This window comes from Rhizobium sp. Leaf262, from assembly GCF_001422245.1.
Taxonomy (GTDB): Bacteria; Pseudomonadota; Alphaproteobacteria; order Rhizobiales; family Rhizobiaceae; genus Agrobacterium.
This window is the reverse complement of sequence record NZ_LMMM01000018.1, coordinates 112214-227556: the sequence shown is the minus strand read 5'-3', so window position 1 is coordinate 227556 and position 115343 is coordinate 112214. Positions and strand designations below refer to the sequence as shown.

Annotated in this window: 108 protein-coding genes, 2 tRNA genes and 1 other RNA gene (2 of these 111 running past the window's edge); 67 read left to right on the top strand and 44 right to left on the bottom strand. The window is 58.2% G+C overall.

Going from position 1 to position 115343, the window contains the following annotated elements; translation table 11 throughout:
- On the top strand, positions 1–1114 hold the 3' portion of the coding sequence (locus ASF29_RS18575) for an ABC transporter ATP-binding protein/permease (RefSeq protein WP_062452132.1). It extends 647 nt beyond the left edge of the window; the window shows 1114 of its 1761 coding nt (coding positions 648–1761); its start codon lies beyond the left edge, outside the window; it ends in the stop codon at positions 1112–1114.
- Positions 1115–1117: 3 nt separating this feature from the next.
- On the opposite strand, the gene ASF29_RS18570 is transcribed toward ASF29_RS18575, so the two are convergent.
- The 3 genes from ASF29_RS18570 to ASF29_RS18560 form a co-directional block, all read right to left on the bottom strand.
- Positions 1118–1303 carry a hypothetical protein gene (locus ASF29_RS18570; protein ID WP_062452131.1) on the bottom strand — a complete coding sequence of 62 codons (186 nt, stop codon included), beginning with the start codon at positions 1301–1303 and terminating at the stop codon, positions 1118–1120.
- Between the two features lie 200 nt (positions 1304–1503).
- Entirely contained in the window at positions 1504–2280 is a 777-nt protein-coding gene (hisN, locus tag ASF29_RS18565) for a histidinol-phosphatase (protein WP_062452130.1), read from the bottom strand.
- 331 nt (positions 2281–2611) lie between these two features.
- Complete coding sequence (locus tag ASF29_RS18560) at positions 2612–3496, bottom strand: N-formylglutamate amidohydrolase (protein WP_062452129.1); 885 nt, start codon at positions 3494–3496, stop codon at positions 2612–2614.
- Between the two features lie 181 nt (positions 3497–3677).
- On the opposite strand from ASF29_RS18560, the gene ASF29_RS18555 reads away from it, so the two are divergent.
- Positions 3678–4040, top strand: coding sequence for a response regulator (locus ASF29_RS18555; RefSeq protein WP_027675545.1), 363 nt, complete (start codon positions 3678–3680; stop codon positions 4038–4040).
- A gap of 81 nt (positions 4041–4121) precedes the next feature.
- Positions 4122–4196 (top strand) — tRNA-Val (locus tag ASF29_RS18550).
- Here ASF29_RS18550 and ASF29_RS24475 read toward each other — a convergent pair.
- The gene (locus ASF29_RS24475) at positions 4185–4442 is read right to left on the bottom strand and encodes a hypothetical protein (RefSeq protein WP_156462732.1); all 258 of its coding nucleotides are present in this window, start codon (positions 4440–4442) and stop codon (positions 4185–4187) included. The two genes, ASF29_RS18550 and ASF29_RS24475, sit on opposite strands and share 12 nt — an antisense overlap.
- Here ASF29_RS24475 and ASF29_RS18545 point away from each other — a divergent pair.
- Complete coding sequence (locus tag ASF29_RS18545; RefSeq protein WP_062452404.1) at positions 4426–5094, top strand: outer membrane protein; 669 nt, start codon at positions 4426–4428, stop codon at positions 5092–5094. The two genes, ASF29_RS24475 and ASF29_RS18545, sit on opposite strands and share 17 nt — an antisense overlap.
- Positions 5095–5182: 88 nt before the next feature.
- Here ASF29_RS18545 and ASF29_RS18540 read toward each other — a convergent pair whose 3' ends face one another.
- From ASF29_RS18540 to ASF29_RS18510, 7 genes are all read right to left on the bottom strand, one after another.
- The gene (locus ASF29_RS18540) at positions 5183–5584 is read right to left on the bottom strand and encodes an acyl-CoA thioesterase (RefSeq protein WP_062452128.1); all 402 of its coding nucleotides are present in this window, start codon (positions 5582–5584) and stop codon (positions 5183–5185) included.
- Positions 5585–5779: 195 nt separating this feature from the next.
- Positions 5780–6244, bottom strand: a complete 465-nt coding sequence (locus ASF29_RS18535; RefSeq protein WP_062452127.1) for an NfeD family protein — start codon at positions 6242–6244, stop codon at positions 5780–5782.
- Position 6245: 1 nt separating this feature from the next.
- Positions 6246–7310, bottom strand: a complete 1065-nt coding sequence (locus ASF29_RS18530) for an SPFH domain-containing protein (RefSeq protein WP_062452126.1) — start codon at positions 7308–7310, stop codon at positions 6246–6248.
- 42 nt (positions 7311–7352) lie between these two features.
- Positions 7353–8402, bottom strand: coding sequence for a ferrochelatase (hemH, locus tag ASF29_RS18525; protein WP_062452125.1), 1050 nt, complete (start codon positions 8400–8402; stop codon positions 7353–7355).
- A gap of 486 nt (positions 8403–8888) precedes the next feature.
- A complete protein-coding gene (locus ASF29_RS18520; RefSeq protein WP_062452124.1) occupies positions 8889–10847 on the bottom strand; it encodes a 5'-nucleotidase C-terminal domain-containing protein in 1959 nt (652 codons plus the stop codon).
- A 208-nt stretch (positions 10848–11055) separates the two neighbouring features.
- The gene (gene omp10 / locus ASF29_RS18515; protein ID WP_062452123.1) at positions 11056–11427 is read right to left on the bottom strand and encodes an outer membrane lipoprotein Omp10; all 372 of its coding nucleotides are present in this window, start codon (positions 11425–11427) and stop codon (positions 11056–11058) included.
- Positions 11428–11588: 161 nt separating this feature from the next.
- The gene (locus ASF29_RS18510) at positions 11589–13034 is read right to left on the bottom strand and encodes a homospermidine synthase (protein WP_062452122.1); all 1446 of its coding nucleotides are present in this window, start codon (positions 13032–13034) and stop codon (positions 11589–11591) included.
- Positions 13035–13277: 243 nt separating this feature from the next.
- Here ASF29_RS18510 and ASF29_RS18505 point away from each other — a divergent pair, with 243 nt between their 5' ends.
- On the top strand, positions 13278–14186 hold the full coding sequence (locus ASF29_RS18505) for a sensor domain-containing diguanylate cyclase (protein WP_062452121.1): 909 nt from the start codon (positions 13278–13280) through the stop codon (positions 14184–14186).
- Positions 14187–14407: 221 nt separating this feature from the next.
- Here the strand turns inward: ASF29_RS18505 and ASF29_RS18500 are convergent, their stop codons facing one another.
- Complete coding sequence (locus ASF29_RS18500) at positions 14408–15043, bottom strand: aminotransferase class IV family protein (protein ID WP_062452120.1); 636 nt, start codon at positions 15041–15043, stop codon at positions 14408–14410.
- Between the two features lie 85 nt (positions 15044–15128).
- Positions 15129–16973: a M3 family oligoendopeptidase gene (locus tag ASF29_RS18495; RefSeq protein ID WP_062452119.1), complete on the bottom strand. Its 1845-nt coding sequence runs from the start codon at positions 16971–16973 to the stop codon at positions 15129–15131.
- A 169-nt stretch (positions 16974–17142) separates the two neighbouring features.
- Here ASF29_RS18495 and ASF29_RS18490 point away from each other — a divergent pair, with 169 nt between their 5' ends.
- The gene (locus ASF29_RS18490; protein ID WP_062452118.1) at positions 17143–18705 is read left to right on the top strand and encodes a sigma-54 dependent transcriptional regulator; all 1563 of its coding nucleotides are present in this window, start codon (positions 17143–17145) and stop codon (positions 18703–18705) included.
- A gap of 258 nt (positions 18706–18963) precedes the next feature.
- The gene (locus tag ASF29_RS18485; RefSeq protein WP_244473592.1) at positions 18964–20787 is read left to right on the top strand and encodes a DUF882 domain-containing protein; all 1824 of its coding nucleotides are present in this window, start codon (positions 18964–18966) and stop codon (positions 20785–20787) included.
- Positions 20788–20837: 50 nt separating this feature from the next.
- Here the strand turns inward: ASF29_RS18485 and ASF29_RS18480 are convergent, their stop codons facing one another.
- Positions 20838–21083: a hypothetical protein gene (locus ASF29_RS18480; RefSeq protein ID WP_156462731.1), complete on the bottom strand. Its 246-nt coding sequence runs from the start codon at positions 21081–21083 to the stop codon at positions 20838–20840.
- A gap of 187 nt (positions 21084–21270) precedes the next feature.
- Between ASF29_RS18480 and ASF29_RS18475 the strand changes: the two genes are divergently transcribed.
- A complete protein-coding gene (locus ASF29_RS18475) occupies positions 21271–23883 on the top strand; it encodes a hypothetical protein (RefSeq protein ID WP_062452115.1) in 2613 nt (870 codons plus the stop codon).
- A 99-nt stretch (positions 23884–23982) separates the two neighbouring features.
- On the opposite strand, the gene pyk is transcribed toward ASF29_RS18475, so the two are convergent.
- The gene (gene pyk / locus ASF29_RS18470) at positions 23983–25422 is read right to left on the bottom strand and encodes a pyruvate kinase (RefSeq protein WP_062452114.1); all 1440 of its coding nucleotides are present in this window, start codon (positions 25420–25422) and stop codon (positions 23983–23985) included.
- Entirely contained in the window at positions 25422–25904 is a 483-nt protein-coding gene (locus ASF29_RS18465) for a DUF1036 domain-containing protein (protein WP_062452113.1), read from the bottom strand. The genes pyk and ASF29_RS18465 overlap by 1 nt, the downstream gene beginning before the upstream one ends.
- A gap of 196 nt (positions 25905–26100) precedes the next feature.
- Here ASF29_RS18465 and ASF29_RS18460 point away from each other — a divergent pair, with 196 nt between their 5' ends.
- The 3 genes from ASF29_RS18460 to ASF29_RS18450 all read left to right on the top strand — a co-directional run bounded on the left by ASF29_RS18460 (position 26101) and on the right by ASF29_RS18450 (position 27610).
- Entirely contained in the window at positions 26101–26889 is a 789-nt protein-coding gene (locus ASF29_RS18460; protein WP_062452112.1) for an N-formylglutamate amidohydrolase, read from the top strand.
- A 12-nt stretch (positions 26890–26901) separates the two neighbouring features.
- On the top strand, positions 26902–27207 hold the full coding sequence (locus tag ASF29_RS18455; RefSeq protein ID WP_062452111.1) for a DUF1244 domain-containing protein: 306 nt from the start codon (positions 26902–26904) through the stop codon (positions 27205–27207).
- A gap of 145 nt (positions 27208–27352) precedes the next feature.
- On the top strand, positions 27353–27610 hold the full coding sequence (locus tag ASF29_RS18450) for a DUF2312 domain-containing protein (protein WP_103089095.1): 258 nt from the start codon (positions 27353–27355) through the stop codon (positions 27608–27610).
- A 228-nt stretch (positions 27611–27838) separates the two neighbouring features.
- Here the strand turns inward: ASF29_RS18450 and ASF29_RS18445 are convergent, their stop codons facing one another.
- Positions 27839–28780, bottom strand: coding sequence for an alpha/beta hydrolase (locus ASF29_RS18445; RefSeq protein ID WP_062452110.1), 942 nt, complete (start codon positions 28778–28780; stop codon positions 27839–27841).
- Positions 28781–29186: 406 nt separating this feature from the next.
- Between ASF29_RS18445 and ASF29_RS18440 the strand changes: the two genes are divergently transcribed.
- Positions 29187–29669, top strand: a complete 483-nt coding sequence (locus tag ASF29_RS18440) for an Hsp20 family protein (protein ID WP_062452109.1) — start codon at positions 29187–29189, stop codon at positions 29667–29669.
- Positions 29670–29700: 31 nt separating this feature from the next.
- Here the strand turns inward: ASF29_RS18440 and ASF29_RS18435 are convergent, their stop codons facing one another.
- Positions 29701–30726, bottom strand: coding sequence for a bile acid:sodium symporter family protein (locus ASF29_RS18435; protein WP_062452108.1), 1026 nt, complete (start codon positions 30724–30726; stop codon positions 29701–29703).
- A 106-nt stretch (positions 30727–30832) separates the two neighbouring features.
- On the opposite strand from ASF29_RS18435, the gene ASF29_RS18430 reads away from it, so the two are divergent.
- The gene (locus ASF29_RS18430; RefSeq protein ID WP_062452107.1) at positions 30833–31693 is read left to right on the top strand and encodes a LysR substrate-binding domain-containing protein; all 861 of its coding nucleotides are present in this window, start codon (positions 30833–30835) and stop codon (positions 31691–31693) included.
- 137 nt (positions 31694–31830) lie between these two features.
- On the opposite strand, the gene ASF29_RS18425 is transcribed toward ASF29_RS18430, so the two are convergent.
- A complete protein-coding gene (locus tag ASF29_RS18425; RefSeq protein ID WP_062452106.1) occupies positions 31831–32886 on the bottom strand; it encodes a low specificity L-threonine aldolase in 1056 nt (351 codons plus the stop codon).
- A gap of 365 nt (positions 32887–33251) precedes the next feature.
- Here ASF29_RS18425 and gltB point away from each other — a divergent pair, with 365 nt between their 5' ends.
- Genes gltB through ASF29_RS18400 form a run of 5 tightly spaced genes read left to right on the top strand, consistent with a single transcriptional unit; the run spans position 33252 to position 40704 of the window.
- Positions 33252–37994, top strand: coding sequence for a glutamate synthase large subunit (gene gltB / locus ASF29_RS18420; protein ID WP_062452105.1), 4743 nt, complete (start codon positions 33252–33254; stop codon positions 37992–37994).
- A gap of 56 nt (positions 37995–38050) precedes the next feature.
- Positions 38051–38317, top strand: a complete 267-nt coding sequence (locus ASF29_RS18415) for an AbrB/MazE/SpoVT family DNA-binding domain-containing protein (protein WP_162237915.1) — start codon at positions 38051–38053, stop codon at positions 38315–38317.
- Positions 38314–38712, top strand: a complete 399-nt coding sequence (locus ASF29_RS18410; protein ID WP_062452103.1) for a type II toxin-antitoxin system VapC family toxin — start codon at positions 38314–38316, stop codon at positions 38710–38712. Before ASF29_RS18415 ends, ASF29_RS18410 begins: the two co-directional genes overlap by 4 nt.
- A 21-nt stretch (positions 38713–38733) precedes the next feature.
- A complete protein-coding gene (locus tag ASF29_RS18405) occupies positions 38734–40191 on the top strand; it encodes a glutamate synthase subunit beta (protein WP_062452102.1) in 1458 nt (485 codons plus the stop codon).
- 39 nt (positions 40192–40230) lie between these two features.
- Entirely contained in the window at positions 40231–40704 is a 474-nt protein-coding gene (locus ASF29_RS18400; protein WP_162237914.1) for a hypothetical protein, read from the top strand.
- A 65-nt stretch (positions 40705–40769) separates the two neighbouring features.
- On the opposite strand, the gene ASF29_RS18395 is transcribed toward ASF29_RS18400, so the two are convergent.
- Together ASF29_RS18395 and ASF29_RS18390 are read right to left on the bottom strand one after the other, a co-directional pair.
- On the bottom strand, positions 40770–41999 hold the full coding sequence (locus ASF29_RS18395; RefSeq protein WP_062452100.1) for a DUF459 domain-containing protein: 1230 nt from the start codon (positions 41997–41999) through the stop codon (positions 40770–40772).
- A 62-nt stretch (positions 42000–42061) separates the two neighbouring features.
- Positions 42062–43297, bottom strand: coding sequence for a lytic murein transglycosylase (locus tag ASF29_RS18390; RefSeq protein ID WP_062452403.1), 1236 nt, complete (start codon positions 43295–43297; stop codon positions 42062–42064).
- 198 nt (positions 43298–43495) lie between these two features.
- Here ASF29_RS18390 and galU point away from each other — a divergent pair, with 198 nt between their 5' ends.
- Positions 43496–44383: a UTP--glucose-1-phosphate uridylyltransferase GalU gene (gene galU / locus ASF29_RS18385; protein ID WP_062452099.1), complete on the top strand. Its 888-nt coding sequence runs from the start codon at positions 43496–43498 to the stop codon at positions 44381–44383.
- 78 nt (positions 44384–44461) lie between these two features.
- Here galU and ASF29_RS18380 read toward each other — a convergent pair whose 3' ends face one another.
- Positions 44462–45976 carry an outer membrane beta-barrel protein gene (locus ASF29_RS18380; RefSeq protein ID WP_062452098.1) on the bottom strand — a complete coding sequence of 505 codons (1515 nt, stop codon included), beginning with the start codon at positions 45974–45976 and terminating at the stop codon, positions 44462–44464.
- Positions 45977–46124: 148 nt separating this feature from the next.
- Here ASF29_RS18380 and ASF29_RS18375 point away from each other — a divergent pair, with 148 nt between their 5' ends.
- Complete coding sequence (locus tag ASF29_RS18375; RefSeq protein ID WP_062452097.1) at positions 46125–47120, top strand: KpsF/GutQ family sugar-phosphate isomerase; 996 nt, start codon at positions 46125–46127, stop codon at positions 47118–47120.
- Between the two features lie 57 nt (positions 47121–47177).
- Here ASF29_RS18375 and ASF29_RS18370 read toward each other — a convergent pair whose 3' ends face one another.
- The 5 genes from ASF29_RS18370 to ASF29_RS18350 all read right to left on the bottom strand — a co-directional run bounded on the left by ASF29_RS18370 (position 47178) and on the right by ASF29_RS18350 (position 49984).
- Positions 47178–47804, bottom strand: a complete 627-nt coding sequence (locus ASF29_RS18370) for a hypothetical protein (protein WP_062452096.1) — start codon at positions 47802–47804, stop codon at positions 47178–47180.
- Between the two features lie 100 nt (positions 47805–47904).
- Positions 47905–48030, bottom strand: coding sequence for a type B 50S ribosomal protein L36 (ykgO, locus tag ASF29_RS18365; RefSeq protein ID WP_007607121.1), 126 nt, complete (start codon positions 48028–48030; stop codon positions 47905–47907).
- A 128-nt stretch (positions 48031–48158) separates the two neighbouring features.
- Positions 48159–49268 (bottom strand): 5-(carboxyamino)imidazole ribonucleotide synthase, encoded by a 1110-nt coding sequence (locus tag ASF29_RS18360; protein ID WP_062452095.1) that lies wholly within the window; start codon positions 49266–49268, stop codon positions 48159–48161.
- Positions 49265–49732 carry a 5-(carboxyamino)imidazole ribonucleotide mutase gene (gene purE / locus ASF29_RS18355; protein WP_200925557.1) on the bottom strand — a complete coding sequence of 156 codons (468 nt, stop codon included), beginning with the start codon at positions 49730–49732 and terminating at the stop codon, positions 49265–49267. The genes ASF29_RS18360 and purE overlap by 4 nt, the downstream gene beginning before the upstream one ends.
- A gap of 48 nt (positions 49733–49780) precedes the next feature.
- Entirely contained in the window at positions 49781–49984 is a 204-nt protein-coding gene (locus ASF29_RS18350) for a DUF465 domain-containing protein (RefSeq protein WP_062452402.1), read from the bottom strand.
- 235 nt (positions 49985–50219) lie between these two features.
- Here ASF29_RS18350 and ASF29_RS24100 point away from each other — a divergent pair, with 235 nt between their 5' ends.
- Complete coding sequence (locus ASF29_RS24100) at positions 50220–50396, top strand: DUF465 domain-containing protein (RefSeq protein ID WP_082453560.1); 177 nt, start codon at positions 50220–50222, stop codon at positions 50394–50396.
- 104 nt (positions 50397–50500) lie between these two features.
- On the opposite strand, the gene ASF29_RS18345 is transcribed toward ASF29_RS24100, so the two are convergent.
- Complete coding sequence (locus ASF29_RS18345; protein WP_062452093.1) at positions 50501–51265, bottom strand: sulfite exporter TauE/SafE family protein; 765 nt, start codon at positions 51263–51265, stop codon at positions 50501–50503.
- Positions 51266–51371: 106 nt separating this feature from the next.
- On the opposite strand from ASF29_RS18345, the gene ASF29_RS18340 reads away from it, so the two are divergent.
- From ASF29_RS18340 to ASF29_RS18320, 5 genes are all read left to right on the top strand, one after another.
- Positions 51372–52025: a thiamine phosphate synthase gene (locus tag ASF29_RS18340; protein WP_062452401.1), complete on the top strand. Its 654-nt coding sequence runs from the start codon at positions 51372–51374 to the stop codon at positions 52023–52025.
- Positions 52026–52033: 8 nt separating this feature from the next.
- Positions 52034–53230, top strand: coding sequence for a tetratricopeptide repeat protein (locus ASF29_RS18335; protein WP_062452092.1), 1197 nt, complete (start codon positions 52034–52036; stop codon positions 53228–53230).
- A 143-nt stretch (positions 53231–53373) separates the two neighbouring features.
- Positions 53374–54174, top strand: a complete 801-nt coding sequence (locus tag ASF29_RS18330) for an inositol monophosphatase family protein (RefSeq protein WP_062452400.1) — start codon at positions 53374–53376, stop codon at positions 54172–54174.
- Between the two features lie 334 nt (positions 54175–54508).
- Complete coding sequence (locus ASF29_RS18325) at positions 54509–55528, top strand: hypothetical protein (protein WP_062452091.1); 1020 nt, start codon at positions 54509–54511, stop codon at positions 55526–55528.
- Positions 55529–55530: 2 nt separating this feature from the next.
- Complete coding sequence (locus ASF29_RS18320; RefSeq protein WP_062452090.1) at positions 55531–56562, top strand: peptidoglycan -binding protein; 1032 nt, start codon at positions 55531–55533, stop codon at positions 56560–56562.
- A 39-nt stretch (positions 56563–56601) separates the two neighbouring features.
- Here ASF29_RS18320 and ASF29_RS18315 read toward each other — a convergent pair whose 3' ends face one another.
- Positions 56602–57246 (bottom strand): glutathione S-transferase family protein, encoded by a 645-nt coding sequence (locus ASF29_RS18315; protein WP_062452089.1) that lies wholly within the window; start codon positions 57244–57246, stop codon positions 56602–56604.
- 164 nt (positions 57247–57410) lie between these two features.
- Between ASF29_RS18315 and ASF29_RS18310 the strand changes: the two genes are divergently transcribed.
- Positions 57411–59057: an FAD-binding dehydrogenase gene (locus ASF29_RS18310; RefSeq protein WP_062452088.1), complete on the top strand. Its 1647-nt coding sequence runs from the start codon at positions 57411–57413 to the stop codon at positions 59055–59057.
- Between the two features lie 87 nt (positions 59058–59144).
- Here the strand turns inward: ASF29_RS18310 and ASF29_RS18305 are convergent, their stop codons facing one another.
- Positions 59145–60953, bottom strand: a complete 1809-nt coding sequence (locus ASF29_RS18305) for an ABC transporter transmembrane domain-containing protein (protein WP_062452399.1) — start codon at positions 60951–60953, stop codon at positions 59145–59147.
- Between the two features lie 254 nt (positions 60954–61207).
- Between ASF29_RS18305 and rpmE the strand changes: the two genes are divergently transcribed.
- Positions 61208–61429, top strand: coding sequence for a 50S ribosomal protein L31 (gene rpmE, locus ASF29_RS18300; protein WP_062452087.1), 222 nt, complete (start codon positions 61208–61210; stop codon positions 61427–61429).
- 195 nt (positions 61430–61624) lie between these two features.
- Here rpmE and ASF29_RS18295 read toward each other — a convergent pair whose 3' ends face one another.
- From ASF29_RS18295 to ASF29_RS18275, 4 genes are all read right to left on the bottom strand, one after another.
- The gene (locus ASF29_RS18295) at positions 61625–62140 is read right to left on the bottom strand and encodes a DUF1465 family protein (protein WP_062452086.1); all 516 of its coding nucleotides are present in this window, start codon (positions 62138–62140) and stop codon (positions 61625–61627) included.
- A gap of 354 nt (positions 62141–62494) precedes the next feature.
- Positions 62495–62689: a DUF1192 domain-containing protein gene (locus ASF29_RS18290; RefSeq protein WP_062452085.1), complete on the bottom strand. Its 195-nt coding sequence runs from the start codon at positions 62687–62689 to the stop codon at positions 62495–62497.
- Positions 62686–63963 (bottom strand): MFS transporter, encoded by a 1278-nt coding sequence (locus ASF29_RS18285; protein WP_062452084.1) that lies wholly within the window; start codon positions 63961–63963, stop codon positions 62686–62688. Before ASF29_RS18285 ends, ASF29_RS18290 begins: the two co-directional genes overlap by 4 nt.
- A 2564-nt stretch (positions 63964–66527) precedes the next feature.
- Positions 66528–67553 carry a class I fructose-bisphosphate aldolase gene (locus tag ASF29_RS18275; RefSeq protein WP_062452082.1) on the bottom strand — a complete coding sequence of 342 codons (1026 nt, stop codon included), beginning with the start codon at positions 67551–67553 and terminating at the stop codon, positions 66528–66530.
- Between the two features lie 196 nt (positions 67554–67749).
- On the opposite strand from ASF29_RS18275, the gene ASF29_RS18270 reads away from it, so the two are divergent.
- Positions 67750–68055, top strand: coding sequence for a type II toxin-antitoxin system RelE/ParE family toxin (locus ASF29_RS18270; protein WP_062452081.1), 306 nt, complete (start codon positions 67750–67752; stop codon positions 68053–68055).
- Positions 68048–68341, top strand: coding sequence for an addiction module antidote protein (locus tag ASF29_RS18265; RefSeq protein ID WP_062452080.1), 294 nt, complete (start codon positions 68048–68050; stop codon positions 68339–68341). The genes ASF29_RS18270 and ASF29_RS18265 overlap by 8 nt, the downstream gene beginning before the upstream one ends.
- 11 nt (positions 68342–68352) lie before the next feature.
- Here the strand turns inward: ASF29_RS18265 and ASF29_RS18260 are convergent, their stop codons facing one another.
- Entirely contained in the window at positions 68353–69555 is a 1203-nt protein-coding gene (locus tag ASF29_RS18260; RefSeq protein WP_062452079.1) for a phosphoglycerate kinase, read from the bottom strand.
- Between the two features lie 74 nt (positions 69556–69629).
- Positions 69630–71504: a potassium/proton antiporter gene (locus tag ASF29_RS18255; protein ID WP_062452398.1), complete on the bottom strand. Its 1875-nt coding sequence runs from the start codon at positions 71502–71504 to the stop codon at positions 69630–69632.
- Between the two features lie 326 nt (positions 71505–71830).
- Between ASF29_RS18255 and ASF29_RS18250 the strand changes: the two genes are divergently transcribed.
- Together ASF29_RS18250 and ASF29_RS18245 are read left to right on the top strand one after the other, a co-directional pair.
- Positions 71831–72121: a type II toxin-antitoxin system RelE/ParE family toxin gene (locus ASF29_RS18250; protein WP_062452397.1), complete on the top strand. Its 291-nt coding sequence runs from the start codon at positions 71831–71833 to the stop codon at positions 72119–72121.
- 9 nt (positions 72122–72130) lie between these two features.
- A complete protein-coding gene (locus ASF29_RS18245; protein WP_062452078.1) occupies positions 72131–72463 on the top strand; it encodes a HigA family addiction module antitoxin in 333 nt (110 codons plus the stop codon).
- 80 nt (positions 72464–72543) lie between these two features.
- Here ASF29_RS18245 and gap read toward each other — a convergent pair whose 3' ends face one another.
- Positions 72544–73554 (bottom strand): type I glyceraldehyde-3-phosphate dehydrogenase, encoded by a 1011-nt coding sequence (gene gap / locus ASF29_RS18240; RefSeq protein ID WP_062452077.1) that lies wholly within the window; start codon positions 73552–73554, stop codon positions 72544–72546.
- 96 nt (positions 73555–73650) lie between these two features.
- Positions 73651–75633: a transketolase gene (gene tkt / locus ASF29_RS18235; RefSeq protein ID WP_062452076.1), complete on the bottom strand. Its 1983-nt coding sequence runs from the start codon at positions 75631–75633 to the stop codon at positions 73651–73653.
- A gap of 324 nt (positions 75634–75957) precedes the next feature.
- On the opposite strand from tkt, the gene ASF29_RS18230 reads away from it, so the two are divergent.
- From ASF29_RS18230 to ASF29_RS18200, 7 genes are all read left to right on the top strand, one after another.
- Positions 75958–76230, top strand: coding sequence for a DUF4164 domain-containing protein (locus ASF29_RS18230; RefSeq protein ID WP_062452075.1), 273 nt, complete (start codon positions 75958–75960; stop codon positions 76228–76230).
- A gap of 12 nt (positions 76231–76242) precedes the next feature.
- Positions 76243–76620 (top strand): cell division protein ZapA, encoded by a 378-nt coding sequence (locus tag ASF29_RS18225; protein ID WP_062452074.1) that lies wholly within the window; start codon positions 76243–76245, stop codon positions 76618–76620.
- Between the two features lie 118 nt (positions 76621–76738).
- A non-coding RNA gene (gene ssrS, locus ASF29_RS18220) (6S RNA) lies at positions 76739–76897 on the top strand.
- A 295-nt stretch (positions 76898–77192) separates the two neighbouring features.
- Positions 77193–78455: a hemolysin family protein gene (locus ASF29_RS18215; RefSeq protein ID WP_062452073.1), complete on the top strand. Its 1263-nt coding sequence runs from the start codon at positions 77193–77195 to the stop codon at positions 78453–78455.
- The gene (locus ASF29_RS18210; protein WP_062452072.1) at positions 78455–79060 is read left to right on the top strand and encodes a 5-formyltetrahydrofolate cyclo-ligase; all 606 of its coding nucleotides are present in this window, start codon (positions 78455–78457) and stop codon (positions 79058–79060) included. Before ASF29_RS18215 ends, ASF29_RS18210 begins: the two co-directional genes overlap by 1 nt.
- Positions 79057–79881, top strand: a complete 825-nt coding sequence (locus tag ASF29_RS18205; protein WP_062452071.1) for a TIGR00282 family metallophosphoesterase — start codon at positions 79057–79059, stop codon at positions 79879–79881. The genes ASF29_RS18210 and ASF29_RS18205 overlap by 4 nt, the downstream gene beginning before the upstream one ends.
- Before the next feature lie 321 nt (positions 79882–80202).
- Positions 80203–81057: an MBL fold metallo-hydrolase gene (locus ASF29_RS18200; protein WP_082453558.1), complete on the top strand. Its 855-nt coding sequence runs from the start codon at positions 80203–80205 to the stop codon at positions 81055–81057.
- Between the two features lie 24 nt (positions 81058–81081).
- Here the strand turns inward: ASF29_RS18200 and ASF29_RS18195 are convergent, their stop codons facing one another.
- A complete protein-coding gene (locus ASF29_RS18195; RefSeq protein WP_062452069.1) occupies positions 81082–81585 on the bottom strand; it encodes a pyridoxamine 5'-phosphate oxidase family protein in 504 nt (167 codons plus the stop codon).
- 232 nt (positions 81586–81817) lie between these two features.
- Between ASF29_RS18195 and ASF29_RS18190 the strand changes: the two genes are divergently transcribed.
- Positions 81818–82564, top strand: coding sequence for a YebC/PmpR family DNA-binding transcriptional regulator (locus tag ASF29_RS18190; RefSeq protein WP_062452396.1), 747 nt, complete (start codon positions 81818–81820; stop codon positions 82562–82564).
- Between the two features lie 159 nt (positions 82565–82723).
- Positions 82724–83419, top strand: a complete 696-nt coding sequence (locus tag ASF29_RS18185) for a DUF3592 domain-containing protein (RefSeq protein ID WP_062452068.1) — start codon at positions 82724–82726, stop codon at positions 83417–83419.
- Positions 83420–83447: 28 nt separating this feature from the next.
- Here ASF29_RS18185 and ASF29_RS18180 read toward each other — a convergent pair whose 3' ends face one another.
- Entirely contained in the window at positions 83448–84449 is a 1002-nt protein-coding gene (locus tag ASF29_RS18180; protein WP_062452067.1) for an LLM class flavin-dependent oxidoreductase, read from the bottom strand.
- 243 nt (positions 84450–84692) lie between these two features.
- Here ASF29_RS18180 and ruvC point away from each other — a divergent pair, with 243 nt between their 5' ends.
- The 8 genes from ruvC (at position 84693) to ASF29_RS24470 (ending at position 89301) form a co-directional block, all read left to right on the top strand.
- Positions 84693–85205, top strand: a complete 513-nt coding sequence (ruvC, locus tag ASF29_RS18175) for a crossover junction endodeoxyribonuclease RuvC (RefSeq protein ID WP_062452066.1) — start codon at positions 84693–84695, stop codon at positions 85203–85205.
- Between the two features lie 24 nt (positions 85206–85229).
- Positions 85230–85847, top strand: a complete 618-nt coding sequence (ruvA, locus tag ASF29_RS18170) for a Holliday junction branch migration protein RuvA (RefSeq protein ID WP_062452065.1) — start codon at positions 85230–85232, stop codon at positions 85845–85847.
- A 54-nt stretch (positions 85848–85901) separates the two neighbouring features.
- Positions 85902–86180, top strand: coding sequence for an AbrB/MazE/SpoVT family DNA-binding domain-containing protein (locus ASF29_RS18165; protein WP_062452064.1), 279 nt, complete (start codon positions 85902–85904; stop codon positions 86178–86180).
- A complete protein-coding gene (locus ASF29_RS18160) occupies positions 86177–86584 on the top strand; it encodes a type II toxin-antitoxin system VapC family toxin (RefSeq protein WP_062452063.1) in 408 nt (135 codons plus the stop codon). The genes ASF29_RS18165 and ASF29_RS18160 overlap by 4 nt, the downstream gene beginning before the upstream one ends.
- Complete coding sequence (ruvB, locus tag ASF29_RS18155) at positions 86581–87621, top strand: Holliday junction branch migration DNA helicase RuvB (RefSeq protein WP_062452062.1); 1041 nt, start codon at positions 86581–86583, stop codon at positions 87619–87621. Before ASF29_RS18160 ends, ruvB begins: the two co-directional genes overlap by 4 nt.
- 41 nt (positions 87622–87662) lie before the next feature.
- A complete protein-coding gene (locus ASF29_RS18150; protein ID WP_156462751.1) occupies positions 87663–88517 on the top strand; it encodes a metallophosphoesterase in 855 nt (284 codons plus the stop codon).
- A 50-nt stretch (positions 88518–88567) separates the two neighbouring features.
- Positions 88568–88786, top strand: coding sequence for a DUF2945 domain-containing protein (locus tag ASF29_RS18145; protein ID WP_062452061.1), 219 nt, complete (start codon positions 88568–88570; stop codon positions 88784–88786).
- Between the two features lie 203 nt (positions 88787–88989).
- On the top strand, positions 88990–89301 hold the full coding sequence (locus tag ASF29_RS24470) for a hypothetical protein (protein WP_156462727.1): 312 nt from the start codon (positions 88990–88992) through the stop codon (positions 89299–89301).
- Here ASF29_RS24470 and ASF29_RS18140 read toward each other — a convergent pair.
- Complete coding sequence (locus ASF29_RS18140; RefSeq protein ID WP_062452060.1) at positions 89294–89887, bottom strand: hypothetical protein; 594 nt, start codon at positions 89885–89887, stop codon at positions 89294–89296. The genes ASF29_RS24470 and ASF29_RS18140 overlap by 8 nt on opposite strands.
- A 77-nt stretch (positions 89888–89964) precedes the next feature.
- Between ASF29_RS18140 and ASF29_RS18135 the strand changes: the two genes are divergently transcribed.
- From ASF29_RS18135 to glmM, 11 genes are all read left to right on the top strand, one after another.
- Complete coding sequence (locus ASF29_RS18135; protein WP_062452059.1) at positions 89965–90486, top strand: NUDIX hydrolase; 522 nt, start codon at positions 89965–89967, stop codon at positions 90484–90486.
- Between the two features lie 186 nt (positions 90487–90672).
- Entirely contained in the window at positions 90673–91113 is a 441-nt protein-coding gene (gene ybgC / locus ASF29_RS18130; RefSeq protein WP_062452058.1) for a tol-pal system-associated acyl-CoA thioesterase, read from the top strand.
- Between the two features lie 260 nt (positions 91114–91373).
- Positions 91374–92093, top strand: coding sequence for a protein TolQ (tolQ, locus tag ASF29_RS18125; protein WP_062452057.1), 720 nt, complete (start codon positions 91374–91376; stop codon positions 92091–92093).
- Between the two features lie 30 nt (positions 92094–92123).
- Complete coding sequence (gene tolR / locus ASF29_RS18120; protein WP_062452056.1) at positions 92124–92579, top strand: protein TolR; 456 nt, start codon at positions 92124–92126, stop codon at positions 92577–92579.
- Between the two features lie 7 nt (positions 92580–92586).
- The gene (locus ASF29_RS18115; RefSeq protein WP_062452055.1) at positions 92587–93771 is read left to right on the top strand and encodes a hypothetical protein; all 1185 of its coding nucleotides are present in this window, start codon (positions 92587–92589) and stop codon (positions 93769–93771) included.
- Between the two features lie 81 nt (positions 93772–93852).
- Positions 93853–95166 carry a Tol-Pal system beta propeller repeat protein TolB gene (gene tolB / locus ASF29_RS18110; protein WP_062452054.1) on the top strand — a complete coding sequence of 438 codons (1314 nt, stop codon included), beginning with the start codon at positions 93853–93855 and terminating at the stop codon, positions 95164–95166.
- Between the two features lie 203 nt (positions 95167–95369).
- Positions 95370–95903: a peptidoglycan-associated lipoprotein Pal gene (pal, locus tag ASF29_RS18105; RefSeq protein ID WP_062452053.1), complete on the top strand. Its 534-nt coding sequence runs from the start codon at positions 95370–95372 to the stop codon at positions 95901–95903.
- A 155-nt stretch (positions 95904–96058) separates the two neighbouring features.
- Positions 96059–97060: a tol-pal system protein YbgF gene (gene ybgF, locus ASF29_RS18100; protein ID WP_062452394.1), complete on the top strand. Its 1002-nt coding sequence runs from the start codon at positions 96059–96061 to the stop codon at positions 97058–97060.
- Between the two features lie 25 nt (positions 97061–97085).
- Positions 97086–98405, top strand: a complete 1320-nt coding sequence (gene tilS, locus ASF29_RS18095) for a tRNA lysidine(34) synthetase TilS (RefSeq protein ID WP_062452052.1) — start codon at positions 97086–97088, stop codon at positions 98403–98405.
- Between the two features lie 154 nt (positions 98406–98559).
- Positions 98560–100506, top strand: a complete 1947-nt coding sequence (gene ftsH, locus ASF29_RS18090; RefSeq protein ID WP_062452051.1) for an ATP-dependent zinc metalloprotease FtsH — start codon at positions 98560–98562, stop codon at positions 100504–100506.
- Between the two features lie 440 nt (positions 100507–100946).
- Positions 100947–102299 carry a phosphoglucosamine mutase gene (gene glmM, locus ASF29_RS18085; protein WP_062452050.1) on the top strand — a complete coding sequence of 451 codons (1353 nt, stop codon included), beginning with the start codon at positions 100947–100949 and terminating at the stop codon, positions 102297–102299.
- A 57-nt stretch (positions 102300–102356) separates the two neighbouring features.
- Here the strand turns inward: glmM and ASF29_RS18080 are convergent, their stop codons facing one another.
- A complete protein-coding gene (locus ASF29_RS18080; protein ID WP_082453621.1) occupies positions 102357–104219 on the bottom strand; it encodes an EAL domain-containing protein in 1863 nt (620 codons plus the stop codon).
- Between the two features lie 536 nt (positions 104220–104755).
- Between ASF29_RS18080 and ASF29_RS18075 the strand changes: the two genes are divergently transcribed.
- A complete protein-coding gene (locus ASF29_RS18075; RefSeq protein WP_062452048.1) occupies positions 104756–105556 on the top strand; it encodes an outer membrane protein in 801 nt (266 codons plus the stop codon).
- Between the two features lie 68 nt (positions 105557–105624).
- Here the strand turns inward: ASF29_RS18075 and ASF29_RS18070 are convergent, their stop codons facing one another.
- Positions 105625–106206: a DoxX family protein gene (locus ASF29_RS18070; RefSeq protein WP_062452047.1), complete on the bottom strand. Its 582-nt coding sequence runs from the start codon at positions 106204–106206 to the stop codon at positions 105625–105627.
- A 255-nt stretch (positions 106207–106461) separates the two neighbouring features.
- Here ASF29_RS18070 and ASF29_RS18065 point away from each other — a divergent pair, with 255 nt between their 5' ends.
- The 6 genes from ASF29_RS18065 (at position 106462) to ASF29_RS18040 (ending at position 113724) form a co-directional block, all read left to right on the top strand.
- Complete coding sequence (locus ASF29_RS18065) at positions 106462–107640, top strand: phosphoserine transaminase (protein WP_062452046.1); 1179 nt, start codon at positions 106462–106464, stop codon at positions 107638–107640.
- 75 nt (positions 107641–107715) lie between these two features.
- Complete coding sequence (serA, locus tag ASF29_RS18060) at positions 107716–109311, top strand: phosphoglycerate dehydrogenase (protein WP_062452045.1); 1596 nt, start codon at positions 107716–107718, stop codon at positions 109309–109311.
- Positions 109312–109517: 206 nt separating this feature from the next.
- Positions 109518–110597: a Tim44 domain-containing protein gene (locus ASF29_RS18055; RefSeq protein WP_062452044.1), complete on the top strand. Its 1080-nt coding sequence runs from the start codon at positions 109518–109520 to the stop codon at positions 110595–110597.
- A gap of 371 nt (positions 110598–110968) precedes the next feature.
- Complete coding sequence (gene opgC, locus ASF29_RS18050) at positions 110969–112156, top strand: OpgC domain-containing protein (protein ID WP_062452043.1); 1188 nt, start codon at positions 110969–110971, stop codon at positions 112154–112156.
- Positions 112157–112315: 159 nt separating this feature from the next.
- Positions 112316–113512 carry a tRNA 2-thiouridine(34) synthase MnmA gene (gene mnmA, locus ASF29_RS18045; RefSeq protein WP_062452042.1) on the top strand — a complete coding sequence of 399 codons (1197 nt, stop codon included), beginning with the start codon at positions 112316–112318 and terminating at the stop codon, positions 113510–113512.
- Between the two features lie 135 nt (positions 113513–113647).
- Positions 113648–113724 (top strand) — tRNA-Met (locus tag ASF29_RS18040).
- 1 nt (position 113725) lies between these two features.
- On the opposite strand, the gene ASF29_RS18035 is transcribed toward ASF29_RS18040, so the two are convergent.
- Positions 113726–115343 carry the 3' portion of a glycosyltransferase family 4 protein gene (locus ASF29_RS18035; protein ID WP_062452041.1) on the bottom strand. The gene runs 626 nt beyond the window's last position, so only the last 1618 of its 2244 coding nucleotides appear in the window; its start codon lies off the right edge, out of view; it ends in the stop codon at positions 113726–113728.

The window sequence follows — 115343 nt, the reverse complement described above, 5'->3', positions numbered from 1 at the left end:
CAATCTCGTCGGCTACCGGCTGGTTCCGCTCAATGCGGAACGCTATTCGAAAGAAGCGGAGCTTCGCTTCTCCCTGATGCGGGCAAGCGAGAACCTGACGGCAATCACGCTGGCGCGGGGCGAGAAAAACGAACGTCACCGGATCGGCGAGGATATCAACGCGGTGCTGGGTGTCATCAGAGGGTTAGCCATGGCGCTGACCCATCTGACATGGGTATCATCAGGCTATGGCTGGCTTGCCATCGTGGCTCCCATTCTCATTGCAGCCCCTGTCTATTTTTCGGGAAACCTGACCTTCGGTGGCCTGATGATGGCCGTGGGTGCCTTCAACCAGGTCAACGTCGCGCTACGTTGGTACATCGATAATTTCGGTCCGATCGCCGCATGGAAAGCCACGCTGCAGCGTGTTTCGGTCTTCCGCAACGCGTTGATCCAGATGGACAGCGTCGAGCGACACGGCAATGCCATTGAGATCGAAAAGACCTCAGATGGTCCGGTACTTCTGACATCCGTCGAAATATGCCCGGAAGCGGGCGGGCAGGACATGTCGCGGATTTTCCGTCTTCGCGAGGCCCCTGTCGAAATTCATGTCGGCGACCGGCTGATGGTGAACGGCGACCAGGGCGTCAACCGACGGCTGTTCTTTGCCGCCCTTGCCGGGCTTTGGCCGTGGGGGCGAGGAACGATCACCATGCCGCCGCGCGAAGAGACACTGTTCATTGCCCAGCACGGCTATCTACCCGCTGCACCGCTGCGCGAAATTCTCTGCTATCCGCGCAGCCCGCAAAAGTTCAAGGAACAGGACTTTCTCGATGCCATGCAGAAATGCGGGCTGGGCCACATCATTCCGCGCATGGACGACAATATTCGCTGGGACAAGAAGTTCGATTCCGACGAGCAGGCCTGCGTGCGGGTTGCCAATGCGCTTTTGCTGAAGCCGCGCTGGCTGTTTATTGACGATCTGCTCGAAGGGCTGGAAACAGAGACTGTGGACACCTTGTCTGCCGTGCTGGCTGGCATGACCGATAGCGCGATTGTCTATATCGGGCGCTCCGAAACCATTCTGCAGGTTCTGTCACCGCGCGTTCTGCACCTCGATCTCATCAAGGCGTAATCCTTATAGTTTCGCCAGCTTGGGACTGGCTCCGATGGATGTCGCCTCGAAGATGGATGTTGGCGCTGTCCCGCGCATAAGCGCCAGCGGTGTTGCTATGACCACGATGGCCACAGCCACCAATGCCGCAATGATAACCCAGTCGCAGCGCTGCTGTTTGACGGTATTCCCACTCCAGTCATATGCCATAGCGATCCTCGCGTATATCAGTAGATGAAGATAAAAGAATTCAACGCAAGAGTGCCGTAGTATGGTTAACCAACGGTTACCTTGATGTCGTTACGCTTTTATTTCACGAGGTTGGTCATGGTTGAGGCCCGTCACGCCTGTGATTTCGGTCGAAAATAGCAACCAAAACGCGCGCCGGGTCCTATCGATGCCTTGGAGAATTATAGTCCCGACAGGAGTGCCAGTGCCTGCTCATGCAGGGCCTTGCTGCCGGCTGCGATGATGCGGCCCGCCGCCTCGGGTCTTCCACCATCCCAGTTGGTGATGACGCCGCCTGCCTGTTCGATGAGGGGGATCAGTGCGCCGACATCATAGGGTTTAAGACCGGATTCGACGACGAGATCGACATGACCGCCAGCCAGAAGGGCGTAGGCGTAGCAGTCTACCCCGTAACGGAACAGGCGGACCTGTTTCTCGACCTTGTCGTAACGCGCAAACTCCGCAGGCGCGAAAATATGCGGAGAGGTCGTAAACAAGACCGCGTCTGAGAGGGATTGGCAATCGCGTGTGCGGATCTGCCGTTCGCCGCCCGGTCCGAAGTACCAGGAGTTTTTTCCATCGGCGAAATAGCGTTCGCCGATGAAGGGCTGATCCATGATGCCCATGGTTGACCGGCCCGAGGACTGAAAGCCAATCAGCGTACCCCAGACGGGAAGGCCGGAAATGAAGGCACGTGTACCGTCGATGGGATCGATCACCCAGACATGCTCACGGTCGATGCCGACGCTGCCATGCTCCTCGCCCAGAATACCGTGGGTCGGGAAATGTTCGGTAATCAAGGCGCGAATGGCCGTCTCTGCTGCCTGATCGCCTTCTGTGACCGGATCATATCCGCCATCCTGCTTGTTGGCGACGGCGATGCCGGTGCGAAACCGGGGCAGCGTTTCCGCCTTGGCGGCATCGGCGAGACGAAAGAAGAAATCGCGATCTGGAAGCATCAAAACCTCATCATGTTCGAACCATCACGACATAACCCGCTTCAATGCCTTCCGTCCACTCGCCAAGTCCCGGGTGCTGCAAAAGGCGAAAACTAAATCATCCGCAAGGCATAACGATGCCAATTTTTGAGCAAATGTGAAAAAATAGCGTAAAAATTAGGCTTAAATAAAATTGATTGACAATTAAGCACATCGGGCCTAACGTCATCCCACAGTCTTTGACTGTAAATACCCTCCTTGGGTGTTTCCTCCCTAGACTTGACCGCGCCAAGGCGCGGTTTTTTTTGCCCGATGCAGAGCTTTTGAGGGGTCTGATTGAAAAGGGACAGGCCTATTCGGCGGCGAAAGCCATGTCGATGGCGTATTGCGAAACGAACACCGAAAGCTGGCGCATGAATGTCTCCAGCGCCGCCTGAACGGCGAAGAATTCCGGTGTTTTTACCAGGGTCTTCTCATCCACGTAGAGAGCGCGGCTGACTTCGATCTGCAAGGCGTGCAGGGAGCGAACCGGACGGCCATAGTGTTCCGTGATGAAGCCGCCCGCATAGGGCTTGTTGCAAACGGCTGTGAAGCCGAGCTCTTCGAGAAAATACAGGGCCGCACGGGAAATTTCCGCAGATGCACTGGTGCCGTATCTGTCTCCGATAATGATATCGGGCCGGATATTGGAGCTGGCAAGCCGGATGTTGCCCGGCATGGAGTGGCAGTCGATCAGCACCGCCATGCCGAAACTGGCATGGGTTCGCGATACCAGCTTTCGCAGGCAGGCATGGTAGGGCTTGTAGATGCTCTCTATCCGCCTGATACCTTCGTCCACAGGCAGACGGTGCGCATAGATGTCCATGTTCTCGGCGACGATGCGTGGTACGGTGCCGAGCCCGCCAGCAACGCGCATGGAGCCGATATTGGCATAGGGCGGCAGTGCGCCATCGAACATGCGCGGATCGAGTTCGTATGGTTCGCGGTTGACATCCAGATAGGCGCGGGGGAAGTTTGCTTTCAGCAAGGGTGCGCCGAGATCGATTGCGCCCGAAAACAGCTCATCGACGTAATGATCTTCCGAGCGGCGGATTTCGTAGGAGTTCAGGCGGGACGATTCGAGGAAGGAAACGGGATAGCACCGACCACTGTGCGGTGAGTTATATACGAACGGAATGCTGTGAACGGCGGGTTCGTGCACCTCGAAGAGTTCATACTCGCCCGTGACCCAGTCCATTCCGCCCCGTTTACCATGTCATAATTCTGCCAGAAGCTTCATGTTGCCAGTTAAGGCAGAGCAAGTCCATACTGCGCACCAGTCGCCCGAGTCATGATTCTACCGTTCACATGATATTTACTGAAAATGCGGTATGATCGGGATAAGGTATTCCAATAAATCAGAAGTTACGGTCACTTAAATGGTACAGAAAATTCTTCTCGCTGAAGATGACAATGACATGCGCCGCTTTCTCGTGAAGGCGCTGGAGAAAGCCGGATACAAGGTTTCCTCGTTTGACAATGGCGCAAGCGCCTATGACCGGCTTCGTGAAGAGCCTTTTTCTCTTCTCCTCACCGATATCGTCATGCCGGAAATGGACGGAATCGAGCTTGCGCGGCGTGCAACGGAACTGGACCCCGACCTCAAGGTCATGTTCATCACCGGCTTTGCCGCCGTTGCACTAAACGCTGATTCGAAGGCGCCGAAGGATGCGAAGGTGCTTTCCAAGCCTTTCCACCTGCGCGATCTGGTCGATGAAGTGAACAAACTCCTTGTGGCATAAGGCCTCGCATAAACCTTTCACAAAACTGAAAAAAAGCAGTTGACGCTTCCTCCGGTTTTGTGATTTATGCGCCTCAACGGAGGGCGTGTAGCTCAGCGGGAGAGCACTACGTTGACATCGTAGGGGTCACAGGTTCAATCCCTGTCACGCCCACCATCCGAATTCAGAAGTACAAAGGCCTTGCGAAAAAGTCGCGAGGCCTTTTTGCTTTTTTGGCTCGGCATTGCCATCGATCTTTGCTCGCCATACAGCGCCGAAATACTTTTCCCGAGCTGGCCGAACGCGGCCGAAATGTTCAGTAATATTTTGGCTTGTTGCGGCGGTGCTACAGCTTTTTTCCTTGGTTGGAGTACCTATGGGAACCACCACAACCAAGGTGCCCGAAATGAGAAAAATCGTCATTGCTGCAGCTTTTATCCTGACCGCGTCCACCGCGATGGCTGCGGATGCGGTCTATGAGGCACCGCAGGCACCGGTGGCCATTTCTGGCCAGGCATTCTCGTGGACCGGCTTCACCGCCGGTGTGCAGGGCGGATATGCCTGGGACAATCAAGACATATCCGGCATCATCGCAGGAACACCGCTGGAGGCCAATTTCCATGGCGGCGTGCTGGGCGCATTTGCCGGCTATAACCACCAGCTGAGCAACAATTGGGTTCTTGGCGTGGAAGGCGATTTCGATGGCAACTGGGGCGATGGTACGCTTACCATTCTCGCGCCTGACCGCTACGAGTACGGTCTGGACTGGCAGGGGTCCGTCCGTGGCCGCGTTGGTTACGCAATCGACCGGGCGCTGGTTTATGGCACGGCAGGCTGGGCTGTCGGACGCGGTTATCTGGTCACACCGGGCTTCCCGAAAAACAAGGAAACCTTCAACGGCTACACGGTCGGCGCGGGCGTGGATTATGCCTTCACCGACATGATTTTTGGCCGTATCGAATACCGCTACACCGACTTCGGCGACAAGAACTACGATTACGGCGCGCTCGGCCCGCTGCTGAATGGCGATATCGATCAAAACGCCGTGCGCGTTGGCTTGGGTGTGAAGTTCTAGGTAACGCTAAGGGCGTTCTAGGCGAACCGATATGACCGACTTTTGAGCTTCGTTCCATCCCGAATGCGCTGGCGAAACCGGCGGCAGATTACGCAACCTTCGAGGCTTCACTCTGCACAGCTCGTGGGTTGCCAGCATCATCCACCGCGACCATGATGAAAACCGCTTCCGTGACCTTGTCGCGGGATTGCTGGGAGTGGCGGCGGGTCCAGGCTTCTATTTTGAGGGTGATGGAGGTGCGACCGACTTTTTCGATGCGGGTGTAGACGCAGAGCGTGTCGCCGATTTTCACCGGTTTCTTGAAGACGATTTCGTTGACGGCGACCGTCACGGTGCGTCCACCTGCCACATCATTGGCGCGTACGAAGGCCGCCAAGTCCATTTGAGACATGACCCATCCGCCGAAAATATCGCCTGCCGGATTGGCGTCGGCAGGCATGGCGAGAGTGCGCAGGGTCAGTTCCATGTCGGCTGGCGGCTGTAATTCCATTGTTGAAAACCTTCGTCTGTATCGCTTGCAATAGATAAATGACTACAGCATCAATGGCGAAAACAGCATTGATTTTCCGGAACATATGAGATGCGCCAGTTGCATGGTGCGGTGCAGCATGACGTTCCGATATTATAGATGGAGAGAGTAAAAAGCGAATCGATCTGCTAAGCAGTGGGCCGAGCTCACCCTTTATCAGTTCGGTACTTGCTCCACTGTCAGCGTGCGACCATGCGCAGAGGAGATGCGCACACGGGCACCGGCAGGTGCGTCTTCGCCCTGCACTGGCCACCATGTGTCATCCAGCTTGATGCGACCACGGCCTTCGGTGATTGGTTCCTGCAGCGTCGCCGTCCGGCCAATGAGGCTCGCTTCGCGCTGGTTGAGGAACGGCTCGTCGGTCTTTGCATAATCCCGGCCATAATAGCGGCGACCGAGAATGGCAAAGACAGCCGACAGCAGCGCAAACAAAAGCAGTTGGACATGCCAGTTCCAGATCCCGGTGTCCCACAGCGCCAGCGAGATGGCACCGATGACGAGCGCAGCGGCTCCGATCCAGATGAGAAACACGCCGGGGGCGACGAGTTCGGCGGCCAGCAGAATGGCGGCCAGTATCCACCAGCTCCATGGGCCGAGATCGGTAACGAGCCTTGCGATCATCTCATCTCTCCGAAGATGGTCCGAACGGATTGTTTGGGATGGTCACGTTGATGGTCTGGCCTGTCGGGCGGCTGGAGGAGGGCGGCACGGAGCTGCGCTGTTTTGCGGCGGCAGGTGCTTCGGGCGCTGAGGGCGCATCGCCACCTCTGCCAAAGACTTCCTTGGCGATGGCGCCGATACCGCCGAGCGAGCCGATCAGCGAAGACGCTTCCATCGGCATAAGCACGATCTTGGAGTTCTTCGCGGTGCCGATCTGCGCCATGGCTTCGGTGTATTTCTGGGCGATGAAGTAGTTGATGGCGTGGATGTCACCGGCGGCGATGGCCTCAGACACCATGCGCGTGGCATTGGCTTCGGCTTCGGCCAGACGTTCGCGCGCTTCGGCATCGCGGAAGGCCGCTTCACGCTGTCCTTCGGCCTCGAGAATGGCGGATTGCTTGGCACCTTCGGCGCGCAGGATCTGCGCGTTTCTTGCGCCTTCGGCTTCCAGCACCTGGGCGCGCTTCTCACGCTCGGCCTTCATCTGGCGGGCCATGGAATCCACGAGGTCTTTCGGTGGCGCAATATCCTTGATTTCGATACGCGTGACCTTGATGCCCCATGGGCCGACGGCTTCATCCACCACCCGCAACAGGCGGTCATTGATGGCATCGCGGTTGGACAGGAGTTCATCGAGGTCCATCGAGCCCATGACCGAGCGGATGTTGGTCATGGTGAGGTTCTGGATGGCAAATTGCAGATTGGTGATCTGGTATGCTGCCTGGGCTGCGTTCAGCACCTGATAGAAGGCGACGGCGTCTGCCGAAACGCTGGCATTGTCTTTGGTGATGACTTCCTGGGTCGGAATGTCCAGCACCTGTTCCATCACGTTCAGGCGCGCGCCGACACGCTCGATATAGGGTGTGAGGATGTTAAGGCCGGGCTCCATGGTGCGCGTATAGCGCCCGAAGCGTTCCACCGTGTAGCGATAGCCCTGCGGCACCGTCTTGATACCGGCAAACAGCGTCAGAATGACGAGGCCTACCACGACTATGACGACAATATCGAAACCACCCAGATCAAGCATCCCAATCTCCTCATGCGCTGGCAGGCACGTTATGGGGCCGGGTTACACCCAGCCCTGCAACTCCCTGCGTACAACCTTTTCGAGAACCCGCATACCCTCTGCGCTGTCGTTCAGGCAAGGGATATGCGAAAATTTCTCGCCACCGTTGTGTAGAAAGATTTCGCCAGCCTCGCCAGCAATTTCTTCCAGCGTTTCCAGACAGTCGGAAACGAAGCCCGGATTCATCACGGCAATGCGCTTCACGCCTTCCGTTGCCAGCTTTTCGACGGTCTTGTCGGTGTAGGGCTGCAACCATTCTTCCGGGCCGAACCGGGACTGGAACGTGATCATGAAACGGCCCTTGTCCAAGCCCAGCTTTTCGCGCAGCAAACGACCCGTCTTCATGCATTGGCAATGATAGGGATCGCCCTTTTTGAAATAGGACTGCGGAATGCCGTGGAAGGAGGCGATGATTTTTTCCGGCTCCCAATCCAGCGTCGCCAGATGGGCTTTGACGGAATTGGCGAGGGCATCGATATAGGTGTCGTCGTCGTGATAGGGCGGCACGGTGCGGAGCGCCGGTTGCCAGCGCTGCTTCATCAGATATTCGAAGGCCTTGTCGTTGACGGTCGCCGTGGTGGCGGCGGCATATTGCGGGTAAAGCGGAAACAGCAGGATTTTCTCGCAACCTTGTGCCTTCAGCGCGTCCATGCGTTCGGCAATGCTCGGCTTGCCGTAGCGCATGCCCCAGTCCACCACCACGTTCGGCAAGTCGGTCAGCATTTTGGCGAGCGCCTCGCCCTGATTGCGGGTGTAGGTGCGCAGATAGCTTTCGTTCAGATCGTGGTTCCAGATTTCCTCATAGGCCTTGCCGACCTTTTGCGGGCGCTTGTTCAGCACGATGCCGTAGAGAATGGGATACCAGAACAGCCGCGACCATTCGATGACGCGCTTGTCGCTCAAAAACTCCGCCAGATAACGGCGCATCGACTTGTAGTCGGTGCCATCGGGCGTGCCGAGATTGACGAGGAGAACGCCGACCTTGCCGAAGGCGACCTTCGGATGATCTGGCGGGAAATGCTCTGGCTGGAGCGTGGCGTTATCTGCGATCATAAAATCGTCCTGAAATCTCTAAGGGGTGCGCGTGGCTCTACGTCCGCACATGTGCCGTGGATCAACTTGTAGAGCATTGATCCACCAATCTGAATTGATTTTTGATAGAACTTGCGCGGCATTTCAACGCGTGGTGATGGCTGAGGGATATAGAGATATAAGTGTAGCCATCTGAGTTCTGAATAGTGATGCGGTAGAGGCCAGTCTGCGTGGCTCACCCCCCTCTGTCCTGCCGGACATCTCCCCCACAGGTGGGGAGATCGATATGCCGCAACGGTGCGGCCATCTTTGGCGTCGATCGTTTTAGCGAAGGTTTCTCGTCTTGCCGATCTCCCTCCTTGTGGGGGAGATGTCCGGCAGGACAGAGGGGGTGAGCCACACCCACTTACCTCTGCTGCAAGCTGCAATTATACGTCCGCGATCAAAAATGAAGTCCTCTATCGAAGCCTGTCACCGAGCAGGCTTCGATAGAGTGATGTTGAAGGATTACTGTGCCGGAACGTTCAGCTCTTCACCAACTTCGATATGGTTTGGACGCTTCAGCGCGTTGGCTTCGGCAATCTTCTTCCATTTAGCGCCGTTGCCGTATTTCTCGGCAGCGATTTTCCAGAGCGAGTCACCGCGTGCCACCACGTATTTCCCAGCGGCGGCTGGTGTCGTGGCAGGGGCAGAGGTGGTGGTTGCCGGTGCCGGGGCCGCTGGTGCCGTTGCGGCTGGAGCCGGAGCAGCAGGTGCGGTGGCGGCTGGAGGCGTTGCGGTTGCAGGGGCTTGCGCCGTCGTTGCCGGTGCCGGGGCTGCTGGCTTGGCTTCCTTCGGGGGGGGCACGTAGTCGGCTGGCGTTACATCCGTCACGCGGCCATCGGTGTAAGGCTTGTAGGGGCTGTGCGCGCCGATATAGGCGGCGACGGCATCTTCAAGGCTCGGTCCGAAGTCGTAGGGGTTGATGGCCTTTGTAGCAAATGTCTTGAAGCCATCTCCGCCGGTGCGGGTGTAGTTGTTGGTCACGACGCCATAGGTCTTTTCCGGGTCGAGCTTGACGAAACCATCGCCTTCCTTGACCTCGACGGAGACGATGCGGCTGCCTGCTGGCTTGGAGCGGTCGAAGCTGTATTTCAGGCCAGCCGTCTGCACGAAGCGGCCAGCGCCTTCCTCGATCTGGCTTGCACCGTTTTCAAGGGCTGCGACGAGATCGACGCCCTTGATCTGGAAGGTAGCGATGGAATTCTGGAATGGCAGCACCGTCAGCACTTCGCCCATGGTCACGGGACCAGCATCGATGGAGGCGCGCAAGCCGCCACCATTCTGGATAGCGATTGTGATGCCCTGATCCTTTACACGGTCGAGCAGCGCATCGGACACCAGGTTGCCCATGGTGCATTCCTTGACGCGGCACACTTCGCGCGAGCCATCGATGGCGGCTTCGCTGGTGCCGATTTCCTTCTGCTTCATCTCTTCCAGCGGTGCTGCCAGTTCGGCCACGCGCTTGGTAAAGGCTTCGTCCGGTGTGACGGAGGCGTCGAGAAGCTTCGGTGCGCCGCTGGTAGATTTCACCACACCGTTGTCATCGAAGGTGACGGTGAGATCGCCGAGATATTTGGAATAGGCATAGGCGGTGACGATCGGCACGTCGACACCGGATGGATCCTTGACCAGCGTCGGGTAGGGGCCAGCGGCCTTCGGGTCGGTGCTGGAGAGCAGCGTGTGGCTGTGGCCGCCGACGATGACATCGATACCATCGACAGAACGGGCGATTTCCTGATCCTTGACGTAGCCGACATGCGACAGAAGGACGATCTTGTTGACGCCCTGATCCTGGATTTCCTTGACGGCACCCTTGAGGTACTCGATCTCGTTTTCAAACGTCACCTTGTCGCCGGGCGAAGAGGTTTCGTTGGTGTCTGTTGCCAGCACGGAAACGACGGCGACCTTCTGGCCACCCATCTCCTTGATGATATAGCCCTTGAACTTGTCTTTCAGCTCGGAGCCGTCGGCAATCTTGGTGTTGCCGGAAATGATCGGGAACTTCACCGCATTGATGAGCTTGAGCAGTTCTGCCGGGCCGTCATCGAATTCGTGGTTGCCAATGGCCATGGCGTCGAAGCCGATGCCGTTCATGAATTCGGCAACCGGGCCACTTTTATACTGCGTGTAGAACAGGGAGCCCTGGAACTGGTCACCGGCATCCAGCACGAGAATGTTGGCGTTGGCACCGAGTTCGGCGCGGCGCCCATCGATGGCGCTTTTGACGCGGGCGATGCCGCCAAAGCATTCCTTCTTGTCGGCTTCCGCAGCAGAGCAGGTGGAGTCGAACTTGTTGATCGCTTCGATGCGCGAATGCAGATCGTTGATGTGGAGAATATTGAGTTGGTAGTCGGCGAGCGCCGCACCGGCGGAAAGCGCAACGACCGAAGCGGTCATCAGGCCAAATCTCAAAATCCTGTTCATCGTCTTATCTCTCCTGTTTTACCCAATACGAAGCCGGGAGGCTCGTCCTGCCGCCATAGCTACTGCGAAATCATGACAGTGGTTCAAAGGCGATGTTTTCATCTCGCGGCATCTGCCGCAAGTAGAATTATGACAGGGTTGTGCAAATAAAAAACGCGCGCTGCACGCGCGCGTTGAAATAAACAGGAACCGGTCGGCTGAAACGCAATCAGCCCTGACGCGTCAGCGTGAACTGGCTGTTGCTATCGGTGGTGCAATTCAGCTGCGAACGGGAGATAAGGGCGCAGTTGACGCGCGACTGGGTGTTGCGAACCAGCGAGGTCATGTTGATCTCATAAAGGGTCGGCGAAAGCGTGACGTAGGTTCCAGATGCCAGCAGGGTATTGCTGTCTGTAGAACGCGTCGAGAAGGCGCCCGCCTGGAACGTGGACACGATGCCGTTCTTGTCGACCCAGCGGCCGTCAACAGCCGGACCCTGAGGCATGGCCGATGCCATGGGGCGGGGCGATTGCGTCGCAGGAACGCAGGAAGAGGCAGCAATTGCTGCCAGAATCAAGGCTGTACCTGTCTTGAAATTCATCTTGTCTGTCTCCTGCGATTCTGTCGATCTCTGTCAAAAAGACCATGGATTGAAGTTTGGCTTATTGCAAGCGAACGACGATCTCTATGCACCGGTTCCCGCTGCCGGGCACAAAACCGGCAGCGTTGCAAACCGGCATCAGAGGCCGCGCCGAAGACCTGTCAGCGAACCAGAATGTTGCGGAACTGCCATGGGTCGTGGCTGTCGATGTCCTCTGGAAACAGGCCCGGCCTACCGTCCAGTGGTGTCCAGTCGGTGTAGTGGCCTTCCACGGGGCCAAGATAACGGCGTTGGATGGACAGGCAGCGGCGGTAATCCACTTCATCGGCCTCAACAATACCGGATTGGGGATTTTCCAGAGCCCAGACCATGCCGGCCAGGACGGCAGACGAGACCTGAAGACCTGTGGCGTTCTGCTCGGGGGCGAGTTTGCGTGCCTCCTCCAGTGTCAGCCGTGAACCGTACCAATAGGCGTTCTTTTCGTGACCGTAGAGCAGAACGCCAAGTTCGTCGGCACCGTCTGTCAATTCGCTTTCGGTCAGGACGTGCTGGTCCGGTTGGGCGATGCCGCCATTGCCGAACATTTCATAGAGCGACAGGACCGCGTCGTTGCAGGGATGGTAGGCATAGTGGCATGTGGGGCGATAATCGACATGGCCCCGCTTGTCGCGCACCGTGAAATAATCGGAAATCGAAATCGCTTCGTTGTGGGTGACCAGAAGGCCATATTGAGGGCCAAGTGTCGGGCACCAGGTCCGCACACGCGTGCTTGCACCCGGCTGGTCGAGATAAATCGCGGCCTTGCTGCCCTTCTTCTGCTTCCTGGCATTTTTCGGCATCCATTTTTCATGGCTGCCCCAGCCCAGTTCTGCTGGCTGCAGACCTTCCGCGATGAAACCTTCCACCGACCACGTGTTCCAGAAGGTGTTGAACGGTTTGGGGTTCTTTGCGCGCTGCGTGTCGCGTTCGGCAATGTGGACGCCCTTGACGCCCAGCGTCTGCATCAGCTTGGCCCAGCCTTCACGGTCGCCGGTTGCCGGTTCCTCGAACTCGAGGCCGGTGTCATTGGCCAGATTGACCAGTGCCTGCTTGACGAACCATGACACCATGCCGGGATTTGCGCCGCAGGTGGACACGGCCGTCGTGCCGCCTGGGCGTTTCGCCTTTTCCTTCAGCATGGTTTCGCGCAGCGCATAATTGGTCCGCTGGGCATTGTCCGCGTCCGTGTCGAAGTAGAAGCCCGGCCAGGGCTCCACAACGGTGTCAATGTAGAGCATGCCGTATTTACGGCACAGCTTCATCAGATCGACCGAGGAGGCATCGACCGACAGGTTGACGCAGAAGCCCTGGCCCTCGACATTCTTGACGAGTGGCTTCAACACGTCCTTGTAATTGTCCTTCGTTAGATGCGAGCGGACATGGCGAATATTGCGGCTTTCCAGATAGGGCGCGATATCTTCTCGAGGATCGATGACGACCAGTCGCGACAGATCGAACTTGAAGTGCCGCTCCAGCAACGGAAGCGTACCGCGCCCGATGGAGCCGAAACCGATCATGATGATGGGACCGGTAATTTCGCCGTAAATCGGATGTTCAACGTCCGTCATTCTAAATTTCCTCTTTGAAGACAATGCTTAAGCTAAATGATTACCCGTCGACAATAAAGGGTAGCCGGATGACGGGCGTATGAAGACTGCACATATGGTGAACTGTCGTCTGCGTCTTTGTCATAAAATCAGTGGTATAGCTTGAGATTATGCAAAAGGCTTTTGCCGACTATAATGGTGGAATACGCAAGACGCGGTTAGCGGCGAGAGAAGGGGTCAATCGTGCGACAGGAGACTGCCACTTTGGATAGTCTTATCGAACGGGTCATCGCCCTTCAGGACATGACGCCTGTCTTTATTGCGCTCTACGACACGCAGGATCGCCTTCGCCATGCCAATCGCGCCTTCCGTCAGGCGTTCAATGTCGAGGATGATGCTTTCCCGACATGGGGCGAGCTTTTGCGGGCAAATTATCTCGACCGACAAGGCCTGATCATTTCCACGGGCGATTACGACGCATGGTTTTTATCGGCGCAGTCTCGTCGTGGCAAACTTCCGTTTCGGGGTATCGAACTGGATTTGCATGACGGTCGCTGGATCTGGATGACGGAGACCGTCCAGGCCGATGGCTGGATGTTATGCGTAGGGACCGACATCACAGCGCTCAGGCAAAACCAGCGCAGTCTGCGTCAGGACCGTGATATCGCGCTTCGCGCCGCCCAGACCGATGAGTTGACCGGGACCGCCAATCGACGCTTCGTCTTCACCAAACTGGCGGTGCAGATCGAAAATGTCGAAAAGGGCATCGAAAGCCCATTCGGGCTTTGCGTCATGGATATCGATTTCTTTAAAGGTATCAACGATCGTTTCGGCCACCAGGGTGGCGATACGGTGCTGCGCGATTTCGTGAAGATCGCTCACTCCACGATCCGTCGCTCCGATACCTTCGGGCGCGTGGGTGGCGAGGAATTCGTCCTCATCATGCCCCGCACAGTGCTGCCCGAGTGCATCGGCATCGTGGAACGACTGTTGGAGAAGGTGCGGATATCCTGCCCGTTTCCAGGCGCGACCGATTTTTCCTACAGCTGCTCTGCAGGTCTGTCACTCTTCAGGCCGGGTGAAACCGCCACCGATCTTTACCACCGCGCCGACCGTGCGCTGTATGAAGCGAAGCAGCGGGGGCGTGCCCGGGTGGAGTGGGTGTTGGAGTAGTTGGTTGGAGAGCTGCGGGTGTGGCTTACCCCCCTCTGTCCTGCCGGACATCTCCCCCTCAAGTGGGGAGATCGGCTAGGTGCTGACTCTGCGCTCCATCCGCAGCGTCCGAGATGGCCGAGAGCTAACCACGATTCGATCTCCCCACCTGAGGGGGAGATGCCCGGCAGGGCAGAGGGGGGTAAGCCACACACTCGATGCCTAAATATAAAGCCAGGTAGTCAAACCAGCTCCGCAGCCACCAACCCATGCAGTGAATTGCCGACAAACAGCTTTCGACCCGCCAAATCCGACGGTTTCAGCGCCTGACCGCGCGCCTTGCGCTCACGAATGAGGTCAGCGCGCAGGACGCCCGGGAGGATGCCACTGTCGAGGGGTGGCGTCAGTAATTGGCCTTCGGGACCTTCCACGAAAACGCTGGTGGTCGATCCCTCGCAGATTTCGCCGCGCTCGTTTAGTAACAGAACCTCGTCCGCTTCCGTGGTCGAGAATTCCGCACGGGCAGCCTCGTAGGGTTCGCGGCGCGATGATTTGTGGCGGTAGAAGGTGTCGCTGGAATCCAGACGCGTCTTTTCCGCGATCCTCACCCGCCAGACCGCACCATCGCATAGTGGCACGAAGGGCTCCGAGGTGATGTCGAGTTCGCCCTTGTAGTTCATCACCACCCGCACGGTCATCGGGTCGTTTCCGCCCACGACCCCATTCAGCGCCTTCACCGTATCGGCGGGCGGACGAAATCCGAGCGCATCGGCAGACCGCAGCAGTCTGCGCAGATGCTGCTCCAGCCGCTGAAAACCGGCAAGCGGTTCCCAGCGTAGCGTTTCTCTCAACGTCAGGTCAGCGGGTTTGCGTTTCATGATCTGCGTCCGTCATGCGATTCACGTAAGGTGAGGCATAAGAACCGGCGAAGCTTGTCCGAAATGGGAGCCTCGCCGGATTTTTTCATTCTTTATCGAGCGCTTCAAGCTCGTCGATCAGTCCTTCGATCATCGAAAGGCCCTTGTTCCAGAACGACGGATCGGTCGCATCGAGACCGAAGGGTTTGAGAAGTTCCGAATGGTGCTTGGTGCCACCGGCCTTGAGGAGCTCGAAATACTTGTCCTGAAAACCGCTATCGGCATTCTGGTAGACCGCATAAAGCGAATTCACGAGGCAATCGCCGAAAGCATAGGCGTAGACATAGAAAGGCGAATGAATGAAGTGGGGAACATAGGTCCACCAGCTTCCATAGCCTTCCGAAATCTTGATGGCCGGTCCCAGGCTGTCCTGCTGGACGGAGAGCCACAACTCGCCGATCTGCTCGGCAGTCAACTCGCCATCCTTGCGGGCAGTATGCACCTTGCGCTCGAATTCATAAAAGGCGATCTGGCGCACGACGGTGTTGATCATATCTTCGACCTTGCGGGCAAGCATCGCCTTGCGTTCACGCTTATCCGTCGTGTCGTTAAGGAGTTTGCGGAAGGTCAGCATCTCTCCGAAGACGGATGCGGTTTCCGCAAGTGTGAGCGGTGTCGCGCACATCAGGGCTCCCTGTCCACCAGCCAGAACCTGATGCACACCGTGTCCCAGCTCATGGGCGAGTGTCATCACGTCGCGCGGTTTGCCGAGATAGTTCACCAGCACATAAGGATGCGCCGACGGAACGGTCGGATGCGCAAATGCACCGGGTGCCTTGCCGGGGCGGGCGGGCGCGTCGATCCACTCCTCGTCGAAGAAACGGCGGGCGATATCCGCCATCTCCGGCGCGAAATCGCCATAGGCGGATAGGACCATGTCCTTGGCATCCTGCCACGGAATGATGGCGTTGGAGGTGTCGGGAAGCGGGGCGTTGCGGTCCCAGTAGTTCATCTGCTCCATGCCAAGCCACTTGGCCTTCATCTTGTAATAGCGATGAGACAGGCGCGGATAGGCTTCGGTGACTGCCTTGGCCAGTGCATCCACCACCTCGCGCTCAACGCGGTTGGCCAGATGGCGGCTATCGGCGATATCCTCGAACTTGCGCCAGCGATCGGAAATCTCCTTGTCCTTGGCAAGCGTGTTGGTGATCAGCGTAAAGACGCGCAGGTTTTTCTTGAACGTTGCTTCCAGAGCCTTTGCCGCCTTTTCGCGCGTCTGTGGGTCCGGCTCCTGAAGCAGATTGAGCGTTTCTTCCAGGGCAAGGCTCTTGCCGTCCACCTCGAAGCGCAAATCCGTCATGGTTTCATCGAACAGGCGGTTGAAGGCGGCGGCACTGGTCATGGATTTTTCGAGAAACAGCTGCTCCAGGCTGTCATCCAGCTGGTGCGGCTTGTCCTTGCGCAGATCGACGAGCCACGACCTGTAGTGACCGGCCAGCGCATCATTGGCCATGGCCGCATCCATTGCGGCGTCGTCGATACGGTTGAGCTCCAGTGTGAAAAACAGCAGATGCGCCGACATATCTGTCAGTTTCGACTGGGCGTCGCCATAGATTTTGCCATTGGCCGGGTTGGACGTATCGGAAAAATAGGTGAGTCCCGCAAAGGAACCGATGCGGCCCAGAAGATCGTCCAGCGCTTCATATTCCTTCAGTGCCGCACCGATGCCCTGATCACCCGAAAGCTTTGCAGCTGCTTCCAGTTTTCCTTTCCATCTGGTTTCGAACGCCTTTGCGTCTGCTGCCGCCTTTTCAAGGTCGCGTTTGTATTCTGTGGAATCGGCGGAGGGGTAAAGATCGGAAAGCTTCCATGTTGGAAGGTCGCCAAGAGCTGCACTTCCTGCACCGGAGGCGGAAAGGACGGGCAGGGGGATCGATGTCTTGAAGGTCATTCCGAAGGTTCCTCTTTATATATGTACCCAGCATATGGGGGCTCTGTTTCCTGTGGCAATGCATAAAATGCAAGCAAATCTCAAAACTGGATGTTCAAGCCTTCCGTGTCACATTCGGTGCAAAGGGCCTGCATGAAGCATGTCCATAAACCGGAAACCGGAGCCTGAAATGACCGCGCAAGTTCTCGTTATTGACGACGATCCCGTCCAGCGCCGCCTACTTAGACAAGCGGTAGAGCGTTATGGACATCATTCCATTCTGGCCGAAAACGGCAGGGTCGGACTGGAACTGCTGAAGCAGCACAGTGGCGATATCAGTGTCATCGTTCTCGATCTGATGATGCCTGAAATGGACGGACTGTCCTTCCTCAAGGCCGTTGGAGAGCTGGGCACCGACGTGCCTGTCATCGTGCAGACCGGTCAGGGTGGCATCGATACCGTGGTGCAGGCCATGCGCGCCGGTGCCTTCGATTTCGTGGTCAAACCCGTGTCGTCAGAACGTATCGGCTCGGCCATTGCCAATGCGCTGAAGCTCGACCAGCGCGAGGCCAAGGCGCGCACTGGCAAGCGTTCGCGCAACCACGCCGTCAATTTCAACGATATCGTCTCGGCAAGCCCGGCCATGTTGCGCGTTATCGAACTGGCGCAGCGCGCGGCGCAATCCAACATACCGGTGGTGCTGGAAGGTGAATCGGGCGTCGGCAAGGAAATGATAGCCCGCGCCATCCAGTCCGGCAGCGACCGGGCGGGCAAGCCCTTCATTACCGTCAATTGCGGTGCCATTCCGCACAATCTTGTCGAGAGCATCCTGTTCGGCCATGAAAAGGGTGCCTTTACCGGTGCCACGGAAAAGCATGTCGGAAAATTCATGGAAGCCGACGGCGGCACGCTGTTTCTGGACGAGATCGGCGATCTGCCGCTCGAAGTGCAGGTCAAGCTTTTGCGGGCCGTGCAGCAGGGCGAGATCGAAACCGTTGGATCTGCCAAAGTCCAGAAGGTTAATGTGCGGCTGATTTCGGCCACCAACAAGGACCTGATAGAAGAAGTCAAGGAAGGTCGCTTCCGCGAAGACCTGTATTACCGTCTCAACGTATTCCCCATCACCATTCCAGCGCTGCGGCGTCGGAAGGAGGACATTCCCTATCTCGCGCGTGTCTTTACCGAGCGCTTTTCGGTCGAGCAGAAGCTGCCGCATGCGCTGGGCGTCAATGCCGGTGCGCTGGCGTTGCTCACCGCCTATGACTGGCCCGGCAATATTCGCCAGTTGGAAAATGCTGTCTTCCGCGCTGTCGTTCTAGCGCAGGGCGACGAACTGAGCGAGGCCGATTTCCCGCAGATCGCGCTGCAGGTGCCGGAATTCATGGACGGCGTCGATGCCCAAGACGTTTCCCACCGCCCCACCGAACGCGCGTTGCTTGCTGCTCCGACAGCGGTTGAAACGCGCAGCAGTGCAGCTGACATCATGTCCGTCATGGAAGCCATGGCAACCGAAGAAGATCATTCTGCCGGTGCGGTATTTCCCGGCGGCAGCCTGATTGCCAGCACCGACGACAGCGGAGACGTCAGAAAGATCGCCGATATCGAAGAGGAGCTCATCCGCTTCGCTTTGCGGTTCTACCGTGGTCAAATGAGCCAGGTTGCCCGAAAACTCGGTATTGGACGCTCGACGCTCTACCGAAAGTTGAAGGATTATGGCATTGATCCCGACAACCCGTTGCGTGATGCCGCCTAGACATCTGCCGAGCCGCTTAAATTAGCAGATACGGTATTTGTTAACTCCTGGGCAAGGATATTCACTTACGGTCTATAAACCTCTTGTTAGTATCGCATTCACTATATAGAGGATGAATGTCCATGTGTGGCAAAATTGCCATCGTGTGACCGTAATTGAGGTTCATGTGGGACAATCTGACGAATTGTCTGCCAGGCGGGGATCAAATTGCCTTATCTGCATCGGAATATCGCGCTCTCGGGCAAGATAGCGCGCGGCTTGATCAGAAATGTATGCACGAAGCTGTCGGCACGCGTTGTCACCTGCGTGTGCCTGATGATGGCTGCGATGCCCGCTCTTGGAGTTTCGGCGACGGAAGCTGCCGCCGAAACACGTAGTCTCAAGCTTTATTATATCCACACCAAAGAAAAAGCCGTCATCACATTCAAGCGAAACGGCAAGTATGATCAGAAGGGTCTGCAGGAACTCAACCGCTTCCTGCGTGACTGGCGTCGCAACCAGCCGACAAAGATGGACCCGCGCCTGTTCGATCTGGTGTGGGAAGTCTATCGTCGCTCCGGCGCCACCGAATATATTAACGTCGTTTCCGCATTCCGCTCGCCAGAGACCAACGGCATGCTGCGTTCGCGCACCAAGGGTGTCGCCAAGAGCAGCCAGCATACGCTCGGCAAAGCGATGGATTTCTACATTCCCGGCGTGAAGCTGGCCCGTCTGCGCGAAATCGCTATGCAGATGCAGATCGGCGGTGTGGGTTTCTATCCGACCTCCGGTTCTCCCTTCGTCCACCTTGATGTGGGCAATGTTCGTGCCTGGCCCCGCATGAGCCGTCAGGAACTCGTTCGCATCTTCCCCAAGGGAAACACCATTCACCTACCTGCCGATGGCAAGCCGCTGCCTGGCTATGAACAGGCCATGGCTGATTACAAGCGTCGTGTAAGCTCGTCCTCCGTCCAGGTTGCCAGCACCGCTGGTGAGGGTCCTGCCACATCTTCGTCCGGCGGCAAGCGCAAGACGTTGCTGGCTGCTCTGTTTGGCGGCGGAGACGAGGATGAGGATGCCGAAAGCATTGCAACGCCCGCATCGCGGCCTTCGGCACCAGCCGCTGCGCCTGTAGCGGAAGAAGCCGAAGAAGCGCCAGTCGCCGTTGCCTCGGCACAGCCGGTTCCTGCTGCTGTCGATGCGCCCTTGCCAACCGCCCGTCCGGCGTTCCGCAATCAGGAAAACCCGACAGGTCTGGCCAATGCGCTTTATTCTCCGGCCCGCAATGCGGCCCAGGATGCGCTCCAGGCGGCAACCACGCCTACGCCGACAGCCGCACCTGCCGAACAGCAATTTGCCGATCTCGCGCAATACTCTATTCCGGTGCCGACCTTGCTTGGGCCGCGTCGCATGAAGGGTGATGCCGACGGCTCCGTCATGACTGCGGCTCTCGGCTCCGAAGACATGCCCGGTGACGCCCTTGCGGCTCACGTTCCGGTTCCGGCCAATCGCCCTGCTGTGGCAGAAGCACTGCTTGCTTCGGCCAATTCGGAAACAGAAGGCCAAGATGACGAAGCCGAGCAGCAGGCGAACCTCTCGCCTATGGTCGTCGCAGCGCTTGAGCAGAGCGGCCAGAGTGCCCGTTCCGCGATCGTGGCGACAGCCATGCCATCGGCTGCGCAGTTCCCGGCATCCATGGATCGCAACGCATCTGCACAGCCGGCCTCCAAGCCGGTGGAGACAGCCAAGGCCGTTCCTATGTCAGCGACGGATAGTGGCGATGCTTTCGACGTCAAACCGCGCGGCACCAGTGGCGGTCTCACCGCGGGCCTGCCCACAAAGGGCGCTCGTCCTAGCAAGCAGGATGCCGCCGTTGCCGAAAAGGCCATGGTCAGCGGTGGCCGCTTGACCCAGGAAGCAATCTCCGATTGGGCCCTGAGCCAGGACAAGGGTGCAACGGGTCGCGCCGTCAAGGCTCCCCGCGTCGTCAACAACCGCATGCTGAGCCACGACATGTCCGCATCTGCTGCGACCGCAAGTTTCCGCCCCGGCGCAGCCGCCATCGACTCCAGTCGTTTCAGCACACCGATCAAGATGCCTTGAAGACGACACCGACTAGATTATCTTTATCCATTGATGTCGCGCCCTGGTCACTAAAAGACAGGGGCGCGATTTTCGTTTTGCTGAAGTAGAATTTTTTTATCGTATGAAGCCAGTGATTGCATATTAACGAAATCGTCACCTTGACCAGCAATATTGATGCTGTTACTTTGTGATGCAGTTTGTAAACCAATGTAGTCTGGGATTTTTGAGTAAAGACTGTTTGGTGACAACGCACATGTTGTCCATGGCGCAAGGCAGTGTTTAAAACCAACGCTGTACGCATGAAGCTTTTTCATTGCGCCGGTTCTCGCGAGCCATGTTCCTTTTTAATTCGCTGTTTGCGTAACGTTTGTCTGGCTTGTCCTTTTTGGTTTTGCCGGGCGTCTCGTATCGAACGCCTCTGCCGATTCCTGGGTGGGATGTGCCGTCGATATGGCTTCGTTGGGTGAATATCGCTCTTTTATTTGACGGTGTCGCGCGCCTATGACCTCAATTGTCAATTACCCGACGAAGCAGATCGCTCAGCTTCCGAATTCCACCATCGCAACTTTGACAAAGGAAGATTTGGAGGAGCTAAAGTCCTCGCAAATCAAGGTGTTCACGTCCAGCCAGGTCAGTGCGCTCAATACGGGCGTCGTTTCTACGCTGAGTGCGAATGTGGTCAGCGCCCTCGCACCGAAATCAATCACGGGATTGACGCTCAACCAACTGGCTGCTCTTGGCACCATGCAGGTTTCAGGTTTGACGACGGGCCAGGTCAAGGCGCTGTATGCAAGCCAGCTTGAAGGATTTTCGTCGTCGCTGATCGAAGCGCTCGACAGCACCCAGGTTTCCGCGCTCTCCAGCCAGCAGGTTGCGACACTGTCGGCAGCCGAGCTTAACACCTTCACTGCGGGCGAAATTGCGTCCATCAAAAAGACATCGCTTTCCGGGTTGCTGACATCATCGCTCGCAGGCCTTGCCACAGACAAGATCGCCGCTTTCACCACAACGCAAATTGCGGCCTTCTCTTCGAGCCAGATAAAAGCGTTGACCTCGAACCAGATTTCGGCGCTCACGCCAACGCAATTTTCCGCCCTCACGACAAAGCAGATTTCCGCGCTGTCATCGCAGGCAATCGCTTCCCTCAGCAGTGACAAGCTTGCAGCTTTGACCAACAAGCAGGTTGCGGCTCTTTCCTTGGACCAGTTCGGTGCCTTGACCTCAACCAGCCTCGAGGGGCTTACAACGACACAGGTCATGGGGCTGACGTCGAAGCAATTGGCAACGCTGACGGCCGCCGAACTCAACAGCTTCACGGGAGAAGAGATTGCTTCTCTCAAGAAAGCGGCACTTGCCGGTCTGACGACGGCAGCGCTGGCTGGTCTTTCAACGGATAAGATCGCGTTTTTGACGGCATCGCAAGTTGCTGCTTTGTCGTCGGATCAGATGAAGGCTTTGAGTTCTGCCCAGCTTGCGGCTTTGGAACCCAGCCAGTTCGCCGCGCTCACGGCAAAGCAGATCGCTGGTCTCTCTACCGATGCCATCGCAAATCTCGACAGTTCTCAAGTGGGTGCTCTGACGGCCAAGCAGATCGCTGCGCTGACGGTCACGCAATTCGAAGCCATGACCTCCAGCGGCATAGAGGGTTTGACGAGCAAGCAGGTGGCGGGCCTCAAGGCGCCGCAGGTCGCGACATTGACCTCTGATGAACTCAACACCTTTTCCTCCGAGGAAATCGCTTCTCTGAGCAAGTCGTCCATTGCCGGCTTGACGACCTCGGCACTTGCCGGTCTCACAACGGACCGGATTGCGGCGCTGTCTTCGGCACAGGTTGCGGCCTTGTCTTCGGGGCAGATGAAAGCGCTCAACTCGGCTCAACTTGCGGCGCTGGAGCCTAGCCAGTTCGCTGCACTGACAGCAAAGCAGATTGCCAGTTTGGCAACCACGACCATCGCCAATCTCGACGGCGCTCAAGTGGCTGCCATGACGGCCAAGCAAATCTCTGCGCTGACAAGTGCCCAGTTCGACGCCTTCACGTCAGCTGGCATTGAGGGGCTGACAGAAAAGCAGGTAGCGGGGCTGAAAGCGCAGCAGGTTGCTTCGTTAAGCTCAGACGAACTTAACACTTTTACCCTTGATGAGATCGCGTCGTTGAGCAGATCTGCGATTGCAGGGTTAACGACTGGCGCGCTCGCCGGCCTCAGCGATGACAGGATCGCATCGCTGACGACAACGCAGATCGCAGCGCTATCTTCCCAGCAGATGCAGGTTCTTACGCCGTCCCAATTTGCGGCGCTGCAACCAGATCAGTTTTCTGCCATGACGGCGAAACAAATCTCGGGTCTTTCGACGGCAGTCCTCGCCGGCTTGGACGGTGAAGACGTTTCTGCCCTTAGCGCTAAGCAGATCAAGGCTTTGTCCACGGTTCAGTTCGATGCGCTGAGTCTCGGCAGCATCGAAGCTCTCGATAAGAAACAGATAGCGGGATTGACCGGTAAGCAGGCTGCAACATTGTCCGCAGCGGAACTGAACAGTTTTAGCGCTGAGGAAATCGCAGCGCTGACACGCGATGCGATCGGTGGTTTGACGACCTCTGCCCTTTCCGGCCTTTCGGATGATCTCTTTGCAGCCCTTAAGACCGCGCAGATTTCCGGACTTTCAACGGCGCAGGTGAATAAGCTGACCCCCAGCCAATTCTCGGCACTCACGCCGGAGCAGTTCGCCGCTTTGGGAACCAAGCAGCTTGCCAGCCTTTCGACCGAGGCGATTGCCACTCTCGATCCGGCTCGGGTGAACGTCATGTCCACCAGACAGCTTGCCGCCCTGACCCCGGCACAGTTCGACGCGTTGAGTCCAGAGAGTATCGAGGCCCTTGACCCGACACAGATTGCAGCGCTGAGCATCAACCAGTTGGCAACACTGGATGGGGCCGAACTTAACTCGTTCACCACATCCGAACTTGCCTCGATCAAGAAAGCCTCGATTTCCGGTCTGACGACAGCCGCACTGGCCGATCTCTCCGACGATCACATAAAGGCATTCACAACGGCTCAGATTCAGGCCATGAGCTCGGCTCAGGTGAACATCGTCGTTATGGCCTACCAGGACGTATGATCCGCGTTATGCGATAAACCAAAAAAGGCGCAGCCGATGCTGCGCCTTTTTTGTTGAGCTTTTGAAAGCGGCAGCGAATATGCTGCGCTGGCAGGCCTCTTAAACGCCGCTCTGGCCGTCAGAGCCGATATAGGCGATGCGGACCATGTTGGTGGCACCCGGCGTGCCCAGAGGGACACCGGCGGAGATGATGATGCGGTTGCCGGGTTTGCCGAAGCCTTCGTCAACGACGATGCGGCAGGCGCGGTTGACCATGTCATCGAGATCGCTGGCGTCACCGGTGACGACACAGTGCAGGCCCCAGACAACGGACAGGCGGCGGGCCGTCTGGATGATCGGAGACAATGCAATGATCGGAACCTGTGGGCGCTCGCGCGCGGCACGCAGGCCGGTGGTGCCCGATGATGTGTACGTGACGATGGCCGACAGGCCAAGCGTTTCGGCTATCTGACGCGCTGCCAGCGAGATGGCGTCCGCGCCCGTTGCTTCCGGCTGCGCGCGCTGCGCGTAGATGATGCTGGAATAATGCGGGTCCTGCTCCACGGTGCTGGCGATGGAGGCCATGGTGGACACGGCCTCGACCGGGTAGTCGCCGGAGGCGGATTCGGCAGAAAGCATGATGGCATCTGCGCCTTCAAAAACGGCGGTTGCCACGTCAGAAACCTCTGCGCGTGTCGGCACCGCAGCTGAAATCATCGATTCCAGCATCTGGGTTGCGACAACGACCGGCTTTCCAGCGCGGCGGCAGGCTCGGGTCAATTGCTTTTGAATGCCCGGAACGGCTTCCAGCGGCATTTCGACTCCCAGGTCGCCACGGGCCACCATCAGCGCGTCGGACAGGGCAATGATTTCTTCGATACGCTCGACAGCCTGCGGCTTTTCGATTTTCGACATCAGTCCGACACGACCACCGGCGATCTTGCGGACTTCGACCAGATCTTCAGGTCGCTGAACGAAGGAAAGCGCGACCCAATCCACTTCGTCGGTGGCGAGAACGGCATCCAGATCGATGCGGTCCTTTTCCGTCAGCACGCCCACGCCCAGAAGCGTATCGGGAAGGCTGATGCCCTTGCGGTCGGAAATCTTGGTGCCGGAAACGACCGTAGTCACGATGCTCTTGCCATCGCATTTTTCGGCGCGCAGGTGCAGCTTGCCATCATCGATCAGCAGACGGTCGCCCGGCTTGACGGCTTCGAGAATTTCCGGATGGGGCAGGAAAACGCGGTTCTTGTCACCAAGCTCTTCGCGGTTGTCGAGCGTGAAGGTCTGGCCGGGGACGAGGTCGACCTTTGTTTCGGCGAATTTGCCGACGCGCAGCTTCGGACCCTGCAGGTCGGCCAGGATGCCGATGGGGCGGCCATTGCGGCTTTCCACGGCACGGATGCGCTGAATGAGGCTTCGCATCACATCATGGCTGGCATGGCTCATATTGATGCGGAACAGATCGGCGCCAGCCAGATGGAGCTTCTCGATCATCGCTTCATCGGATGAAGCCGGACCAAGAGTTGCAAGGATTTTGACTTTGCGGTTACGCTTCATCAGTTCTGACTTTCCTGTGTACCTGGCGTGTCCGAAAGCTGGACCATCCAGCTTCCCTGTCGGCCCGTATCGTATTCCTTGAAGCCCATTCGTTGAAAACTACGGGCATAGCAATCGTCGACGCCGTTGATCTTGAATTCGTTTTCAGCGACGCACATGTTGACGTCGCCGGTCCAGCGGCCGCCGCGGGCGGCGTCCTCTGCGTAGAGGTAATAGTAGCGCGACTGCAACTCGCCCTCGATCAGCGTAGCACATGTGGAGGCCGGAACCTGCCACCAGCCTTCGCTGACCCAACCGTCCTGCCCGCGGTAGCCGATGGCGACGCCGACGAGGTTCTGCGTGCTATTGCAGACACGGAAATCCGCCAGTGCCGGCTGGGCAATGAGGAGAGGGGCGCTGAGAACGGCGGCTGCGGAGAAAAAGCGTATCGCGCGCCGGTATTTTTCAAGGAGAGCGGAGAATGTGTGTGGCACGGCTTCCATCCGGATTCCATGGTTATGAAATGAAAACACTTCTTGGCGCGGACGCCCGAGAAAGTCAACGCAAGTTCAATCGATTATACGGCCAGTGGGGTCTCTTGCGCGGCGATGCCGATGGCTGTCTGCGCCTCCAAACTTGCGCGTGGCGTCGAGCCATGCCATCAAGCGTCTCTCCTTACCGGCTTTCAAGAAATCCCCAATGTCAGACTTCCAGCCCTACGAAATCATAGAAGGCGATTATGACAAAGGCATGGTCCTGCTTGCGGATCACGCCACCAATCTCCTGCCTGCAATTTACGGGAATCTCGGGTTGCCGCAAGCCGCTTTTCAGCGCCATATCGCCTACGATATCGGCATCGAAGGCCTGACGCGGCAGCTTGCTTCTTCATTGGGTGTGCCCGCAGTCATGAGCCGGTTCTCCCGCCTGCTGATCGATCCCAATCGCGGCGAAGACGACCCGACGCTGATCATGAAGATATCGGACGGGGCCATCATTCCGGGCAATCATCTCATCACTGCACAAGAATGGGATTTGCGGCTCAACAGCTATCACCGTCCTTATCACAATGCCGTGGGGTCTGTTTTGGAGCGGGTGGCCGGGCAGTCCGGCAAGGCACCTCTGGTCTTTTCACTACATTCCTACACGCCGTTCTGGAAGACCGTTGCTCGCCCGTGGCACGCCGCCGTGCTGTGGGACACGGATGACCGGGCCGTTACGCCGTTGCTTGCGCACCTGCGGGCTGCGGGGGATATTCTGGTGGGTGACAACGAACCCTATGACGGCGCACTGAAGGGCGATACGATGTATCGCCATTGCATGATGAAGGGTATCGCGCACGCGCTTTTGGAAGTGCGGCAGGATTTGATCGGCGATGAGGCAGGTATTGCTGCCTGGGCTGCGCGTCTCGCTCCCATTTTCGCCGTAATGAACGATGATCCCACGCTGCACGAATACCGGCAGTTCGCCTCGCGGACCGGCCCGTATTGAATGGAGAAGACGATGAGCGAACTGACCCCACAGCAGAAAACGGAGTTCGAGGCCGCGGCTTTTCGCAGGCTTGTCAAGCATTTGCGTGGCCGCAGTGATGTGCAGAACATTGACATGATGAACCTTGCCGGGTTTTGCCGAAACTGCCTGTCCAACTGGTACGCTGATGCGGCCAGGGATGCCGGCGAAGAGGTGAGCAAGGACGCGGCGCGCGAGATGGTCTACGGCATGCCCTATGAGCAGTGGAAAAACCTTCACCAGGCCGAAGCCAGCGACGCCCAAAAAGTCTCATTCGAACAAAACCGACCGAAGGAATAGGACCGGGCAACCGGAAACGGCTTGACGTGAGGCTCGCGGGCGGGCAGTTCACCAGCCGGGAATTTGGCTGCTCTCAAGGCAGCGGGCGAAGATGTCGCCATGTGACGAACAAGGCTCTATGCGAGCCGCCACCATGAAGGATGAAATGATGGACGAAACAGCCACAACAGAAACAGTCGCCGCCGCCGAACTGCGCCAGTTCATCGAGCGCATCGAGCGCCTGGAAGAAGAAAAAGCGGCGATCTCTGGCGATATCAAGGACGTCATGGGCGAAGCGAAGGGTCGTGGCTACGATACCAAGGCCATCCGCACCATTATTCGCCTGCGCAAGAAGGATGCCAATGAGCGCATCGAGGAAGAAACCATTCTTCAGACCTACATGGCTGCGCTGGGCATGGAATAACGGGCAGGCGGCGTCGCGTTTACGCAGCCCGCCGGCATTCAATCTGAGTCTTGATGGCGGTGCCTCTGGTGCCGCCATTTTTGTGTGTAATTCGGGCCGATTGGCGAATTGTGCAAGCGATTCGGGATTGGTCAGCATCGTCTGCGGGCTGACGATCTTGCCGGATTGGCTGCGGTTGCCATCAGGTCTTTGCGTCAACGCCAGACCATGCCGATCGCGTCAACTGTGTCAGGTTTCGGGCGCAAAGAACGCATCGATGGCGGCCATGGCCTGGCTGCGATAGACATCGCGTTCCAGAAACAATTCATGTCGCGCACCGGTGACGGGGATGAGTTGAGCAGCACGGAAGTTGCGGGATAATTCTTCAAGTGCGGCATAACGCGAGATCGTATCCAGCATTGGTGCCAGGATAAGTGTCGGCACGATGACCTTGGTCAGATGGTCCTGACGCTTGACCCAAGGCATCGTCTTCAAGACTTCGAAAAGCCAGCGTGCCGTTGGCGCACCGACGAAAAGTTCGGGATGTTCCAGACCGATGGACGCATTGCGGGCAAAACGCACCGGGTCCGATGTCAGCGGATTGCCCTCGAACTGCCGTTCCCGCTGGTCCTTGCCCAGTTGCATGCCACCGAGGCCGATGAGCGTGAACAGCGTGGCGATGGTCCTGATCCAAGGAGCTGGAAGAGACTGCCCGCTGAGCGAAATGAAGGGCGAGCTCAGCACCATACGCTCAATGCGGTTTGCCAGCATGGGCGCCATGGACAGCGCGGCCAGTCCGCCAGTGGAATGGGCGATCATGAAGAAGGGGAGTCGGGTATCCGGCAGGACGACCTGCTCCAGAAAAAGCGAAATATCTTTCTGGTAGTCGGAAAAACGGCGCACATAGCCCGCATGGACCTTTTTCAGCATGCGCTCGGAACCACCCTGTCCACGCGTATCGAAGGTCGCGACCCAAAAGCCCTTGGCGGTCAGGTCGTTGATGGTCTCGAAATATTTTTCGATACATTCGTTTCGACCGTGCAAAAGGACGATGGTGCCTCGGGCGACCGACCGGCTGGAGCGAAAAATCGCATAGCGCAATTTCTTGTTTTTATGACCGTTGAAGAAGCCTGCAATATGGTTTTCGGGCACGGGATTGCCCTTGGTCGCGTGCAATATGGCTTCGGTCATGGATGCTGTTTCCGAGGTGGCGCTGAAGAGGTGTTCCAGAACGGGATAGGTCGCGCATTCCCTTGCGTCAAAGGAAAAGGTGCGTGGCGTCTGAAAAATTGCCGGAACCGTCGGTTTAGCAGTCGCGGTTCCGGCGAGTATGACAGAAGAAGAAGGGACGTTATACTTCTGCCGCCGGAGATAGCCTCCGATATCGCTTTTTTAGCGGTGGCAAAATGAACGTTTTCGGAACTTCCCGTTCAGATAAAGTTCAGATGTCGTCGGTGCGAAAAATCCTCTTGAACTTCCTCAGCAGCCTTCCCATCTCTTGATCACGGTCGCCAGAACGGGGCCGCAAACCGGTCACCCATCGCCACGACGGGGTGGGGGCCATTACCGCAAACAGTCGCTTCTCAAGGAGGACACCATGCGTCACGTCGATTTTTCCCCTCTCTACCGCTCGACAGTCGGTTTCGATCGTCTTTTCTCCATGCTCGATGGTCTCGGGCAGCCAGAGCAGGCCCAAGCCTATCCGCCCTACAACATAGAGCGCACCGGCGAAAACACCTACCGCATCACCATGGCGGTCGCAGGCTTCGATGAAAATGAACTCAGTATCGAATCCCGCGCCAATGTGCTGACCGTTAAGGCTGAAAAGGCCAACGAAACCAAGGAGAACGAAGGCGAATTCCTGTACCGGGGCATTGCCAAGCGCGCCTTCGAGCGCCGCTTCCAGCTTGCCGATCACGTCGAGGTTCAGAACGCTTCGCTGAAGAACGGTCTGTTGCACATCGATCTTCTCCGCAACATTCCAGAAGCCATGAAGCCACGCCGTATCGCTATCGTTTCCGACGTTACGGACGAACCCAAGCAGATCGAAGCTCAGGTCACGCCCACTCAGGTCAACTGATCTACCGTTACCACGCTGCGAACGGCCCCTGTCATGGGGCCGTTTTTGTTTGTGCGTCCGGCAGTGCCGTTTCAGTGGCTACGATTCGGGATTTTTCCTTGGCCTTGTTGGCATAACGTTGTGCGATCACGGCGCAGGCCATCAACTGGATCTGGTGGAAGAGCATGATTGGCAGTACGATTGCGCCGATGCTCTGGCCAGCGAAGATCGCGCTCGCCATCGGTACACCACTTGCAAGGCTCTTCTTGGAGCCGCAAAAGGTGATCGTGATCTCATCTTCCTTGTCGAAGCCCAGAAGACGGCTGCCGAACATGGTGATGCAAAGAACAACGGCCAGCAAAAGGATGTTGATGCCGATCACCACCGCGATGTCGCGCAGCGTGAATTCCTGCCAGATACCTTCGATGACGGCTTCGCTGAAAGCGAGATAGACGACCATGAGGATGGAGCCACGGTCGACCGGTGCCAGCAACGTCTTGCGGGCGCGAATCCAGTCACCGATCCATGGCTGCAAGAGCTGGCCGACGATGAAGGGCAGCAGCAATTGCAGGAAAATCTGACCGAAGGCGTCGAACGAAAAACCTCCGCCATGACCGCCAACGGTAAACAAAAGGCCGACAAGCAGCGGTGTCAGGAACATGCCGAAAATGTTGGATGCCGAAGCCGAGCAGATGGCCGCCGGGACATTGCCGCCCGCCATCGAGGTAAATGCGATGGAGGATTGCACTGTCGATGGCAAAACGCACAAAAAGAGGACGCCCATGTAAAGCGGAGCCGGTAGAATGCTCTCCGGTATGTAACCCAGCCCGACGCCGATCAGGGGAAATACGCCGAACGTTACGAGAAGAATAGCAAGATGCAGGCGCCAGTGCAGAATGCCGGCCACGACGACATCGCGGGCCAGTCTGGCCCCATGAAGGAAAAATAGCAGGGCAATCGCGCAACTGGTGGCGATGCCGAAGTAGTGTGCGGGTTCACCGCTGACAGGCAGCAACGATGCGAGAATGACGGTTGCGACCAGCATCAGGGTGAAGCGATCTGGCAGGAAGCGGCTCATGATAGCAATTCTTTCCATTGTCCGGTTTCGTCTTGAATTGGCTGTCAGTATCGCTCATCATGAAACAAGATGCAAAAACTAACAGTTATCACGTTTCAGGATAATCATGCTCAATCTTCAACATTTGGCCAGCTTCGTCGTACTGGAGCAAACGATGAGCTTCACCCACGCCGCAGAACGACTGGGCATCGGCCAGTCTACCGTCAGCCAGCATATTCAGCGGCTGGAGGCTTCGCTTGGCCAGAGGTTGATCGCGCGCGATACGCATCGTGTCCGCCTGACCCCGGAGGGAGAGGCGCTCTTGGGGTATGCTCGCAGCATGCTGGATATCAACAACAAGGTGGCGGCACTTTTCGGCGAAAACAAGTTGCGCGGCCGCCTGCGACTGGGTGTTTCGGAAGATTTCGTATCGACCCGCCTTACGGTCATTCTGGAAGAGTTCACACGGCTCTATCCACTGGTGGATCTGGAGCTGACTGTGGCGTTGAGTGGTGTACTCTACGAAATGCAGGACAATGGCGAGCTGGATGTGGTGCTGGCCAAACGACGACTGGGCGATCAGCTCGGTCACTTCCTCTACCGCGAACCTCTGGTGTGGCTGGCAAAAGACCCGGATGCCGTTCTGTCGAGGGAAAACGCCCTGCCACTCATCGCCTTTTCACCACCCAGCATCACCCGCAAGGTCGCTCAGGAAGCACTTGATCGTGCCGGTGTTGCATGGCGTATCGTCTGCACTTGCGGTAGCCTCAGCGGCCTGACCGCCGCTGCCCGTGCGGGAATGGGCGTCTTCGTCCAGCCGCGCAGCATGGCCCCAACAGGTCTGCGGGAGCTGCCCAAGGGTGCGCTGCCCGCCTTGGAGGACGTAGAATTCGTGCTTCAGCCGAGGAAGGGCGCAGATGCGGAATTGGTGGAGGCGCTATCCAAGCTCGTGATGGCGAAGGGCATGGTGCCGGGGAGTTCTGTGTGAGCTTTCCTCTCCGTCATTCCGGCCCTGAGCCGGAATCCAGTCAGCCCAAGTCCTTGGGCTGAAGAGACTTTTCTCGCCGCGCAGACGCGCGTCTGCTGGATACCGGATCAAGTCCGGTATGACGAAGGAGAGTGGGTTTACGCCGCCCCGCAAATCCGCAGGAAATCATCAACGTCATTTTCCAGCGTCGCGAAGCTGGTGACGAGGCGGATGAGTTGTTCGTTTTCGCCGACGGGTTCCGGCATATCGTGGGGAGCGGGCCAGTCGTAGAAGCTGGCACCGGCGTCCTTGGCGGCCTTGGCCTTGTCCTTGTTCAGCACCACGAAAAGCTCGTTGGATTGCGTCGGCCAGGCCAGACGTGCGCTGTTGGAGGCAGACAGGCCGTCGCGCAGGCGCGTTGCCATGGCGTTGGCGTGGGCGGCCAGTTCCAGCCAGAGGTCGTCCTTGAAATAGGCATCGAATTGCGCTGCCATGAAGCGGGTCTTGGAGAACAGCTGGGCCGAACGCTTGCGGATGAAGGGCAGGTCTTCTGCCGTTTTCGGGTCCATGTAGACGATGGCTTCCGCGCACCAGCAACCGTTCTTGGTTGCGCCGAAGGACAGTATGTCGACCCCACGTTTCCATGTCATCTCTGCTGGCGTGGTGCCCAGCGCCATCATGGCGTTACCGAAACGCGCGCCGTCCATATGCAAGGGTACACCGGCATTTTTGGCAATTTTCGAGATTGCGTCGATTTCATCGAGTTCGTAGACCGTGCCTTGCTCTGTCGCCTGCGTCAGCGTGACCAGCATCGGCTGGCCCTGATGGATGGAGCCGGGCGGGAAGCGGCCGATGGCGGCTTCGAGGTTTTTGGGCAGCATCTTGCCGTTGGGTCCGGCAACCGGCATCAGGCGCGAGGCGTTGGAGAAATAGACCGGTGCGCCGCATTCGTCTTCGATGACATGGGCTTCGGAGTGACAAAAGGCGATGCCGCCGGGGCGGGCGACGCTGGCCATGGCCAGTGAATTGGCAGCCGTGCCGGTGCCGACGAAGAAGACGGCGACTTCGCGTTCGAAGATTTCGTTGAAGCGCTTCTCGATGGCGCGGTCCAGTTCGCTGGTGCCATAGGCGGCGGCAAAGCGGGTGGATTCCTTCATCAGCCGCTCATTGATGGCGGGGTGGGCGCCTGCCCAGTTGTCGGAAGCAAAAAACATGGGTCTGCACTTTCGATGAGTTGACGATGGGCGGGAGTGGCTGTCGTGCCAAACGATTGTCGTTTTATGGCCTTATCGTCGGGAACGCAAATCAGGCAATGAAAGCAATGATTTCGTCATTTTGCCGGAAGAAAATTGCGCAAAGATTCCCGCGCGAGACATTTAGCGTCATTTTGTGTGTTTATAAAATGTTGCGGTGGACTTGCAGAGCGCGGTCGTTTCTGTCAAAATCCAATCAGAATTGAGACAGCATTGCTGTCCTAAATTGACAAGCGGACGCGAAGCCTCTATTCGGAAACGGAGGGGAGGTCGAGTGTCCGCCTCTCTGCGTGAAGCCATGCAACCTGTTGCAGGAGGGACGAAACATGACGATCAAGCTGGAGGGCGAAAACGCCGCGGCGATGTTGACCAACGACTGTCCGACGGACGCTCAGCCGCAGGCTGCTGCTCCGCGCGCAACGATTGGTGGTCTGCCTGAAAAGCAGGGTCTTTATGATCCGCGCAACGAGCACGATGCCTGCGGCGTCGGCTTCGTGGCGCATATGAAGGGTCAGAAGTCCCACCAGATCGTCAAGGACGGCTTGTTCATTCTCGAAAACCTGACCCACCGTGGTGCCGTTGGTGCCGATCCCCTGATGGGCGATGGCGCGGGCATTCTGGTGCAGATTCCCGACAAGTTCTTCCGCGACGAAATGGCAAAGCAGGGCGTAACGCTGCCCAAGGCTGGCGAATATGCCGTTGGCCACATCTTCATGTCGCGCGATGCAGCCCAGATCGAGCACTACAAGAAGGTCATCATCGATGTCATCGGCGAGGAAGGCCAGCAATTTCTCGGCTTCCGCGATGTGCCGGTCGATAACTCTTCGCTTTCCAAGGCTCCCGACATTGCCGCCACCGAGCCACACCATGTTCAGGTCTTCATCGGCGCAGGCCGTGATGCCGCGACCAATGCCGAGTTCGAACGCCAGCTGTTCCTGATCCGCAAGGTTCTGTCCAACCGCATTTATGACGCTGGCGGCGGCAAGGAAGCGCAGGATTTCTATCCCGTTTCGCTGTCGTCTTCGACCATCGTCTATAAGGGCATGTTCCTGGCCTATCAGGTCGGTGCCTATTATAAGGACTTGGCCGATCCGCGTTTTGAAAGCGCAGTCGCACTCGTTCACCAGCGTTTCTCGACCAACACCTTCCCATCGTGGAAGCTGGCGCACCCGTACCGCATGGTCGCCCATAACGGCGAAATCAACACGCTGCGCGGCAACGTCAACTGGATGGCCGCGCGTCAGGCCTCGGTTGCCTCGCCGCTGTTCGGCGAAGACATTTCCAAGCTCTGGCCGATTTCCTATGAGGGACAGTCGGACACCGCCTGCTTCGACAACGCGCTCGAATTCCTCGTGCGCGGCGGCTACTCCATGGCACATGCCGTGATGATGCTGATCCCCGAGGCATGGGCTGGCAACCAGTCCATGTCGCCAGAACGCAAGGCGTTTTACGAATATCATGCAGCACTGATGGAGCCATGGGATGGCCCTGCTGCCGTTGCCTTTACCGATGGCAAGCAGATTGGCGCGACGCTGGACCGTAACGGTCTGCGCCCGGCCCGTTACCTCGTCACCGATGATGACCGCATCATCATGGCGTCGGAAGCTGGCACATTGCCGGTGCCGGAAGAGCGCATCATCAAGAAGTGGCGCTTGCAGCCGGGCAAGATGCTGCTGATCGACATGGAAAAGGGCTCCATCGTTTCTGACGAAGACGTCAAGCACGAGCTTGCCGCTAAGCATCCGTATCGCACATGGCTGGATCGCACCCAGCTCATTCTCGAAGACCTGAAGCCCGTCGAGCCACGCGCGCTGCGTCGCGACGTATCGCTGCTCGACCGTCAGCAGGCCTTCGGATACACCAGTGAAGACACCAAGCTTCTGATGTCTCCTATGGCGACGACCGGTCAGGAAGCCATCGGCTCAATGGGCACGGATACGCCGATTTCGGCCATGTCGTCCAAGTCGAAGCTGCTTTACACCTATTTCAAGCAGAACTTCGCGCAGGTCACCAACCCGCCGATCGACCCGATCCGTGAAGAGCTGGTGATGAGCCTTGTTTCCTTCATCGGCCCGCGCCCGAACATTCTCGACCACGAAGGTGCTGCCCGCGCCAAGCGTCTGGAAGTGCGCCAGCCTATCCTGACCAATGGCGATCTGGAAAAGATCCGTTCCATCGGCCACACGGAAGACCGCTTCGACACCAAGACGCTGGACTTCACCTATGCGGTGGAGCGCGGTGCCGAAGGTATGCCGGAGATGCTCGACCGTCTCTGCGAGCGTGCTGAATCCGCCGTTCGCGGTGGTTACAACATCATCGTCCTGTCTGACCGTCAGCTGGGGCCGGACCGCATCGCCATTCCGGCGCTGCTGGCCACCGCTGCCGTCCACCACCACCTCATCCGCAAGGGTCTTCGCACCTCGGTCGGCCTCGTGGTCGAAACCGGTGAGCCGCGCGAAGTTCACCATTTCTGCCTGCTGGCCGGTTATGGTGCCGAAGCCATCAACCCATACCTTGCCTTCGACACGCTTCTGGACATGCACAAGCACAATGCATTTCCGAAGGAAGTGTCCGACGATGAAGTCGTCTATCGCTACATCAAGGCGGTCGGTAAGGGCATTCTCAAGGTCATGTCCAAAATGGGCATTTCCACCTACCAGTCCTATTGCGGCGCGCAGATCTTTGACGCCGTCGGTCTGTCTTCGGAATTCATCGAGCAGTATTTCTTCGGCACCGCCACGCAGATCGAAGGCGTTGGCCTGACGGAAATTGCCGAGGAAACCGTATCGCGTCACACAGACGCCTTCGGCAAGGACCCGATCCTTGCCAGCACGCTGGATATCGGTGGCGAATATGCCTACCGCATGCGTGGCGAAAGCCATGCCTGGAGCCCGGATGCGGTTGCCACCTTGCAGCACGCCGTGCGTGGCAACAGCCAGGAGCGTTACCGCGAATTCGCAGAGATGGTGAACGACACCAACCTGCGCATGAACACCATTCGCGGCCTGTTCAAGGTCAAGGGCGCAGAAGCGCTGGGCCGCAAGCCGATCTCTGTCGATGAGGTCGAGCCAGCGGTGGATATCGTCAAGCGCTTCTCCACCGGCGCCATGTCCTTCGGCTCCATCAGCCGCGAAGCGCACACGACGCTCGCCATTGCCATGAACCGCATTGGCGGCAAGTCGAACACGGGTGAAGGCGGTGAAGAATCCGACCGTTACCTGCCGCTGCTCAACGGTCAGCAGAACCCGGAACGCTCCGCCATCAAGCAGATCGCATCCGGCCGCTTCGGCGTGACGACGGAATATCTGGTCAATGCCGATATGCTGCAGATCAAGGTCGCACAGGGTGCAAAGCCCGGCGAAGGCGGTCAGTTGCCCGGCCACAAGGTGGATGCAACGGTTGCCAAGACCCGCCACTCCACACCGGGCGTTGGCCTCATCTCGCCACCGCCGCACCATGACATCTACTCCATCGAAGATCTGGCGCAGCTGATCTATGACCTGAAGAACGTCAACCCGGAAGCCGATGTTTCCGTGAAGCTCGTCTCGGAAGTCGGCGTCGGCACGGTTGCCGCCGGTGTCGCCAAGGCGCGCGCCGACCACATCACCGTCTCCGGTTTCGATGGCGGCACGGGTGCGTCTCCGCTCACCTCGCTCAAGCATGCCGGTTCCCCATGGGAAATCGGCCTTGCCGAGACACAGCAGACGCTTGTCATGAACGGTCTTCGCTCGCGCATCGCCTTGCAGGTGGATGGCGGCTTGAAGACGGGTCGCGACGTCATCATCGGCGCATTGCTGGGAGCCGACGAGTTTGGCTTTGCAACCGCTCCTCTGATCGCGGCTGGCTGCATCATGATGCGCAAGTGCCACCTCAACACCTGCCCCGTGGGCGTTGCCACGCAGGATCCGGTTCTGCGCAAGCGCTTCAAGGGCACGCCGGAACACGTCATCAACTACTTCTTCTTCGTGGCCGAGGAAGTGCGCGAAATCCTGGCTTCGCTTGGCGTTGCCAAGCTGGATGAGATCATCGGCGCTTCCGAACTGCTCGAGAAGGATGAGATGCTGGCCCACTGGAAGGCCAAGGGGCTGGACTTCAGCCGTATCTTCCACAAGGTCGATGCTCCCAAGGAAGCGACCTACTGGACCGAGCGCCAGAAGCACCCGATCGACGATATTCTTGATCGCAAGCTGATCGAGAAGTCGATGCCGTCTCTCGAAAACCGCGAGCCCGTGGTCTTCGAAGTGCCGATCAAGAATGTCGACCGCTCTGCCGGTGCGATGCTTTCGGGCGCGCTGGCCAAGCGTTGGGGCCATAAGGGCCTGAAGGACGACACCATCCATGTGCTGCTGCGCGGCACGGCGGGTCAGTCCTTCGGCGCGTTCCTCGCCCGCGGCATCACTTTCGATCTGGTGGGCGACGGCAACGACTATGTCGGCAAGGGTCTCTCGGGTGGCCGCATCATCGTGCGTCCGCCGGAAAATGCCCGTATCGTGGCCGAAAACTCCATCATCGTCGGTAACACCGTGCTTTACGGTGCCATCACCGGCGAGTGCTATTTCCGTGGCGTGGCGGGTGAACGTTTTGCCGTGCGCAACTCCGGTGCCATCGCCGTTGTCGAAGGTGTGGGCGACCATGGCTGCGAATATATGACCGGCGGTATCGTCGTGGTCCTGGGTGAAACCGGCCGCAACTTCGCGGCCGGCATGTCAGGTGGCGTCGCCTATGTTCTGGATGAAACGGGCGATTTCGCCAAGCGCTGCAACATGGCCATGGTCGAGCTGGAGCCGGTGCCGGAAGAAGACGACATGCTGGAAAAGCTGCACCATCACGGCGGCGACCTCATGCACAAGGGACGTGTGGACGTTTCCGAGGACATGACGCGCCACGACGAGGAGCGCCTCTACCAGATGATCTCCAATCACTTCCACTACACCAACTCCAACCGCGCCAAGGACATCCTCGACCGCTGGAGCGAGTTCCGCCCGAAATTCCGCAAGGTCATGCCGGTCGAATACCGCCGTGCCCTTGAGGACATGGAGCGGATGAAGATGGGTGTTGCGGCGGAGTAGTTGGGTTTTGACAAATCTTGTGATATGCTTTGTCATATCACAAGATGGAGGCGGTCATGAATGTCGTCAAGATTGCGCAGGTCTTCAACAATGGGAGAAGCCGGGCGATACGAATTCCCAAAGAGTTCGAGTTCGAAGCGGATCAGGTGGAAATCAGCATGAATGAAAATGGTGATCTGCTTGTTCATCCGGTGAGGACACCTCGTTCTCCTGCGAATTTGGTGGCGTGGCTGCGCACACTTGAGCCGCTTTCTGAGGAAGACCAGATGCCTGAAATCGAGGACTATCCACCGGAGCCCGTGGACATCGATTTTCCAGAATGAGGTATTTGTACGACACGAACATCATCTCCAACCTGATCCGATCTCCTGAGGAGAAGGTGGGCCAACGCACGGCTGCACTTGCGATTGGGGACTTGGGGACGAGCATCATTGTGGCGGCAGAACTTCGATTTGGATATCGCAACCGTGGTTCACGGCGGCTGGAAATGCTGGTTGAGCAGGTTCTGGCAGACTTCGAGATAGCACCCTGGGCATCGCCTGCGGATATGCACTACGCCGAGATACGCAGCACCTTGCAGAAGCAGGGTCAGTTGATCGGCCAGATGGATATGCTGATCGCCGCACATGCGCTTGCGCTGGATGCGGTCGTCGTGACGGACAATGAGAGAGAGTTTTCCCGGGTTCCGGGATTGAACGTTGAAAATTGGCTGCGATAGCGCCGCAGAAGGAACTGAAGCATGGGCAAGGTTACAGGTTTTCTGGAAATAGATCGTCAGGTTGGCAAGTATCAGCCGGCATCGGATCGTATTCGTCATTTCCGGGAATTCACCATTCCCATGTCGGACCCGGAAGTGCAGAAACAGGCTGCACGCTGCATGGACTGTGGCATTCCCTATTGCCATGGCCCGACCGGCTGCCCGGTTCATAACCAGATTCCCGACTGGAACGATCTGGTCTATAACAACAACTGGGAAGAGGCGATCCGCAACCTCCATTCCACCAACAACTTCCCGGAGTTCACCGGTCGTGTCTGTCCCGCACCCTGCGAGGAAGCCTGCACGCTGAACCTCGAAGATGCGCCGGTGGCAATCAAGACGGTCGAGCAGGCCATTGCCGACAAGGCCTATGAGCTTGGCTTCATCGTGCCGAAGCCAGCCACCGTGCATACTGGAAAAAAGGTCGCCATCATCGGTTCCGGCCCTGCGGGTCTGGCGGCGGCGCAGCAATTGGGCCGTGCGGGCCACGATGTGCATGTTTATGAGCGTGAATCCAAGGCTGGCGGTCTGCTGCGCTATGGTATTCCCGACTTCAAGATGGAGAAGAACTTCATCGACCGCCGTGTCGAGCAGATCAAGGGCGAGGGCGTCACCTTCCATTACGGCGTCAATGTCGGTGTCGATATGACGGTCGAAACGCTGCTCGCCGAACACGATGCCGTGCTCTATTGCGGCGGTTCGGAAACACCGCGTCCTGCTGGCATTGGCGGCACGGAATTCCATGGTGTTCACGATGCCATGCCCTACCTCGTGCAGCAGAACCGCCGCGTCGGTCGCGAAAGCATCGATAGCGTTGGCTGGCCGTCCGATCCCATCCTTGCCGGTGGCAAGCACGTGGTCGTCGTCGGTGGTGGTGATACGGCGTCGGACTGCGTCGGCACGGCGTTCCGTCAGGGCGCGGTCAAGGTCACCCAGCTCGACATTCGCCCGATGCCGCCTGAGAAGGAAGACAAGCTCGCCGTCTGGCCCTATTGGGCCACCAAGATGCGCACGTCTTCCAGCCAGGCCGAAGGCGCAGCCCGCGAATTCCAGGTCGCGACGCTCGAATTCGTCGGTGACGAAGATGGCGTGCTGACGGGTGTGAAATGCTGCCAGGTGGACGAGCGCCGCAAGCCGATTGCCGGCACGGAATTCATCATCAAGGCCGATCTCGCCTTCATCGCCATCGGCTTCTCCGGCCCCGCCACCGATAGCGTTCTGAAAGAAATGGACGGCAAGCTGACACTCAACACCGACCGTCGCGGCTCCACCAACGTCGTTGCCAATGACAAGGACTACAAGTCTTCGGTCGACAAGCTCTGGGTCGCAGGCGACGTCCGCCGTGGCCAGTCTCTGGTCGTCTGGGCCATTCGCGAGGGCCGTCAGGCGGCGCGTGCGATTGACGAAGCGCTGATGGGCCAGTCGCTGCTGCCGATGTAAGGATTGAACTAAGTAGTTGCATGAATAGAAGCGATCCCTGTGGATGACATGGGGGTCGTTTTTGTTTGCGATTATGATAGTCGCTGTTTCATGGTGGATTTTAAAAGGGGGCGTGGCGTGGAGAGAACCAAGACTTCAAACTGGGTCTATCGTGCAACCTGTGCAGCTATGATTGCTGGTAATATTTTTGTCTTGCAGCGCATCACTCAGATACCCGCTCTAGTCACAAATGCTGGAGACCTCCTGCCCGACGTCGGATCGACGCAGATTGTCTTTCTTTCCGGTTACCTTGGGCTTTTTTTCGCGGCTGTAGCACTTCTCAAACGCTCTGGAGCGGTGATTTGGCTCATCGCGGTTTTTGGACTGTTTAAAAGTGCGTCGCCACTGGTTGTATTCCGTGATGACGGTTATTTCGCCAGTGTTCGTTTCGATCCGATTGCAGGTTGCCTGCTTGTTGTGGTGTTGCCTATCTTGTTCTGGCTTGTGAAAAAGCAGGAGATCAGGCAACCCTAAGAGTTGGCTCAACGGCGGCTCAAAAGATTGCGACGATAAGATGAAGCGATGGTATCGGGCTGGATTTACTTCGCCGCCGTCTCCGCAGGTGCTGGCATGCGATAATCATCGACGCGACCGAGTGGCGCTGCGTCCATCAGGCCTTGCTTCGTCAGTTTCTCTCTTGGAGACGGAACGACCGAGAATTTGGCGGCGCGTTTTTCGCCGAGCAGCACGTCGCCGCCGTCGAGGTCGGGGTCGGTGAGGCTGATGGGTTGGGTGCGGACCTGTTGGGCGTCGATGCCGAGCGCTGGCAGGGAGGTGAGCGCGGGCAGGTTGCTGCCGTCGAGCGTGGTCAGGTCAGGGCTTGCGCCATCCAGATGGCGGCGTACGAATTTTTCGACGTAGAAGGCGAGCTTCTGCTTGCCTGCCTGCGTCATGCCAATGCCGTCTGCCTCGCGCAGGCGCGCCTGCTGGCCGTTGACATCCGAGCCTGTCGTCACGAATTTACCAGCCTCATCCACGAAGCCATCCCAGACGTCCACGAACTCGCCGCCCGCCTTTTCGATGTGGCTGCGGTAGAGGCGGTTAAAGCCGACGAAATCTGCGGTGAGGGAGGGAGACTGGAAAGCGGGCAGGCCCACCCACAGAACCGGAACCTGTTGGCGTTTGGCCAGCGAAATCAACGCGTCGATGCGCCGCTCATATTCCTTGAACCACAGGTCAGATCCGTATTTTTCCTTTGTGTCGCCGATCACCATCTGCTGGCGGTCGTTGGAGCCCATCATGATGACGATGGTGGCGGGGCTGGTTTCTTTGAGGAACTGCGGTAGATTGGCGAACCAGTCGTAATAATCGGTCCTCACCAGGCCGGACGAACCGTTGGCACGCACATCGATGGCTATGGCGGGTGAACTTTCGAAGGTGGAAACCAGCGCCTCCCCCATGGCACCGGCCAGAAAATCACCGACGACCAGAACCCGCCGCGCGTTTTCGAGCTTTGCTACAGGTGCTGGCTTTTCAGTGCGCATCTGGACCACGGATGGCGTTCTGCGGGGTGCTTGTGGACGGGTGACTGCACGATTTTCCCGTTGCGGTGGACGGCGCATGCGCGGCTGTCCGCGATCCGGCGCGTACATCCGGTCATCCCGCCGGTTGGGACTGCCGAACATCATTTCAAATAGGGTGCGCCTTTCGCGCATTTCCTGTGCGCTGGCGAAGTCAGAAAGCACCGGCAGGCCGATAACGAGGCAAAGCAACACGGCGCCGCTCCGCCGTGCTGTGTTCAGAATTTTGCCTGTACTGTGTCGCGCCACGGCGTGACCCTCCCGGACGGTTCTTTATGTTTTTCTAATTCTGGTTCCGCCGCAGGCGTCTGTCAATTGCGAAGCGCGCGTAACAGCATGCGCGACGGCTCGCCGTCATTTTCCATGCCCATGCGTTTCTGAATGGCGCTGATAGCGGCCTTGGAGCCGGAGCCGAAATTGCCGTCCACTTCGCCATCATAATAGCCAAGCTCTTTCATGCGCGTCTGCAACTCGAACTTTTCCTTCACATCCAGCGTATTGTCCGGGCGCGGCCAGCGCTGCTGCATGCCGCCGGTTCCGGCAATTTCATCGGCCAGAAGGCCAACGGCGAGCGCGTAGCTGTCGGATGCGTTGTACTTCTTGATGGTGAAGAAGTTCTTCGTCATCAGGAAGCCGGGACCATTGGCGCCGCCCTGCATCTTCAACATGGCGCGGTCGGACGCACGGGGGAAGCCCTTGCCGCTGGGGCGGGCAAAGCCGAGCTTTTGCCATTCGGCCATGCTCTTGGTCTGGCCTTCATAGCGTCCGCCACCGTTTGGAACGACCGTTTCATAGCCCCAGGTGCGGCCAGGTTCCCAGCCATTTTTGGCCAGAAGGTTGGCAGCGGTTGCCAAGGCATCGGGAATCGAGTGCCAGATGTCGCGTTTGCCGTTGCCATCCGCGTCCACGGCGTAGAGCAGGTAGCTGGTGGGAATGAACTGCGTGTGGCCCATGGCACCGGCCCAGGAACCGGTCAGCTGCTTGGGCGTCACGTCACCGGCCTGAAGAATCTTCAGTGCTGCGATCAACTGCGTGCGTGCGAACTTGCCGCGCTTGGGGTCTGAATAGGCTAGTGTCGCCAGTGCCTGCGGAATATTGTGCAGACGCTCAGGCTTTTCCAGAACCGCGCCGTAATTGGATTCCATCGACCAGATAGCGAGAATGATGTGCTTGTCGACCTTGAAGTTGCGCTCGATCCAGTTGAGCGTGGTGGCGTGCTTCATCTTCATTTCGCGGCCGATGCGCACCGTATAGGGGTTGACGCGGCTGTCGACGTAATCCCAGATTTTGGTGGTGAACTCAGGCTGAAAGGTCGCCTTGCGCAGCGCATCCGGGTCGGGCTCGGTCACGCCCGCAAATGCCTTCTGGTAGGTCGCCTTTGAGATGCCTTCCTTGGCGGCGGTGGTGTAGAATTGGTTGATCCACTGTCTGAAACCGGCATCCGCATTGGCGGGAGCAGGCGCAAGGGCAATCGCTATACCCGCAAATGCCATGCAGCCAAATTTGCGGACATGCGCGCGGATGGGGGAAAGGATCAGCTTTTTCATCGGCAGTCTTTCGTTTCTCTCGAATTTCATTTCGATTGCGAGATACGCATCGGGCTTCACGATGTTTTACCAACTCAAAGTCAACAAATTCTTTACCATTAACGAAGGGTAACGTCATCATTTACAAAAGTTTGCCACTTTTGGCATAACAAAGTCGTGCGCTATTATTGATCGAGTTGAGTCTCTCAGGAGGAACGTGTGGTAGAACAGAAGAAAATTCGGAAAGCAGTTTTCCCGGTGGCGGGTCTTGGAACGCGTTTCCTGCCCGCAACAAAGGCGGTTCCGAAGGAAATGCTGACTGTGGTCGACAAGCCGGTCATCCAATATGTGGTGGATGAGGCAGCCGAAGCCGGTATCGAGCATTTCGTGTTCGTAACGGGTCGCGGGAAGGGTGTGATCGAAGACTACTTCGATATTCAGTTCGAACTGGAGCAGATGCTGCGCGAGCGCAACAAGAATGCCGAACTGACCCTGCTGGCCGGACTTCTGCCCAAGGCGGGAACGGCGAGCTTCACGCGTCAACAGGTGCCGCTCGGTCTTGGCCACGCGGTTTGGTGCGCGCGTGATATCGTCGGTGACGAACCGTTTGCGGTGCTGTTGCCCGACATGATCATGCATTCGCAGAAAAGCTGCCTCAAGGGCATGGTCGATCTCTACGACCAGACCGGCGGCAACGTGATTGCCGTTCAGGAATGTGCACCGGACCAGACCCATAAATACGGCATCGTCGGTGTGGGCGAGACGGTTGGTGACGGCTTCAAGGTCACGCAGATGGTGGAAAAGCCCGCAAAGGGGACAGCGCCGTCGAATTTCTACATCAACGGCCGTTACATTCTTCAACCCGAGATTTTCGACATCCTCGAAAATCAGGAACGTGGTGCAGGTAACGAAATCCAGCTGACGGACGGCATGCTGACACTGGCCAAGAGCCAGGAGTTTGCCGGTTACCATTTCGATGGGGAAACCTTCGACTGCGGCGCAAAGGATGGCTTCATTCTGGCCAACGTGGCTTTTGCTCTGGAACGCGGCGATATCCGTCCTTCCATCGAAGAGCCGCTGAAGGCGCTCATCAGCAAGATGAAGTAACCAAACCGATGCAAATGAAATCCCGGCCTTGCGCCGGGATTTTTCGTTCAGGGCCTCGTCATGGAACGGGGAGACATTCTAGCGTTTCAATGTCAGGCCCGCGCCGATGCGCCATTGGCTGTTGTCGGTGACCGGGGTTGTCTCGTAACCGACATCCGCGGTCAGATCGAGAAAGCGGTTGATGCTCCATGTCAGGCCTGCACCTGCGACATATTCGGTCTCGTCTCGCAGGCTGGATGTGAGATAGGATCGGCGCTCCAGTCCTGCCGTCAGGCGTGCGACCAGATCGCTACGCAGTTGCTGGGTCAGTCCCGCAGTCAATTGCCGGGAAACCCAGCCGCCACGCGGCCCGCCCGCGAAGTCCTCGATGGTGGTGCGAAGGCCAAGGCTTACATCTGTACCACGCTGCGGCGACCAGACGATGTTACCGTCCACTGCCAATGCATCGATGGCATCAAGTCTGCCATCTTCATATTCCTTGCGCAGATAACCGACTGCCGCTTCGCCCCGCAGTTTTTCACCGAGGTCGATCTGCGTGCCGACCTTGGCCCCGTAGGTGTGGGACGACCGCTGGTAACCGGTATTGTCACGGTTCTTGTCGTAATTCGTCAGGCCTGCAGTGACTTCCAGAAACGGAATGAGGGCAGGGGATAGCTCATAGCCCACACGTCCGCGGATGCCCGCACCGTAACGATCACGGTCGCTGAGGCTGATGGCCTGTCCGTTGACGCCTTTGGCATCCGTATAGATGGTGCGGGAGAGATCGAGCGCGGCCAGTGCCTTCAGCGTACCCAGATTTCTCTCGATCGAAGCTCCACCGGTAAACACATGTTCGCCACCCTGCACGGATGCGCCGGAGACGGCATTGGGATCATTGGTGTCCTCGCGGCTGAAGGCGTATCCCGCCGTCAGATTGGCCTGCGTGCCGTCGCCAAGGTCTAGACGCAGGTCCGCGCCGATATTGGCGCTCGGTTCTTCCCCGGCACTGCTGCCGCCCAGATTGCGCTGATATGCGCCATCGCCGGTGATGGTCAGCGCGTGACGCGACCAATCGCTGGTCAGCGTGCCGCGAATGCCCGTCGTCAGGTAGTTGCGACTGGTAGAGCCGGTCGCGAACGTCTTGTTTTCATGGTTCAGCGTCTGGCTGATCGAAGGGCGCAGGGTCAGCGTGCCGATGCGGATGCCAGGGGCGGTGCCGTCATCGATCGTGGCGTTTTCACCGCCATCAACGGTCGTTTCAAACGTGTTCTCGCGCCGGTCCACGGGCTCGACCGCCTCGTCGCCCTCTTCCGGAATGGCATCGCCCGGATTGGTGGTTGTCCGGGTGCTGCCCGTGGTCACCCTGTCCGGATCGGACGTAGGCGGAACAGCCGGTTGCCGCTCGGGACTATCGGGATCGATGACGGAGAGATCGTTCTGACCGATGAAGGGATCTGCACTCGTCAGGGTTCGCGTTGTTGCCGGGTTCGGCTGCTGTTGCGACAGGGATTGCGCTGCCGCCGGAATGCCGGGGCACAGCACGGTACAAGCCAGCAACGCTGCCGCTGCCGTCCGCCGCGTCGATCGACGTCTTGCGGTGCTATGAGAAACCATAAGCTGCTTCTACCTGGGTTTGCGTAATCGTTACCCGAAAGTAAAAGCATGTGGTTAACATCTGGTTGATCTTTCCGCCGCCATGATGGGCAAAGCGACTTGACTGACCGATAGACACGGATTGTCGAAAATAGTATCAGTCCGACCCATGATTACGAGAGCTGTCACCCTGGTGGAAAACCATGCCGTCGAGTCTGCCATGCGGACGGTCGACATCGAGAAAAATGGCCTGATCGCGTTGCACCAGGCGCTTGCCGGTGAACTGGGCGAAAGCTTCGGCAATGCTGTGGAAACCATTGGCAAATCCGGAGGGCGTCTCATCATTACCGGTGTCGGCAAGAGCGGGCATATCGGCGCAAAGCTTGCCGCAACCTTTGCCTCGACGGGCACGCCGGCTTTCTTTGTGCATGCGGCCGAGGCCAATCATGGCGATCTGGGCATGATCAGTGGTAATGATGTGGTCCTGGCCATTTCCAAGGGTGGCGAAAGCGCAGAGCTGCGCAGCATCATCAACTACACAAGACGATTTTCCATCCCGCTGATCGCGCTGACATGCGCGGTGGCCGGTTCGCTGGCGAAATCGTCCGACATCGTGCTGCTGATACCCGATGAGCAGGAGGCCTGCCCACACGGTCTGGCCCCCACGACATCGACCATGATGCAGCTTGCACTGGGGGATGCCCTTGCAATAGCTCTGTTGGAGGCGCGCAGTTTCACTGCAGGCGATTTTCGCGTGTTTCATCCCGGTGGAAAGCTCGGTGCGAGCCTGACCCTTGTCGGCGACATCATGCATACGGGCGAACGCGTGCCGCTGGTGCCCAGGGGGACGCCGCTTCAGGAAGCCATCGGCGTTTTGGCGCGTAAGCATTTCGGCTGTGTGGCGGTGCTGGATGAAGACGGCCGTCTGTGTGGCATCGTCACCGAGGGCGACCTTGCGCGCAATCTCACCCGCAATCTTGCCGAACTGGCGGTTGACGACATCATGACGCGAACCCCGAAAACCGTTACTCGCAATGTTTTGGCCACGGCAGCTCTGGCGACGCTGGAAAAGCATCATATCGGCGCACTGATCGTCATCGATGGCGAAAACCGTCCCGTCGGGCTTGTCCACTTCCACGACCTTCTGCGCATCGGTGTCGCGTAAGGCTCAAGACGTTCCGACGTCCGCTCTCGAGGCTCACCGTTCAGTCAGGCAACTGCGTCAGCTCCGTGTGCCGGCCAGCTTTTCCGAGAGATCGCTGGCCTCCTTCTGCGCGTCCTTATCGGCAGGATAAACGGCCAGATAGCGTTCCCATACCTTCAGGGCCAGTTCGTTGCGCTCGGAGCTTTCCAGAATGTTGGCCAAACTGGCGAGTGCGGGAAAATAACGCGGCTCCTTTTGCAATGTCTGGTTCAGGTCGGACATGGCCTTGCGGGTGTCGCCATCGGCAAAATGCACCAGCGCGCGGCGATACCATGCTTCTGCATAATCAGGTTCCAGAAGGATCGCCTGATCGAGAAAATCATAGGCAGCGGCCTTGCGTTTTTCCTCTGCTGCTTCTTCTGACCATTTCATCAGCAGGTTGATGGTCGGGCTGCCGGAATCCGTCCACCGGCCCACGATCTCATTGGCGATGACGCGTGCCTTCTGTGCATCGCGCTCCTTTTTCAAGTTGGAAAAGAGCGAAGCCAGCGAATCGTCGGGAAGGGTCTGCGGCTGTGCGTTTGCTTGAGCGGGCGTTGGTGAGTCGGCTGCATGAGCAGTGGAAACCGGCATCAACGGCAGGGCGCTGGTAAGAGCGGCTCCAAGGTAAGCGGATAAAAAGGCATAAAAACAAAATTGGCGCATACGGTACGATAGTCCGCTTGCGCCAATTATGAAATCAAATTTTGTAGTCTATCGACAATGTGATCCGCCTCGACAAGACGGCCACTGATGCACCGCGTAATCAGCCCTGACGAGCCTTGAAACGTGGGTTCATCTTGTTGATGATGTAGACGCGGCCCTTGCGGCGAACCAGACGGTTATCGCGGTGACGGGCCTTAAGCGCTTTAAGCGAATTCTTGATCTTCATTTTTCTGGTCCGCAGTTTGGCGTGACGCTTCTTGCCACGCATATTCTAAACAATCAAAAACGCGCTACGAGGGCGCGCTCTTTTCGGTTGGCAGGCAATTACCTTGTCATCCTTGGCGTGTCAACACGCTAAGAGTCAATTTGGCTGGAAACACCGGGTTTTCCGGCGTTCAGAAGTTGTGTGACATGGCCCATCTTGCGTCCTGCACGCGCTTCGGTCTTGCCGTAGAGATGGACGAGGCAGTCTTTCTCTGCCAACCAGCGCGGCACATCGGCCATGTCATCGCCGATCAGATTGGTCATCACGCAGTCCGAATGACGCCTTGTCGCGCCCGCAGAAAGCCCCGTGACGGCGCGAATATGCTGCTCGAACTGGGATACGACGCAGGCCGCTTCGGTCCAGTGGCCGGTGTTGTGGACGCGCGGCGCCATCTCGTTTGCGACCAACGAGCCATCGTTCAGAACAAAGAATTCGATGCCGACGACGCCGACATAATCGAGCGCGGCCAGAAGCTTTTCCGCTGATTGAATTGCCACGGTAGTTGCGGCATCGGAAAGGCGGGCAGGGACGGTAGAGGTGTGGAGAATGCCGCCGAGATGAACGTTTTCCGCCGGGTCGTAGCAGGTAACCGTGCCGTCCTGGAAACGGGCTGCGATGATCGAAACCTCTCGCTCGAAGGCGACGAAACTTTCCAGAATGAGCGGTACGCCACCCAATGCAGCGAAGGCGCCGGTGAGGTCTTCGCCACCCTTGAACACGCGCTGGCCCTTGCCGTCATAACCCATGCGCCGGGTTTTCAGGACGCCCTTGCCGCCGAACTCGGCCAGAGCAGCCTCAAGCGCGGTCTGATCGTCGACCGGGCGAAAGTCGGCGGTTGGAATGCCGCAGCCGTTGAGGAAGCGCTTTTCCGTCAAGCGGTCCTGCGAGGCACTCAGCGCTTTCGGGGGAGGATAGACGGCAACCGAGGCTGCCAGCATTTCGGCCGCGACCACTGGCACGTTTTCGAACTCGTACGTTACGACGTCGCAGACGCTCGCCAGTTCCGACAGGGCCTTTTCATCGTCGTAGGCCGCAACGATCTGACGATTGCAGACCTGCGCTGCCGGACAGTCGGCCTGCGGCTCCAGCACGATGGTGCGGAAGTTGAGGCGGGCAGCGGCCATGGCCAGCATGCGGGCAAGCTGGCCGCCACCGATGATCCCGATGGTTCCCGATTTTGCAAGCTGTGTCGATGTCATTGGGCGCTGTCCAGCGGGTATTCCGCAATCGCTGCCGTTTGGCGGGCGCGGTAGTCGTCCAGCCTGTCGGCGAGGTCTTCGTCGGACAGGGCAAGCACGGCGGCAGCCAGAAGGGCGGCGTTGATGGCGCCTGCACGACCGATGGCCAGCGTTCCGACGGGAATACCAGCCGGCATCTGCACGATGGAATAGAGGCTGTCCTGTCCCGACATGGTCTTGGACTGAACCGGCACGCCGAAGACCGGCAGCGGGGTCAGCGCCGCCGTCATGCCCGGCAGGTGCGCGGCACCGCCTGCACCGGCGATGATGACCTTGAAGCCTTCCTCCCGTGCGCCGCTGGCAAAGCTGAACATCCGCTCAGGCGTGCGGTGGGCCGAAATGATCCGTGCCTCATATTCCACGTCCAGCGCGTCCAGAGTATCGGCAGCGTTTTTCATGGTTTCCCAGTCGGACTGGCTGCCCATGATGATGGCGACGGGCGGTGTTTCTGTGCTCAACGGTCAATCTCCGTATCAGGCAATGATATCAGGAATAATCTGGTCTTCGATCTGGGTCATCTTATCCTTGATGCCCAGCTTCTTCTTTTTCATCCGCTGAATGCGCAATGCTTCGCAATTCGTCTGAATCATCGCATTGATAGCGGCGTCATAGTCTTCGTGTTCCTGGCGAAGTCGCGCCAATACCAACCGAACGTCCGCCTGATCCTGATCGGGCATTTCGTCATCCCCATTTTGATGCAACCGGACCGCCATCCGGCCATTTCGTTGTCGCTCATCGTGCCTGTACCACCAAATAGCGGTAACGGGAAGTTTCCCATGCGACCATTTTGCCTAACTATTGCCTTGATTCCGCCTTCGACAATCCGCGCGTTCCATGTCACATTGCCGTCGTAAACCTGAAACTCCAGCGATGGAGCGCTGGAGGTAGGTTCAACAAGGAAGGACGTGCCGCATGACCATTCAGGCTCATATCGCATCGCTCGAGAAGAAACACGGTGCTCTTGAGGAGGAGCTAGAAACCGTTATGGCTTCCCCCTCTTCGGATGATAAGCAGATTGCGGATCTGAAACGCAAGAAACTGCGCCTGAAGGATGAAATGCAGAGGCTGCAGGCCTCCACAAAGCATTGATTGACAATATTTTTTTTCTGACCGACGTTTCATGATGTGTCGGGACAGCCTTTGAAATTCCGGCTCTGGTTGCAAACGCGATCAGGGCCTTTTATGTGGCCGGGTCAGATCGGCAGGCCATCCCACAGAAGTTTCAGCGCTGCAAGGAACGCCATGGTGTACATCAGCGGATAGAACACCGATGGCTTCATGTATTTCACGATTTTAGCACCCGCAAAAGTAGCAATCATCGCTACGGGCAACAACGCCGCTGACGTGGTGAGGTTGGTTGCATCCAGTGCACCCAGTGCAAAATAGGGAATGAGCTTTATCGCATTCATGATCGCGAAAAAACGGACGCTCATGCCAGTGTAGATCTTCGGGTCCAGCTTCAGCGGCAAAACATAGATCTGGAAGGGGGGGCCACCCGCATGTGCCACGAAGCTGGCATAGCCCGACAAGGTGGACCAGATGGTAGCCTTGACGGGATTTTGGCCTTTCGCTGGTGTTTCGTGGCCGCGCCGTGCCCGGAAGGTGTCAAAGAAATAGCGTAGCACGAACAGGATCGTCACGGTCGCCACCACCAGGCGCATCACATCTGGTGATACCATGCTGGACATGGCCCAGCCCAGCGTAATTCCAACAAGGGCGCCCGGCAGCATCATCAGCAGCGTCTGGCGATGATTGTACTTTCGCCACGCCATCAATGCCACAAGGTCCATGACCACCAGAATAGGCAAAAAGATCGCAGCCGCCTGCACCGGCGGCACGGCAAGCGCCATCAACGGTACGCCCATGAGTGCCAATGCGCCGCCCAGCCCGCCTTTGGAAAGGCCGACAAGCATGACTGCGGGGATGGCGACGAGATAGAAATGGAAATCTGTGAGCATGGATGGACGGTTGATCCTTTCGCCCGTCCGGTTTATCGGAAGTAGGACATGAAAACGAGTGCAGATTGCGCGTCAAACGACCTCTCTGCGGAAAATGGAAAAAACCATGAGTTCTCCTGAAGATCGCTGCCGCCTGGTCCTCGTCGTTCCGGCGGGTGACGATGCCGCCATCCGGGCAAAAGCCGTGGAGGATGCCCTGCGCGGGGGCGACGTCGCCTCGGTCATACTTCCGCAATATGCGCTGGACGACGGCACGTATCAGAAACACGCCGAACTGCTGGTGCCGATCATTCAGGATGGCGGCGCCGCTGCGCTTCTGGCGGGAGACAGCCGTGTTGCGGGCCGCGCCAAGGCCGATGGTCTGCATATTGCCGGTGGTGCTGAAGCCCTGGCGGAGGCTGTGGAAAAATTCACGCCGAAGCTGATTGTCGGCGGTGGCAATGCCGATGACCGTCACAAGGCGCTGGAACTGGGCGAAAGCAGCCCGGACTACATGTTCTTCGGCAAGCTCGAAGGCGATATCAAGCCTGATGCGCATCCCAAGAACCTTGCGCTTGGCGAATGGTGGGCCTCGATGATCGAGATTCCTGCCGTCGTCATGGGCGGCTCCGATGTTTCCTCCGTCGTTGCGGTGGCCGAAACGGGTGTGGAATTCGTGGCCCTGCGAGAAGCGGTCTTTGGCCATGCAGGCGGCCCTGCTCAGGCCGTGGCAGAAGCGAATGCGCTGCTTGACGAAAAAGCGCCACGGTTTGACGGTTGATACAGGCGATGATCGCTCGCTTGCTTCGTTTCCGTCTTTCTTCCGCCGCTCTGGCTCTGGCCTTAGCGGTTCTGCCGCATGCCGCGTCCGCACAGGGGCAGCAGCTCGCTGAGCCGTCGTTGTTGCCGGGTCTCGAAGAACAGGCAAAGCCGGACGCAGCGACGCCCGTCGAGGAAGATACTGATTTCGGCCCTGCCAACAAGAATACGCCCGACGTTTTGTCGCGTCCGTCCGAAGCCGAGGCCGAACCGATTCGCAAGGGGCGCGTGGTTTCCGACGAGCAGAAGGACCTGCAGCCTTCGGAAGGCGTCAACGTCTATCAGCGCATGGGAGCCGAACTACCTGCTCTGCCGCCTGAAAAGAAATTCACCGGCAAGATCGACGAGGCTTATGGGCATTTCCAGCGTGGCGAGTATGTGCAGGCCCTGTCCAAGGCCCTGACCCGTGCCCAGAACGGCGATGCCACTGCCCAGACGCTGGTCGCAGAAATGATGTCGCGCGGCTTCGGCATCGCTCGCGATGACAAGACTGCGGCCTTCTGGTACGAGCAAGCAGCCAAGGGCGGTGATTCCGTGGCCATGTTCAAATATGCTCTGCTGTTGATGGAAGGCAAACTCGTCAAGCGCGACAAGACGCTGGCCGATGATTACATGCGCCGGGCCGCGGAGGCGGGGAATGCGGAGGCCGAGTTCAACTGGGCGCAGATCCTCGTATCGCAGTCACCCGGCCCCGCAGGTCTCCATTCAGCCTTGCCGTTTTATGAGAAATCGGCAGAAAAGGGCATTGCGGATGCGCAATATGCGGTTTCGCAGATTTATTTCAATCTCAAGGACATTCCCGCCGACAAGAAGGCCAAAGCGCGTGACTGGCTGACCCGTTCGGCAAAGGCTGGTTTCGACACCGCCCAGGTTGATCTCGGCATATGGCTGATCAACGGTACGGGCGGGGAGCGCAATCTGGAAGAGGGCTTTCGCTGGCTGTATGGCGCAGCCCAGCGTGGCAATGTTGTGGCCCAGAACAAGGTGGCGCATCTCTATATTCAGGCGCTCGGCACCAAGCCCGACCCGGTGGAAGCGGCGAAATGGTATGTGCTGTCGCGCCGTGCCGGACTGAAGGACCCGGGCCTCGAGGATTTCTATCTGGGCATCGAGGAGGATCAGCAGCGGAAGGCCATCGAAGCAGCCAACCGCTTCCGTCCTGCCTGATGCTTGAGGGGGTCGAAGGCTTTTTGCCTTGAATTCCAGCGCGTTTTGTGGTCTTGAACCGCAAACTTTCCGTCAGAAACCATATCTGCGTGCCTGCCAGCAATTTTGGCCAGCAGGTTCAGCCACCTTTCAGGAACATCGTCATGGCCCGTTCAGCCCTTCTCAATGTCATGGTTCAGGCCGCTCTCAAGGCCGGAAAATCTTTGTCACGTGACTTCGGTGAAGTGCAGAACCTCCAGGTTTCGGTCAAGGGACCCGGCGATTTCGTGTCGCAGGCAGACCTCAAAGCCGAAAAGATCGTCCATGACGAACTGATGAAGGCGCGTCCGACCTACGACTTTCTGGGGGAAGAAACCGGTGAGGAAAAGGGTTCCGACGGTGCTCACCGCTGGATCGTCGATCCATTGGACGGAACCACGAACTTCCTGCATGGCATCCCGCAATTTGCGGTCTCCATCGCGCTGGAGCGCAATGGTGAAGTCGTCGCAGGCGTTATCTTCAACCCTGCTACCGATGAGCTCTATACCGCAGAGCGTGGCAGCGGCGCGTTCTTGAATGACCGTCGCATCCGCGTGGCTGCACGCCGACAGATCACCGACTGCGTCGTCAGTTGCGGTGTTCCGCATCTGGGTCGTGGCGATCACGGCAAGTTTCTGGTCGAGCTACGCCATGTGATGGGCGAAGTGGCGGGCGTGCGCCGTTTTGGCGCTGCATCGCTCGATCTTGCTTATGTCGCTGCCGGTCGTCTGGACGGTTACTGGGAAACCGGCCTATCCCCATGGGACATGGCAGCCGGTCTGGTGCTCATCCGTGAAGCGGGCGGTTTCGTCAGCGACATGAAGGGCGGGCAGGACATGTTCGATAGCGGCAGCGTGGTGGGCGGAAACGAATATATCCACAGGGCGCTGACGGAAGTCGTCAACCGCCCCGTTCCCGGCCGCTAATTCCGCCGACAGCTCTTATGTGCGGTCCCGGATTCGATCCGGGACGTGAGCGCAGCCAAGCCGTTGATCAACAACGGCTCTTTCTCCACGCAGGCGCATGGACGATGGATCTCGGCGACAGGCCGGGGTGACGGATATCGGGCATTTTCCGCTCAAGATCAGGCGTCCCGGCTTCACAATTGCCGTGCCTTGCAAAAAGGCTTGTCACGTGACCGGCTTTTCACTTCAATTCGTCGTAATTTTCTACTAGCTTCCGGTCGTAACCGTGATTGCGACCGCCGAATCCTTCTGGTTTTCACGCGGACGTTGCGGCAATACCAGAGGGAATGAGCATATGGCGGATACGGAACGGCTTGATCTCGGCGTCGAGAAACCGGTGACCAAACAATATCATCACAAGCTGTCGAGCCCCACGCCCTTCCTGTGGACGATGGTGATCTTCCTTATCATCGTCGCTTTTCTCGCCGCGATCCTCTTCCGGCAGGCGCAGACGGCGTTCATGACCAACCCGGGGCTGAACGGGTTTATCCTGGGCGTGCTTGCCATCGGCATCATTCTGGTCTTTACGCAGATCATCAGTCTGCGCCCGGAAGTGCGCTGGTTCAACGGCTTTCAGGCGGCAGGTACGGTCGACAAGGCCGGTCGCGCGCCCAAACTGCTTTCGCCCATGTATTCCGTCATCGGCAAACGCGGCGAAGTTCGTCTTTCCACCGTTACGCAACGCTCCATTCTCGACTCCATTGCCACGCGGCTGGATGAGTCCCGAGATACCTCGCGTTACCTGATCGGACTGCTGGTCTTTCTCGGTCTGCTGGGCACTTTCTGGGGTCTGATCGGCACCATCGGCGCCATCAGCGACGTCATTCAGGGGCTGGACCCCACGGCAGGCGATAGTACCGACATCCTGTCTTCGCTCAAATCTGGCCTCACTGCGCCGCTGGCAGGCATGGGCACGGCATTTTCTTCGTCGCTTCTTGGTCTGTCCGGTTCACTGATCCTCGGCTTTCTCGATCTTCAGGCAGGTCGCGCCCAGAACCGCTTTTATACCGAACTCGAAAACTGGCTGTCATCCGTCACCGATCCGGGCACAGACGCGAGCGGGGAGGCCAAGGTCAGCGGCTACGGGGCTGTCGGCACGGAGCGTTCGCTGGCGGCGATGACAAGCCTTGCCGAAGGCATTCAGGGCCTCGTCAAGAACATGCGTGGCGAGCAGCAAATGTTGCGGGACTGGATCGAGGCACAGCAGGAGGAATCACGTTCGTTGCGGCGCACGCTGGACCGGTTGTCGGCGCGTATCGATGCCGAGCAGAAAAACACCGGTCGGCCTGTCCGCCACGATAACGGGAGCGAGTGATCATGGCGCTTGCGCGCAACCGCCGCCGCGACCGCAGTGTCGATTACTGGCCGGGCTTTGTCGATGCTCTCTCGACACTGCTCATGGCCATCATGTTCCTGCTCACGGTTTTCGTGCTGGCGCAGTTCATTCTCTCGCGGGAAATTTCCGGCAAGGATGAGGTCCTGAGCCGCTTGAACAACCAGATCGCCGAACTGACCGAATTGCTGGCGCTGGAAAAAGGCAGCAAGCAGGACATCGAAGATACGTTGGCTAATCTCCAGTCCACGCTGGCCGCTTCGGAAAGCGAAAGGTCGCGGTTGCAATCCCTGCTGGATTCCGGCGCTGGCAACAGTTCCGCCGCCAATGCCCGTGTGGGTCAGTTGTCGGGTGAGCTGGAGGATGCGCGTCAGGCCGGTCAGCGGGCCTCTGCACAGATCGATCTTCTAAACCAGCAGATTGCCGCTCTTCGCGCCCAGATCGCCTCCGTCGAGGCTGCCTTGCAGGCGTCTGAAAACAAGGATGCCTCCTCGCAGGTCAAGATCGCCGATCTCGGACGTCGCCTCAACGTGGCGCTTGCACAGCGGGTGCAGGAACTCAACCGTTATCGTTCGGACTTCTTCGGACGCCTGCGCGAGATATTGTCAGACCGTGAAAACATTCGCATCGTTGGCGACCGCTTCGTTTTCCAATCCGAAGTCCTGTTTCCCTCCGGCGGAAACGACCTGAACCCGGAAGGACAGGCGGAGATGGCCAAACTTGCCACAGCCGTCATCGATCTGGCCAAGGAAATCCCATCCGAAATCAACTGGGTGCTGCGCGTCGACGGTCATACCGACAACGTTGCATTGTCTGGATCGGGTCGCTTCCGCGACAATTGGGAGCTGTCGTCCGCCCGTGCGACTTCGGTGGTCAAATTCCTTATCTCCAAGGGTGTCCCCGCCAACCGTCTCGTCGCTGCCGGTTTCGGTGAATACCAACCCCTGGCCGAGGGTGACACGCCGGAAGCACGGTCGCAGAACCGCCGTATCGAATTGAAGCTGACGGAGCGCTAGAGCGCGTCCATTCAGAAGGAAACGCTTCAGCGACGCTTCTCACGTTGCGGCGTGGAAGACCGCCAGTTGCGCGGCGAAAGCGCGCTGATAAGCAGGGCGGTTTTCCCCACGCTCGATATAGGTGAGAAGGTTCGGATACTCCTTGAGCAGCTTCGAGCTTTTCAGTCGAAGCAATACCGAAATCATTTCGAGATCGCCCGCGCTGAAATCGCCGTCAAGCCAGTCCGCATCGCCCAGCCGCCGGGAAAGCGCGCTCAGGCGGTTTCGGATGCGTCCTTCGAGAATTGGCAGTCGGGCGGCGTACCAGCTTTCCTCCCGTTCGACGAGCCACGCCATTTCACGCTCGAGGATCGGCTGCTCCATCGTCGAAAGTGCGGCAAACATCCATGTTACGGCGCGTGCCTGCGCATTCGGGTCATCAGGCAATAGGCCGGGGTAACGCCGTGCTATATGCAGGATGATCGCGCCGGATTCGAACAGCGCCAGATCACCGTCTTCGTAGGTGGGTATCTGCCCGAAGGGTTGAAGCGCCAGATGCGCGGGTTGCTTCATGGCTTCAAACGACAAAAGGCGCACCTCATAGGGTTGCCCCACCTCTTCAAGCGCCCAGCGCACGCGCATGTCGCGGGCCAGACCCCTGCCGCGATCAGGAGAATTTTCAAAGGCTGTAATCGTGATCGTCATCGCGACCCCTCCCGGAATTGCCCGAGATGATTCTAATAGTTTTGCCCGGCGCGGCGAATGAAAAAATGTTTTGCCTGCAAACCAGGCTGGGCCTGTACCCAAAATCATTGCAACCCATTGACCTTTGCGTAAGAGTAAGAGGCTGAATATCCGGGGAGGGATTGATGGAACGGTTCGACGTTATCGTCGTCGGTGCGGGGCTTGCCGGTCTGGTTGCAGCAACGGAGGCTGCCGAGCGGGGCTTGGCCGTCTGCCTTTTGGATCAGGAGGGTGAGCAGAACCTCGGTGGGCAGGCATTCTGGTCGTTGGGCGGGCTTTTCTTCGTCGATAGTCCCGAGCAGCGTTTCATGCGGGTGCGCGATAGTCTCGATCTCGCCCGTCAGGACTGGCTGGGTTCGGCTGGCTTTGACCGCACCGAGGATCATTGGCCGCGCCGCTGGGCGGAGGCCTATCTCGAATTCGCGTCGGGTGAAAAACGTGCCTGGCTGCATGGGCTGGGTATGCGCTGGTTTCCGGTGGTCGGCTGGGCGGAGCGCGGTGGTGCGCATGCCCACGGTCATGGCAACTCCGTGCCGCGCTTCCATGTTACCTGGGGAACCGGGCCCGGCGTGCTGGCCCCTTTTATCAAGAAGGCTCGAGAACTTGCCGCACGCGGGCTGATCAGTTTCAGGTTTCGTCATCGGGTCGATGCGCTAGAGGCGGTGGACGGCGTCATCGGTGGCGTTTCGGGCGCGGTTCTGGCTTCGGACCCGGTGCCGCGTGGCGCATCCAGCTGCCGAGACGTCCTCGCCGACTTCCGGTTCGAAGCATCCGCTGTCGTCGTCACATCCGGTGGCATCGGCGGCAATCATGAGCTGGTGCGGCAAAACTGGCCGGTGCAACGCCTTGGTCAGCCGCCAAGGGACATGGTGTGCGGCGTTCCCGCCCATGTCGATGGCCGTATGATCGGTATTACCGAGGCCGCCGGGGGAGCCGTCATCAATCGCGACCGCATGTGGCATTACACCGAGGGTGTGAAGAACCACGATCCGATCTGGCCCAATCATGGCATTCGCATTCTGCCTGGGCCTTCATCCTTCTGGTGCGATGCTCGCGGTGATCGCCTGCCAGCGCCGGCCATGCCGGGGTTCGATACGCTTGGCACGCTGAAAATCCTGCGGGAAAGGGATAGCGATTACAGTTGGTTCATTTTGACCAAGGCGATCATCAAGAAGGAATTTGCACTGTCCGGCTCCGAACAGAACCCTGATCTGACGGGCAAGGATATTCGCCTCCTGTTGAAACGTCTGGGCAAGGAGCCACCGGGGCCGGTGAAGGCTTTCATGGAGCGTGGCGAGGATTTCGCCGTGCGTGATACACTCGAAGACCTTGTCGCGGCCATGAACGGCATCAGTGGCGAAAACAGGCTGGATGCATCCCATATTCGCGCCCAGATCGAGGCGCGTGACCGGGAGCTGGACAATCGCTTCAGCAAGGATGCGCAGATCACGGCCATCCGGGGTGCTCGGCATTATCTCGGCGACAAGCTGATGCGAACCGCAAAGCCGCATCGCCTCCTCGATCCCGCAGCCGGACCTTTGATTGCCGTACGCTTGCACATTCTGACGAGAAAGACGCTCGGTGGCCTGCACACAGATCTTCAAGGGCGGGTGCTGGACAGCGCTGGTCAGCCGGTTGCCGGCCTCTATGCGGCGGGTGAGGTTTCCGGCTTCGGCGGTGGCGGCATGCATGGTTACAACGCACTGGAGGGCACGTTTCTGGGAGGATGCCTGTTTTCCGGTCGTGTCGCGGGCCGCAGCGTCGGCGCTTGAGTGCTGCCATGGGTATGCGCGGAAAGTTGGTAACCAGCCCATATGTCGCGCGTGTGGCTGCGAATCTCCGGTGGCCCGACGCTCGCTTTAGCTGGACTTGACCAGTGTTACCACCTCTTCGCTGCCCGTTTCGAATTGCAGCCGGGCGAGCTTTGCGTACAGACCCGCCTGCCGCGACAGGCTTTGGTGCGTACCTTCTTCGATGATACGACCCTCGTCCATGACCAGGATACGGTCGGCCTTCAGCACGGTGGCGAGCCGGTGGGCAATAACGATGGTCGTGCGTTTGCGGATGAGTTCATCCAGGGCCTTCTGTACCAGCGTTTCGCTTTCGGCATCCAGCGCCGACGTCGCCTCGTCAAGCAGCAGAATAGGGGCGTCACGCAAGATCGCACGGGCGATCGCGATTCGCTGGCGCTGCCCGCCTGATAGCGTGACGCCGCGCTCACCCACCACCGTATCGTAGCCGTCATGGAGCCGGGAGATGAAACCGTCGGCCTGTGCGGCACTGGCCGCCGCACGAACCTCCTCACGGGTGGCGTCGGGCTTGCCGAAGGCGATGTTGTCATGGATGGAAGATGCGAAGATCGCCACGTCCTGCGGCACGATGGCGAGACGCGAGCGAAGATCTTCCAGTGTGACGGATCGAATGTCGACGCCATCGACCGTGATGCGACCGACCTGCGGATCATAAAACCGCATCAGCAGCGAAAACACGGTGCTCTTGCCAGCGCCGGACGGGCCGACGATCGCGACGGTTTCTCCCGGCGCGACACGGAAGGAAAGGTCAGAGAGAATGGGCTTTCCCGCACCTTGCGGATAGTGGAAAGCGACATTCTCGAAGCTGGCTTCGCCAAGGGCCGGGGCGGGAAGGGCGACCGGTGCGAGAGGATTTTCCACAGGCGACTGCTCGTGCAGCAGTTCAGACAGACGCTCCGCTGCGCCACCCGCCTGCGAAAGCTCGCCCCAGACTTCCGACAACTGGCCGAGCGAACTTGCAGCGATCACGGCATAGAGAACGAACTGGCTTAGTGTGCCGCCCGAGATCGTACCGGTCAGCACGCCATGGGCGCCGTACCAGAGAATGGCGACGACACTGCCGAACACGAAGCTGATGGCGACGGCTGTCAGGACGGCTCGGGCACTGATGGCGGCGCGTGCGCCCTGATAGGCTTTCTCAACGGCATCGTTATAGCGGCTGTTGGCCAGCACTTCCGCATTGAAGGACTGGATGGTGCGGCTGGCCGAAATGGTTTCGGCAGCGAAGGCGGCGGAGGCGGCCAGCGTATCCTGCGTCGTTCTGGAGCGGGACCGAACAGAGCGGCCAAAGGCGATCAACGGAAACACGATGAGCGGGATGGCGAGGAGCGCAAGACCGGCTAGGCGAGGGCTGGTGTAGACCATCATCACCACGCCCCCCAGACAGAGCAGCATGTTGCGCAGCGCAACCGAGGCGGAAGAGCCGAAGGCCGAACGTATCTGCACCGTGTCGGCGGTCAGCCGCGAGGTCAGTTCACCGGAATGGCTGGTATCGAAAAACGCCTGCGACAGGGATGTCAAATGGGCAAAGACGTCGCGACGCAAATCCGTCACCACGCGCTCACCGATCGTCATGACGAAATAGTAACGCATGGCGCTGGCCAGAGCCAGAACCACGGCAATGGCCATGAGCATGGCAAAGTAATTGTTGATCATTGCCCCATCGGCACCTTCGAACCCGTGGTCGATGATGCGGCGCACGGCCAGCGGTAGCGCCAGTGTGGTGGCGGAAGACAGGACGAGCGCGAACAGAGCGGCGGCGACGAGTCCGCGATATCGCTTCAGATAGGGAAAGAGGCTGGCCAGCGGCTTTGGCGACTTGCGACGCGCCGGTTTCTGGTCCTGAATATCTGCCACGTTCGACTCCTGCATTGCCCGTTCACGAGTGGCTTTTTCGCCCACCTGCGGTAAAATCCGCATCTCTCATCATCTGTGTGCCAAGTGTGAAGCCAGGCATCGGCAGGCACTTGTTATCTCGGCGACCTTCATGTATAGGCTCCGCATCGAATTGGGAAGCCATGGCCAAATGGTCTGGAGCTTCATTATTGAATTGGCTCAGTTGACGCAATTGCGGCAAATGGTCCGCATGTCACCAAAGCAGGAAGATTGTCATGAAGGCTGAAATTCATCCCGACTATCACATGATCAAAGTGGTCATGACCGATGGCACAGAATACGAAACATTCTCCACATGGGGTTCCGAGGGTCAGACCATGAACCTCGAAATCGATCCCAAGTCGCATCCGGCATGGACCGGCGGCAACCAGCAGTTGATGGACCGTGGCGGTCGTGTTTCCAAGTTCAACAAGCGTTTCGGCGGCCTCGGCCTCTAATCCTTGTCGACTATCCAGACTACAAAAACCTCGGAGCGATCCGGGGTTTTTTTGTGTCTCGATGTCATCCTAGGTATTGGGCGGCACTCGGCGCTAAGGATTTATCTGCGTTGCGGCCATTGAGGCAGTTGAGCTTGACCTAAACGCAAAAAAGCAGGCCGAGGCCTGCTTTTCTAGTCTTATGCTGCAAACAGCTTAGCTCGCGGAAAAGGCGGTGCGAAGCAGGTTCAGTTGCGCCTGAACGCTGTTTTCGTTGTCTGGCACCTTTGTAGCTTCTGCCGGGCGATAGATTTCGCGGTCCAGCAGGGCAACGCGGTTCTGCAGGCGCAGAGAGCGCTCTACCAGATCGCGGAACGACTCGGGCAGATCATTCCAGCCAGGCGCGTTGCGATCGACGTTGAAGTTGTCTAGGCGAACCTTGTTCTTTTCGCTCAGAACCTGATCAAGGCTCATCTCGCCATTGTTGACGGCGCGCTGAAGAAGCAGCCAGGATGCCATCTGCATGAGGCGAGTAGTCAGGCGCATGGATTCAGCCGCGTAGAGGACGGATGCCATGCGGGGCAAAACCTTGGAGGCTGCACGACCGGAGCCATCCAGATAGGTCGCTGTCTCTTCCACCAAAGTCATGCCCTCTGTATAGAGAGTCTTGAACTGGTTGGATGCTGCAGCGCGGCCAGCAAAACTGATGGTATTCAAAACCTGTTCTGACATTTTTCCAAATCCTGCTTACGCACCATACTAACTGGCAACGGGATAGAGGCTTAATAGTTCCGGCCCCTTTGTATTTTCAGGATGATATCAATAGCTCAAATGCGCAAGCTGATTATTAAAGAAAGGTTAATACCCACAGTTTTGGCGATATTGTCATGGGACAAAAAAAGAGCCGCAAAAGCGGCTCTCAAGGTAAAACAGGGAGAAAAATCAGACCAATTCGCCTATGGGAGAAACTGCCTGAGGTCCAGAAGAACTGGACATGTATAGTAATCGCTTAGAAAGCTTAATTTTTCGTTAATGGTAAACGAAAAACTGACCCGCCTGTAACGTTAACAAAACGTTGCATGGCCTTTAGCTGCGAAACAGACTTTCCGCCGCCTTGCGTCCGGCAGACTTCTTGTGCCGTTCCGTCTCCAGTCTTTCGATCTCCGTTTGCAGTATCGCTATACGGGCCGTCAACTCATCCACGGAAAGCAGGGAGAGATCGCCGCCGACGACGTGAGTCGTTGCGGGCTGTTTTGGCAGGTCCTCATCGAAAACACTCATATTCCGGCTCCTTTCACCAGCTCGGCCTCGTCCTCCGGATACTGCGGCGCGCGTGGGTCGAGCGAGACGCTTTCCGGCGTGGCCATGGGTGCTGCCGCCGCCGTGGAGAAGTTGTCCTTTTCTGCGGTCGGCAGCGCCGCGCGCTGTCTGGACCGGAAGATAGCATAGGCCGTTATGAGAAGATGCGAAACTGCCGTCACCGCAAACAGGGCGTAGGGGCCGTATGAGGTCATGATCGGACCGCCGAGCGTGGGTCCGATGATGGTTCCGATGCCGTAAAGCAGCAGCAGCCCACCCGACACTTTCACGAAGTCTTCGGACGAGGCAAAGTCGTTGGCATGGGCGACGGCTATCGGATAGAGCGCGTTCGCCGCTGCGCCATAAACAGCGACCATGCCGATCAGCACATAGACATGGATCGGCTGGATCACGGCAACAGCGAGCCCGGCAAATGCGGCAAGGCCCGACAGCCCCGCCAGCACGAACCGACGGTCGATGCGGTCGGAGAGTTTACCGGCTGGAAACTGGGCCAGCGCGCCGATGAAGATGGTCACACTGACCATGATGGCGATGGTCGTCGGGTGAAGTCCTGCGCGTGCGCCGAAAACCGCGCCCAAGGTGCCATAGGCGCCATTGGCGATGCCGATCAGCAGGATGCCGACAAACGAGACCGGCGATGTGCGATAAAGCGCTGGCAGGTCCAGCTTGACCTTTTTCAGCGGTTGCGGACTTTCCGCCTTGGACAGCATGGCGGGCATGATGGCGACGCAGTAGATAATGGCGCAGACCATGAAGAGCGATGTGCCGCTGACATTGCCGAAGGGCACCACAAGCTGACCGGCAACCACGCCGAAAAGCGTGATGGCGATATAGAGCGAGAAGATCGCGCCGCGGCTTTCGTTGGTGGCGCGTTCGTTCAGCCAGCTCTCGATGATCATGGACGTGCCGGCGGTGCAGAAACCGGTAATGGCGCGCAGCGCGACCCAGGAGACGTCATCGATGAAAAGGCCGGTGAGCAGAACCGTCAGGCAGATCAGCGCAACGAAACTGCCGAAGGCCCTGATGTGACCGGCACGCCGAACGATGGCCGGAGCCACGAAGCAGCCGATGACGAAGCCCGCCGCCCATGACGTGCCCAGAAAACCGAGAACTTCGTTGGAATAGCCTTCTTCCGATCCCCTGACCGGAAGCAGAAGACCTTGCAGGCCATTGCCCAGAAAGAGAAACAAGGTGCTGGATAAAAGAGCGAATACGGGTAGAAGGTTTCTGCTCATAAGCCACTCTCATGCTAAGCGATTCATGGTGTCGATCTAGGAACGGCGATTTGGCGATCGGTTGCCTGTCCTTGGTGGACATGAAAAATGTCCAGCCTGTGACGCTCGTCCATTAAAGCCAAAAGGTTTCGGTATGACAAAGGCGATAGGCCTTTTTTTGCTGCTGGCAATGTGTATCCAGCTCATCCGCCCACTCGGCCTGCCGGGCCTGAGACGGCGCGGCGACTGCTGGAAAATCGCCGTTGCGGCGTTTGTGATCTGGACGCTCGTGCTACTTTTGCGCCCGTGACCGGGGTGAGGGCTTAGGTGGTTGCACTGAGGGGTGCTGTGGTGCACCTGCATCTTTGTTGTGAAGGGTGGCTCGTACCCACCGCCCTCATGCTGAGGCGCTTTGGCCGAAGGGCAAAGCCTCGAAGCATCTGCCGCGCACTCCTGCCCCGAGCCCGCACCCCCGTCCTTCGAGGCTCCGGCTGCGCCTGCGCGCCTCAGGATGAGGGTTGCTCTGTTGCGCCGTGCTTTCAACGTCATTTGCAGCAACCGCCCACCACACCCGCCGCCCTCATGCTGAGGCGCCCCGCAGGGGCCTCGAAGCATCCGCCGCGCGTTCTGCCCCAAGCCCGCAACCCCCGTCCTTCGAGGCTCCGGCTGCGCCTGCGCACCTCAGGATGAGGGTTGCTCTGTTGTGCCTTTGCTCAATGCTTGTTGCGGCAACCGGCCACCACACCCACCTTCCTCATGCTGAGGCGCCCCGCAGGGGCCTCGAAGCATCCAGCCACGCACTCCAAATCCAATCCTGTCAAAAAACCCGGCCACCGCTCAGCAAAGCTTCGCCGTTCACGCGGCAGCACCTGCCCGTGGCATGACCTTCTCTCAGTGTCCACCGCCATTCACGGCCATGGGGTATTCGGACGGGGCGCTTTAAGTTGCCTCGTTGGGTAGTCTAAGAATGGCACCTCGCAGCGCCCCGTTCAGCTCTTTTGGCCAAACAGCGATCCTCTTGCCACGGCTGGCATATCCCGGGGGGCAAGGGGGCCTTGCCGTTGGAACGGTCGGACATGTTCAAGGTCCAACCCTCAACCCTCCGGGTGGCGGCGGCTTCATTGCCAAAGCCGTCGCCTGCCAGTTCGGCCACATCTGCCTTCGAGGATACGAGGCTTCATTCTGACGAAGCGCCCGCAGCCATCGATCCGTTCTCCGCAAGTTCACCACCGGGCACATTCGCCGGTGGCGATCTCGCGATCCGTCCGCGCCGTTTCACAACGGTGCGGGGCAGATGCAGCGTGTTCCTGTGTACCGCCTGACTTTCGCTTCAATCCCCATGGTCGCGTTCGACCAGAGGACGATGAGCTGTCGGTACACCCGGTGGTGGGCGTGTACCGCCTGACTTTCGCTTCAATCCCCATGGTCGCGTTCGACCAGAGGACGATGAGCTGTCGGTACACCCGGTGGTGGGCGAACCGGACCGCCATGGCCTCAACCGCAAAACCCGAAACGGTGTTTTGCAGCAAAGACATGCCGGGCCGGTCCGGACATTGGAAAGGCCGCGACAGCCGGTCCGAAACCGCCGCCGCCTTTCTCCCGTCCCACCGGGGAGATCGCTGCCCGACCCCGAGGTTGAAAGGTTTGCGTCACCCTCCCAACCCCAGCGCCGGTCCCGCCTCGCCGCAACGCCTTGCGGTGTATCCGAGGGCGGAACGGGAGGTTGAAAGGTTTGCGTCACCCTCCCAACCCCAGCGCCGGTCCCGCCTCGCCGCAACGCCTTGCGGTGTATCCGAGGGCGGAACGGGAGCAGTGTGCGGGCGGTTTGGGGGCCATTGAGAAAGATGCGGGGGGAATTTTTGATTATTTTGGCGGAAATCGCGTAAGTTGTTGAATTTGTTCTTATGTTTTTTAAGCGTTGATTTTTAGGTCGGTGGATGAGGCGCGACCCCTCACCTGAAAAATCTATGACTTAGCAAGCTAAGATCATGATTTTTCTTCCTCTCCCATAAGGGGAGAGGTAACGAGCCGCGCCGCCGAATCTTTTGTATGACCGTTGAAGACGGAAGTGAGGGTGCGGCACACGCCTCATCTCTCCCCTTGTGGGAGAGAAAGCAATTTCAATATCTTAGCGTCAGCTAAGTGTTAGAAATTGCAAGTGAGGGGTCTCGCCGCTTGCGCCGACGCCAAACGACCGGGCGATCCCGACGGAGACCTCAGTGTTTGGGGTTTACCCCCCTCTGGCCTGCCGGCCATCTCCCCCACAAGGAGGGAGATCGGCTGGGCTCGCGCTCCCCGCTTTATCCGCAGCCTTTGAGATGGCCGGGCGCCATCCACGAGTCGATCTCCCCACCTGTGGGGGAGATGCCTGGCAAGGCAGAGGGGGGTAGCGGCACGCTCTGTTCGTAGAGAGTGCTATACCCGCCACAACGCTGGCAAGCTGACCGGTTGCCTGCATTCCTGTGGCTTAAGGTGCGACATGATCTCGCATCGACTGAGTGGGACGTCGCAAAATGAAACCGCCCGCAACTGGATTGCGGGCGGTTTGCGTGTCATTGGTTGCACAGTATCAGGGGTTGCCAGTATCAGGCGGCTTTTTCCTGTTCCTGCGTCCAGTTGCCGAGCGCGGCAAGCGAGTTCATTTCGGCGCGGTGGCGGAAGGCGCGCTGGCCGGCGGCGACGTTTTCAGCCTTTCCACCCCATGCCTTCAGAGCGGTGTCCTGAAGGGCGCGACCGTAGGAGAAGGTCAGTGCCCAAGGCAGGTCGTAGCCGCTGTTCATGGCCGAGAGATGCGCGGTTGCTTCTCCGGCGGACTGGCCGCCGGAAAGGAAGGCGACGCCGGGGACGGCGGATGGGACGGTTGCCTTCAACACCTTGACGGTCTTTTCCGCAACTTCATCAACGGAGGCCTTGCGGGCGTTCTTGCCATCGATGACCATGTTCGGCTTCAGGATCATGCCTTCGAGGTTGATCCGTGCATCGTAAAGGTCGGTAAAGACGGTGCGCAGAACCCATTCGGTCACTTCGGCGCAACGGTCGATGCTGTGGGTGCCCGGTTCGCCATCCATCAGCACCTCAGGCTCGACGATGGGAACGATACCAGCCTGCTGGCAGAGAGCGGCATAGCGCGCAAGCGCCTGCGAATCGGCCTTGATCGAGCCCCATGTGGGAAGACCCTGACCGATATTGATGACGCCGCGCCACTTGGCGAAACGTGCACCGGCGTCATAATATTTTTTCAGGCGGTCAGCGAGACCATCGAGGCCTTCCGTGACGGTTTCGCCGGGGAAGAAAGCCTGCGGCTTTGCGCCGGTGTCGACCTTGATGCCGGGAATGCTGCCCGCTGCCTTGATGATGTCTACAAAAGGCCTGCCATCGGCTGCCTTCTGGAACAGGGTTTCCTCGTAAAGAATGACGCCGGAAATGCAGTCCTTCATGGCGTCATCTGTACGGAACAGCATCTCACGGTAGTCGCGACGGCTGGTTTCCGTCGACTCCAGGCCAATGCTGTCAAAGCGCTTCTTAATCGTGCCGGTGGACTCGTCGGCAGCCAGCAGACCCTTGCCATTGGCAACCATTTTCACTGCGATATCTTCAAGACGCTCAGTCATTTTTCAATCTCCCTTGGCATAATGATTTTTGGGTATCAGAAGTTCCAAGGCGAGAAAATGGCACGCTAACTCATTGAAACGATTGAAATGATTTCAATCGTTTGAAACTTTAGGAAATCTTTAAAATTTTTTAAATGCGAAATGGTCTTAAGCGAGAGGATTGTATGTCTGTAGTTTTTATACTACAAAAAAATTCATGATCGAGCTAAGGCAGACGACCGTATTCGCCAGATGGGAATCCCGTCTGAGGGACAAGCGCGCTAGAACCCTTATCGCGGCGCGTTTGATGCGGCTGGCGGCAGGGTTGCCCGGTGATGTCGAGCCAGTGGGTGAAGGCGTCAGCGAGTTGCGAATTCACCATGGGCCGGGATATCGCGTTTATTTTCAGCAGCGCGGAAATCTTTTGATCGTCTTGCTCTGTGGTGGAGACAAGGGATCTCAGGCTCGCGACATTGCTGCTGCCAAAAAGCTTGCCAAGGAATGGAGTTCAGAAAATGAGTGAAAAGCTTTCCACGTACGACCCAGCCGCCGCCCTGGTGGATGATGAGGAAATCGCTGCTTTCATGGCGGATGCCTTTGAAACCGGCGATGCGGCCTATGTTGCCAAAGCCCTTGGCGTGGTGGCACGCGCCAAGGGTATGACCGAGATATCCCGTAAAACGGGGCTGTCGCGTGAACAGCTTTATCGGTCCTTCAGCGAACGGGGAAACCCGACGCTCAAGACAACGCTGGCCGTTATGCGTGCGCTTGGCGTAGATATGACCGCCAAGGCCCATTCGGCACAGTAATTTTTGAGCGATTACTTCTGTTCGTTGAGGATCGCTACACCTGGAAGAACCTTGCCTTCCATCCATTCCAGGAAAGCGCCGCCTGCGGTGGAGATGTAGGTGAAGTCTGCCGTCACGCCGGCGTGGTTGAGAGCGGCCACCGTATCGCCGCCACCGGCGACGGAGACGAGTTTGCCGTTTCTGGTGCATTCGGCGGCGTGCTGGGCGGCGGCGACGGTTGCCTTGTCGAAGGGGGCGATTTCGAAGGCGCCGAGGGGGCCGTTCCAGACCAGCGTTTCGGCGCGGGAAATCCAGCCCTTGATGGCTTCGACGGATTTGGGGCCGACGTCCAGAACCATGGCGTCTTCTGGGATGGCGTTGATATCCACGATTTCGTTGTCGGCATTGGCCTTGAACTCACGCGCAACGACACCGTCTTCCGGCAGCACGATGGCGCAGCCAGCGGTGGCGGCTTCGATCATGATCTGCTTGGCGGTTTCGGCCAGATCATGCTCGCAAAGCGATTTGCCGACATTTGTGCCGCGTGCGGCGAGGAAAGTGTTGGCCATGCCGCCACCGATGACGAGGGCATCGACTTTCTTGACGAGGTTCATCAGCAGGTCGATTTTGCTCGATACCTTTGCGCCACCGACGATGGCAACGACCGGGCGGGCGGGTGCGCCGAGGCCCTTTTCCAGCGCCTCAAGCTCCGCCTGCATGGTGCGACCGGCGTAAGCTGGCAGGTGGCGAGCGAGGCCTTCCGTGGAGGCGTGGGCGCGGTGTGCGGCGGAGAAGGCATCGTTGACGTAGATATCGCCGTTCTTTGCCAGTTCGGCCACGAAGTCGGCATCGTTCTTTTCTTCGCCCTTGTGGAAGCGGGTGTTTTCCAGAAGCAGGACATCGCCATTCTGCATCTTGGCCACGGCCTCTGCCGCCGGTGCGCCGATGGCTTCCGCAGCGAAATGGATGGAGTTGCCGAGCACTTCTTCAACGGCTGATGTGATGAGGGAGAGCGACATATCCGCGACCGGTTCACCCTTCGGGCGGCCGAAATGGGCCAGCAGAATGACTTTCGCGCCCTTTTTCGACAGTTCGAGAATGGTGGGGGCGACGCGTTCGATGCGGGTCTTGTCTGTGACCTTGCCGTCAGCAACCGGCACGTTGAGATCGACGCGGACGAGAACGCGCTTTCCGGTGATGTCGGTGAGGTGATCGAGGGTCTTGAAGGCGGGCATGTATCGATCCTGCTGTCGTTGATGGAATGGCTTGGGGCGCGACCATACTATGCCTGACCGGCGGTGCAAGTCGCTCAGTGATCATTTTCTGCGTGACCAGTAGCGTCTGCCGGGGCTGGTATCTTGTTACCGGCGGCAGCGGCTCTGTGCGCGCGCCGTTTTTCGGCAAAATGGCTGCGGGTGCGATGGACGATTTCCTTGAGGCTGATGAAGACGGGTAGCGCCGTGGCGGGCTCCACCGGCTCCAGCGAGATGCCGACGCTGGATATGGCGTGGTTTTCATCGAGGTCTCGGACGATGAGGATGAGCGAGCCGAGGCGGACGCGGTCGGCATATTCCGCTTTTCCACCGAACCTGTTCTGGATGAGTTCTCCGACTGTCATCGACAGTTCCTGCTGCGACAGAAGGCCAGGGCCATAGGAGGCATCGAGCTCCTTTGCCGGGCCTTGGGGCGAAATGGCGAAGGTGCCGAAGATGTCCTCGTCATCCTTGGTGACCGGTTTGGCGCTGGCAAACAGCCGGTCCAGCAGGCGGGCATAGCTGGGCATGACGAAGAGATAGACCAGATCGTTTTCCCGCAGGCGGCCGGCATATTGATAGCGGATGGATTTGCCATCGCGCACCACCAGCGAGGGCATGGCCCAGCGGGGGATACGCTCACCCTGAAGCACGGCGCTGCCTTTGGCGACGCGGTAGGAGATGAGTTCATGGTTGGCGGTGCCGGGCAGGTCTACCTCCAGCTTGTCCACATCGCCCATGCGCGGTGGCACGATGAGGCCAAGGCGGGTGGCGACGGGCTTGATGGTCCAGCCTTGCAGCAATAGCGACACGAGTACGATGATGAAGGCGGCGTTGAAATAAGTTTCAGCGCCCTCAAGTCCTCCGAGAGCTGGAAGGATTGCCAGTAGAATGGAAACGGCACCGCGCAGGCCGACCCAGGCGACGAAGGTGGTTTCCTGCTGGGTATAGTTGAAGGGCATGAGGCTGAGCCAGACGGCCAGCGGTCTTGCGATGAAGATGAGGAACAGCGCCAGCAGCACCGCAGGCATGATGATGGCGGGGAACTGTGAGGGTGTGGCGAGAAGGCCGAGCATCAGGAACATGATGATCTGGGCGAGCCAGGTCATGCCCTCGTGAAACCGGCGGATGGCGCCCTTGGCGAAAATCTTGCGATTGCCTGCAACGATGCCAGCGACGTAAACGGCAAGGAAGCCGCTGCCATGGAGCGCGCCGGTGAAGGAAAAGACCAGCAGCGCCAGCGCCAGAACGAGAATGGGCACCAGCCCGCGATCCACCTGAAAGCGGTTGACGACATTGACGATCATCAGGCCGCCCAAGACCCCGAAGATGACGCCGAGGCCCATTTCCTGGATGAAGAGCAGCAGGAAGCTGGCATCGATACCCGCCAGTCCCTGACCTTTCGAGACGATTTCCACCAAGGCCACGGTGAGGAAGATCGCCATGGGATCATTGGTGCCGGATTCGACTTCGAGCGTCGAGCGGACCTGATCGCGGATATGGATGCCGCCGATGCGCAGCAGGAAGAACACCGCCGCTGCGTCAGTCGAGGCAACGATGGAGCCGAGCAGCAGGCCTTCGAGCCATGAAAAGCCCAGCAGCAGGGCTGCGGCGCCGGCGAAGAACACCGAGGTCAGCACGACGCCGACGGTGGCAAGCGAGATGGACGGCCCGGCAGACAGTTTGAAGGACTGGATGGATGTGCCGAAGCCGGAGTCAAAAAGGATGACGGCCAGCACCAGTGAACCCAGCATATAGGCCAGCGGATTGTTGCTGAAATGGATACCAAGCCCATCCGTGCCCGCAGCAAGGCCGATCATCAGGAAGAGAAGCAGCAGTGGAGCGCCGAAGCGGTAGGCAATGAGACTGGAAAAAGCGGCAACGAGAACGAGGAGCGTGGCGACCAGCAGCAAGATGTAAAACGATTCCACGCACACGTCCTTTTCTTGAAAGGCCGCGTGGCACACATGCTCCCGCACGTCAGCAGTCAATGCGCCACGTTTTGGACGGCCACGGCGCATTGGTTTCGCGCAGCGGACAGGGCAAGGCGAGGTGTATCGAATGATACGGCAGGGCAGGAGCGCAACGGAACGCGACCGAATCCCTAGCTTGGATTTTTCCGGGCGAAAATGGACCAGAGCAAGGCGAGCGTGAAGGAAAACGACGCTTTTTCCCATCGATTTGACGTCGCGGCAGATGGGTATCGAGCGTATAGTGTAGCTTGACACTTTGCGCACTGCTGGGTATTTTTCAACTCATGAAAATCCGAAACGTGATCCATAAAGGTTTGCGCCGTTTGATTGAGGACGATGACGCGTCCGGCTTGCAAGCCGCCGTGGTCCCAAAACTGCTCCGCATCGTTTCCTTTCTGCAGGATATGGAACGCGAAGATGAATTGCGGACGATGCCGAGCTGGAAGGCGCATCAGCTGACCGGCGATCGTAAAGGCACCTGGAGCCTGTTCGTCACAAAGAACTGGCGGATTACACTGCGGATCGATCAAGCGGAAATCGAGATTGTCGATCTGGACTATGAAGACTACCACTAGGAGGTGGCTATGAATGCGATGCAAGGCATCCGTCTGAAAAACCCCGCTCACCCCGGCGGTTTCATCAAAAGCGAGATTATCGAACCGCTAGGCCTTTCGGTGACGGCTGCGGCGCAGGTTCTTGGTGTCACGAGAGCGGCTTTGTCGGCTCTGCTGAATGAGCGTTCGCATCTCTCCTCGGAAATGGCGTTGAGAATAGAGAAAGCCTTTGGTGTGTCCATGGACACACTGATGAGGATGCAGAACAGCTTTGATATTGCGCAGGCGCGCAAGCGGGAAAGCGAGATCAACGTCGCGCCGTTCAGCGGCAAGCCAATCGATCAGCAGACCGCGCTGGGCTGACCTTAGAACTGATGTCCCAAAACACAAAACCCGGCAGGATCGCTCCAGCCGGGTTTTGCTTATTCGCTCTCTGCGAACGATCAGATGGTCTTGGCCAGTGCCACTGCCGTGTCGGACATGCGGTTGGAGAAGCCCCATTCGTTGTCGTACCAGGTCAGGATACGTACGAAGTTGCCTTCCATGACCTTGGTCTGGTCCGTCGCGAAGATGGAGGAGTGGCTGTCATGGTTGAAGTCGCGGCTTACCAGCGGCTCGTCGGTGTAGCCGAGGATGCCCTTCAGCTTGCCGTTGGAGGCAGACTTGATGGCTTCGTTGATTTCTTCGACGCTGGTTGCTTTCTTGGCCACGAACTTGAAGTCAACGACAGACACGTTTGGTGTTGGAACGCGGATCGAGGTACCGTCCAGCTTGCCCTTGAGGTGTGGCAGCACGAGGCCGACGGCCTTTGCGGCGCCGGTCGAGGTCGGGATCATGGACAGGGCTGCGGCGCGGGCGCGGTACAGGTCCTTGTGCATGGTGTCCAGCGTCGGCTGGTCGCCCGTGTAGGAGTGGATCGTGGTCATGAAGCCGTGGTCGATGCCGACGACGTCATCCAGAACCTTGACGACCGGAACCAGGCAGTTGGTGGTGCACGACGCGTTGGAGATGACGAGGTGTTCGCTCGTCAGCTGGTCGTCGTTGACGCCGAAGACGACCGTGAGATCAGCACCTTCAGCCGGAGCCGAGATGATGACGCGCTTTGCGCCGGCGGTCAGATGTGCTGCTGCCTTGTCGCGGGCGGTGAAGATGCCCGTGCATTCCAGCGCGATATCGACGCCGAGTTCCTTGTGTGGAAGCTGAGCTGGATCACGAACGGCTGTAACCTTGATCGGCTTGCCGCCAGCAACGATGATCGTGTCGCCTTCGACCTTCACGTCTGCCGGGAACTTGCCGTGGATGCTGTCGTAGCGCAGCAGATGCGCATTGGTTTCGACCGGGCCGAGATCGTTGATGGCAACGACTTCGATATCCGTGCGGCCGGATTCCACGATGGCGCGAAGGACGTTACGGCCGATACGACCAAAACCGTTAATGGCAACTTTTACTGTCATTGAGCTACTCCCTGTCAATATCTTCGAATTTTGTGCGAAATATTTGAAGCGGCGATGACGATATGCGTCGCGCCGCTTCAGATTACGGTCAGGCCGTCAGCCGAGCTTTTCTTCTGCGGCGGCAACAACGGCTTCTGCCGTGATGCCGAAATGCTTGTAGAGATCCTTGGCCGGTGCAGATGCGCCGAAGGAGTGCATGCCGACGAAGGCACCGTCATTGCCGATGAAGTAATCCCAACCCTGACGGATGGCCGCTTCAACGCCGATCTTGACCGGAGAATTGCCGATGATGGCCTTGCGATAGGTCTCCGGCTGCTCCTTGAAGAGTTCGAAGCAGGGAACGGAAACGACGCGGGTGGAGATGCCCTTGACCTTGAGGTCGGCAGCAGCCTTCAGCGCGATTTCGACTTCCGAACCGGACGCGAAGATCGAGACCTTGGCATCGCTTGCAGACACCAGCTCATACGCGCCGTAGGAGACGAGGTTCTTTTCCTCATAGTCCTTGCGGGCCGGTGTGAGGTTCTGACGGGTCAGCGCCAGCGCCGATGGACGGTTCTTCTGATGCAGGGCGAACTGCCAGGCTTCCGCCGTTTCCGTTTCATCCGCAGGGCGGAAGACCAGAAGGTTCGGAATGGCGCGAAGCGCTGCGATCTGCTCGACCGGCTGGTGGGTCGGGCCGTCTTCGCCGACGCCGATCGAGTCATGCGTCAGAACGTGGACGACACGGATGCCCATGAGTGCGGCAAGGCGTATGGACGGACGGCAGTAATCCGAGAAGATCAAAAAGCCGCCAGCGTAGGGAATAAGACCGCCGTGCAGTGCGATACCGTTCATGGCTGCTGCCATGCCGTGTTCGCGGATGCCGTAGTGAAGGTAACGGCCCGAGAAGTCGGTCGGCGTGATCGACTTCATCTGGCTGGTCTTGGTGTTGTTGGATGGCGTCAGGTCAGCGGAACCGCCAATCATTTCGTGCAGTACGCCGTTGATGACCTCGAGCGTATCCTCCGATGCCTTGCGGGTGGCAACCGTTGGGTTGTCAGCAGCGACCTTCTTCTTGAAAGCATCGATGGAGCTGTCGAAGTTGCCGGTCAGATCGCCAGCGAAGCGGCGCTTGAACTCGGCCTTCTTGTCGGCTTCGGTTGCTTCCAGGCGTGCTTCCCATTCCTGGCGCGTCTTGGTGGAACGCAGACCGGCCAGACGCCAGGCGTCGAGCACGTCTTCCGGGATGACGAAGGGTTCGGCTTCCCAGTTGAGGTTCTTGCGGGCAGCGGCGATTTCTTCGGCACCCAGCGGGTTGCCGTGAACCTTGTGCGTGCCCTGCTTGTTGGGCGCGCCGAAACCGATGGTGGTTTTGCAGGCGATGAAGGTGGGGCGGTCGGATGCGTGGGCAGCTTCGATGGCGTTGGCAATCGCTTCCGGGTCATGACCGTCGATCTCGATGGTGTTCCAGTGAACGGCCTTGAAGCGGGCGATCTGGTCTGTCGAGTCGGACAGGCCGACTTCGCCGTCGATGGTGATGTTGTTGTTATCCCAGAACAGCACGAGCTTGTTGAGCTTGAGGTGGCCAGCCAGCGCAATCGCTTCGTGGCTGATGCCTTCCATCAGGCAACCATCGCCGCATAGCACATAGGTATAGTGGCTCTGCAGATCGGAACCGAATTCCTCTTCCAGCTTGCGCTCGGCAATCGCCATGCCGACCGAATTGGCAATGCCCTGACCGAGCGGGCCGGTCGTGGTCTCGATGCCGGTGGCATGGTGGTATTCCGGGTGACCGGCGGTCTTGGAACCAAGCTGACGGAAGCGCTTGATCTCGTCGATCGTCATGTCCTCATAACCTGTGAGGTAGAGGAGCGAATAGAGCAGCATGGAGCCGTGACCGGCAGACAGCACGAAGCGGTCGCGGTCTGGCCACTGCCAGGCCTTGGGATCGAATTTCAGGTAACGGGTGAAAAGGACCGTGGCCACATCCGCAGCGCCCATTGGCAGGCCAGGGTGGCCGGAATTGGCCTTCTCCACAGCGTCCATGGCAAGAAAGCGGATTGCATTGGCCATCCGGTCGTGTTTGTCGCGAGAAATCATGGCTTTTCCGTCTGTTCCGGGTGAAAGGAGATAGCCATTATGACTATCCAAAAAGCGGGTTGATGCATAGCAGGTAGGGCGGTGCTGTCAATAAAACCAGGGCAGCTTGCCGTTCGATAGCCAACAAAAATCGTTTCGTATTTTGGCAATATTCAGGCCGGTGCCCACTTTGTGCCCTTGCCGTGCTGCATTCATCCACAGCGCAAAGTGCTTGAATGTATTGGTTTGATTGACGTGAGCGTTAATCAGGTCATATCGTGTCGGTGCCCTGATTGACACCAAGAGACAACGATTCGGCTTGGCTCTGGCGGTTTGGAAGAAACGATGACGGCGGAAAAGACCATACAAGTCGCGTTGACGGAGCTTAGCTCCGCCATCACCAATCTTGAGAACGCGATCGACATACGCATCGAGCGTCAGCGCGAGAATGGCGAGGTCGAGAGTGAAGTGAAGCGCGTGCATGTGGACCGCGCACGGCTGGCGCAGGAACTCGACCAGTCGCAGTTTCGCGCCAACCGCCTCGAAGAAGTCAACCGCGAGGTTTCCCGCCGCCTTGTAACCGCGATGGAGACGATCCGCGCAGTGCTGGATCGATAAGGACCGTAATCCATGGCTCAAGTGACAGTGATGATCGACGGCAAGGCCTATCGCATGGCTTGCGAGGCAGGGCAGGAGGCGCATCTGACCGACCTCGCCAGCCAGTTCGACCGGTATGTCGGCCATCTGAAAAGCCAGTTCGGCGAAATCGGCGACCTGCGCCTGACCGTCATGGCCGGCATCATGATCACCGACGAGATGTCGGAATTGTCCCGTAAGATCGAGGCGCTTGAAGCGAAGGTGGCGACGCTGCAGCAAAACCGCGACGGCATGGCGGAAAGCAAGGCCAAGACCGAGGAAATGCTGGTTGACGCCATTTCCGAGCTGTCTACGCGGTTGAACGGGATTACCGAAAAGCTGGTGGCACGGCCAAAGCCGGTCGTGAATTAGGCCTGATTTTCAAAAGGATATGCGGCTGAAGCCCGGTTGCTGTGCGCGGGCGTTATTTTCCACGATATTGCCGCCGGTTGCCCCTTCCGCAATTCACAGAACCGCCCTATATAGGAGATGCGTTCTGCGCTTCTCGACAGGAACCACAATCCCTGGGGCCATACTCGATCCAAAGGGAGCTGTCCCTGGCCAGGCCCGTGGGCTTGGACATATGGCGCCCACCTACGTTTGTAGGCACCCAGGATCGTAAACCTCCATCGGTTGCCGTGGATCGCACTCTTTTATTTTCCGGGCTTCGAGTCTTCCACGCCTCGGCAGGGCCGTTCCATTGCCCGCTGCATACCCCGTTACCGCGCGGAAGATGTGCTCTCCTGGCGGATGAGGCACATGCAATTTCACCCCAACGGCCTGTATAGCTTTATTTTTTAGCATGCCGGTCATTGCATTGGTGGAACAATTCCCTATTATCCGTGTTGGTATGTCCGCTCCCGCTCTCAACTATAGCGATTGTGGTTGCAGCCGCGACATGCCGTTCAACAGCCCAAAAAGAGCTAAACTTGTTTACTGAAATTATGATCGTGGTTCTGCTCACCGTACTCAACGGTGTGCTTGCCATGTCCGAACTTGCCGTTGTCTCCTCTAGACCGGCGAGGCTTAAAGTGCTTGCCGCTCAAGGCAGCAGAGGCGCCACCATGGCGCTTACCCTTGGAGAAAATCCCGGACGCTTTCTTTCCACCGTGCAGATCGGCATCACGCTGGTCGGCGTTCTCTCCGGTGCGTTTTCCGGCGCCACGCTGGGTGCCCGTTTCACCGGATGGCTGCTGGAGCAGGGTGTGCCGGACCGTGCAGCCGACGCCATCGGCGTGGGTGCGGTGGTGGTTGCCATCACCTATCTGTCGCTGATCGTCGGCGAACTCGTTCCCAAGCAGATTGCCCTGCGCGACCCTGAAAAGGTTGCGGCAAAGGTTGCGCCTGCCATGGTGATGCTGTCGAAGATCGGTGCACCGCTGGTGTGGTTGCTGGACCGTTCCGGCAAGCTGGTTCTGGCCATTCTCGGCCATAGTGGCGAGTCCAATGCCTCCGTCACGGACGATGAAATTCGCACGGTTCTGGCTGAAGCGCACAGTGCCGGTGTGATCGAGACGGAAGAATCCGCCATGATCACCAGCGTCATGCGTCTGGCCGACCGCAATGCCCGCGGTCTGATGACGCCACGTCGCGACGTGGAAGTGGTTGACATCGAGGACACGGCGGAAGAAATCCGTGAGCAGCTTCGTGGCACCCAGCGTTCGCGCCTGCCGGTGCGCAATGGTGCTTCCGATGAAATTCTGGGCGTGCTTTTCGCCAAGGATGCCTTCGATGCGCTGGCCTCCGGCAAGGAGCTGAATGTCCGTGAGCTTCTGCGTGAAGTGCCTGTCGTTTCCGACCTGACGAGTGCCGTTGACGTCATTCAGTCGCTGCGCCGTTCCACGGTGCATATGGTTCTCGTTTACGACGAGTACGGTCATTTCGAGGGCATCATCAGCTCCGGCGACGTTCTGGAAGCCATTACCGGCGCGTTTCAGGAAGATGATGGCGAAGAGCCTGCGATGGTGGAGCGTGAGGATGGCAGTTTCCTCGTGGCCGGGTGGATGCCCGCCGACGAATTTGCCGACCGCATGGGCTTCCAGATTTCCGACGATGCCGAATTCGAAACCGTGGCCGGTCTGGTGCTGGACGAGTTCCGTCGTTTGCCGGAGCTTGGCGAACACGTCACCCGCAATGGCTGGCGCTTCGAAGTCATCGACCTTGACGGGCACCGGATCGACAAGGTGCTGGTCAGCCGGGCGGCTTGATGAGGCCGGGTTTGCCTGACAAAGCACGGATCAGAATGGAGCGTCTCGCCCTGCGGGACGCTCTTTCCGTTGATGAGCGCCACGATAAAAGTCTCAGCATCGCTGCCAAGGGTGCGGACGCGCTGACATTTGCTGCGGGAAAGACTGTTTCAGGCTTTATGCCCATCCGCTCCGAGGCCGATTTGCGGCCCTTGATGGAGGCGCTGCAAGACATCGGTGCGCGCCTGTGCCTGCCGGTCATTCTGGACAGGGAAACCATTGTGTTTCGCGAATTCGCGAAAGACGTGCCGCTCGTCAAGACCGGCTTCGGCACCACGGGGCCGGATGACAGTGCTGCCGTGCTGGACCCGGATCTTCTGCTGGTGCCACTCGCCGCATTCGATGCGAACGGCAACCGGATCGGTTATGGCGCGGGTCATTATGACCGTGCAATCGCCAAACTCCACGCAAAAGGTCTTGATACGACGCTCATCGGCATTGCATTCGACTGCCAGGAAGTGCCATCAGTGCCCGCGCAGCCGCACGATGTGGCGCTGGATGCCGTTCTGACCGAGAGCGGCATGCGATATTTCAATGAAAAGACGGCGGGCAGGACGGCGGAATGAGATTACTGTTTCTCGGGGATATGGTTGGCAAGACGGGCCGCACGGCGGTGTGGGAGCGTCTTCCGGGGCTGATCTCCGATCTGAAGCTCGATTTCGTCATCGTCAACGGCGAGAACGCCGCTGGCGGCTTCGGCATCACCGAAGACATCTATCTCGAGACGATCAATGCCGGTGCCGATGTGGTGACGACCGGCAACCATGTCTGGGATCAGAAAGAGGCCGTGTCCTTCTGCGAACGGCACGACCAGTTTTTGCGGCCTGCCAACTACCCCAAAGGTACGCCCGGCAAGGGCTCCGGCCTGTTTTATGGCCGCAACGGTGCGCGCATTCTGGTCGCCAACATCATGGGCCGCGTTTTCATGCACCCGGAACTGGACGATCCCTTCAGCTCGGCGGAAAGCATTCTGGGTGCCTGCCCGCTGGGTGAGCAGGCCGACGCCATCGTGTTCGATTTTCACGCCGAGGCGACCAGCGAAAAGCAGTGCTTCGGCCATTTCGTCGATGGCCGGGCCAGCTTCGTGGTGGGAACCCACACCCATGTGCCGACGGCGGATGCGCAAATCCTGAATGGCGGCACGGCCTATATGTCGGATGCCGGCATGTGCGGGGACTACGATTCCTCGCTCGGCATGGAAAAGGAAGAACCGATCAACCGGTTTATTTCCAAGATGCCGAAGGGGCGTTTTGAGGCGGCCAGCGGTCCCGCGACGATTTGCGGGGTTGGGGTGGAGATTTCCGACCGCACCGGGCTGGCGGAGAAGATCGCGCCGTTGCGGATTGGGCCGAGATTGGCGGAGACGGTTCCGGCTTTTTGGGTTTGATCGTTTTACGTTGAACGGCGGCGGTTGGGGCTCACCCCCCTCTGTCCTGCCGGACATCTCCCCCACAGGTGGGGAGATCGGCTCGGCGCACGATTGCTGCCCAATCTGCCACGTTCAAGATGGCCGAGAGCTAACCACGAGTCGATCTCCCTCCTTGTGGGGGAGATGCCCGGCAGGGCAGAGGGGAGTAAACCACACCCACCGACCTCAATAGCTCCACCCCCAATGACGACATTGTGAGCGTCGTCCTTCTCTTGCATCTGGACGATCCTCCCACCGTGCCGCATCCTGCCCGCACTCATCTCGTTTGTGGGAGTGGTGTTGATGCTTCGCATGCTCATGCTCGCATTGTCAGGGCTTTTGGTGGCCGGTGCCGCTTCGGCCCAGCAGCCCAGCCGTCCTCCTACCGCCAACCGCCCGCCCATCAGCCAGTGTCAGGCGATTGCCCAGACGATGCCGGGTGTTACCTTTGCCAGCTTCCAGCCATCCGGGGTCCAACTGGCGCAGGCCAGTGCCAAGGAAGAGGTGCAGATCCAGTATATCGGGCACTCGACATTTTTGATCACGTCACCCGAAGGTGTGACGATCGCCACGGATTATAATGGCGTCTATCGCCCGCCCGTCACGCCAACCGTGGTGACGATGAACAATGCGCATTCCACGCATTACACGCTGCACCCGGACCCGGCGATCAAATATGTGTTGCATGGCTGGAGCGATGTGCCGGGCGAGAAGGCCGAGCATAAGGTGCAGGTGGGGGATGTCTATATCCGCAACGTCACGTCTGATATTCGCAACCGCTGGGGCGGCGGCGGGTTGTTGCAGAAGGATGGCAATTCCATCTTCATTTTCGAAGTCGCGGGCCTCTGCATTGGGCATCTGGGTCATCTGCATTATGAACTGACGGAAACGCAATATGCCGAAATCGGGCGTCTGGATATTTTGATGGTGCCGGTCGATGGTGGGTTGACCATGGGTTCCGACAGTATGAGCCGGATCGTCAAGCGGCTTCGCTCCGCGCTGATCCTGCCCATGCACCAGCCGAGTGCGCTCGAGCAGTTTCTGGTGACATTCGGACCGCAGTTCCAGATCGCTTATGCGAATAGCCCCGTCATCACCGTATCGATGAGAAACCTTCCCCGCCAGCCGCAAATCCTCGTGCCACAGGGCATGTGAGATTGCGACCGGCGGGGAGTGGTCTTATGCGAAGGTGAGGTGCTGGCGCACGCCGACGTCGGGTGTCTTGTCATCCGACATATTGGCCTTGGCGATTTCCCAGCCGAATTTCAGCGTGCTGTCGGTGGAGGCCCAGATTTCGGCATCATCGACGTGAAGCGCAAGCATCGTCAGCTGAGGATCGCTCTTACCATGTTCGTACCAAGCCGCAGTCACCGAGTTCCAGTACTCGTCGATCTTGGTCTTGTCGTCACGTGCTTCCAGCTTGCCGGAGAGGCAGGCATGGTAATCGTGATCCTTGCCGACGACGCAGAAATGGGCGCGGGCACCCGACTTCAGCGACTGGACCAGTTGCGAATCTTTCTTCGAGTAAAACCAGATCGTGTTGGTCTTTGGATCAGCGTGGGGCGCCATGGGCTGCATGTGGTTGTGGAGGCCCTCAAGGCCGAGCATCCCGGCATGCACGGAATTGATTTCGTCCCAAAGCTGACGGGCAGGGGCGTCGCGTGCTTCACTCAGACTGACCATTGAATGTGTCTCCTTCACGGTTCTTGTTATCGTCCACTAGCAATCGGGCAAGGCTGCCCGTTTGCGTACTGGTAACCAAACGAGGAGAGTACATTTCAGTTCCCTAAAGCGTTGCCTTGTTAAGCGGAACCACCTCAAGGCGTTGCGAGAAGAGTGGCATGTGGGCTTGAACAGCCGGGCCATCGCACTTATAAGCACCGCAATCCAAACAAACGATCCGATCAGGGGTGCCATGGCTGGCCATTCACAGTTCAAGAACATCATGCATCGCAAGGGAAAACAGGATTCGATCCGTTCGAAGATGTTCTCCAAACTCGCGCGTGAAATCACCGTTGCTGCCAAGTCCGGTCTGCCGGATGTGAGCATGAATGCGGCGTTGCGTCTGGCGGTTCAGAACGCCAAGGCGCAGTCGATGCCGAAGGACAATATCGACCGCGCCATCAAGAAGGCGTCCGGTGCCGATGCTGAAAACTACGATTACGTCCGTTATGAAGGCTACGGTCCAGGCGGCACTGCGGTTATCGTCGAAGCGCTGACCGACAACCGTAACCGCACGGCATCCAACGTTCGCTCGATCTTCACCAAGGCTGGCGGCGCGCTGGGCGAAACGGGCTCCGTTTCGTTCTCCTTCGACCGTGTTGGCGAAATCAGCTACAAGGCCTCCGTCGGTGACGCCGACAAGGTGATGGAAGCTGCCATCGAGGCTGGTGCCGACGACGTTGAAAGCAGCGAAGACGGCCACACCATCATCTGTGGTTTCGAGGCCATGAACGAAGTGTCCAAGGCACTGGAAGCCGTTCTCGGCGAAGCCGAAAGCGTCAAATCCATCTGGAAGCCGCAGAACACGGTTCCAGTCGATGAGGAAAAGGCACAGTCGTTGATGAAGCTCATCGGTAACCTCGAAGACGATGACGACGTGCAGAGCGTCTATTCCAACTTCGAAGTGTCCGAGGAAATCATGGCCAAGCTTTCGGCCTGATTTTTCTGCCGTTCAGGAATTTACAGGCCCCTGCGCAGTCATGCGCGGGGGCTTTTGTTTGAGCGCATCATAGCTCACCACAAAAAAAATTTATTTCGACCCTTGGTTTAGTTTTCAGTCGCACTATCTCGACCTCATCAACCGGAGAGGGTTTTCGGCATGAAAGCAACCATTAAACTCATTGCCTGGGCATTTACCGTGTTCGGCCTTGTATTTGCCGGGGTCGGCGCGTTCTTTTTTTATCAGGACAGCCAGTTCGCTCAACGGGCACAGACGGCGCAGGGTGTCGTCTCGGAGGTCGTTCGCAAGACGCGGGAAAGCAGCTATACGGCCATTGTTCGTTTCACCGATTCTCAAGGCCGACAGCAGGAGATGGCGGACAGGATCAACTCGTCCCCGCCACGTTTTTCACAAGGGGATACGGTAGAGGTTCTCTACGACCCGCAGTCGCCATCGAACGCGCTGGTCAACGATCTCATGGGACGGTACTTTCTTCCCGGAATGTTCACGATCCTTGGTGTTCTGATCGCCTTGGTCGGTATCGGCATCCATCTGTTTTCTGTTTACAAAAAGCGGCGTGAGACATGGCTTTTGCGCTTTGGGCAGCCCGTCGAAGCAGAGTTCCTGCATGTTTTTCTTGACGAGAAGGTCTCGGTCAACGGAGCAAATCCGTTTCGGGTGGTAGCGCAGGGGACCGACCCTCAAACCGGGCGGATACGTCGCTACGAAAGCGGCGCGATATGGGTCGATCCCACCGAGCAGTTGCAGGGGCGCAAGTTGCGGGTCCTGATCGACCCGAAAACGTCAGACCGTCACATGATCGATCTCACTGACGTCGTCGGCGATCCCGCTTAAGCGCGGGGTCGCTCTCGGGCTCGCTCGGTCAGGCGGCTTGTTTCAGGCCGCTTCGAACTTCGGCGAAAACCTCGACGGAGCGAAGTCGTTTCTGAATGTCGTGGACTGGCATCGAGATGATCAGTTCATCTGCGCCGGTTGCTGACAGGAACTCGCCCAGCTTATGTTCGACTGTGGCATGAGAGCCGACAACGGCATATCTGAGCGTATGCTCGACCGTCATGCGCTCCATGTCGCTCCAGTAATCGTCCATGGTGTCCACGGGACGTGGAAACTGGGTGCGGACGTTCTTTCGCAGATTGACGAATTGCTGTTGAGCGGAGGTGAAAAGGTGGTCCGCCTCGGCATCGGTTTCTGCACCGACGCCCATGACGCCGACCATGACATAGGGCTTTGCGAGCGTGGCCGACGGCTGGAAACGTTCGCGGTAGATCGCGATGGCGTCCATCAACATGTCAGGCGCGAAGTGGGATGCAAACGAATAGGGCAGGCCGAGCGCTGCCGCCAGATGGGCGCTATAGGTGCTCGATCCCAACAGCCAGATCGGCACGTTGGAATTCATGCCGGGAACAGACAGGATTGCCTGATCGGGCTGTGGTGCACCAAAATATTGCTGCAACTCGATGATGTCATGCGGGAAGTTTTCAGCCACTGCATCGAGATTACGGCGCAGCGCGCGTGCCGTGCGCATATCCGTGCCGGGTGCGCGACCGAGGCCGAGATCGACACGACCCGGCAGCAGGGCAGCCAGTGTGCCGAACTGTTCGGCGATGACGAGTGGCGAATGGTTGGGCAGCATGATGCCACCGGAACCGACGCGAATGCGCGAAGTGGCGGCACCGACATGGGCGATGACGATGGAGGTTGCGGCGCTGGCAATGCCGGGCATGCCGTGATGTTCGGCCAGCCATATGCGTTCATAGCCCTGTTCTTCAGCCTTGATCGCCATGCGGCGCGAATTTTCAAGCGCCTTGCTCGCGTTCTCGCCTTCACCGATGGGCGACAGATCGAGAATGGAAAAAGGAATCATAGGACGCTCCTGATGCGTTTTTGAGTTGTATCAGATGTAAGTTTCGTGGCCGGATTTGCCAGTGCAATCGCGTCGAATTGAACGATGGATCAGAAAAACTGGTGCAAGTCTGAAACGATTTTCAGCCGACATATTGCAGCCGCATCGTGTTTGCCCGGGCGAGCCAGCAGGCATTCCTGATGAATGTTGTCGTTTTGTTCACTTATCGCTGGCAGGTTTCGACGCTGAACGGTAGGGTGCCATATGCAAAATGCGATTCGAATTATCGGGATTGATCCCGGGCTGCGGCGAATGGGCTGGGGTATCATCGAAACCTTCGGCAACAGCCTGCGTTTCGTGGCCTCCGGCACAGTGACGTCGGACGGCGATATGGATCTGGCCTCGCGCCTTTGCCAGTTGCATGACGGCCTGTCGGATATCGTGCATTCCCATCAACCGCATGAGGCGGCGGTGGAGCAGACCTTTGTCAACAAGGATGCGGTGGCCACGCTGAAGCTGGGTCAGGCGCGCGGCATTGCCATGCTGGTTCCGGCCCGTGCTGGCCTGCCCGTGGCGGAATATGCGCCGAATGCCGTCAAGAAAGCCGTGATCGGGGTGGGACATGGCGAAAAGCAGCAAATTCACATGATGCTCAAAATTCTGATGCCCAAGGCAGAGTTCAAGGGCAATGATGCTGCCGATGCGCTTGCCATCGCCATTTGCCACGCGCACAACCGGGCAGGCGAGCGCATGCGCCGCGTGCTGGCGGCAAGCTGATTTCCTCATTTCACAGGCGTTACCATGATCGGAAAACTCAAAGGCACCATCGATGAAATCGGCGACGATTACGTTCTCGTCGATGTCCATGGCGTCTGCTACGTGGCCCATTGCTCGGCCCGCACGCTGTCGCGGTTGGGTTCCCCGGGCGAGGCAATCGTTCTCTTCATCGAAACCTATGTGCGGGAAGACCAGCTGAAGCTGTTCGGCTTTATGAGCGCCTTGGAGCGCGAATGGTTCAACCTGTTGCAGAGCGTGCAGGGCGTGGGCTCCAAGGTGGCGCTGGCGGTGCTTTCGACGCTGTCCCCATCTGAACTCGCCAATGCCATCGCGCTTCAGGACAAGGTGGTCGTCTCGCGTGCGCCGGGCGTTGGCCCGAAAGTGGCCGTGCGTATCGTTACCGAGTTGCGCAACAAGGCTCCCGCCTTTGCGGGCGAGGCGTCTGCATCCATCGGTCTCAAGCAGGAATTGGGCGAAGGGGTAGCCTCTGCGCCCGTTGCCGATGCCGTCTCCGCACTCACCAATCTCGGCTATTCCCGCGACCAGGCCGCCAATGCGGTGGCTGCGGCGCTGAAGAATGGCGGCGAGGGTGGAGATAGCGCCAAGCTGATCCGGCTGGGGTTGAAGGAGCTTTCGCGGTAGGTCTGCCTGTGTTATTTTCCTTACGATCTTGAAAAAGTAAGAAAGTTGCTCGTTATGGGATTCCAGACAACCATTACATCCAAGGGGCAAATGACTGTTCCCAAGAATGTCCGAGATCAGCTCGACATCAAGCCGGGTGACAAATGCTACGTCTGGGTTCGTAATCGCGAAATGGTCGTCGTCCCGCGCAACCAGTCGTTCAATGATTTGGCGGGCCTGCTGGGTGCCCCGCCCAACGGCAGAAAGCTGACGATTGACGAAATGAACCCGGCTATCGGCTATGCTGTTTCCAAAGCCTATGAGGAATCGTTGTGCAACGAGGATGATGAATGAGCGGTCGATTTGGTATCGATACGAATATTCTCCTGCGTGTCGCCGTCAATGACGATCCCGTTCAAAGCGACAGCGTGATGAATTTCATCAACAAGCTTGGAGAGAATGACACGCTTGTCGTGGGCGTGGTCGTGATCATGGAAACGGCATGGGTGTTGGAACGGTTTTATGGCTACTCCAAAAGTACCGTTCTGGATTTTGTCCAGGCAATTCTTGAGCGTCGCGAAATCGAAGTGCCAGACTATGAGGTTATCGGTAACGCAATTGATATTTGCCGGAATTCCGGTGCGGATTTTTCCGATGCCGTTATTTCGGAAATGAACAGAATGGCTGGCTGCACGGCGACCTATACATTCGATCAAAAGGCAGCGCGAAAAATACCCGGAATGGAACTTCTGACATGAGCGAGGCGGCACGGCTGATTTCTTCGGAAAAGCGCGGCGAGGACATTGATACCACGCTGCGTCCGCAGACGCTGGATGATTTTACCGGTCAGGCGGAAGCGCGGGCCAATCTCAAGATTTTTATCGAAGCGGCCAAGAACCGGGGCGAGGCGTTGGACCACGTGCTGTTCGTCGGCCCTCCTGGTCTTGGCAAGACGACGCTGGCGCAGATCATGGCCAAGGAGCTGGGTGTCAACTTCAAGTCGACGTCAGGGCCTGTCATTGCCAAGGCGGGTGATCTGGCGGCGCTTTTGACCAATCTCGAAGAACGCGACGTTCTGTTTATCGATGAAATCCACCGTCTGAGTCCGGCTGTGGAGGAAATTCTCTATCCGGCGATGGAGGATTTTCAGCTGGATCTGATCATCGGTGAAGGGCCTGCGGCGCGGTCGGTGAAGATCGATCTGTCGAAATTCACACTTGTTGCCGCCACAACGCGGCTTGGTCTTTTGACCAATCCGCTGCGGGATCGCTTCGGCATTCCAGTCCGCCTGTCTTTCTATACCGTCGAGGAGTTGGAGCTGATCGTGCGGCGCGGCGCGCGCATCATGGGATTGCCGATGACGGAGGAGGGTGCACGCGAAATCGCTCGTCGTTCACGTGGAACACCGCGCATTGCCGGACGGCTGTTGCGGCGCGTGCGCGATTTTGCCGAAGTGGCGCGGGCGGAATCGGTGACACGGCAGATTGCCGATGAGGCACTGACGCGGCTGCTGGTGGACAATATGGGTCTCGACCAGCTGGACATGCGCTATCTGACGATGATTGCCGTCAACTTCGGCGGCGGGCCGGTGGGGATCGAGACGATCGCGGCGGGTCTATCCGAACCGCGTGACGCCATCGAGGATATTATCGAGCCCTACATGATTCAGCAGGGTTTCATTCAGCGCACGCCGCGCGGACGTATTTTGACCGCAACGGCGTGGAAACATCTGGGCATGCAGCCGCCAAAGGATATCGAGGCGGCGCAGTTTCGCCTGACGCTCGAGGACGATTGATCGTGATTACCCGTCGCGCATTGCTCAAGACTGCTGCCACCATGGCGGCGGGGTTGGTCTCGTTGGGTGCCTATGCCGGCGGCATCGAGCCTTTGGCGCGGCTTTCGACCACCCGATATCGTATCACTCCACCCGGCTGGCCCAAGGGGCAAAAACTGCGGATTGTCGCACTTGCGGATTTCCACGCCTGCGAGCCGTGGATGCCTGCCGAGCGGATTGCGAAGATTTGCGATTACGCCAACACGCTGGGCGGCGATATCATGCTGCTGCTGGGCGATTACATGTCCGGTATGAAGCTCGTGACGGGTGTGGTTCCCCCGGAAGATTGGGCCAAGGCTCTCTCGGGCTTGAAAGCGCCGCAAGGCGTGCATGCCGTTTGCGGCAATCACGACTGGTGGCAGGACCCGGAAGCGCAGCGTTTGCGGCTGAAAGAAACCGTTGCGCATCAGGCCTTGCGGGCCGTCGGAATACAAGCGCATTCCAACCAGGCGGTGCGATGCGGTTCCGATAGCCAGCCCTTCTGGATCGCCGGGCTGGAAGATCAGTGGGCCTATCTGACCGGCCGCCGCACGACGGGTCTGGACGATCTGTCCGGCACGCTTGCGCAGGTGACCGATGACGCGCCGGTCATTCTGCTGGCACATGAGCCGGACATCTTCGTGAAGGTGCCGGAGCGTGTCTCGCTGACCTTGTCGGGCCATACGCATGGCGGGCAGATCAATCTGTTCGGCTGGCGTCCGGCTGTGCCATCCCGGTTTGGCGAGCGTTTCGTCTACGGCCATGTGGTCGAGGAGAACAGGCACCTCGTCGTCTCGGGCGGGCTCGGCTGCTCCATCGCGCCGGTCCGCTTCATGTCTCCGCCGGAGATCGTGGTGATCGATCTGGGCGAAGCCTGAGGAACCATCCGGGCGACGCGTCATTTCCGTTCTTTATTCAGGAGCGTAAAATGACGAAGTTTCGCAAGGGCACCAAGGTTCAATGGAAATGGGGATCGGGCAAAGGCGAGGGCAAGGTCGCCGAAAGCTTTACCGAAGACGTCGAGCGCAAGATCGAGGGCTCCGTCATCAAGCGCAAGGCCAGTGAAGACGAACCGGCATACCTCATCGAGCAAGAGGATGGTGGCAAGGTCCTGAAAAGCCATTCGGAACTGGAAAAGGCCGATTGATTTTGTTTATAACTCTGGAGCGAACCGAATTTTTGCTTTTTTTTGAAAATCCTCTGAATAAAGATTTCAAAACTGGCATAGGTTATTCTTATAACTAAAGAGTGCTATTATAACATGCAGTAAGTTGAGAATGCACTTGAAATCTTTAGTTGCATGACTAAACATAAAGGCTGTTAAATTCGGCTAGATGTGAAGGTTATGCTATGCCCAAGTTAAGAGAGCCAGAAGCTCGCCTTGTCGCTCTGAGAATTGCAGCGTTATCTCCAAACGGAGAGGTTAGCACCGCAGAAATAAAAGAAAAATTCCCTAAGTATCGACCAATGTCTCCTGAGGATTTAATTCCGTCAACTACCCGTTCGAACGAACATAAATGGGAGCAGATAGTGGGAAATGTGATATCCCACAAGAATAGCTCTACCAGCATATTTAAAAAAGGGCTTGCTGAGCGAACTCTCGATGGGATTAAAATTACAAACTTAGGCTTGTCTGTTTTGAAAGCGAAAAAACTTATTTAAATTTTTTTTTGTATCCAAGGGGTAGCCATTTTAGTTCAGGCGCGGTCGTTTGGGCTTTATCCCAGATGAACCAAGCATATGCTGTCGTGCCAGATCCTCTTATTTCCGCGTCTAAAGGATAAAATGTAATACGTTCACTGAAAACCCATACTCTTGAGGGAGGCGTTTTACTAAAGATAGAAGTGTTCCGGCCCGCACCTTCTAAAAAAGCAAGGCGCAATAGCAGCGCCACCTTTTCTCCAGCCTTTTCTAAACCAGCCTTCACAAATCCTTCAGCACTGTTATACGGAGGGTTAGTGATGATGTTGTTCGACTGCCTCTTTGCTGTCAAAAAATCGATGCCAGTGTCGCCGTATCCGCGATCATATAAATCCGAACTGTAGACATCACATCCAGTTCTTTTTAAAACTTCTGACATCGCTCCGTTGCCACAAGCACACTCCCATATCTCTCCTTTGAAAACCTCTACATCAACCAGAGCTTGAGTTGCCCACGCAGGCGTCGGAAAGAAATCAGGCCCATCGATGTCCGCCGATCTTTTAGCTGTTGGTTTAAAACCTCCATTAAGATTATATCTAGCGTCCATCTCGTCCTCACTCTGTATTCTTATCACCGTACTAACATATTTGTATTTCCATCCCAACGTTGGGCGGAGTTAGAAGGATGTATTTTTTGACTGAAGACACCCGTATCCGTATGAAATTCAAGCCGAAGCGCATTTTCCAGATGCGTGTGGCAGGCATCGCCTTTCGCGACGGTCATGTGCTGGTGCACAGGGCAACGCATGAGAAATTCTGGAGTTTTCCCGGCGGTCGCGCGGAAATGGGGGAGCAATCGCAAGACACGCTGGCGCGGGAAATGGTGGAAGAGCTTGGCGTCGAGGCCAAGGTCGGGCGGTTGCTGTGGGTGGTGGAGAACTTCTTCCATTACGAGGGCAAGGACTGGCACGAGCTTGGTTTCTATTACCTGATGGACCTGCCCGAGACGTTCCCTTTCCACGAGGAAAACATCGTCCACCGCATGCAGGATGGAAAACACCCGCTGGAGTTTCGCTGGGCACGAGCCACCACCGAAGCCTTGACGCAACTGGATATTCCACCCTATTTCATCGCGGGTGAGATCGAGAACCTTCCTGCCTCGGTTCAACACGTCGTGTGGGATGACCGCAATCTGGATGACAAATGAGGCATTCTCTCGTCCCTCTTTCCTGTGCTCGTCACAGGAAACCAGTCGTCGCGCGTCTGCGCGGCGATACGACTCTTTTCAGCCCATAGACATGGACTGGCTGGATTCCTGTGACGAGCACAGGAATGAGGGAAGTAGCGGCGGTGCCGCGGCCCTCTAAGCACGAAACTTCCCAAGGACCTCCACATGACCGACCTCACCGTTTCACTCTCCGGCGAACTCATCGAACATGGTCATCGCCTCACGCAGCGCGTCTATTACGAGGACACGGATTTCTCCGGTCTTGTTTATCACGCCCGCTATCTGCATTTCCTGGAGCGTGGTCGCACGGATTATCTGCGTTGCCTCGGTTGCGAGCAGAGCACGCTTTTGACGGCCGATGAGGAGGGACTGGTGTTTGTCGTGCACCGCATGGAGATCGACTTCAAGTCACCGGCGCGGATGGATGATATACTGACCATAACCACGCTGACCGAGAAGGCGGGCGGAGCCAAGGTGGTGCTTAATCAGGAAATACGACGCGGTGAAACACTGCTTATTGTCGCAAAAGTGATCATTGCGGTTATCAATGCCAAGGGAAGACCCCGGAGGCTTCCGGATACCATTGCTGAAAAATTCATGAAGTAAGAAAACGGTATAACCGTGTTCCTATTTAAAGTGCCTATTTCGTAACACTCTCTTAACCATAATGTAGTCTACCTTAACCATTCGGTATTTGTGCGCCGCACGCCTTCCTTTTACCAAATTTAGCGGCAAGTAAGGCGTAATGGCAATATCGGGGCATGGCTCAAGGGGTTATCGGCGGTTTCCGTGGGACCTCAAGCGTTGATGCGCGTTTAGATCGCCCGGTCATGCACCGGGCGTTTGGATTCGGGGATTGGATTTTTATGGAACAGGCAGGTTTGGCAGCGGCAACGCACGACGTAAGTCTTTGGGCTCTGTTCATGCAGGCTGGCCTCATCGTCAAGATGGTGATGATCGGTCTTCTTGCCGCGTCGGTTTGGACATGGGCCATCGTCATCGATAAATATGTCGCCTTCGGCAAGGCAAAGCGTCAGTTCGACCAGTTCGAACAGGTGTTCTGGTCCGGCCAGTCTCTGGAAGAGCTCTATCGCAGCCTCTCCGAGCGTCAGAATGGCGGCCTTGCCGCGATTTTCGTGGCGGCGATGCGCGAATGGAAAAAGTCCTTCGAGCGTGGTGCACGGTCTCCCATCGGTCTTCAGATGCGTATCGACCGTGCCATGGACGTGACCATGGCACGCGAAGGTGAAACCTTCGAAGCGCGGCTTGGTTCGCTGGCGACCATCGGCTCTGCGGGTCCGTTCATCGGTCTGTTCGGTACGGTCATCGGCATCATGACGTCGTTCCAGGCTATTGCCGGTTCGAAGTCTACAAACCTTGCCGTCGTGGCACCGGGTATCGCCGAAGCGCTTCTGGCGACAGCCATCGGCCTCGTTGCCGCTATTCCGGCGGTTATCGCCTACAACAAGTTCACGGCGGACGCGCACAAGCTGTCTGCGCGCATGGAAGGTTTTGCGGACGAGTTTTCCGCCATCCTTTCGCGCCAGATCGATGAGAAGCTGCAAACCCGTCAGGCCGCGCAGTAACAGCGCCGCCGAACGCGTGGAGTAAACAGAATGGGAATGTCAGCAGGCGGTGGTGGCGGAGGTTCCGGTGGACGCCGGGGCCGTGGACGCCGCAGGGGCGGTGCAATCAGCGAAATCAACGTGACGCCACTTGTGGACGTCATGCTGGTGCTGCTCATCATCTTCATGGTGGCGGCGCCGATGATGACGGTCGGCGTGCCGGTCGATCTGCCGCAAACCTCTGCGTCCGCGCTGAATTCCGAGACGCAGCCGATTACGATTACGGTGAATGCGGATGGCGTGATCCATTTGCAGGAAACGCCGATCCAGGCCGCCGAAGTGGCTGACAAGCTGCAGGCGATTTCCACCACCGGCTATAATGAGCGCATTTTCGTGAAGGCGGACTCGATTGCAGCCTACGGCATCGTGGCCGATGTCATGGCTCGCATTCAGGCGGCTGGCTTCAAGAATATCGGTCTCGTGACGCAACAGAAACAGGATAATTGATCTCAGCATGAAGGGCAGCGTTACCACATCCGCGATTGTGCACGCCTCGCTGCTGGCTGTTGCCCTGGTTTCCCTGGGCTCGCCGGCACCGCTCGAGGTGTCTCAGGCCGAGTCGATGCCTGTCGATCTCGTGTCCGTGGAAGAGATGACGCAAATCCAGCAGGGCGCCAAGGATGCGGCCAAGGCCGACAAATCCGCGCCCGTGCCAACGACACGTCCCGATATCGTGCCCAACGCGCAGAACGCCGGTAACAACACGACCGACATCGAAGCGCCGCCGACACCGACCACCAAGCCCAACACCAATGATACCGCCGCGGCTCCCCCCAAGCAGGAGAAGCCAGCGCCCGTGGTCGATACCAAGCCCAACGAGGTGAAGGATATCGTCAAGGAGGAGACGTCTGCGCCTCCACCGCAGGAAACGGCATCCCTTCCTATTCCGAAGCCGGAAATAGCAACGCCACCGACGCCGACACAGCCGCCAGCACAACAGCAGGCCCAGGAGCCGCCGCCGGAAAACAAGGAGCCGGCGGAAATTCCCGTGCCGCCGAACGTGCCGCGACCGAATTCGCGTCCGCAGCCGCCTGAGCCCAAGCCGGAGCCGCCTAAGCCTGAGCCGCCCAAGCAGGCAGAACAGAAGCCTGCGGAAAAGCCCGCCGAGAAGAAGCCGGATCAGGCCAAGTCGAACGACAAGCCGTCCGACAAGAAGCCCGGCGAGCGCAAGCAGGAAACGGCGAAAGCTGCCGCGTCCCAGTCCAGCGAATTCAACGCCGATGAAATCTCGGCTTTGCTGAACAAGCAGGCCCCCTCTGGCGGTGGCGCGAAGCGCTCCACCGAAACAGCCTCGCTTGGCGGCAAGAAGACGATTGGTACTGGTCTCAGCGCCAGTGAAATCGACAATGTTCGTGGCCAGATTCAGGGTAACTGGAATATGCCCGGTGGCCTGACCGGTGTCGCGGACGTGCGAGTGGTCATTCGTGTTTCGCTGGACCCATCCGGCAATATCGTTGGCCAGCCGGAAATTACGGCAACGGGCGGGCCGGAAGGAACGCGGCGGGCTGTAGAAAGCAGCACGCGCCGCGCACTTTTGCGGTCGGCGCCTTTGCAGAACCTGCCACGCGAAAAATACGACGGCGAGAAAGGATGGAACACGTTGGTCTTGAACTTCGACCCATCCGATTTTGCCCTTTGAACCGACAGTTTTGGGACCGATGAAACAGTTACTCCCCAAATCGATGTCCAATTTTTGTATGAAGCTGAAAGGCTTGTCTCAATGATGAAGTTGTCTCTCCTGCGTGCGGTGATGGTTGCCTCCGGCATGCTGTTTTCGCTGGTTGCGGTAACACCTGCTAGTGCTGAGGTTCAGATCAACATCAACAAGGGCAATGTGCAGCCGCTGCCCATCGCCATCACCGACTTCATGTCGGCGGACGGCATCGGTGCGCAGGTCTCGCAGGTTATCGCCGCCGATCTTCAGCGTTCCGGCCTGTTTGCGCCGATCAACAAGAACGCTTTCATCGAGAAGATCAGCAATCCCGATCAGCAGCCGCGTTTCGAAGACTGGAAGGTCATCAATGCGCAGGCTCTCGTCACGGGTCGCGTGACCAAGGAAGCCGATGGACGCCTCCGCGCCGAGTTCCGCCTGTGGGACACATTCGCCAACCAGCAGATGACCGGCCAGCAGTTCTTCACCCAGCCGGAAAACTGGCGTCGTGTGGCGCATATCATCGCGGATGCGATTTATGAGCGCGTGACGGGCGAAAAGGGCTACTTCGACACCCGCGTCGTCTTCGTTTCCGAAAGCGGCCCGAAGACGGACCGCAAGCGTGCTTTGTCGATCATGGACCAGGACGGTTTCAACGTCCGCAACCTGACCAATACGAAAGACCTCGTTCTGACGCCGCGCTTTTCGCCAAGCCGCCAGGAAGTGACCTATATGTCCTTCGAAGGCCAGCAGCCGCGCGTTTATCTGTTGCAGCTGGAAACCGGGCAGCGTGAAGTGGTCGGTAACTTTCCAGGCATGACGTTCTCGCCGCGCTTCTCGCCGGACGGACAGAAGGTCATCATGAGCCTTCAGCAGGAAGGCAATGCGAACATCTACACCATGGACCTGCGGTCGCGCACGACCACGCGTCTGACCAACACCGGCGCCATCGACACGGCACCGTCCTACGCACCGGATGGTCAGCGCATCGCTTTTGAAAGCGACCGTGGTGGACGCCAGCAGATTTACGTGATGAATGCCGATGGCTCCGGCCAGACCCGCGTTTCCTTCGGTGATGGTTCCTATTCCACGCCGGTCTGGTCCCCTCGCGGCGATCTGATTGCCTTTACCAAGCAGTCGGGCGGCAAGTTCTCCATCGGTGTCATGAAGCCGGATGGTTCGGGTGAGCGCATTCTGACGTCCGGCTTCCATAATGAAGGCCCGACATGGGCGCCGAATGGCCGCGTGCTGATGTTCTTCCGTCAGGCAGCCGGTGCCGGTGGCCCGCAGCTCTATTCCATCGATCTGAGCGGTTACAACGAACAGCTGGTCAAGACGCCGACCTTTGCGTCCGACCCGGCATGGTCGCCGCTTCTGGATTGATCAAACCATTATGGCGGTGCAGATGCGCCGCCATATTTTCTACGCATGCCATCGGGACGTGTCCTGCTTTCTTGCTGCAAATATCGAGAGGGAGCAAAAAAGGCGGGACATTTCCTTTCTGTTAACCATAATTGTTTGGGGGCAATTAACTGCAATCGGTTATTGTCTGGCAACGTTACTGAAATTCTAAGGAGAGACCGGCGATGAGCCGTACACACACCTCGGCACTCGGCCCCATGCAGAAACTCGCCCGTAACCCGGCTATGATCGCCTTGACGCTTGCGCTGGCGCTGGCTGGTTGCGCCAACAAGAAGAACATGCCGAACAGCGCTGGCGAACTGGGCCTTGGTGGCGCAGGTTCCGCAACGCCGGGTTCTGCACAGGACTTCACGGTCAATGTCGGCGACCGTATCTTCTTCGACACAGACAGCACGTCGATCCGCGCAGATGCGCAGCAGACCCTGCAGCGTCAGGCACAGTGGCTGGCCCGTTATCCTAACTACGCCATCACCGTCGAAGGCCATGCCGACGAACGCGGTACGCGCGAATACAACCTTGCGCTGGGTGCACGCCGTGCAGCCGCCACCAAGGAATTCCTCGCTTCGCAGGGTGTACCTGCAAACCGCATGAAGACCATTTCCTACGGCAAGGAACGTCCGGTCGCCGTTTGCGACGACATCTCCTGCTGGTCGCAGAACCGTCGTGCGGTTACCGTCCTGGGTGGCGCAGGCATGTAATTGCCTCGCAACGACGTGATGAGAATTGTAAGGCGGTCTTCGGGCCGCCTTTCTTTTTTCCATAGTTTGGCCGAAGTTAAGTTGCTTTTTCACGCCAGATGGAAAAAATCCGGTTTTGCGTCGTTGGGGCGCAAATCAACCAGACAGGACGCAACATGAAGAAACTTGTCGTGGCGGGGATGCTGGGGCTTGCAGCCTGCACCGGCTTGAGCGGCACTGCCGTTTCGGGACCGTTGTTCGGTTGGGGTGGCGGCTCTAGCACGTCGAACCCTCAGAATGCACCGGTGGTCAACGTACAGGCGAACGAAACCTATCGCGTACAGCAACTCGAAGAACAGATCCGCCAGCTGAATGGCCGTATCGAGGAAATGAGCTTCCAGTTGCTGCAGATGCAGGAAACCATCCGCAAGGCGCAGGAAGACAACGAATTCCGCTTCCAGGAACTGGAAGGTGGCAAGTCCGCTGCTCCGGCACCGAAGAAGAAGGCCGAAGCCGATGTGCCTTCGACCGGCGCGCAGGATGACGTCGCAACCATCATTGAAACGCCGCCCCAGGGCGGCGCTTCAATGGGTGGCGCACCTGGCGCGACTGCGACCGGGCCGCGTGGAACCGCAGCGCCGGGCGAAACGACGCTTGGCTCCATCGAACTCGATTCGCGTGGCATGCCTGTTGGTGGCAGCCTCAATTCGAATGCCAACAATTCCGCGGGAACTCTTCCCGGCGTCGAAACGGGCCGTAGCTCCAGCCCGGATCCCGTCAACACGGCGGCGCTGACCAGCGAGAACGACATTTATCAGGCCGCCTACAGCCACGTTCTTGCGGGCGACTACAAGGCTGCGGAAAAAGGCTTCGAGCAGTATATTCAGGGCTATCCCAAGGGCGCCAAGGCGGCAGACGCCAATTTCTGGCTCGGCGAAGCGCAGTACAGCCAGGGCAAGTTCACGGATTCGGCCAAGACGTTCCTCAACGCGCACCAGACCTATGGCAAATCGCCGAAGGCACCGGAAATGCTGCTGAAACTGGGCATGTCTCTTGCCGCCCTCGACAACAAGGAAACCGCCTGCGCGACCCTTCGCGAAGTGCCGAAACGCTATCCCAGCGCCTCGAAGACCGTTCTCGGCAAGGTGACGAGCGAGCAGAAGCGCCTGAGCTGCTGATGAATCGCGTGGCGGTGATGACGATATGTCGTTTTCCGTAACGCCGATTGCGCCGCTTGAGGCTGCACGACATTTCATAGACAAAATTCAAAAGCCCTCCCGCCTTCTCGTGGCGATTTCCGGCGGCAGCGACTCGACCGGTCTGCTGATGGCGCTTGATCGCGTGTGCCGGGATGCGGGCAGAGCCGATATCTCACTCCATGCCGTGAGCATCGACCACGCGCTGCGCCCGGAATCCGGCGCGGAGGCGAGGGGTGTCGCGGCGCTGTGCACCCGCATGGGCATCCCCCATCACCTGCGCCGCTGGGACACGGCCAAACCCGCAACCGGGCTTTCCGCTGCGGCACGGCTTGCCCGTTATGCCCTCATTGCCGATGTCGCCGACGACATCGGCGCGGACATGATCGTCGTCGGGCATACACGCGGCGACCAGTTGGAAACGATTGCCATGAGGGGCGCGAGAAGCGCAAGGCAGGACAATCTCGGACTGGCCGGCATGGCGGATGCCATGCTTTATGGCGGGCGTCACTGGATCGTCAGGCCGTTTCTCAACTCCACACGTCAGGACATTCGCGATTTCCTGAGCGGGGAGGGGCAGAGCTGGGTCGAAGACCCGAGCAATGACGATATGAAATATGAGCGCGTGCGAACGCGGCACCTGCCCTTGCTCGAAGACCGGTCGTTGATGGATCAGTCAATCCAGCGTTCGACCCTGGCGCTCGATGCGGCGCATTTCGTCGAAAACGCCTTTCAATCTTATGGTCACGGCCTGGTCGGACTTCCGGTCGCCTGTCTGGACGCGTCGTCGGCAACCCTTCGATATGCGCTTTCGGCCGTGGCCTGTGTCATCGGTGGACGCCGGTTCTCGATGGCGGCGCAGACCCTGGACAAGGTAGTGTCCTTCGCCATGCAGTCGGAACCTGGCAGGATGACCGCCGGTCGTGTCGTGTTCGATCGCCGCAGGGAGGCCCTATATCTGATGCGCGAAAACAGGGACCTGCCCGCAATCATGATCCCCGGCGGGGGCAAAGCGATCTGGGACGGCAGGATGGAAGTCGCCAACCTTTCAGGCCTCGACATGACCTTTCGTGCAGCCGGTTCCGACATGGTTGCGGCAGATTTTCCCGCATCCGTTCCGGCAGGGGTCGTCAGGCGGGTGCGGCAGACCCTGCCGGTGATCGAAAGCCATGAGGGCCCGCAGCTGGCGGAATCGCGCCCGGAGGCGGTGAGCATGCGCCCGGTGCTGGCGCCTTACGATGTCTTTCTGCCGCGTTTCGATTACGAACTTGCCAACCGTATCGCCCGCCTTGTCGGGCGTGGGACCTATCCGCCAGCGCCCTTATGACGCGGCAATCGCTGCCGCATCGGTTTTTCTCAGAGTTTTTACCTCAAATCGCAACTGATGTTCGCGCCCGCCTTGGCAACGGCACCTCTCCTCCTTATGTTAGGAGCAACATAATGGCGGGCGCGCATTCGTCCGTTGCAGTTCGGGGAGTTCGATGAACCCAAATTTTAGAAATTTCGCCTTGTGGGCAGTGATCGCTCTTTTGCTGATCGCCTTGTTCAGCATGTTCCAGACGTCGCCGTCGCAGTCGAGTTCGCGTGAGATACCGTATTCTCAGTTCCTGCGCGATGTGGATGCTGGCCGAGTGCGTGAAGTCACCGTCACCGGCAACCGGGTTATGGGTACCTATACCGAGAACTCCACCGCGTTTCAGACCTATTCGCCCGTCATCGACGATGCTTTGATGGAACGCCTTCAGACCAAGAATGTCAGCATTGTTGCGCGTCCTGAAAGCGATGGTTCTTCCGGTTTCCTGAGCTATCTGGGCACCTTGCTGCCGATGTTCCTCATCCTTGGCGTCTGGCTGTTCTTCATGCGGCAGATGCAGGGCGGTTCGCGCGGCGCGATGGGCTTTGGCAAATCCAAGGCCAAGCTTCTGACCGAAGCACATGGCCGTGTGACGTTCGACGACGTTGCCGGTGTGGATGAAGCCAAGCAGGATCTGGAGGAAATCGTCGAGTTCCTTCGCGATCCGCAGAAATTCCAGCGTCTGGGCGGCAAGATCCCGCGCGGCGTGCTGCTTGTCGGCCCTCCCGGTACGGGTAAGACCTTGCTGGCGCGGTCCGTTGCCGGTGAAGCCAACGTTCCCTTCTTCACCATTTCCGGTTCCGACTTCGTTGAAATGTTCGTGGGCGTCGGCGCAAGCCGTGTGCGCGACATGTTCGAACAGGCCAAGAAAAACGCACCCTGCATCATCTTCATCGACGAAATCGACGCCGTCGGTCGCCATCGTGGCGCCGGTCTTGGCGGCGGTAACGATGAACGCGAGCAGACGCTGAACCAGTTGCTGGTCGAAATGGACGGCTTCGAAGCCAATGAGGGCATCATCCTTATTGCCGCGACCAACCGTCCTGACGTTCTCGACCCTGCACTTCTGCGTCCGGGCCGTTTCGACCGTCAGGTCGTGGTTCCGAACCCGGATATCGTCGGTCGCGAGCGCATCCTCAAGGTTCATGCCCGAAATGTTCCGCTGGCACCGAATGTCGATCTCAAGGTTCTTGCCCGAGGCACACCCGGTTTTTCCGGTGCCGACCTGATGAACCTCGTCAACGAAGCAGCCCTGATGGCAGCACGCCGTAACAAGCGTGTCGTGACCATGGCAGAATTCGAAGATGCCAAGGACAAGATCATGATGGGTGCGGAGCGTCGCTCTTCCGCCATGACCGAGGCCGAGAAGAAACTGACCGCCTATCACGAAGCTGGCCACGCGATTACCGCGCTGAAAGTTGCCGTGGCTGATCCCTTGCACAAGGCTACGATCATTCCGCGTGGTCGTGCGCTCGGCATGGTCATGCAGTTGCCGGAAGGCGACCGCTATTCGATGAGCTACAAGTGGATGGTCTCGCGCCTCATCATCATGATGGGTGGTCGTGTTGCGGAAGAGTTGACCTTCGGCAAGGAGAATATCACCTCCGGCGCATCTTCCGACATCGAGCAGGCAACCAAGCTTGCCCGTGCCATGGTTACGCAGTGGGGCTTTTCAGACGCACTCGGTCAGGTGGCCTATGGCGAGAACCAGCAGGAAGTGTTCCTTGGCCATTCCGTCTCGCAGTCCAAGAACGTTTCCGAAGCCACCGCGCAGACGATCGACACGGAAGTGCGCCGTCTGATCGACGATGCCTATACCGAGGCCCGCCGCATCCTGACGGAAAATCACGACGGCTTCGTCGCCATCGCCGAGGGTCTTCTGGAATACGAAACGCTGACCGGCGAAGAGATCAAGGCGCTGATCCGAGGCGAAAAGCCTGCCCGTGATCTGGGCGACGATTCTCCGAACAGCCGTGGTTCTGCGGTGCCGAAGGCTGGCACCAAGAAGGACGGCCCGACGGAAGCCAAGGGCGACGGTGAGGCCGAGGGCGGCATGGAACCCCAGCCGCACTAAGGTTTGTGGAATATGAAGATACAAGGCCGCTCCGAAAGGGGCGGCCGTTTTTGTTTTGGTGAACGACGAGTGGCGTTGTGGGTGTGGCTCACCCCCCTCTGCCCTGCCGGGCATCTCCCCCACAGGTGGGGAGATCGACTCGCTGAGAGGTCTCGCTCATCTCAAACGCTGCGGATAGGACGGGGTTCGTGAGCCCAGCCAATCTCCCTCCTTGTGGGGAGATGCCCGGCAGGGCAGAGGGGGGTGAGCCCCACCCACCACCATTACGATGGACGCAGCGGGTAAGTATTTCGCTGGGGAAAAGCCCGTGTGGTAACGACATATATTGGGTTTTTGCCGTAATTTACGTGCTGTACGCATGCTTTTGTGGCATTTAGCCAGAAAGGGCGTGGTGCATCCCGGTTGTGGAGGCTGCGCGCGGGACAAATTCTGGAGTTCACATGACACGTCGCTATTTCGGAACCGATGGTATTCGCGGGCAATCCAACGTTTTCCCGATGACGCCGGATCTGGCCATGCGGCTGGGCATTGCCGTTGGTACGATTTTCCGTCGCGGACATCACCGCCACCGCGTGGTGATCGGTAAGGACACACGTCTGTCAGGTTACATGCTGGAAAACGCGCTCGTTGCCGGTTTTACCGCAGCCGGGCTGGACGTGTTCCTGCTGGGACCGATCCCGACGCCTGCCGTGGCTATGTTGACGCGGTCTCTGCGTGCCGATATCGGCGTGATGATCTCGGCGTCGCACAATCCGTTTGCCGACAATGGTATCAAGCTCTTCGGGCCGGATGGATACAAGCTTTCCGACGAACTGGAGCTCGAAATCGAAGATTTGCTCGACAAGGATATCTATGCGCAGCTGGCCAAGCCGCATGAGATCGGTCGCGCCAAGCGCGTGGATGGCGACATCTACCGCTATATCGAGTTCGTCAAGCGTACCCTGCCGCGTGATGTGACGCTGAGCGGTCTGCGGATCGCGATCGATTGCGCCAACGGTGCGGCATACAAGGTGGCACCCGCAGCACTGTGGGAGTTGGGTGCAGAAGTGGTGACCATCGGCAATGAGCCTAACGGCACCAACATCAATTTCGAGTGCGGTTCCACCTATCCCGAAACCTTGCAGAAGAAGGTGCATGAGGTTCGCGCCGATATCGGTATTGCGCTCGATGGCGATGCGGACCGCGTGATCATCGTGGACGAGCAGGGTCAGATCGTTGATGGCGACCAGTTGATGGCGACGATCGCCCATAGCTGGGCCGACGACAAGATCCTGCGCGGCGGCGGCATCGTCGCGACCGTCATGTCCAATCTGGGCCTTGAACGGTTCCTGACTGACAAGGGAATGACGCTTGCGCGCACCAAGGTGGGCGACCGCTATGTCGTCGAGCATATGCGCAACCACGACTTCAACGTGGGTGGAGAACAGTCCGGTCATATCGTTCTGTCCGACTACGGCACCACGGGTGACGGCCTGGTGGCGGCGCTTCAGGTGCTCGCCCGCGTCAAGCGTTCGGGTCGCACGGTCAGTGAGGTTTGCCGCAAATTCGAGCCGGTGCCGCAACTGTTGAAAAATGTTCGCACGACCGGTGGAAAGCCGCTGGAAAACCCTGTGGTTCAGCAGGCGATCGCCGATGCGGAAAGCGCCTTGGCCAACAATGGTCGGCTGGTCATTCGCCCGTCTGGAACGGAGCCGTTGATCCGGGTGATGGCGGAAGGCGACGACAGCGCGCAGGTCGAGCGGATCGTCAATGATCTCGTCGGCGTCATTTCCAATGCCAGATCGGCAGCCTGATATCTGACGTTTGAAGAAGGCTGGCGATGCCGGCCTTCTATACCGTGCGGCGATGCCTCAGGCCGTCTGCGTCAGCAATGTGCCATCGTCTCGCCCGGAGGCGAGAAAGCCGGGGATGGCTGCTTCTTCCAATGGCTTGGAAAAGAGATAACCCTGCACGAACCGCGCGCCGAGATGCCTGATGACGGCCATTTCCTCTGCGCATTCCACGCCTTCGACAATGGCGTCCAGGCCCATTTCGCGACTGAGTGTCAGCACTGAGCGGACGATTTTTTCGCTGGCCGGGTTGTCCTGAATATCGTGGACGAAGCTGTGGTCGATCTTGATCTTCGTCAGGGGCAGCGAATGGAGCGATGTCAGACTGGAATAGCCGGTCCCGAAGTCATCCAGCGAGATGCCGCAGCCGATCTGTCTCAGCATTTCGACGGATCGGCGAGCCTGGCTGGTATCGTGGATGAAAGCCGTTTCGGTGATTTCAAGATCGAGCCGTGCCGCATCGAAACCGCTTGTTTCGATAATCGCTATGATGCCGGTCACCGCTTCCGGGCTGTTCAGATCCTGTGCCGACAGGTTGAATGACAGCCGCAAGTCGCCGGGCCATTTGCTGGCAGCCCTTAAAGCCTTCTTCAGCAGCGGTCGCGTAAGGCTGCCAATGATGCCGGCACGCTCGGCGATGGGAATGAACTGGGCGGGAGAAACCGTGCCCAGCACCTTGCTGTTCCAGCGGGCGAGCGCCTCGAAGCCGGTGGTCTGCTGACGCAGCACATCGACGATGGGTTGGAACACGACGGACAGTTCTTCGGCGAGATTGGCCTGTTTCAGCGTCTGTTCGATGCGTGCGTCCCGGTGAATTTCGGCCACGTGGCGGGCGGTGAAGAGAGTGCTGTTGCCGCGTTTCTGTCGCTTTCCGTGATAGAGCGCGTAATCGGCGCGATCAAACAGTTCTTCCGATGTGGAGGCGAGATCCGGGAAGACGGCGATGCCGATGGAACCGGAAATCATGATCGTGGCTTCGGGAAGATGGAATGGCGAACGCAGGAGCGCGCACATCCGGTTGCCTTCGCCGACCACGTCCCGATCAATGGCAATGTCCGAGATGACGAATGCGAATTCATCGCCACCCAGCCGGGACAGGAAGAGATCGTCCGATGAAAATTCGCGTCTCAACCGGTTGCTGACCTCTACCAGAAGGCGGTCGCCCGAGGAATGCCCATAGAGGTCGTTGACGGGTTTGAAGCCGTCCAGATCGATGACGCCGATGGCCAGCCGCGCGCTGTTGTCGGTCGCGGTCTGGAAGGCTTCGCCGAGATGGTTGAAAAAGGCGCGTCTGTTGGGCAGGCCGGTCAGGCTGTCGATATTGGCCAGCCGCAGGTTTTCGTTGCTGAGGGCCTGCGTTTGCTGCTGGGCGCTGATCATGCGTTCGAAATTGCGGTAATTCACGACCAATACGGCCAGCATGCCGAAACTGACCAGCAGGATATTGATGGCAATGGCAATGAACGTGGCGTGACCGGTTGCTGTGAAGAAGACGATGAAGGTGCCGTTGACGATGACCGCGACGAAAAAGGCCGCCGAGCGCACATGCATCAGACAGAAGATGCAGGATATGACCGTGATAGCCATATAGAAAGCGATGTGGGACTGCTGATACGCATCGCCGTAAGGATAAAGCAGGAAAGACCACAGCGTGAATGCGCTGGCGATGCCGATTGACAGGCGTTGCGTTCTCTTCAGGGCAGTGAGCGCGTAAGCAGCTGTGGGAATTTCCTTGCGCGATTTCCACCAGAAGACGACGCGGGCGGCGCTGATCACCGTGAAAACCGTCGGGATCGCAAGCGTCAGCCACGCCGGCGCGACAGGCATATGTGTCGCTGCCAGAGCCCATGTGCTCGAAATCAGGATGAAATACATGATCGGCATCTGCCTGCAAAAGGCGCGATATTTGGCGATCAGCAGATCAGGATTGTGATCCGGGATTTTGACGAGTTCAGACAGGAGCTTCAGTGAGGTCTTCAACGATGGTGAACCTTGAGATGGTTTTAGCGTTCCGCGACAGCCTGCCGCAGGATGCAAGGGAGGGAATTCCCTTCGAAGTCAGCCCATCATGTCTGACTGTAATCGATCAGCCGAAACTAAACTTCCAGCCAATACTGAGGTTAACCGACGACAGTTGCGATTAGGACAATAATATTAGCTAACAAAATATTATTTCTACATCACATGCTCAGGCGCTTGCGTGAGCGGTTCAATGCTAAAACCGCACGCAATGCGGGATTTTTATTTTTCTAGGGTGTAGAAGGTTATGTCTCGATACAGTGAGTATTAACCAAGTTTCTTAGCAGAATTGGGAGAGCTTCCGAAGATTTTAACAGGGATTTAACCAATTTCCTTCAGGCTTCGTAAATGAAGAATTCACGGGTATTCGCCATGCCGATACCACTTAGGGAGCCGCCGTTATGAAAAAGAGCCTGATCGGTATCGTTGCCGTATTGATGGCATGCCAAACCGCTTTTGCAGCCGATGTCTATCAGGCCGAGCCGCAACCAGCATTCGTTGACAATGCACCTGAAGTTCAGGTTCAGCAGGCCAGCGGCTGGTATCTGCGCGGCGATGTCGGATATTCGTTCAATAAATCGCGTGGTGTTGACTTCAACCGCGTTGTCGGTGGCGTAGCGACCGATCAAAGCTTTTCGAGAACGTCCATGAAGGACAATTTCGTCATCGGCGGCGGCGTTGGTTACCAGATCAACAACTATCTGCGCACCGATCTGACACTGGACTATATGGCGAAATCCAAGTTCAAGGGAGAGGCACCGTTCCTCAACAGTGCCGAATCATCGATGCGTGCTTATGTGTTGATGGCCAATGCCTATGTTGATCTTGGAACCTACGGACGCATCACGCCCTATCTGGGTGCCGGTATCGGTGGTGCCAATGTGAAATGGAAAGATCTGACGACTTGCGGCGGCTGCGATCTCGGCGGCAAGGACAACTGGCGTTTTGCCTATAACCTCATGGCCGGCGCTTCTATCGACGTGACGTGCAACCTGAAGGCCGATGTGGGCTACCGCTTCCGCCAGATAGGCAGCGGCGACATGTTCGGCACCAGCGGCAGCGGCCTGACGTCAGGTGGTCGCGACAAGGGTATCACCTCGCATGAAGTCCGCGTCGGTGGCCGTTATGTCTTTAACGGTTGCGATACGGCACAGTACATTCCGCCAGCCGACATTCCGCTTCAGCCGACCGTTTACAAGTAAGCTGAGCACCGAACAAAACATACCGCCCGTATCGCGACCGATACGGGCGGTATTCGTTTGTGCAGCGGTCAGAACTGCTTCTTCAGCAGGGACCTGTCCATCGACCAATATCCGCCGCCGAAGGCAGCGAAGAGGGCTGCGCCACCTGTCCAGAACAGCGAGGCGAGCTCCGCCTTTGTCTGGACCTGCTCCAGAAAGATCGTGCCGCCATCGGCAAGACGACGCAGGCCTTGCGGGGTGAACAGCGTTTGGTCCGCCGCTTTCAAGGCTTCCATGCCGGCTTCCGTCAAGAGGGCGTGGCCGTATGGGTTGGCGAAATGGAACCACAGGGTGATGGCCAGCATGACCGTATTGGCCAGCGCGACAGGGCGCGTAAACAGCCCGACCGCAAGAAACATTCCGCCGAAAAACTGCATGGCCGCCAGCGTGGGCGACCACAGCCAGCCGGGGTAGAAGCCCAGATTTTCAACAAAGCCGACCTGTGCAAACGGTGCCATGATCTTGGGGTATCCCTCAACGACGAGCATGCCACCAATGGCGACGCGAAGCGCCGTCCAGGCGAGCGGCTGGGCAAATCTTTCATAGAACCCGGACAGCAAAGGGATGATGAGGGCAGTGCGATCATTTGAAAAAGGAGCATTTTTATTCATGTCAGTATCTTTCCTGGGTTGATGATCATCAACCTGCACCCGTCGGCATGCGATTTGTTTGACCTGTGTCAAGACGCTCGCAAAACAGCATGAGTCATCTGGGATTTGGCTGCGCGTGCCGGGGGGATGACGCAGACGGGCCAAGTTTCCTGTCAGCTGCGACATATTCCGCTTGACTGTGACGGGCGAGAAGAATAGCAACGGCGTCAGGACACCTCTCCCTAACGAGGGGCGCCTATCTGAAAGGGTAGTCAAATGACAGATATAGTGAAGCCGGACACCCGTCCGGGCAATACGCATTTCTCTTCTGGTCCTTGCTCGAAGCGTCCCGGTTGGTCGCTTGAAGCTCTCGCCGATGCACCGCTTGGTCGTTCGCATCGCGCCAAGGTTGGCAAAGCCAAGCTAAAGCAGGCCATCGATCTCACCCGCGAAGTTTTGAACGTTCCTGCCGATTATCGCATCGGTATCGTTCCTGCATCCGACACCGGCGCCGTTGAAATGGCTCTGTGGTCGCTGCTCGGTGAACGCGGCGTCGATATGGTTGCGTGGGAAAGCTTCGGTGCCGGTTGGGTGACCGACGTCGTCAAGCAGCTGAAGCTGAAGGACGTGCGCAAAATCGAAGCCGATTACGGCGTTCTTCCTGACCTTTCCACGATCGATTTCGACCGTGACGTGGTCTTTACCTGGAACGGCACCACCTCAGGTGTTCGCGTTCCCAACGCTGATTTCATTCCGGCCGACCGCAAGGGTCTCACCATCTGCGATGCGACGTCTGCCGCCTTTGCGCAGGACATGGACTTTACCAAGCTCGACGTCGTGACCTTCTCCTGGCAGAAGGTTCTGGGCGGCGAGGGTGGCCATGGCGTCATTATCCTGTCGCCACGCGCTGTCGAGCGTCTGACGACTTACGTGCCTGCTTGGCCGCTGCCGAAGATTTTCCGCATGACCTCAGGCGGCAAGCTGATCGAAGGCATCTTCACCGGCGAAACCATCAACACGCCGTCCATGCTCTGCGTCGAAGACTATATCGATGCGCTGCTGTGGGCGAAGAACCTCGGTGGCCTGAAGGCTCTGATGGCGCGTGCCGATGCAAATGCAAAGGTCATTTTCGACTTCGTGGCTGAGCATAACTGGATTGCCAATCTGGCCGTTGTCGATGAGACGCGCTCCAACACCTCCGTCTGCCTCAAGATCGTCTGCAAGGACGTAGCTGCTCTTGACGCCGCCGCGCAGGCCGATTTCGCCAAGGGCATGGTTGCCCTTCTCGAAAAGGAAAATGTCGCGCTTGATATCGGTGCCTATCGCGATGCTCCATCAGGCCTTCGCATCTGGGCCGGTGCAACTATCGAAACCGCAGACATGCAGGCCGTCATGCCCTGGCTGAAGTGGGCATTCGAAACGCAGAAGGCTGCGACTTTCAAGGCTGCTGCCTGATCTATTCCGGCCCTGTCTCGGCAGGGCCGCGCATTTCCGCTTTCAAGAATAAACCCTTTTTCAGGAGCCCACACCATGGCACCTCGCGTACTCGTATCTGACGAACTGTCGGAAACCGCCGTCCAGATTTTCCGTGATCGCGGCGTAGACGTCGATTTCCAGCCGAAACTCGGCAAGGACAAGGACAAGCTGGCCGAAATCATCGGCAATTACGATGGTCTGGCTATTCGCTCTGCCACCAAGGCGACCGAAAAGCTGATCGAAGCTGCGACCAATCTCAAGGTCATCGGTCGCGCCGGTATCGGTGTGGACAATGTCGATATTCCCGCTGCTTCGCGCCGCGGTATCATCGTTATGAACACGCCATTCGGTAACTCCATCACGACTGCTGAACACGCCATTGCGCTGATGTTTGCCGTTGCCCGCCAGCTTCCCGCTGCTGATACCTCTACGCAGGCTGGCAAGTGGGAAAAGTCCAAGTTCATGGGCGTCGAAATCACCGGCAAGACGCTGGGCGTCATCGGTGCGGGCAACATTGGCGGCATCGTCTGCTCGCGTGCGCTCGGTCTCAAGATGAATGTTCTGGCCTACGACCCCTTCCTGTCGCCAGAGCGTGCGCAGGAAATGGGCGTGACCAAGGTCGAGCTGGACGAGCTTCTGGCCCAGGCCGATTTCATCACCCTGCATGTGCCGATGACCGACAAGACGCGCGGCATTCTGGGCGCTGAGAACCTTGCCAAGACCAAGCCCGGCGTTCGCATCATCAACTGCGCCCGTGGTGGTCTGGTTGATGAGGCAGCACTTGCCGAAGCCATCAAGTCCGGCCATGTCGCCGGTGCCGGTTTCGACGTGTTCGAAGTCGAGCCCGCAACGGAAAGCCCTCTGTTTGGCCTGCCCAACGTCGTCTGCACGCCGCACCTTGGCGCATCGACCACGGAAGCACAGGAGAACGTGGCGCTTCAGGTTGCCGAGCAGATGTCTGACTATCTGGTCAAGGGTGCCGTTTCCAACGCCATCAACATGCCGTCCATCACTGCTGACGAAGCGCCGCGCCTCAAGCCCTTCATCAAGCTGGCAGACGTTCTCGGCTCCTTCGTCGGTCAGGTGCAGGAAAGCGCCACCAAGGAAATCGAAATCCTTTATGATGGTGCGACCGCCAACATGAACACCAAGGCGCTGACCTCTGCACTTCTGGCCGGTCTCATCCGCCCACAGGTGGCTGACGTGAACATGGTTTCCGCGCCCATCATGATCAAGGAAAAGGGCATCATCCTTTCCGAAGTCAAGCGCGACAAGACCGGCGTTTACGACGGCTTCATCAAGCTGACCGTGAAGACTGAAAATCAGGTTCGTTCAGTTGCCGGAACGGTGTTCTCGGATGGCAAGGCCCGTTTCATCCAGATCAAGAACATCAACATGGATGCCGATGTCGGTCAGCACATGATCTATATCACCAACACAGACGTTCCCGGCATGATCGGCTTTATGGGTACGACGCTGGGTGAAGCTGGCGTCAACATCGCCAACTTCCAACTGGGTCGCGAAAAGGAAAGCGGCGACGCGATTGCGCTTCTTTACGTTGATGGTCCGGTTTCGGAAGACGTGCTGGATAAGCTGCGCGCCAACCCGGCCATCCGTCAGGTCAAGTCGCTGTCTTTCAACATCGACTAAGCTGGTTCAGGCTAGCTTCGACACATGAAAATCACCCGGCACAGGAGAAATCCCGTGCCGGGTTTTTTGTATTTACGACCATATATTTACTCAAGGTTGCATATCACGAAAAATTTTATGCCATTCCTCTAAAAATGATGATCCATAGTTGCTATATCGACAAAGACGAGCCGCTCAATGGGAGGGCGGTGCAACAGGAGAAGACGATGTTTGCTGCCATTAGGCGCTTTAGGGGTTTGTTTGCGGTTGCCGCATTGGGCATTGCCGTTTCATTCATTGCTGTGGATATGGCCGAGGCACGGCGCGCAAGCGGCGGTTTCGGTAGCCGTGGCACGAGAACCTTTTCCGCGCCGCCTGCAACAAATACGACGCCGGGTCAGGCAGCTCCGATCAACCGCAGCATGACGCCGAATACCAACCAGGCAACGCCGGGTGCAGCACAGCCTGCGCGCCCGAATGCACAGGCGCCGCAGCAGAGCCGCGGTATGTTCGGTGGTATGATGGGCGGCCTCATGGGTGGTTTGCTGATGGGTGGCCTGTTCGGCATGCTCATGGGTGGCGGCTTCGGTGGTATGGCCGGTTTCTTCGGCATGTTGCTGCAGGGTCTTCTCATCGGTGGTCTGATCATGCTGGCCATGCGCTTCTTCGCATCGCGCCGTCAGGGCAAGCCTGCTTTCGGCGGTGCGGCTGGAAACAGCTCGGCGCGCAGTGACTATTCTGCGCCACAGGGCAACCAGAACTCTATGGGTGGCTTCAAGATCCCGCAGATGGGCTCCAAGGCCGGTTCCTTCGGTGGTGCCGCCGCCGCAGCAACGGCTGCTGCTGCTCCTGTCGCGGCCAAGCCGACACCGCATGAAAATGCCATGTCGGAAGGTGATGAAATCGGCGTGACGCAGGTCGATCTGGAAACCTTCCAGAAGACGCTGGAGAACGTTCAGGCTGCCTATGCCGCCGAGGACTATAGCGCCCTTCGCAAGCTGACCACGCCTGAAGCCATGTCCTATCTGGCCGAGGAACTGAGCGACCACGCCACCAGCGGTGTCAAGAATGACGTGCGCGACGTGACCCTGTTGCAGGGTGATGTTGCCGAAGCCTGGCACGAAGAGGGCAAGGACTACGCCACGGTCGCCATGCGCTACTCCGCCATCGACGTGATGCGTGATCGCAATACCGGCAAGATCGTTGAAGGCAACGAGCATGAGCCGGAAGAATCAACCGAGCTGTGGACATTCGTTCGCCAGAACGGTTCGGAGTGGCAGGTCGCTGCCATTCAGGCCGCAGCCTGACAGGTTGAAAAAAACTGAATGAAAATGTGGCCGGTGCAGAGCAAGTTCTGCACCGGCCATTGTCGTTCCAGAGGCCCTGTGTTTCAGGCGCTCGCGGTGTTTTGGGCGCTAAGCCCTTGTTATGGTTCGCCGCAGTTCATCCACGCAATCGCCACTTTCCATTCATCCGGCGTTCAGTCAGGGAGCTTTACCCAAGGGCGCAACACAGCAATGTGAAATCAACGCGAGCGGTAAAACGTTGTTTTTGGCGGAACCGCAGCCTTAAAACCGCGTTCACGATCCAAGTTTGGATGGTACCCCGAGAACCATCCTGTCGTTCGGATCAGGCAGTCTTCGCTCAGAGATGCCTGCGATTATGGAGAGCAAGCCAGATGAAACGCTTTGACCTGATCGATGGGATGCGCGGGTATTTTCTCGTTTTCATGCTGATCAACCACCTCGTCTTCGCTGGCGGCCTGTGGCTGATGGAGATCAACCACCGGCAGTTCGCCTTCGTGGAAGATGCTCAGGGCTTCGTGTTCCTGTCCGGTCTTCTGATCGGCATGGTCTATGCCCGCAAGATGATGAAGTACGGCTACGAGATGGGCCGGGACCTCATCTGGGCGCGGGCGCTGGAACTATATAAATACGCGATGGGCCTCGTCATTGCGGTGCTCTTTGTCCGCATGATCATCCCGCATGCACCTTACATCTGGTACAACTGGCTCGGCATGACGTCGTTTGACGATCCGCTGCGTCTGGCCGCAATCGCGACCTTCCTGTTCCAGCCGACTTTCATGGACATTCTGCCGCAATATATCGTCTACATGATTTTTGCGCCGTTCCTCGTCAAGCTGTGCCTTGATGGCAAGTGGGCGTACGTCATGGCCGGTTCGCTTCTGGTGTGGATGGCAGGTCAGCTCGGCTTGCAGCAGCTGTTCACGACGCCGGTCAATGAACTGGTGAAGGGTGCAGACGAGCAGGGCATTCGTGTCAGCTTCAACCTGTTCGGCTGGCAGTTGGTGTTCTTCTCCGCGCTGGTCATGGGTGCGATGACGGCGCAGAACAAAATCGCCTGGACGAAGATCTTTTCGCCGCAGCGCAGCTGGATTGCCAAGGCGGCGCTCATCGTCTGCCTGTTCTTCGTGCCGCTGCGCATTGCAACGGCTTGGAACCTGATGCCTGAATTCATGCTCGGCAAGTTCTCGACCATGGAAATCCGTGCTGACTTCGGTCCGGTCTACCTCATCAACTTCCTCGCTGTTGGCGTTGGTCTGACATGGTTGCTGATCGCCGGTCCCAAGCATCATAATCCGCTGGTGCAGAAGGCTGCTGCGGCCGTGATCTGGGTTCTGTCTCTTAAGTTCCTGCAGCTTCTGGGTCGCCACTCGCTTCAGGTCTATGTCTGGCACGTCGCGATTGTCTACGGCATCTATTATCTCGATGGCCGCACGGCTGAGCTGACGCAGGTGGAAAAGACGATCATCGCTCTTGTCGGTGTCGCGATGCTGGCGCTCCCTGCACTGTGGAGAGAACGCGAAAAGTGGCTGGGCGACGGTCAAAAGACCGCCGGCGCCTGAAGTCATCCATCTAGAACCAATGCAGTAGAGGGCGGTCCACCGCCCTCTACTTGCGTTTTCAGCCAATTTTTTCTATATGCAGCACCTTAATTCCGGTTGAGCCGGAGACGACAGGCGGCGGGGCCTTGACCCCCGGTATGACTGACGATTGGAAAACACGTGAACACGCTCGACTTTGATAAGAAGCCGGAAGACACCCGGATTGTCGTCGCCATGTCCGGCGGCGTGGACTCCTCCGTTGTGGCGGGAATCCTCAAACGCGAGGGCTATGACGTCCTCGGCATCACCCTTCAACTTTACGATCACGGCGCTGCCGTCCACCGCGCTGGCTCCTGCTGCGCGGGGCAGGATATCGACGACGCGCGCCGCGTCTGCGAAACGCTGGGCATTCCGCACTATGTGCTGGATTATGAAGCCCGCTTCCGCGAAACCGTGATCAATCCCTTCGCCGAAGCCTATGCCATGGGCGAAACGCCTGTTCCCTGTGTGGCCTGCAACCAGACGGTCAAGTTCGCCGATCTCCTCGCCACCGCACAGGAACTGGGCGCGGATGCGCTGGCGACCGGCCACTATATTCGCTCTCGCCTCAACCCTGTTGCCGGCCACCCTAATCGCCGTGCGCTCTTCCGCCCTATCGATAGCGACCGCGACCAGAGCTGGTTCCTGTTTGCGACCACGCAGGAGCAGATCGATTATCTGCGCTTCCCGCTGGGTGGTCTGTCCAAGGCGCAAACGCGTGAGCTTGCCGAAGAGATGGGCCTCGTCGTTGCCAAGAAGGCCGACAGCCAGGACATCTGTTTCGTGCCGCAGGGCAAGTATACCGATATCATCAACAAGCTGAAGCCGAACGCAGCACTGGTGGGCGATATCGTTCATCTCGATGGTCGCGTGCTTGGCCGTCACGATGGCATCGTGCATTACACCATCGGCCAGCGGCGCGGCATTGGTGTCGCCACTGGTGAGCCGCTCTATGTTGTCCACCTCGATGCCCGTGGACGACGCGTCGTCGTCGGCCCCCGCGAGGCGCTGGAAACGCACCGCGTCTATCTGCGCGACATGAACTGGCTGGGTGACGGCGATCTTTCGAGCGACGCGGGCGAGGGCTTTGCCTGTTTCGCTAAAGTTCGCTCCACACGCCCTCCAGCTGAAGCGGTATTGCATGTGGATGAGAAGGGCGTCTACGTCGATCTCTCCATCGGTGAAGCAGGCGTTGCCCCCGGCCAGGCCTGCGTCCTCTATTCCGCCCCCGGCGCCGACGCCCGCGTCTATGGCGGTGGCTTCATAGAGCGTTCGGAGCGTTCACCGGAAGCTGAAGCGTCGCTGAAAGCCCTGTTGCAAAACCCGGTCGCGGCCTGAAACCATTCAGCTTTTTGTCGCAAGACAGAAAGCGACGTTTTTGCGCATCTTGCGCTTGACACCAAAGGGAGCGGCACCTTATAAGCCGCTCATCCTGATGGAACGGACGGTTACAAAACTGTCACGTCCCTCTGTGGCGGGGTAGCTCAGGTGGTTAGAGCAGCGGAATCATAATCCGCGTGTCGGGGGTTCAAGTCCCTCTCCCGCTACCACTTATCTCTCGGAATACACTTTCAAAACATCCGACAACGGCTCGTAAACATCCCGTTTGCCGTTAGCAAACCTTGCTGACAACAATCCATTCTCACAGGCGCGGTCGTCATCCCAGCCGGGGTGGTTGACGATGGGGTAGAGGCAGATGCCTTCTATTGGTACGCCCTGTTTCATGGCGGCGGTGACTTCCTGGTGGATGTAGGACATCCAGCTGGCGCGGCGCTCGCCTTCTATGCCGGTTTCGGCGATGAAGATGGGTTTGCCGTAGCGGGCGTATGTTTCGGTGAGGATGGTTCGGAAGGGTTTGTAGAGTGGGTGGTCCATGTCGATGGGTGGGCCGCCGTGGATCCATTGGTTGTTGTGGTAGTAGTTGACGCCGACGATATCGAGATATTTATCGGCACCGCCGATCTGCGGCCACATGCGGCCAGCAAGCAGATCCCAGCCCTGAAATTGCGATTGGCGGTGGCCTTCGGCCACGCCTCTCTCCCATGGGCGGGAGGGGTCGGTGATGACGTTGATGACGGGGTCGCAATGGACGAAGCGCGCTCTCGGTTCGACGTCGAGAATGGCATCCATGGCGGCTATGGCTGCGTGGGCCAGTTGCACTTTCAACTCAAAACCCCGGCCATGGGCGAAGGGGTTGAGATAGGCAGCATCCCCACCGCCCCATGAGAAGAACGAGATTTCATTGACGGGCGAATAAAAGGGGATGGCGTCGGTCTGGTCTTTCACCAGCTGTGCGGCGGCAGCGGCAAAGCGGGCGAAGCGTTTGACGAATTGAGGGGACCATATGTCGATATCATCAGGCCAGCCGTAATGCAGCAAATCCCAGATGACCTGCGTTCCCGTATCGCATGCGGCTTTCAGCATTGGGGTGAAGCTGGACCAGTCGTAATGGCCCGGTGTCGTCTCGATCAGATACCAGCGCAATCCATCCCGGACGGTGGTGATAGAGTGCGTGGCAAGCTGGCGATAATCTTCTACAGCGTGGCGGTCGTGCCCCGTTGCAGCGATGACATCCAGCCGCTTTCCCCGGCTCTCGCAGTCACGCGGGCGAAGGCGGTGGGTGGAACATTCGAAACCGCCCTGAAGAAACGATTGGAAAATGCCTGTCGGCTTTGCCGACTGTCTTTCCCTGATGACGTTATGGATGAGCCGCTCCCACTGCGGCACGATGGCATTTACGCTGTAGGTCGATACCACTTTTTGGCGCAGCGCCAGCCCCAGCCTGCTGCGCAACTCGGCGGAGGCGCTCAGTCTTTCGATCGCGGCTGCCACGCAGACCGGGTCGTGATAGGGCACGAAGATGCCGGTTGTGCCATCCTCTATCTGCTGGGCGGCGCCATTGTCAGGCGTGGCAATGACAGGCAGACCGGCAGCGCCCGCTTCGGCGATGACGTGGGGCATTCCTTCACCCTTCGACAGCCAGACGAAGATATCCAGAGCCGACAGGAGAGCGGGAATGTCCTTGCGGTCTCCGAGGAATGTCAGGACATTGTCGAGACGTCTTTCCCTTACGAGGTTGCGAAGGGCGACGGCATAGTCCGGCAGGAAAGCGTCCGGGCCACCGATGATGACGAAACGGGTGTCCGGATTGTTGATATGGACGTGTGCT

Coding starts and splice junctions, on each gene's coding strand:
- ASF29_RS18570 (WP_062452131.1), bottom strand. CDS start 1,303: ATGGCATATGACTGGAGTGGGAATACCGTCAAACAGCAGCGCTGCGAC.
- hisN (WP_062452130.1), bottom strand. CDS start 2,280: ATGCTTCCAGATCGCGATTTCTTCTTTCGTCTCGCCGATGCCGCCAAG.
- ASF29_RS18560 (WP_062452129.1), bottom strand. CDS start 3,496: ATGGACTGGGTCACGGGCGAGTATGAACTCTTCGAGGTGCACGAACCC.
- ASF29_RS18555 (WP_027675545.1), top strand. CDS start 3,678: ATGGTACAGAAAATTCTTCTCGCTGAAGATGACAATGACATGCGCCGC.
- ASF29_RS18545 (WP_062452404.1), top strand. CDS start 4,426: ATGAGAAAAATCGTCATTGCTGCAGCTTTTATCCTGACCGCGTCCACC.
- ASF29_RS24475 (WP_156462732.1), bottom strand. CDS start 4,442: ATGACGATTTTTCTCATTTCGGGCACCTTGGTTGTGGTGGTTCCCATA.
- ASF29_RS18540 (WP_062452128.1), bottom strand. CDS start 5,584: ATGGAATTACAGCCGCCAGCCGACATGGAACTGACCCTGCGCACTCTC.
- ASF29_RS18535 (WP_062452127.1), bottom strand. CDS start 6,244: ATGATCGCAAGGCTCGTTACCGATCTCGGCCCATGGAGCTGGTGGATA.
- ASF29_RS18530 (WP_062452126.1), bottom strand. CDS start 7,310: ATGCTTGATCTGGGTGGTTTCGATATTGTCGTCATAGTCGTGGTAGGC.
- hemH (WP_062452125.1), bottom strand. CDS start 8,402: ATGATCGCAGATAACGCCACGCTCCAGCCAGAGCATTTCCCGCCAGAT.
- ASF29_RS18520 (WP_062452124.1), bottom strand. CDS start 10,847: ATGAACAGGATTTTGAGATTTGGCCTGATGACCGCTTCGGTCGTTGCG.
- omp10 (WP_062452123.1), bottom strand. CDS start 11,427: ATGAATTTCAAGACAGGTACAGCCTTGATTCTGGCAGCAATTGCTGCC.
- ASF29_RS18510 (WP_062452122.1), bottom strand. CDS start 13,034: ATGACGGACGTTGAACATCCGATTTACGGCGAAATTACCGGTCCCATC.
- ASF29_RS18500 (WP_062452120.1), bottom strand. CDS start 15,043: ATGAAACGCAAACCCGCTGACCTGACGTTGAGAGAAACGCTACGCTGG.
- ASF29_RS18495 (WP_062452119.1), bottom strand. CDS start 16,973: ATGACCTTCAAGACATCGATCCCCCTGCCCGTCCTTTCCGCCTCCGGT.
- ASF29_RS18490 (WP_062452118.1), top strand. CDS start 17,143: ATGACCGCGCAAGTTCTCGTTATTGACGACGATCCCGTCCAGCGCCGC.
- ASF29_RS18480 (WP_156462731.1), bottom strand. CDS start 21,083: ATGAAAAAGCTTCATGCGTACAGCGTTGGTTTTAAACACTGCCTTGCG.
- ASF29_RS18475 (WP_062452115.1), top strand. CDS start 21,271: ATGACCTCAATTGTCAATTACCCGACGAAGCAGATCGCTCAGCTTCCG.
- pyk (WP_062452114.1), bottom strand. CDS start 25,422: ATGAAGCGTAACCGCAAAGTCAAAATCCTTGCAACTCTTGGTCCGGCT.
- ASF29_RS18465 (WP_062452113.1), bottom strand. CDS start 25,904: ATGGAAGCCGTGCCACACACATTCTCCGCTCTCCTTGAAAAATACCGG.
- ASF29_RS18460 (WP_062452112.1), top strand. CDS start 26,101: ATGTCAGACTTCCAGCCCTACGAAATCATAGAAGGCGATTATGACAAA.
- ASF29_RS18455 (WP_062452111.1), top strand. CDS start 26,902: ATGAGCGAACTGACCCCACAGCAGAAAACGGAGTTCGAGGCCGCGGCT.
- ASF29_RS18450 (WP_103089095.1), top strand. CDS start 27,353: ATGATGGACGAAACAGCCACAACAGAAACAGTCGCCGCCGCCGAACTG.
- ASF29_RS18445 (WP_062452110.1), bottom strand. CDS start 28,780: ATGACCGAAGCCATATTGCACGCGACCAAGGGCAATCCCGTGCCCGAA.
- ASF29_RS18440 (WP_062452109.1), top strand. CDS start 29,187: ATGCGTCACGTCGATTTTTCCCCTCTCTACCGCTCGACAGTCGGTTTC.
- ASF29_RS18435 (WP_062452108.1), bottom strand. CDS start 30,726: ATGAGCCGCTTCCTGCCAGATCGCTTCACCCTGATGCTGGTCGCAACC.
- ASF29_RS18430 (WP_062452107.1), top strand. CDS start 30,833: ATGCTCAATCTTCAACATTTGGCCAGCTTCGTCGTACTGGAGCAAACG.
- ASF29_RS18425 (WP_062452106.1), bottom strand. CDS start 32,886: ATGTTTTTTGCTTCCGACAACTGGGCAGGCGCCCACCCCGCCATCAAT.
- gltB (WP_062452105.1), top strand. CDS start 33,252: ATGACGATCAAGCTGGAGGGCGAAAACGCCGCGGCGATGTTGACCAAC.
- ASF29_RS18415 (WP_162237915.1), top strand. CDS start 38,051: ATGAATGTCGTCAAGATTGCGCAGGTCTTCAACAATGGGAGAAGCCGG.
- ASF29_RS18410 (WP_062452103.1), top strand. CDS start 38,314: ATGAGGTATTTGTACGACACGAACATCATCTCCAACCTGATCCGATCT.
- ASF29_RS18405 (WP_062452102.1), top strand. CDS start 38,734: ATGGGCAAGGTTACAGGTTTTCTGGAAATAGATCGTCAGGTTGGCAAG.
- ASF29_RS18390 (WP_062452403.1), bottom strand. CDS start 43,297: ATGAAAAAGCTGATCCTTTCCCCCATCCGCGCGCATGTCCGCAAATTT.
- ASF29_RS18380 (WP_062452098.1), bottom strand. CDS start 45,976: ATGGTTTCTCATAGCACCGCAAGACGTCGATCGACGCGGCGGACGGCA.
- ASF29_RS18375 (WP_062452097.1), top strand. CDS start 46,125: ATGATTACGAGAGCTGTCACCCTGGTGGAAAACCATGCCGTCGAGTCT.
- ASF29_RS18370 (WP_062452096.1), bottom strand. CDS start 47,804: ATGCGCCAATTTTGTTTTTATGCCTTTTTATCCGCTTACCTTGGAGCC.
- ykgO (WP_007607121.1), bottom strand. CDS start 48,030: ATGAAGATCAAGAATTCGCTTAAAGCGCTTAAGGCCCGTCACCGCGAT.
- ASF29_RS18360 (WP_062452095.1), bottom strand. CDS start 49,268: ATGACATCGACACAGCTTGCAAAATCGGGAACCATCGGGATCATCGGT.
- purE (WP_200925557.1), bottom strand. CDS start 49,732: ATGGGCAGCCAGTCCGACTGGGAAACCATGAAAAACGCTGCCGATACT.
- ASF29_RS18350 (WP_062452402.1), bottom strand. CDS start 49,984: ATGCCCGATCAGGATCAGGCGGACGTTCGGTTGGTATTGGCGCGACTT.
- ASF29_RS24100 (WP_082453560.1), top strand. CDS start 50,220: ATGACCATTCAGGCTCATATCGCATCGCTCGAGAAGAAACACGGTGCT.
- ASF29_RS18345 (WP_062452093.1), bottom strand. CDS start 51,265: ATGCTCACAGATTTCCATTTCTATCTCGTCGCCATCCCCGCAGTCATG.
- ASF29_RS18340 (WP_062452401.1), top strand. CDS start 51,372: ATGAGTTCTCCTGAAGATCGCTGCCGCCTGGTCCTCGTCGTTCCGGCG.
- ASF29_RS18335 (WP_062452092.1), top strand. CDS start 52,034: ATGATCGCTCGCTTGCTTCGTTTCCGTCTTTCTTCCGCCGCTCTGGCT.
- ASF29_RS18330 (WP_062452400.1), top strand. CDS start 53,374: ATGGCCCGTTCAGCCCTTCTCAATGTCATGGTTCAGGCCGCTCTCAAG.
- ASF29_RS18325 (WP_062452091.1), top strand. CDS start 54,509: ATGGCGGATACGGAACGGCTTGATCTCGGCGTCGAGAAACCGGTGACC.
- ASF29_RS18320 (WP_062452090.1), top strand. CDS start 55,531: ATGGCGCTTGCGCGCAACCGCCGCCGCGACCGCAGTGTCGATTACTGG.
- ASF29_RS18315 (WP_062452089.1), bottom strand. CDS start 57,246: ATGACGATCACGATTACAGCCTTTGAAAATTCTCCTGATCGCGGCAGG.
- ASF29_RS18310 (WP_062452088.1), top strand. CDS start 57,411: ATGGAACGGTTCGACGTTATCGTCGTCGGTGCGGGGCTTGCCGGTCTG.
- rpmE (WP_062452087.1), top strand. CDS start 61,208: ATGAAGGCTGAAATTCATCCCGACTATCACATGATCAAAGTGGTCATG.
- ASF29_RS18295 (WP_062452086.1), bottom strand. CDS start 62,140: ATGTCAGAACAGGTTTTGAATACCATCAGTTTTGCTGGCCGCGCTGCA.
- ASF29_RS18290 (WP_062452085.1), bottom strand. CDS start 62,689: ATGAGTGTTTTCGATGAGGACCTGCCAAAACAGCCCGCAACGACTCAC.
- ASF29_RS18285 (WP_062452084.1), bottom strand. CDS start 63,963: ATGAGCAGAAACCTTCTACCCGTATTCGCTCTTTTATCCAGCACCTTG.
- ASF29_RS18275 (WP_062452082.1), bottom strand. CDS start 67,553: ATGACTGAGCGTCTTGAAGATATCGCAGTGAAAATGGTTGCCAATGGC.
- ASF29_RS18270 (WP_062452081.1), top strand. CDS start 67,750: ATGATCGAGCTAAGGCAGACGACCGTATTCGCCAGATGGGAATCCCGT.
- ASF29_RS18265 (WP_062452080.1), top strand. CDS start 68,048: ATGAGTGAAAAGCTTTCCACGTACGACCCAGCCGCCGCCCTGGTGGAT.
- ASF29_RS18260 (WP_062452079.1), bottom strand. CDS start 69,555: ATGCCCGCCTTCAAGACCCTCGATCACCTCACCGACATCACCGGAAAG.
- ASF29_RS18250 (WP_062452397.1), top strand. CDS start 71,831: ATGAAAATCCGAAACGTGATCCATAAAGGTTTGCGCCGTTTGATTGAG.
- ASF29_RS18245 (WP_062452078.1), top strand. CDS start 72,131: ATGAATGCGATGCAAGGCATCCGTCTGAAAAACCCCGCTCACCCCGGC.
- gap (WP_062452077.1), bottom strand. CDS start 73,554: ATGACAGTAAAAGTTGCCATTAACGGTTTTGGTCGTATCGGCCGTAAC.
- tkt (WP_062452076.1), bottom strand. CDS start 75,633: ATGATTTCTCGCGACAAACACGACCGGATGGCCAATGCAATCCGCTTT.
- ASF29_RS18230 (WP_062452075.1), top strand. CDS start 75,958: ATGACGGCGGAAAAGACCATACAAGTCGCGTTGACGGAGCTTAGCTCC.
- ASF29_RS18225 (WP_062452074.1), top strand. CDS start 76,243: ATGGCTCAAGTGACAGTGATGATCGACGGCAAGGCCTATCGCATGGCT.
- ASF29_RS18215 (WP_062452073.1), top strand. CDS start 77,193: ATGATCGTGGTTCTGCTCACCGTACTCAACGGTGTGCTTGCCATGTCC.
- ASF29_RS18210 (WP_062452072.1), top strand. CDS start 78,455: ATGAGGCCGGGTTTGCCTGACAAAGCACGGATCAGAATGGAGCGTCTC.
- ASF29_RS18205 (WP_062452071.1), top strand. CDS start 79,057: ATGAGATTACTGTTTCTCGGGGATATGGTTGGCAAGACGGGCCGCACG.
- ASF29_RS18195 (WP_062452069.1), bottom strand. CDS start 81,585: ATGGTCAGTCTGAGTGAAGCACGCGACGCCCCTGCCCGTCAGCTTTGG.
- ASF29_RS18190 (WP_062452396.1), top strand. CDS start 81,818: ATGGCTGGCCATTCACAGTTCAAGAACATCATGCATCGCAAGGGAAAA.
- ASF29_RS18185 (WP_062452068.1), top strand. CDS start 82,724: ATGAAAGCAACCATTAAACTCATTGCCTGGGCATTTACCGTGTTCGGC.
- ASF29_RS18180 (WP_062452067.1), bottom strand. CDS start 84,449: ATGATTCCTTTTTCCATTCTCGATCTGTCGCCCATCGGTGAAGGCGAG.
- ruvC (WP_062452066.1), top strand. CDS start 84,693: ATGCAAAATGCGATTCGAATTATCGGGATTGATCCCGGGCTGCGGCGA.
- ruvA (WP_062452065.1), top strand. CDS start 85,230: ATGATCGGAAAACTCAAAGGCACCATCGATGAAATCGGCGACGATTAC.
- ASF29_RS18165 (WP_062452064.1), top strand. CDS start 85,902: ATGGGATTCCAGACAACCATTACATCCAAGGGGCAAATGACTGTTCCC.
- ASF29_RS18160 (WP_062452063.1), top strand. CDS start 86,177: ATGAGCGGTCGATTTGGTATCGATACGAATATTCTCCTGCGTGTCGCC.
- ruvB (WP_062452062.1), top strand. CDS start 86,581: ATGAGCGAGGCGGCACGGCTGATTTCTTCGGAAAAGCGCGGCGAGGAC.
- ASF29_RS18150 (WP_156462751.1), top strand. CDS start 87,663: ATGGCGGCGGGGTTGGTCTCGTTGGGTGCCTATGCCGGCGGCATCGAG.
- ASF29_RS18145 (WP_062452061.1), top strand. CDS start 88,568: ATGACGAAGTTTCGCAAGGGCACCAAGGTTCAATGGAAATGGGGATCG.
- ASF29_RS24470 (WP_156462727.1), top strand. CDS start 88,990: ATGCCCAAGTTAAGAGAGCCAGAAGCTCGCCTTGTCGCTCTGAGAATT.
- ASF29_RS18140 (WP_062452060.1), bottom strand. CDS start 89,887: ATGGACGCTAGATATAATCTTAATGGAGGTTTTAAACCAACAGCTAAA.
- ASF29_RS18135 (WP_062452059.1), top strand. CDS start 89,965: ATGTATTTTTTGACTGAAGACACCCGTATCCGTATGAAATTCAAGCCG.
- ybgC (WP_062452058.1), top strand. CDS start 90,673: ATGACCGACCTCACCGTTTCACTCTCCGGCGAACTCATCGAACATGGT.
- tolQ (WP_062452057.1), top strand. CDS start 91,374: ATGGAACAGGCAGGTTTGGCAGCGGCAACGCACGACGTAAGTCTTTGG.
- tolR (WP_062452056.1), top strand. CDS start 92,124: ATGGGAATGTCAGCAGGCGGTGGTGGCGGAGGTTCCGGTGGACGCCGG.
- ASF29_RS18115 (WP_062452055.1), top strand. CDS start 92,587: ATGAAGGGCAGCGTTACCACATCCGCGATTGTGCACGCCTCGCTGCTG.
- tolB (WP_062452054.1), top strand. CDS start 93,853: ATGATGAAGTTGTCTCTCCTGCGTGCGGTGATGGTTGCCTCCGGCATG.
- pal (WP_062452053.1), top strand. CDS start 95,370: ATGAGCCGTACACACACCTCGGCACTCGGCCCCATGCAGAAACTCGCC.
- ybgF (WP_062452394.1), top strand. CDS start 96,059: ATGAAGAAACTTGTCGTGGCGGGGATGCTGGGGCTTGCAGCCTGCACC.
- tilS (WP_062452052.1), top strand. CDS start 97,086: ATGTCGTTTTCCGTAACGCCGATTGCGCCGCTTGAGGCTGCACGACAT.
- ftsH (WP_062452051.1), top strand. CDS start 98,560: ATGAACCCAAATTTTAGAAATTTCGCCTTGTGGGCAGTGATCGCTCTT.
- glmM (WP_062452050.1), top strand. CDS start 100,947: ATGACACGTCGCTATTTCGGAACCGATGGTATTCGCGGGCAATCCAAC.
- ASF29_RS18080 (WP_082453621.1), bottom strand. CDS start 104,219: ATGCCGATCATGTATTTCATCCTGATTTCGAGCACATGGGCTCTGGCA.
- ASF29_RS18075 (WP_062452048.1), top strand. CDS start 104,756: ATGAAAAAGAGCCTGATCGGTATCGTTGCCGTATTGATGGCATGCCAA.
- ASF29_RS18070 (WP_062452047.1), bottom strand. CDS start 106,206: ATGAATAAAAATGCTCCTTTTTCAAATGATCGCACTGCCCTCATCATC.
- ASF29_RS18065 (WP_062452046.1), top strand. CDS start 106,462: ATGACAGATATAGTGAAGCCGGACACCCGTCCGGGCAATACGCATTTC.
- serA (WP_062452045.1), top strand. CDS start 107,716: ATGGCACCTCGCGTACTCGTATCTGACGAACTGTCGGAAACCGCCGTC.
- ASF29_RS18055 (WP_062452044.1), top strand. CDS start 109,518: ATGTTTGCTGCCATTAGGCGCTTTAGGGGTTTGTTTGCGGTTGCCGCA.
- opgC (WP_062452043.1), top strand. CDS start 110,969: ATGAAACGCTTTGACCTGATCGATGGGATGCGCGGGTATTTTCTCGTT.